Annotated in this window: 79 protein-coding genes and 5 pseudogenes (1 of these 84 only partly in view); 22 read left to right on the top strand and 62 right to left on the bottom strand. The window is 71.5% G+C overall.

The features are described 5' to 3' along the window. Window positions 1-151: 151 nt before the first annotated feature. The 5 genes from VHD82_RS19350 to VHD82_RS19330 all read right to left on the bottom strand — a co-directional run bounded on the left by VHD82_RS19350 (window position 152) and on the right by VHD82_RS19330 (window position 5,245). The gene (locus VHD82_RS19350) at window positions 152-694 is read right to left on the bottom strand and encodes an HIT domain-containing protein (RefSeq protein ID WP_325705401.1); all 543 of its coding nucleotides are present in this window, start codon (window positions 692-694) and stop codon (window positions 152-154) included. Beyond that, a complete protein-coding gene (gene thrS / locus VHD82_RS19345; protein WP_325705398.1) occupies window positions 687-2,726 on the bottom strand; it encodes a threonine--tRNA ligase in 2,040 nt (679 codons plus the stop codon). Before thrS ends, VHD82_RS19350 begins: the two co-directional genes overlap by 8 nt. Before the next feature lie 110 nt (window positions 2,727-2,836). Further along, window positions 2,837-3,454: a malonic semialdehyde reductase gene (locus VHD82_RS19340; protein WP_325705395.1), complete on the bottom strand. Its 618-nt coding sequence runs from the start codon at window positions 3,452-3,454 to the stop codon at window positions 2,837-2,839. 94 nt (window positions 3,455-3,548) lie between these two features. Continuing rightward, the gene (locus tag VHD82_RS19335; RefSeq protein WP_325705392.1) at window positions 3,549-4,352 is read right to left on the bottom strand and encodes a glycoside hydrolase family 16 protein; all 804 of its coding nucleotides are present in this window, start codon (window positions 4,350-4,352) and stop codon (window positions 3,549-3,551) included. Between the two features lie 11 nt (window positions 4,353-4,363). Beyond that, window positions 4,364-5,245 carry a glycosyltransferase family 2 protein gene (locus VHD82_RS19330; RefSeq protein ID WP_325705389.1) on the bottom strand — a complete coding sequence of 294 codons (882 nt, stop codon included), beginning with the start codon at window positions 5,243-5,245 and terminating at the stop codon, window positions 4,364-4,366. 83 nt (window positions 5,246-5,328) lie between these two features. On the opposite strand from VHD82_RS19330, the gene VHD82_RS19325 reads away from it, so the two are divergent. Beyond that, window positions 5,329-6,555 (top strand): hypothetical protein, encoded by a 1,227-nt coding sequence (locus tag VHD82_RS19325; RefSeq protein WP_325705386.1) that lies wholly within the window; start codon window positions 5,329-5,331, stop codon window positions 6,553-6,555. A 97-nt stretch (window positions 6,556-6,652) separates the two neighbouring features. On the opposite strand, the gene VHD82_RS19320 is transcribed toward VHD82_RS19325, so the two are convergent. The 10 genes from VHD82_RS19320 to VHD82_RS19275 form a co-directional block, all read right to left on the bottom strand. Beyond that, window positions 6,653-6,883 (bottom strand): hypothetical protein, encoded by a 231-nt coding sequence (locus VHD82_RS19320; protein WP_325705383.1) that lies wholly within the window; start codon window positions 6,881-6,883, stop codon window positions 6,653-6,655. Continuing rightward, window positions 6,880-8,877: a hypothetical protein gene (locus VHD82_RS19315; protein WP_325705379.1), complete on the bottom strand. Its 1,998-nt coding sequence runs from the start codon at window positions 8,875-8,877 to the stop codon at window positions 6,880-6,882. The genes VHD82_RS19320 and VHD82_RS19315 overlap by 4 nt, the downstream gene beginning before the upstream one ends. Beyond that, the gene (locus VHD82_RS19310) at window positions 8,874-10,139 is read right to left on the bottom strand and encodes a lipopolysaccharide biosynthesis protein (RefSeq protein ID WP_325705376.1); all 1,266 of its coding nucleotides are present in this window, start codon (window positions 10,137-10,139) and stop codon (window positions 8,874-8,876) included. Before VHD82_RS19310 ends, VHD82_RS19315 begins: the two co-directional genes overlap by 4 nt. Next, entirely contained in the window at window positions 10,136-10,501 is a 366-nt protein-coding gene (locus VHD82_RS19305; RefSeq protein WP_325705373.1) for a hypothetical protein, read from the bottom strand. Before VHD82_RS19305 ends, VHD82_RS19310 begins: the two co-directional genes overlap by 4 nt. Window positions 10,502-10,534: 33 nt before the next feature. Continuing rightward, window positions 10,535-12,703, bottom strand: coding sequence for a glycosyltransferase (locus VHD82_RS19300; RefSeq protein ID WP_325705372.1), 2,169 nt, complete (start codon window positions 12,701-12,703; stop codon window positions 10,535-10,537). Window positions 12,704-12,788: 85 nt separating this feature from the next. Next, entirely contained in the window at window positions 12,789-13,673 is an 885-nt protein-coding gene (locus VHD82_RS19295; protein ID WP_325705369.1) for a glycosyltransferase family 2 protein, read from the bottom strand. A 74-nt stretch (window positions 13,674-13,747) separates the two neighbouring features. After that, window positions 13,748-14,767, bottom strand: coding sequence for an SDR family oxidoreductase (locus tag VHD82_RS19290; RefSeq protein WP_325705366.1), 1,020 nt, complete (start codon window positions 14,765-14,767; stop codon window positions 13,748-13,750). Continuing rightward, complete coding sequence (locus VHD82_RS19285; RefSeq protein ID WP_325705363.1) at window positions 14,764-15,558, bottom strand: glucose-1-phosphate cytidylyltransferase; 795 nt, start codon at window positions 15,556-15,558, stop codon at window positions 14,764-14,766. The genes VHD82_RS19290 and VHD82_RS19285 overlap by 4 nt, the downstream gene beginning before the upstream one ends. Beyond that, a complete protein-coding gene (locus tag VHD82_RS19280; protein WP_325705360.1) occupies window positions 15,555-16,820 on the bottom strand; it encodes a class I SAM-dependent methyltransferase in 1,266 nt (421 codons plus the stop codon). Before VHD82_RS19280 ends, VHD82_RS19285 begins: the two co-directional genes overlap by 4 nt. Before the next feature lie 182 nt (window positions 16,821-17,002). Beyond that, window positions 17,003-18,082 (bottom strand): class I SAM-dependent methyltransferase, encoded by a 1,080-nt coding sequence (locus VHD82_RS19275; RefSeq protein WP_325705357.1) that lies wholly within the window; start codon window positions 18,080-18,082, stop codon window positions 17,003-17,005. 45 nt (window positions 18,083-18,127) lie between these two features. Here VHD82_RS19275 and VHD82_RS19270 point away from each other — a divergent pair, with 45 nt between their 5' ends. Continuing rightward, a complete protein-coding gene (locus tag VHD82_RS19270; protein WP_325705354.1) occupies window positions 18,128-18,679 on the top strand; it encodes a dTDP-4-dehydrorhamnose 3,5-epimerase family protein in 552 nt (183 codons plus the stop codon). On the opposite strand, the gene VHD82_RS19265 is transcribed toward VHD82_RS19270, so the two are convergent. From VHD82_RS19265 to VHD82_RS19255, 3 genes are all read right to left on the bottom strand, one after another. Continuing rightward, on the bottom strand, window positions 18,660-19,310 hold the full coding sequence (locus VHD82_RS19265) for a PIG-L deacetylase family protein (protein ID WP_325705351.1): 651 nt from the start codon (window positions 19,308-19,310) through the stop codon (window positions 18,660-18,662). The two genes, VHD82_RS19270 and VHD82_RS19265, sit on opposite strands and share 20 nt — an antisense overlap. 22 nt (window positions 19,311-19,332) lie before the next feature. After that, window positions 19,333-20,850: a sugar transferase gene (locus tag VHD82_RS19260; protein ID WP_325705348.1), complete on the bottom strand. Its 1,518-nt coding sequence runs from the start codon at window positions 20,848-20,850 to the stop codon at window positions 19,333-19,335. A 682-nt stretch (window positions 20,851-21,532) separates the two neighbouring features. Continuing rightward, a complete protein-coding gene (locus VHD82_RS19255; RefSeq protein WP_325705347.1) occupies window positions 21,533-22,351 on the bottom strand; it encodes an IclR family transcriptional regulator in 819 nt (272 codons plus the stop codon). A gap of 101 nt (window positions 22,352-22,452) precedes the next feature. Here VHD82_RS19255 and VHD82_RS19250 point away from each other — a divergent pair, with 101 nt between their 5' ends. Beyond that, on the top strand, window positions 22,453-22,860 hold the full coding sequence (locus VHD82_RS19250) for a VOC family protein (protein ID WP_325705345.1): 408 nt from the start codon (window positions 22,453-22,455) through the stop codon (window positions 22,858-22,860). A gap of 55 nt (window positions 22,861-22,915) precedes the next feature. Here VHD82_RS19250 and VHD82_RS19245 read toward each other — a convergent pair whose 3' ends face one another. Together VHD82_RS19245 and VHD82_RS19240 are read right to left on the bottom strand one after the other, a co-directional pair. Beyond that, window positions 22,916-24,301 (bottom strand): sugar porter family MFS transporter, encoded by a 1,386-nt coding sequence (locus tag VHD82_RS19245; RefSeq protein ID WP_325705343.1) that lies wholly within the window; start codon window positions 24,299-24,301, stop codon window positions 22,916-22,918. A 15-nt stretch (window positions 24,302-24,316) separates the two neighbouring features. Next, window positions 24,317-25,270, bottom strand: coding sequence for a 5-dehydro-4-deoxyglucarate dehydratase (locus VHD82_RS19240; RefSeq protein WP_325705341.1), 954 nt, complete (start codon window positions 25,268-25,270; stop codon window positions 24,317-24,319). Between the two features lie 317 nt (window positions 25,271-25,587). Between VHD82_RS19240 and VHD82_RS19235 the strand changes: the two genes are divergently transcribed. Continuing rightward, window positions 25,588-26,454: a hypothetical protein gene (locus VHD82_RS19235; protein ID WP_325705339.1), complete on the top strand. Its 867-nt coding sequence runs from the start codon at window positions 25,588-25,590 to the stop codon at window positions 26,452-26,454. Here VHD82_RS19235 and VHD82_RS19230 read toward each other — a convergent pair. Continuing rightward, window positions 26,441-27,486 (bottom strand): annotated as a pseudogene (locus VHD82_RS19230) (NAD(P)-dependent alcohol dehydrogenase). The gene VHD82_RS19235 and the pseudogene VHD82_RS19230 overlap by 14 nt on opposite strands. Before the next feature lie 145 nt (window positions 27,487-27,631). Here VHD82_RS19230 and VHD82_RS19225 point away from each other — a divergent pair. The 4 genes and pseudogenes from VHD82_RS19225 to VHD82_RS19210 all read left to right on the top strand — a co-directional run. Next, window positions 27,632-27,810, top strand: a pseudogene (locus tag VHD82_RS19225) (response regulator transcription factor); the annotation flags it as partial. A gap of 56 nt (window positions 27,811-27,866) precedes the next feature. Beyond that, window positions 27,867-28,595, top strand: a complete 729-nt coding sequence (locus VHD82_RS19220) for a histidine phosphatase family protein (protein WP_325705335.1) — start codon at window positions 27,867-27,869, stop codon at window positions 28,593-28,595. Next, on the top strand, window positions 28,573-29,427 hold the full coding sequence (locus VHD82_RS19215; RefSeq protein ID WP_325705332.1) for an NAD(P)H-hydrate dehydratase: 855 nt from the start codon (window positions 28,573-28,575) through the stop codon (window positions 29,425-29,427). Before VHD82_RS19220 ends, VHD82_RS19215 begins: the two co-directional genes overlap by 23 nt. A gap of 130 nt (window positions 29,428-29,557) precedes the next feature. Further along, window positions 29,558-29,884: a putative quinol monooxygenase gene (locus tag VHD82_RS19210; protein WP_325705329.1), complete on the top strand. Its 327-nt coding sequence runs from the start codon at window positions 29,558-29,560 to the stop codon at window positions 29,882-29,884. Between the two features lie 36 nt (window positions 29,885-29,920). On the opposite strand, the gene VHD82_RS19205 is transcribed toward VHD82_RS19210, so the two are convergent. From VHD82_RS19205 to VHD82_RS19185, 5 genes are all read right to left on the bottom strand, one after another. Continuing rightward, on the bottom strand, window positions 29,921-30,334 hold the full coding sequence (locus tag VHD82_RS19205) for a hypothetical protein (protein WP_325705326.1): 414 nt from the start codon (window positions 30,332-30,334) through the stop codon (window positions 29,921-29,923). Window positions 30,335-30,354: 20 nt separating this feature from the next. After that, a complete protein-coding gene (locus VHD82_RS19200; RefSeq protein ID WP_325705323.1) occupies window positions 30,355-33,240 on the bottom strand; it encodes a WXG100 family type VII secretion target in 2,886 nt (961 codons plus the stop codon). Then, on the bottom strand, window positions 33,240-33,551 hold the full coding sequence (locus VHD82_RS19195; RefSeq protein WP_325705321.1) for a hypothetical protein: 312 nt from the start codon (window positions 33,549-33,551) through the stop codon (window positions 33,240-33,242). Before VHD82_RS19195 ends, VHD82_RS19200 begins: the two co-directional genes overlap by 1 nt. A gap of 87 nt (window positions 33,552-33,638) precedes the next feature. After that, window positions 33,639-33,890 (bottom strand): acyl carrier protein, encoded by a 252-nt coding sequence (locus VHD82_RS19190; RefSeq protein WP_325705318.1) that lies wholly within the window; start codon window positions 33,888-33,890, stop codon window positions 33,639-33,641. Next, a complete protein-coding gene (locus VHD82_RS19185; RefSeq protein ID WP_325705314.1) occupies window positions 33,883-35,505 on the bottom strand; it encodes a fatty acyl-AMP ligase in 1,623 nt (540 codons plus the stop codon). Before VHD82_RS19185 ends, VHD82_RS19190 begins: the two co-directional genes overlap by 8 nt. A gap of 74 nt (window positions 35,506-35,579) precedes the next feature. Here VHD82_RS19185 and VHD82_RS19180 point away from each other — a divergent pair, with 74 nt between their 5' ends. Next, window positions 35,580-36,050: a hypothetical protein gene (locus tag VHD82_RS19180; RefSeq protein WP_325705311.1), complete on the top strand. Its 471-nt coding sequence runs from the start codon at window positions 35,580-35,582 to the stop codon at window positions 36,048-36,050. A gap of 189 nt (window positions 36,051-36,239) precedes the next feature. Here the strand turns inward: VHD82_RS19180 and VHD82_RS19175 are convergent, their stop codons facing one another. Beyond that, window positions 36,240-36,425, bottom strand: coding sequence for a hypothetical protein (locus tag VHD82_RS19175; RefSeq protein ID WP_325705308.1), 186 nt, complete (start codon window positions 36,423-36,425; stop codon window positions 36,240-36,242). Between the two features lie 303 nt (window positions 36,426-36,728). Between VHD82_RS19175 and VHD82_RS19170 the strand changes: the two genes are divergently transcribed. Then, window positions 36,729-37,859, top strand: coding sequence for a sigma-70 family RNA polymerase sigma factor (locus VHD82_RS19170; RefSeq protein WP_325705305.1), 1,131 nt, complete (start codon window positions 36,729-36,731; stop codon window positions 37,857-37,859). Here the strand turns inward: VHD82_RS19170 and VHD82_RS19165 are convergent. Next, complete coding sequence (locus VHD82_RS19165; protein ID WP_325705303.1) at window positions 37,856-38,971, bottom strand: NAD(P)-dependent malic enzyme; 1,116 nt, start codon at window positions 38,969-38,971, stop codon at window positions 37,856-37,858. The genes VHD82_RS19170 and VHD82_RS19165 overlap by 4 nt on opposite strands. Window positions 38,972-39,033: 62 nt before the next feature. Further along, window positions 39,034-40,014, bottom strand: a complete 981-nt coding sequence (locus VHD82_RS19160) for a cation diffusion facilitator family transporter (protein ID WP_325705300.1) — start codon at window positions 40,012-40,014, stop codon at window positions 39,034-39,036. A gap of 38 nt (window positions 40,015-40,052) precedes the next feature. Between VHD82_RS19160 and VHD82_RS19155 the strand changes: the two genes are divergently transcribed. Beyond that, the gene (locus VHD82_RS19155; RefSeq protein ID WP_325705297.1) at window positions 40,053-40,382 is read left to right on the top strand and encodes a metalloregulator ArsR/SmtB family transcription factor; all 330 of its coding nucleotides are present in this window, start codon (window positions 40,053-40,055) and stop codon (window positions 40,380-40,382) included. Between the two features lie 3 nt (window positions 40,383-40,385). Here VHD82_RS19155 and VHD82_RS19150 read toward each other — a convergent pair whose 3' ends face one another. The 7 genes from VHD82_RS19150 to VHD82_RS19120 form a co-directional block, all read right to left on the bottom strand. Next, window positions 40,386-40,565, bottom strand: coding sequence for an acyl-CoA carboxylase epsilon subunit (locus tag VHD82_RS19150; protein WP_325705294.1), 180 nt, complete (start codon window positions 40,563-40,565; stop codon window positions 40,386-40,388). Beyond that, window positions 40,562-42,112: an acyl-CoA carboxylase subunit beta gene (locus tag VHD82_RS19145; protein WP_414637545.1), complete on the bottom strand. Its 1,551-nt coding sequence runs from the start codon at window positions 42,110-42,112 to the stop codon at window positions 40,562-40,564. The genes VHD82_RS19150 and VHD82_RS19145 overlap by 4 nt, the downstream gene beginning before the upstream one ends. Next, entirely contained in the window at window positions 42,109-42,969 is an 861-nt protein-coding gene (locus tag VHD82_RS19140; protein ID WP_325705291.1) for a 3-hydroxybutyryl-CoA dehydrogenase, read from the bottom strand. The genes VHD82_RS19145 and VHD82_RS19140 overlap by 4 nt, the downstream gene beginning before the upstream one ends. Continuing rightward, window positions 42,966-43,958 (bottom strand): ketoacyl-ACP synthase III, encoded by a 993-nt coding sequence (locus tag VHD82_RS19135; protein ID WP_325705288.1) that lies wholly within the window; start codon window positions 43,956-43,958, stop codon window positions 42,966-42,968. The genes VHD82_RS19140 and VHD82_RS19135 overlap by 4 nt, the downstream gene beginning before the upstream one ends. Next, the gene (ccrA, locus tag VHD82_RS19130; RefSeq protein WP_325705285.1) at window positions 43,955-45,310 is read right to left on the bottom strand and encodes a crotonyl-CoA carboxylase/reductase; all 1,356 of its coding nucleotides are present in this window, start codon (window positions 45,308-45,310) and stop codon (window positions 43,955-43,957) included. Before ccrA ends, VHD82_RS19135 begins: the two co-directional genes overlap by 4 nt. Before the next feature lie 95 nt (window positions 45,311-45,405). Continuing rightward, the gene (locus VHD82_RS19125; RefSeq protein WP_325705414.1) at window positions 45,406-46,344 is read right to left on the bottom strand and encodes a LysR family transcriptional regulator; all 939 of its coding nucleotides are present in this window, start codon (window positions 46,342-46,344) and stop codon (window positions 45,406-45,408) included. A gap of 139 nt (window positions 46,345-46,483) precedes the next feature. Beyond that, window positions 46,484-47,077, bottom strand: coding sequence for a hypothetical protein (locus VHD82_RS19120; RefSeq protein WP_325705425.1), 594 nt, complete (start codon window positions 47,075-47,077; stop codon window positions 46,484-46,486). Between VHD82_RS19120 and VHD82_RS19115 the strand changes: the two are divergent. Further along, window positions 47,064-47,564, top strand: a pseudogene (locus VHD82_RS19115) (CoA transferase); the annotation flags it as partial. The gene VHD82_RS19120 and the pseudogene VHD82_RS19115 sit on opposite strands and share 14 nt — an antisense overlap. Window positions 47,565-47,749: 185 nt before the next feature. On the opposite strand, the gene VHD82_RS19110 reads toward VHD82_RS19115, so the two are convergent. After that, on the bottom strand, window positions 47,750-47,974 hold the full coding sequence (locus VHD82_RS19110; protein ID WP_325705422.1) for a hypothetical protein: 225 nt from the start codon (window positions 47,972-47,974) through the stop codon (window positions 47,750-47,752). A gap of 100 nt (window positions 47,975-48,074) precedes the next feature. After that, a complete protein-coding gene (locus VHD82_RS19105) occupies window positions 48,075-49,286 on the bottom strand; it encodes a cytochrome P450 (RefSeq protein WP_325705412.1) in 1,212 nt (403 codons plus the stop codon). A gap of 237 nt (window positions 49,287-49,523) precedes the next feature. Between VHD82_RS19105 and VHD82_RS19100 the strand changes: the two genes are divergently transcribed. From VHD82_RS19100 to VHD82_RS19085, 4 genes and pseudogenes are all read left to right on the top strand, one after another. Beyond that, window positions 49,524-57,638 (top strand): type I polyketide synthase, encoded by an 8,115-nt coding sequence (locus VHD82_RS19100; protein ID WP_325705409.1) that lies wholly within the window; start codon window positions 49,524-49,526, stop codon window positions 57,636-57,638. A gap of 7 nt (window positions 57,639-57,645) precedes the next feature. Continuing rightward, the gene (locus tag VHD82_RS19095; protein WP_325705282.1) at window positions 57,646-62,424 is read left to right on the top strand and encodes a type I polyketide synthase; all 4,779 of its coding nucleotides are present in this window, start codon (window positions 57,646-57,648) and stop codon (window positions 62,422-62,424) included. Window positions 62,425-62,478: 54 nt separating this feature from the next. Further along, window positions 62,479-70,764: pseudogene (locus VHD82_RS19090) on the top strand (SDR family NAD(P)-dependent oxidoreductase); the annotation flags it as partial. Window positions 70,765-70,778: 14 nt separating this feature from the next. Further along, window positions 70,779-74,705 (top strand): annotated as a pseudogene (locus VHD82_RS19085) (type I polyketide synthase); the annotation flags it as partial. Between the two features lie 732 nt (window positions 74,706-75,437). Here the strand turns inward: VHD82_RS19085 and VHD82_RS19080 are convergent. Next, window positions 75,438-76,238: a TetR family transcriptional regulator gene (locus VHD82_RS19080; protein ID WP_325705273.1), complete on the bottom strand. Its 801-nt coding sequence runs from the start codon at window positions 76,236-76,238 to the stop codon at window positions 75,438-75,440. Between the two features lie 128 nt (window positions 76,239-76,366). Between VHD82_RS19080 and VHD82_RS19075 the strand changes: the two genes are divergently transcribed. Further along, window positions 76,367-77,803: an MFS transporter gene (locus VHD82_RS19075; RefSeq protein WP_325705271.1), complete on the top strand. Its 1,437-nt coding sequence runs from the start codon at window positions 76,367-76,369 to the stop codon at window positions 77,801-77,803. Between the two features lie 37 nt (window positions 77,804-77,840). Here VHD82_RS19075 and VHD82_RS19070 read toward each other — a convergent pair whose 3' ends face one another. The 9 genes from VHD82_RS19070 to VHD82_RS19030 form a co-directional block, all read right to left on the bottom strand. After that, window positions 77,841-80,648 (bottom strand): helix-turn-helix transcriptional regulator, encoded by a 2,808-nt coding sequence (locus tag VHD82_RS19070; protein WP_325705407.1) that lies wholly within the window; start codon window positions 80,646-80,648, stop codon window positions 77,841-77,843. 303 nt (window positions 80,649-80,951) lie between these two features. Further along, complete coding sequence (locus VHD82_RS19065; RefSeq protein WP_325705268.1) at window positions 80,952-81,353, bottom strand: VOC family protein; 402 nt, start codon at window positions 81,351-81,353, stop codon at window positions 80,952-80,954. Beyond that, entirely contained in the window at window positions 81,350-82,411 is a 1,062-nt protein-coding gene (locus VHD82_RS19060; RefSeq protein WP_325705265.1) for an LLM class flavin-dependent oxidoreductase, read from the bottom strand. Before VHD82_RS19060 ends, VHD82_RS19065 begins: the two co-directional genes overlap by 4 nt. 4 nt (window positions 82,412-82,415) lie before the next feature. Further along, entirely contained in the window at window positions 82,416-84,314 is a 1,899-nt protein-coding gene (locus VHD82_RS19055) for an FAD/NAD(P)-binding protein (RefSeq protein ID WP_325705262.1), read from the bottom strand. Between the two features lie 15 nt (window positions 84,315-84,329). Then, window positions 84,330-86,141, bottom strand: a complete 1,812-nt coding sequence (locus VHD82_RS19050; protein ID WP_325705259.1) for an ABC transporter ATP-binding protein — start codon at window positions 86,139-86,141, stop codon at window positions 84,330-84,332. After that, window positions 86,138-86,983, bottom strand: a complete 846-nt coding sequence (locus VHD82_RS19045) for an ABC transporter permease (RefSeq protein ID WP_325705256.1) — start codon at window positions 86,981-86,983, stop codon at window positions 86,138-86,140. Before VHD82_RS19045 ends, VHD82_RS19050 begins: the two co-directional genes overlap by 4 nt. Beyond that, window positions 86,980-87,957 carry an ABC transporter permease gene (locus tag VHD82_RS19040; protein WP_325705253.1) on the bottom strand — a complete coding sequence of 326 codons (978 nt, stop codon included), beginning with the start codon at window positions 87,955-87,957 and terminating at the stop codon, window positions 86,980-86,982. The genes VHD82_RS19045 and VHD82_RS19040 overlap by 4 nt, the downstream gene beginning before the upstream one ends. After that, window positions 87,957-89,597 carry an ABC transporter substrate-binding protein gene (locus VHD82_RS19035; RefSeq protein ID WP_325705250.1) on the bottom strand — a complete coding sequence of 547 codons (1,641 nt, stop codon included), beginning with the start codon at window positions 89,595-89,597 and terminating at the stop codon, window positions 87,957-87,959. Before VHD82_RS19035 ends, VHD82_RS19040 begins: the two co-directional genes overlap by 1 nt. 122 nt (window positions 89,598-89,719) lie before the next feature. Continuing rightward, window positions 89,720-90,580 carry an SDR family oxidoreductase gene (locus VHD82_RS19030; RefSeq protein ID WP_325705247.1) on the bottom strand — a complete coding sequence of 287 codons (861 nt, stop codon included), beginning with the start codon at window positions 90,578-90,580 and terminating at the stop codon, window positions 89,720-89,722. Between the two features lie 174 nt (window positions 90,581-90,754). On the opposite strand from VHD82_RS19030, the gene VHD82_RS19025 reads away from it, so the two are divergent. Further along, window positions 90,755-92,326, top strand: a complete 1,572-nt coding sequence (locus VHD82_RS19025) for a S8 family peptidase (protein WP_325705245.1) — start codon at window positions 90,755-90,757, stop codon at window positions 92,324-92,326. 17 nt (window positions 92,327-92,343) lie between these two features. Beyond that, window positions 92,344-93,687, top strand: coding sequence for a hypothetical protein (locus VHD82_RS19020; protein WP_325705243.1), 1,344 nt, complete (start codon window positions 92,344-92,346; stop codon window positions 93,685-93,687). Between the two features lie 116 nt (window positions 93,688-93,803). Here the strand turns inward: VHD82_RS19020 and VHD82_RS19015 are convergent, their stop codons facing one another. From VHD82_RS19015 to VHD82_RS18990, 6 genes are all read right to left on the bottom strand, one after another. Beyond that, a complete protein-coding gene (locus VHD82_RS19015; protein WP_325705240.1) occupies window positions 93,804-94,481 on the bottom strand; it encodes a DUF899 domain-containing protein in 678 nt (225 codons plus the stop codon). An 80-nt stretch (window positions 94,482-94,561) separates the two neighbouring features. Beyond that, window positions 94,562-95,719, bottom strand: coding sequence for an LLM class flavin-dependent oxidoreductase (locus VHD82_RS19010; protein ID WP_325705237.1), 1,158 nt, complete (start codon window positions 95,717-95,719; stop codon window positions 94,562-94,564). A 7-nt stretch (window positions 95,720-95,726) separates the two neighbouring features. Next, on the bottom strand, window positions 95,727-96,737 hold the full coding sequence (locus VHD82_RS19005) for an ABC transporter substrate-binding protein (RefSeq protein WP_325705234.1): 1,011 nt from the start codon (window positions 96,735-96,737) through the stop codon (window positions 95,727-95,729). After that, the gene (locus VHD82_RS19000; RefSeq protein ID WP_325705231.1) at window positions 96,724-97,434 is read right to left on the bottom strand and encodes an ABC transporter ATP-binding protein; all 711 of its coding nucleotides are present in this window, start codon (window positions 97,432-97,434) and stop codon (window positions 96,724-96,726) included. Before VHD82_RS19000 ends, VHD82_RS19005 begins: the two co-directional genes overlap by 14 nt. Beyond that, the gene (locus tag VHD82_RS18995; RefSeq protein ID WP_325705228.1) at window positions 97,419-98,243 is read right to left on the bottom strand and encodes an ABC transporter permease; all 825 of its coding nucleotides are present in this window, start codon (window positions 98,241-98,243) and stop codon (window positions 97,419-97,421) included. The genes VHD82_RS19000 and VHD82_RS18995 overlap by 16 nt, the downstream gene beginning before the upstream one ends. A gap of 130 nt (window positions 98,244-98,373) precedes the next feature. Further along, window positions 98,374-98,946 carry a helix-turn-helix domain-containing protein gene (locus tag VHD82_RS18990; protein ID WP_325705225.1) on the bottom strand — a complete coding sequence of 191 codons (573 nt, stop codon included), beginning with the start codon at window positions 98,944-98,946 and terminating at the stop codon, window positions 98,374-98,376. A gap of 98 nt (window positions 98,947-99,044) precedes the next feature. On the opposite strand from VHD82_RS18990, the gene VHD82_RS18985 reads away from it, so the two are divergent. After that, entirely contained in the window at window positions 99,045-99,947 is a 903-nt protein-coding gene (locus VHD82_RS18985; protein ID WP_325705222.1) for an SDR family oxidoreductase, read from the top strand. Window positions 99,948-99,980: 33 nt separating this feature from the next. Then, window positions 99,981-100,679 (top strand): YafY family protein, encoded by a 699-nt coding sequence (locus tag VHD82_RS18980; protein WP_325705218.1) that lies wholly within the window; start codon window positions 99,981-99,983, stop codon window positions 100,677-100,679. On the opposite strand, the gene VHD82_RS18975 is transcribed toward VHD82_RS18980, so the two are convergent. Next, window positions 100,661-101,032, bottom strand: coding sequence for a VOC family protein (locus tag VHD82_RS18975; protein ID WP_325705215.1), 372 nt, complete (start codon window positions 101,030-101,032; stop codon window positions 100,661-100,663). The two genes, VHD82_RS18980 and VHD82_RS18975, sit on opposite strands and share 19 nt — an antisense overlap. Before the next feature lie 187 nt (window positions 101,033-101,219). On the opposite strand from VHD82_RS18975, the gene VHD82_RS18970 reads away from it, so the two are divergent. Next, the gene (locus VHD82_RS18970) at window positions 101,220-102,089 is read left to right on the top strand and encodes a p-hydroxycinnamoyl CoA hydratase/lyase (protein ID WP_325705212.1); all 870 of its coding nucleotides are present in this window, start codon (window positions 101,220-101,222) and stop codon (window positions 102,087-102,089) included. A 22-nt stretch (window positions 102,090-102,111) separates the two neighbouring features. Here VHD82_RS18970 and VHD82_RS18965 read toward each other — a convergent pair whose 3' ends face one another. The 7 genes from VHD82_RS18965 to VHD82_RS18935 form a co-directional block, all read right to left on the bottom strand. After that, on the bottom strand, window positions 102,112-103,254 hold the full coding sequence (locus VHD82_RS18965; RefSeq protein WP_325705209.1) for a M20 family metallopeptidase: 1,143 nt from the start codon (window positions 103,252-103,254) through the stop codon (window positions 102,112-102,114). Next, window positions 103,251-104,261 (bottom strand): 2-dehydropantoate 2-reductase, encoded by a 1,011-nt coding sequence (locus tag VHD82_RS18960; protein WP_325705206.1) that lies wholly within the window; start codon window positions 104,259-104,261, stop codon window positions 103,251-103,253. Before VHD82_RS18960 ends, VHD82_RS18965 begins: the two co-directional genes overlap by 4 nt. Beyond that, window positions 104,258-105,046 carry an SDR family oxidoreductase gene (locus tag VHD82_RS18955; protein WP_325705203.1) on the bottom strand — a complete coding sequence of 263 codons (789 nt, stop codon included), beginning with the start codon at window positions 105,044-105,046 and terminating at the stop codon, window positions 104,258-104,260. The genes VHD82_RS18960 and VHD82_RS18955 overlap by 4 nt, the downstream gene beginning before the upstream one ends. Then, entirely contained in the window at window positions 105,046-106,332 is a 1,287-nt protein-coding gene (locus VHD82_RS18950; RefSeq protein ID WP_325705200.1) for an MFS transporter, read from the bottom strand. Before VHD82_RS18950 ends, VHD82_RS18955 begins: the two co-directional genes overlap by 1 nt. Further along, window positions 106,329-107,219, bottom strand: a complete 891-nt coding sequence (locus tag VHD82_RS18945; RefSeq protein WP_325705197.1) for a polysaccharide deacetylase — start codon at window positions 107,217-107,219, stop codon at window positions 106,329-106,331. Before VHD82_RS18945 ends, VHD82_RS18950 begins: the two co-directional genes overlap by 4 nt. An 85-nt stretch (window positions 107,220-107,304) precedes the next feature. Beyond that, window positions 107,305-108,312 carry an Lrp/AsnC family transcriptional regulator gene (locus VHD82_RS18940; protein ID WP_325705194.1) on the bottom strand — a complete coding sequence of 336 codons (1,008 nt, stop codon included), beginning with the start codon at window positions 108,310-108,312 and terminating at the stop codon, window positions 107,305-107,307. A gap of 49 nt (window positions 108,313-108,361) precedes the next feature. Continuing rightward, window positions 108,362-108,620, bottom strand: partial view of a serine hydrolase domain-containing protein gene (locus VHD82_RS18935; protein ID WP_325705191.1) — the final stretch only. Its footprint extends 854 nt past the window's final position; the window shows 259 of its 1,113 coding nt (coding positions 855-1,113); its start codon lies off the right edge, out of view — the gene reads right to left on this strand; the stop codon is at window positions 108,362-108,364.

The raw sequence follows: 108,620 nt of genomic DNA, 5'->3' as shown, positions 1-108,620 counted from the left end.
CACATCGCCCAGAAACTCAACCGCCGTCCACGCAAAACGCTCGGCTGGAAAACCCCAGCCGAGCGTCTACGTGATCTACTGACAACCATCCAGACCATCAGGTGTTGCCAGGACCCCGAGAACCCGCCACGGAGCGAGGGGCGTTTTCGCGCTATTTCCAGGCGCTCGCCAGCAACGCCCTGGTCTCCCCCAGCAGCTGCGGCAGCACCTTCGTGTGCCCGACGACGGGCATGAAGTTCGCGTCGCCGCCCCAGCGCGGCACCACGTGCTGGTGCAGGTGCGCGGCGATCCCGGCGCCGGCGATGACGCCCTGGTTCATCCCGATGTTGAACCCGTGCGCGGCCGACACCGCACGGATCACCGTCATCGCGTGCTGGGTGAACTCGGCGAGCTCACGCGTCTCGTCCGCGGTCAGCTCCGGGTAGTCGGCGACATGCCGGTAGGGCAGCACCATCAGATGCCCGGGGTTGTACGGGTAGAGGTTCAGCACCGCCCACACGTGCTCGCCGCGCGCGATGATCAGCGCGTCCTCGTCCGGCAGGGCGAGCAGGCGGCAGAACGGGCAGCCCTCGGGTTCGTCACCCTCGGGCTTGTCCTGCCCCTGCACGTACGCGAGCCGGTGCGGGGTCCACAGGCGCTGCAGCGCATCCTCGACGCCGACGCCGTCCTGGGGAACGAGCTCCGGCTCACTCACCCAGGACCGTCCCGAGCGCCTCGGCGGCCGGCGAGGAGTTCTCGCGGCGCGCGATCCACGAGGCGATGGCCTCCACCGCGCCGGCGACCGGCACCGAGTTGATCTGGCTTCCGTTCCTGAACCGGAACGACACCGCGTCCGCCTCCACGTCCTTGCCGCCCGCCAGCAGCAGGAACGGCACCTTCTGCGTGGTGTGGGTGCGGATCTTCTTCTGCATCCGGTCGTCGCTGGTGTCCACCTCGACGCGAATCCCCTTGGCACGCAAGGCTTTCTCCACCGAGCGCAGATGCTCGACGTGCTCGTCGGCGATCGGGATGCCGACCACCTGCACCGGCGCCAGCCACGCCGGGAACGCGCCGGCGTAGTGCTCGGTGAGCACCCCGAAGAACCGCTCGATCGAACCGAACAGCGCGCGGTGGATCATGATCGGGCGCTGCCTGCTGCCGTCGGAGGCGGTGTACTCCAGGCCGAAGCGCTTGTTCTGGTTGAAGTCCAGCTGGATGGTCGACATCTGCCAGCTGCGGCCGATCGCGTCCTTGGCCTGCACCGAGATCTTGGGGCCGTAGAACGCCGCGCCGCCCGGGTCCGGCACCAGTTCGAGGCCGGAGTCCAGCGCCGCCTGGCGCAGGGTCTCGGTGGCCTCTTCCCACTCCCAGTCCTCACCGATGAACTTGTCCGAGTCCCCGCGGGTGGACAGCTCGAGGTAGAAGTCGGACAGGCCGTAGTCGGCGAGCAGCTCGAGCACGAACTTCAGCAGCGAACGCAGCTCGCCCGGCATCTGCTCCTTGGTGCAGTAGATGTGCGAGTCGTCCATGGTCAGCCCGCGCACCCGGGTCAGCCCGTGCACCACGCCGGACTTCTCGTACCGGTACACCGTCCCGAACTCGAACAGCCGCAGCGGCAGGTCCCGGTAGGACCGCCCGCGCGAGCGGTAGATCAGGTTGTGCATCGGGCAGTTCATGGCCTTGAGGTAGTAGTCCTCTTCCTCCACCTTCATGGCCGGGAACATGGTGTCCGCGTAGTAGGGCAGGTGCCCGGAGGTGTGGAACAGCCCGCCCTTGGTGATGTGCGGGGTGTTCACGAACTCGTAGCCTGCCTCCTCGTGGCGGCGGCGCGAGTAGTTCTCCAGCTCGCGGCGGATGATGCCGCCCTTGGGGTGGAACACCGGCAGGCCCGAGCCGATCTCCTCGGGAAAGGAGAACAGGTCCAGCTCCGCGCCCAGCTTGCGGTGGTCGCGCCGCTCGGCCTCGGCGAGGCGCTCCAGGTACTGCTCCTGCGCCTCGGCGGACTCCCAAGCGGTGCCGTAGATCCGTTGCAGCTGCGGGTTCTTCTCGTTGCCGCGCCAGTACGCGGCGGCGACGCGGGTGAGCTTGAACGCCGGGATGAACTTCGTGGTCGGCACGTGCGGGCCGCGGCACAGGTCGCTCCAGACGCGTTCCTTCGTGCGCGGGTCCAGGTTGTCGTAGGCGGTCAGCTCGCCGCCGCCGACCTCCATCACCTCGGAGGTGTCCACTGTGTCCTCTGTGGACTTGAGGTCGACGAGCTCGAGCTTGAACGGCTCGCCCGCCAGCTCCTCCTTGGCCGCCTCGACCGATTCCAGCACCCGGCGGGAGAACTGCTGCGAGCCCTTGACGATCTGCTTCATGCGCTTTTCCAGCGCCTGCAGGTCTTCCGGGGTGAACGGCTTCTCGACCGCGAAGTCGTAGTAGAACCCGTCCTTGACGGGCGGGCCGATGCCGAGCTTGGCGTCCGGGAACTGCTGCTGCACGGCCTGGGCGAGCACGTGCGCGGCGGAGTGCCGGATGACGCTGCGCCCGTCCTCGGTGTTCGCGGCGACCGGCTCGACGGTGGTCTCCACCTGCGGCACCCACGCGAGATCGCGCAGCCTGCCCTCGGCGTCACGCACCACGACGATCGCGTCCGGGCCCTTGGCGGGCAGGCCCGCCTCCCGGACAGCCGCACCGGCCGTGGTCCCGGCCTGCACCACCACGCCGGAAGCGGGTGCGGCTGCGACGGACGACGGCTGGTTCACGATGGGCTCCTCGAAACACGTGTATTGGTGCCTTAACGCGTCCGATGCTATCCGTCCAGCCGGGAGCCACTGGCGGGGCACCCTCCACGCGGGAGGGCGCCCCGGGAAGCTCAGACGCTGGCGACGACCTCGTCGTAGTCCAGCCGCGGCAGCCGGTCGAACCACGGGTTCTCGCCGGGCTTGCCGACGTTGACCACCACCAGGCTCTTCCACTTGGTGTCCGCGAAGAACTCCTTGTCCACGCCGGCGTTGTCGAACCCGGTCATCGGGCCGGCGGCCAGCCCGGCGGCGCGCACGCCGATGATGAAGTAGCCGACCTGCAGCAGCGAGTTCAGCCGCGCGAAGCCTTCGCGGGCGCCCTCGTCGCCGGCGAAGAGGTCCTTGGCGTCGGGCTTGTGCGGGAAGGTCTTGGGCAGCTTCTCGTGGAAGTCGGTGTCGGCGGCGAGCACGACGGTCACCGGGGCGCTCGCGGTCTTGGCGCGGTTGCCCTCGGACATGTGCGGCAGCAGCCGCTCCTTGCCCTCCGGCGTGCGCACCACGAGCGCGCGCAGCGGCTGGGTGTTCATCGACGTTGGCGCCCACTTCACCAGGTCGTAGATCGCCTGGAGCTGCTCGTCGCTGACCGGCTCGTCGCTGAAGCTGTTGGCGGTACGGGCGTCACGGAACAGCAGATCCTGCACGTCGGCGGGTACGTGCAGCGCTTCGGCCAGGCTGGCGGTCGAGGTCATGGGCGTTCTCCCTTGTCCTTGGGGTGCTTTCCCTGACTCCAACAACGGTTGAACGCTTGACTATTTCGGTGGCGGCCTGTGGCAGTGATCACCTTCAGCGGTACACGCGCGCCCAGTCCACCTGCGCGGTGGTCTGCTGCGGGAGGCCGGGGTGCTTGCGGATGTAGGTCAGCTGCAGCACCAGGTGCATCGGGGATCGCGGGATGTACTTCGGGTCGTCGTAGACGCCCCACACCTGACCGTCGAGGTACAGGGTGATCTTGTCCGCCTGCCAGTCCACCCCGAAGTTGTGCCACTGGGTCAGGTCGACCGGGTTGCTCTTGAAGTACGGGCCCTTGAGGTTGCCGGGGCCGTGCAGCCAGCTTTCGGTGAACGCGCGGGCCGGGTTCCAGGTCTCGGAGAAGTCGATCTCCCCCGCGTCCGGGAAGTTCGCGTCGTCCGAGCCCCACAACAGGAACGCGGGGGCGTAGCCGGCGTCGGCGGGCAGCGGCATCCTCGCGCGCACCTCCCAGCGGCCGTAGGTCTGGTCGGACTTCCAGGCCAGCCCGCAGGTGGTGCCGGCGTCCAGCGGCAGCCCGGTCATGGTCAGCACGCCGCCGGAGACCGCGCACTGTTTCCTGCTCCAGCTCTCGTTCACCGAGTTGGTGCCGTCGTAGACGTCCCAGTGCCTCGTGTCGATCTTGCTGCCGGTGAACTCGTCGCCGCCGACCTCCTGCCAGCCGTTGAGCACGGCGGCCTCGGTGGAGCGCGGCTGGGCCGGCAGGTCACTGGTGACGCCGGCGCCCCGCGCCGCGGGCTGGCCGGTGTCGCCGAACCGCTGGGAGGTCAGCTTGACCGCCACCACCGCCCCGATGGCCAGCACGGCACAGAGGGCGATCAGAATCACGCGACGCTTCACGGCCGAACAACCTACATCCCTCGTTCGGGTGGTTCCGTTCGCCCAGTGGTTTCTGTTTCCGCCCGGTGTGCCTGGGCCCGCGCGACCAGGAAAAGCGCCTGCCGGCGCAGCCGCGCGCCCGGCGCTTTCGCGGCCCCGACCAGGCGATCCCGCTTGCGCACGTCCCATTCGGGCGCTGTCGCCAGTTCGTCGCTCAAAGTCCGTTGCTCCGTGTAACCCGGACTGGACAGCACGGCCGACAGCGAACCCCGGGTGACGCGGAACGCGGCGAGCGACTCGCGCATCCCGTAGAAGTCGCCGTGTTCGAGCAGCCGGATCCACAGTGCGAGGTCCATCGGGAAGCTCCACCGGCCGTCGAACCCGCCGACCGCGTCGAACTGCTCGCGGCGGAACAGTGCCCCGGCCGGCTCCCCCAGCGGATTGCCGCCGTGCCGCACGATCTTGCGGACCACGTCGCGGCTCGGCTGCCTGCCGAGCAGCCCGCGCAGCCCGCGGTTGCGGCTCATCGGCCGCGATTCCTCGTTGATCATCGTGCGGCGGCTGCACACCAGCGCCAGCCCGGGATCCTTCGACAGCACCGCGTACTGCCGCTCCAGACAGCGCGGGTGCAGCAGATCGTCGGCGCAGACCAGTTTCACCAGTGGCGCCGAGGAAAGCGCTATCGCGCGGTTCCAGTTCTCGGCCACCGGCAGCACCTGGGAGTTGCGCACCACGCGCAGCCGCGGATGCCGGAACTCGCGCAGGATCTCCGGCGTGCGGTCGGTGCAGGCGTTGTCCAGCACCAGCAGCTCGAAGTCACGGAAACTCTGCGTCAGTACGCTGCGCAGCGTCTGCGCCAGGTATCGTTCGGCCTGGTATGCCGGGACACACACCGAGATTTCAGGCCTGCTCACGCCAAACCCCCTCGATCGGCCGGATTCCGCGCAGGCGCCGCGGCGCCGCACCGCGCAGACTCGGATACGTGAAGAGCCTGGCGATGGTAGCGGTCCTGATCACGGCGCTGGGTTCGTGGCTGCCCGCTTTTCCCGCCCGGCCCGTGAGCGAGGACGGTTTGCTGCTCGGCGTCACGCACACTCAGTACAGCCTCGACTCGTGGCTGCCCGCGCCGGACCGGGAGGCAGGCGAACGGATCCTCGGCGCCACGCCGATGATGCAGAACCAGCACCTGATGGGCTTCGGCGTGCTCAACCCCGAACCCTCGCCCGGCGGCTACGACTGGTCCAGTCTGGACGATCGGATGGCGCTGATCTCCCGCACCGGCGGCATTCCCGTGCTCACCCTGTGCTGCGCCCCGGACTGGATGAAAGGCGGCGAAGCGGGCACCACGGACTGGAGCAAGCTCACCGACGCCCCGCTGCCCGGGCATTACGCCGACTTCGCCGAACTCGCCGCGCGCGCCGCCCAACGCTACCCGCAGGTGCGGTATTTCCAGGTGTGGAACGAGCTCAAGGGTTTCTGGGACGAAACCGGCAACAACTGGGACGCGGCCGGTTTCACCGCGTTCTACAACCAGGTCTACGACGCGGTGAAACGCGTCCGCCCCGACGCGCTCATCGGCGGCCCGTACGCGGTGTTCGACATCTATGCGGATGCCCGGCCCTCCGGCCTCGCCGGGCCGTACGGCACGGTGGACCGGCGCGTGCTGGATCTCTACCGCTACTGGAACGAGCACAAGCACGGCGCGGACTTCGTCAGCGTGGACGCCTCGACCCGGACCAAGGACCAGGGGCTGATCACCTCGCCCGCGGCCGCGAGCGCGATCTACGCCGACGTGACCCGCTGGGTGCACACACTGACCGGATTGCCGGTGTGGTGGGCGGAGTTCTACCCCGACGCGGGCGCGGACAGCGATCAGGCACGCGCGGCGGCCACGCTGGACGCCGTCGCCCGAGCCGCCGAAGCGGGCGCGGCGGCGATGCTGTTGTGGGGGCCGCAGGCCGAGGACGATCTGCCTTACGGCGCGCTGTGGACGAATCCGGCCGCGGGTGCCGTCGAGCCGACAAGCCTTACCGCGGCGTGGAACTGGCTGGTGCCGCGGCTGCGGGCGAAGCAGGTGCGGGTGGTGCGCGACGTGCCCGGTTCGCTGCTGAAGTTCACCGACGCCGGGCAGACCCTCACGGTGAACCTGTCCGGTTCGGCCAGGCTGCTGCGCGAGGGCGCGGCCACGGTCGGCCTGGCGCCCTTCGGGATCACCGTGGGCTGACTCCGGCCGGCTTTTCATAAGCGGCGGAGCCGTTTGCGGTGGCGGGCGACGGGACGGGCCGCTACCCGCACCGCCACGCAAGCACTTTTCACCGTGTTCACACCGCCAGCCCCACCACTATTCGCCAGACCGCGCAGATGACCGTGAGCGCCGTCAGCACGACCGCGACGATGTCGAGCCGGCGGATGCGGCTCGTGCGGGCGCTCGCCGTGTCGGTGGAGCGGCGGCCGACGGCCAGCTCCTTGAACACGGTGCGCACGATGACCACCGCCAGCAGTGCCACCCCGAGGACCGCGGTGACGAGGGTGAGCACGTCGGCCGGGCTCATCCGGCTGTTCCTTCCTGGTCCGGCTGCGGGTTCTTCACCGCGGCGCTGGCCCGCGCGAGCACGAGTGAACCGTCCTGGTCGAATACCGTGCGGTAGAGCTGGGTGCCGGCCAGTCCGGCCAGCAGCTGCTGCTGGTAGCCGTCCGGAGCGTTGTTGAGGATCTTCACGTAGGCCCACTGGGGCCCGGTGAGCACAAGATAGTCGGGGCCCTTCTCGCGCAGGCAGGCGACGGTGGCCGCGACGTCGGTCACGTCGGCGCAGTAGATGTCCACTTCGGACTGATCGACCTCGCCGACCCGTTCGAAGTCCAGCGGCACCGCGTTGACCAGCGAGTCCACCCGCTGGCCTGGCCCGGCCTGGCCGACCGCGAACGACACCGCGTCGATGTCGGTGCGACCGGCGGTGGTGTAGGCGTCGTTGCCGCCGCGTGCGAGGACCGTCGAAAAGGCCAGCAGGGACAACACGAGCCACGGGATCGCGGCGACCGCGACGGTGCGGCGCGGCTGGTTGCGCCAGCGCAGCCGCCGGGCGCTGGTGATCGCCCGTTCCAGCGCGATACCGCCCGGCAGCGCCATCAGCGGCAGCGCGTAGAGGAAGCAGCGCATGAACACCTCGCCGCCGTAGGACTGCACCACGGCGATCCCGAACGGCGCGGCGCACAGCACCGGCAGCAGCCACGAGCGCAGGTTGTCGCGGCGCATGAAGATGATCCCGAGCGCGGCCAGCCCGGCGATGAACCCGCTGATCGCGATCCGCACCAGCAGCACGATCAGGTGCCCTGGACTGCCCGAGAGCCGGCTGAACAGGCCCTGGTCGACCGAGGAGCTGACGTCGCCGAGCGGGCTCAGGATCATCTGCACCAGCTGCCCGCTCCAGAAGTCCTCCGCGCCGAGGGAGAACCACACCACGGCCGCGCCGACGACGATGAACGGCAGCCACGCCGGCCACAGCCTGCCGAACAGCAGCAGCAGCAACAGGAACATGCCCAGCACGAACGGGGTCAGCTGATGCGTCGGGGCGAGCCCGAGGCCGATCAGCACCACCGAACCCTGGGCGACCAGCCGCGCCTTCGGGCTCGACCGGGGCGCCAGCCGCACCCGCAGCCGCGCGCGCACCGGCTCGGTCAGCCGGGGCCGCACGAGATGCCGGAACGTCAGCGTGAGCGCCGCCAGCATCAGCACCATCGCGGTGGCCTGCGGGGAGAAGTAGTCCTGTTCGGTCCAGTTCCCGGCAAGGAAGATCCACGGCGCGATCCAGGACGCGCGCCGGTTTCCCAGCGCGGACACCGCCAGCGCCCGGGTGCCGAGCACCATCAGCCCCGCGAACACCACCGGCGCCCAGTTCAGCAACGACAGCGCGTTCGGGATGCCGGCGGCCTTGGTGATCATGGCGATCAGCGAGAAGAACCCGGCCCAGGAGAACCGCGCGTCGTAGCCGTCCAGCACTTCGCCGTGGCCGGCGATGTACTCGGCGAACCCGGAATGCAGCCACGCCGTCGGCAGCCGCGCGACCTCCTCGACCGCGGGCTGCAGGCCGTACACGAAGATCACGCCGACGAGCGTGTACGCGCTGAGGAACCACGTGCGGGGTGTGTAGCGCAGCAGTTCCAGTACCACCGCGGAAACCAGGATCGGGTACGCCAGCAGCGTCGGCACCGACAGCTCGCCGATCAGCCCGATGCCGCCGATCGCCGAAGGCGGTACCGGACGCAGGCCGACCACCCACAGGATGACGCCGACCGCGGCCAGCCCCGGCCCGAAGAACGGGTCCGCGAGGAACGCCGGCCGCCCGGGGCCACGGGGCATCCGCGGCCGGGACTCGACCGCGCGCCGCCGTTCCGTCGCCTCCTGCTGTGGCGTGAGCAGGCCCGCTGTCGGGATATAACGCGTGGGGCCGCTCGGCGTGGGGTAACGCATCGGCCGGTTCGGCCCGGGATAACGCCGGACCGGCCGGTTCGGGCGGAACGGGCCGAGGAACCTCGTCGGCGCACTCACGGCCGCGCTCCCGGTAGCCGCCCGCGCAGGTCCACCAGCACGACCGCGGCCAGAACGCAGTGCGCCACAAGCAAACCCGCGCCGAAGGAGAACTCACCCGGCATCACCATGGCGAGCACGACCGCGCACGCGGCCGTGGCGGCGTGCAGCCCGGCCACCCCGACGCCCCGGCCCTGGCCGAGGTGCACCGCGATGCCGACGAGGACCACCAGCCGCGGCAGCTGGGCCACCAGCAGGACGCGCAGCAGGCCGGTGCCCGCGGTGTACTCGTGCCCGAAGATCATCAGCAGTACCCCGGCGAGCAGCCCGCCGACGATCAGCAGTGGCACGAACACCATGGCGAGCCTGCCGCCGGCGCGCAGGGTCAGCGAGCGGGCGTGCCCGGGCTCGGCGGACAGCCGCACCACGAGCGGGTTGACGAACATCGTGGCCGCGAGGTCCAGCGCGTTGATCGCGGTCCACACCACGAAGAACACCGCATTGGCGTCCGCGCCGAAGCGGTGCAGCATGATCAGCGGCACGAGGTTGTACAGCACGACGATGCACACCGTGCCGGGGTAGGCCGGTGCGAGCAGCCGCACGATCTCACGGCGGTCCGGCAGCTCCCCCGGCTGCGGTTCCGCCCGCACCCGCCGGAACACCAGCGCCGTCACCACGAGCACCACCAGCACTGTCGGCAGCACCCACGAAACGATCAGCCCGAGCGCGCCCACCAGCGGCGCCAGCACCACCAGCACGATCAGCCGCGCCAGCCCGAACAGCCCGTTCTCCACCGGCACCCAGCGCGCCCGGCCCACGCCGGTCAGCACCGAATCCTGGAACTGGAACACCGTCCACGCCACGGCGGCGAGCAGGAACAGCCACGCCCCGCCCGGCACCTTCGACACCACGTCGGCGCCGGCGGGCACCAGCACGAACACCGTGGCGCCGGCCAGCGCGCCCAGCAGCACCGCGAGGTAGGTGCGGTTCAGCAACGCCGGCAGGCGCTGCCCGGCGCGGGGCAGCCAGCGCAGCACCGCGGGCCCGAGGCCGAGTTCGGCGACCCCCGCGATCAGCAGCATGCCCGAGACGAACGCCGAAGTGTGCCCGACGTCGGCGGCCGGCAGCAGCCGCGCCGCCAGGATCCAGCCGACCATCCCCGCGATCGCACTGATCGCCGCGCTCGCCGACAACGCCAGCCCGTCGGCGAACATGCCACGGCCCGGGCCCGCCGTGTCCAAGGGAGCCTGCGGCCGGTTCCGCGACCGGGGCCATCTGGTCACCGGGCACCGGCTTGGCGCGGGGGTTTGCTGCGCAGCACGTGGTGCACCAGCAGCGCCGCGGTCGCGAACGCCATCCCGACCACCGCGGCCTCCGGATGCCAGGCATGCGTGAGCACCAGCATCTGCGCCAGCACCAGGCTGATCGACACCGACAGCCCGACCGCGCTGATCCAGGTGACCGACACGTGCCGCACGTTGACGTACGAGATCAGCGCCCAGCCCGGCGCGGTGCACACGAACACCAGCACCAGGAGGGTGCGCAGCGGGGTGGTGAGGTTCGTCAGGATCAGCACGACGGTGAGGAAGCACACGGCGAGCAGGCAATAGGCGGTGATCCGCCGGTTCCTCAGTTGCTCGAGCACCCGCCGCCCCTTCTCTCCCGCGCCTGCCTATGGTTACCGATGCCCGGACCGGGCATCGAACCGGTACCGCTTCCACGCGCGCACCAGCGCCACCGGGCCGCCCAGCATCCCGTACCGCTCGTCCCGGCGGAGCTGGCGCAGGCGGGACCGCGCCGCACGGTCGGACAACGGCAGTTCCGGGGTGCGCGACGCGAGCCGGGCCATGCCGCGCGGCAGCCGGCGGAGGATCGAGAACACGCCGGAAGGCCGCCGCAGCACCGAAAGCAGCAGCATCGACGCGAGCCCGACGCCGTAGCCGCGCATCTGCTCGCGCAGCTCCAGCCAGTCCGCGCGGTGCGTGTGCCGGGCCACCGCGTGCGGCGTGTAGACCACGGTGCCGTTCTGCCGCGCCAGCCGGACGAACAGGTCGAGGTCCTCCCCTGAGGCCGCCGGGGTGCCCGCGCCGAGCAGTGGGTCGAACCCGCCGAGCTCGTCGAAGGTGGTGCGGCGCCAGGTGGTGCAGCTGCCCGGCCCGTAGCGCGCCATCGACAACGGGTAGAGCGGATCTTCGCGCACCGTTTCGCGATCCAGCCGCTGGCGGCGCACCGTGTGGCTGTAACCCTTGAGCCGTTCGAACAGCACCTCGGCGTCGGTCTCCAGGCTGGCAGGCAAGACCATCGCGGTCACGCAGCCGACGCCGGGCCCGGTCGCGAACTCCTCGGCCACCGCGTCGAACCAGCCCGGTTCCACGCTGATGTTCTCGTCGATGAAGGCGATCAGCTCGCCGGTGGCTTCCCGTGCCCCGGTGTTGCGGGCGATGCTCACGCCCTTGCGCGGTTCGACGAGATAACGGGCGCCGAGTTTCTCCGTTTCCTCGCGCAGCCAGTCGTCGCCGTGCGCCCCCGTCGGGAAGTTGTCCACGACCAGGATCTCGAGCCGGTCATACCCGGCGGCCAGCGCGGCGCGCACGCTCGCGAGCGCCTGCGGCTTGCGCCGCGCGGTCGGGATCACCACGCTGATCAGCGGCCGGTCGAACACCGCTTTCGGTTGCGCCGCAACGGTTCCGGCGCCGATCAGGTCGAGCCGGACGGACCCGTGGCGCACCGGCAGCAGCACCACGTCCAGGGTGCGCTCGCCGTCGCGGACCAGCACCTGGGCCGCGCGGTAGTGCCCCACCGCGCGCGCCGGGACGGGCAGCCGGGCGGGCAGGTCGCGCACGTCGACGGTGGCGACGTGGATCGGGCCGTGCACGAGTTTCGGTGTGCTGGAACGGATCCGCAGCTTGTCCCCGGCGAGCTTGCCGCGCACGTACCCGGCGGCGGTGCTGAACACGACGAGGAACAGCGCGCACAGCCCGGCCGGGCGGCCGCGCAGCAGGTTGCCGAGCTCCCGGAATCCCGCCGCCACCATGGTTTTGCGCAGATAGTCCCGTTCGGTGGACAGCGCCGCGTCCGCGCCGACCGACCGTGACACCAGCGCCTTCGACAGTCCCTCGCCCCAGCCGCGGCGGCGCAGGTAACCCCACGTCAGCCTGTCCGGCGTGACCCGGTGGCGCACCGCGGCCGAAGGCCGGAACAGCACCAGCGCGCCCGGTGACGCCTGGTGCAGCCGGATGCACAGCTCGGTCTCTTCGCAGCCCAGCGGGGTGCGCCCGACCCGGCCGAGGTCCTCGGTGAACAGCCCGGCGAGCCGGAACGCCTCGCGGCGGAAGGACATGTTGCAGCCCATGAGGTTCCGCACCGGGGTCTCGGTGACCGGCTGCCCGGTGTAGGTGCAGCCGACGACCCAGTCCAGTTCACCGGTGCCTTCGCCGCCCGCGGGCAGCAGCGGCGGCCGGGCACCGTCCGGCCAGCGCGGGCTCGCGGACCCGCCGACGGCGAGCACCCGGGGGTCGCGGTACCCGGCCAGCAGCTGCGCAAGCCAGTCCGGCCCGGCCACCGCGTCGTCGTCGAGGAACGCCAGCACGTCGCCCTTGGCCAGGTCGATGGCGGTGTTGCGGGCGCCGGAAAGCCCGCGCCTGCCGGAGTTCCGGACCACGGTCACGCCGGCGAACTCCGCCGCGGCGCGTTCGGCCAGCGCGTCATCGTGGTCGATCACGACGATGATCTCGCCCGGCGGCACTGTCTGCTCCCGCACCGAGGCGACCGCGGCGACCAGATCGTCCCAGCGCCGGTCGGTGTAGGCACAGATCACCACCGAGGTGGTGAGTTCGGTACTGCTCACGGGGCCTCCTCGTCGGACACGGCGAGCCGCGGCTGTGTCATGACGTCGGCCGGCGTGGCGTCGAATGATTCGCTCGCAAGCTCGCTCATACGGGCTCGCTCACACCCTCGGCGGCCGCGGCCATCCCGGCCGGGGTGAAGCGGCCGAACCGGCGCGTGCGGCGCTGCTTGCCGACCCGCTGCCATTCCGCGACCAGGGTGCGCAGCACGCGGCCGCCGTCGGAGAAGGTGCGCAGGTTCGTCTCGCCGTGGATCCGCGCCCGTTCGACACTGGGCACCTCGGTGATCCACAGGCCCAGGGCGGCGACCCGGCAGTTGATCACGGTCTCGATCTCGAACCCGTCGCCCCACAGCATCTGCGCGCCGGGCGCGGTGAACACCGGGGGCAGCGCCAGCTGCGGCACCAGGTCACGCCAGAACGCGTTGTAGCCGTAGCAAAGATCGGTGAACCCGCCGCTGAACAAGGTGTTGCTGATCTTGTTGAGCCCCGAGTTGCCCGCCGCGCGCAGCGCGGTGATGTCGTGGCTGCCGCCGCCGGGGGCGAACCGGCTGCCCTTGGCGAAGTCCGCCCCGCCGACGAGCGCGTCGACGAACCGCGGGATCTCGGCGGGATCGGCGGAGCCGTCCGCGTCGAACATGACGATCACGTCCCCGGAGGCGGCCAGGAACCCGCAGGCGAGCGCGTTCCCCTTGCCGCGCCTGGTCTGCTGGATCACCCGGACCCCGGGCCGCGCCGCGTGTGCGACGGCCGCGGTGTCGTCGTCGGAATGCCCGTCCACCACCAGCACCTCGTGCACCGGGGGCAGCTCGGGCAGGATCTCACGCAGGTTGGCGGCCTCGTTCTTGGCGGGCACCACGACGGTGACCGCCGGTTCGAGGCGGCGCCGGGGGACGCGCCTGCCTGCGAACGCGATGGCGTCGCCGAGATTTTCGAAGCCGGGGACGGAACGCGGGGAATCGGTGATCGTCACGCGCGGGGTTCCTCACGAGGGCGGGGGGGTTCGGGGAGGGGATAAAAACTGTGACGCCTGACAGCGCCTCAGGTTCACCTGAGGCGGAGATCTTCTCCGAGCCGGTCCCGGCCGCGCTGCTGCTTGAGCCACGCGAGCCGGGTGAACCGTTCGGTGAACTCCGGCATCGTCAGGCCGAAGCGGGTGTAGGCGCCGGCGAGCTCGGCCGCGCCGGCGGGCACGGTCCATTTCGCCTCGAACCCGGGCAGCGCGGCCCGGATCCGGGAGAAGTCGACGCGGTAGGAGCGCGGGTCGGCCCCGGCCTCGCCGGTGATCACCAGCTCGGAACCGGGCACCTCGGCGACGACGGCTTCGGCGATCTGCCGCACGGTGAGGTTGTTGACCTCGGTGCCGACGTTGAAAGCCTTGTCGTGCACGGCTTCCACCGGTGCGGCCAGCGACTCGGCGAACGCCGCGGCGATGTCGGCCGCGTGCACCAGCGGCCGCCACGGCGTGCCGTCGGAGAGCACCAGCACCTTGCCCGAGAGCACCGCGTGGCCGACGAGGTTGTTGAGCACGATGTCGGCCCGCAGCCGCGGCGAGAACCCGAACGCGGTCGCGTTGCGCAGGTACACCGGGCTGAACCCGGAATCCGCCAGCGCGTGCAGATCGTCCTCGACGCGCACCTTCGACTCGGCGTACGGGGTAACCGGGCGCAGCGGCGCGTCCTCGGTGACCAGTTCCTCGCCCGCGGCGCCGTACACCGAGCACGTCGAGGCGTAGAGGAAGCGGCTCACCCCGGCGTCCTTGGCGAGCTTGGCCAGCTGTACCGACGCGGTGTGGTTGATGTCGTAGGTCAGCTCCGGCGCGAGCGAGCCCAGCGGGTCGTTGGACAGCGCGGCCAGGTGCACCACGGCGTCGAAGCCCGCGAGCCGGTCGGCGGTCACGTCGCGCAGGTCCACCGGCGCGCCGGACGGGTCGTCGGGACGGGGCCCGAGCACGCAGCCGGCGAACAGGCCCGAGTCCAGCCCGGACACCTCGTGCCCGGCTTCGCGCAGCACCGGGGCCATCACCGAGCCGAGGTAGCCCTGGTGCCCGGTCAGCAGTACCTTCATGCGCCCGCTCCCACCGCCGCGGGCTTCTCCCACAGCATCCACGGCCGTGCGCCGCTCTCGTAGGCCGCGTCGAGCGCGGCCCGTTCCTTGAAGGTGTCCGCCGGCTGCCAGAACCCGCGGTAGGGATAGGCGATCAGCCTGCCCTTCTCGGCGAGCGTGCCGCAGGCGTCCTCGACGAGGTCTCCGTTCTCCGGGATGTGGTCGAAAACCTCTTGGCGCAGCACGAAAAAGCCCGCGTTCTCCCAGACCGGCAGCTGGTTCGCCGAGCTGATCGAGCGCACGGTGCGGCCGTCGAGCTCCACACAGTGGAAAGTGGACTGTGGCGGCACGACCATCATCGAGGCGCCCGCGTCGCTTCCGGCGAACGCCGTGATCATGTCGTCGAGCGGGGCGTCGGAGAGCACGTCGGCGTAGTTGGCGAGGAACATCTCCTCCCCCGCCACGTGCTCGCGCACCCGGCGCAGCCGCTCGCCGATGCTCGACTCGAGCCCGGTGTGCACGAAGGTGATCGACCAGTCGCTGATGTCGGTGGACAGCAGCCGGACCTCACCGTCGCGCAGCACGAAGTCGTTCGACGCGGTTTCGGTGTAGGTCAGGAAGAAGTCCTTGATGTGCCGGGCCCCGTAACCGAGGCACAGCACGAACTCCGTGTGCCCGAAATGGGCGTAGTACCGCATCACGTGCCACAGCAGCGGCCGTGGCCCGACCATCTGCATCGGCTTGGGCACGTCGTCGGCGGGACCGTTGCGCATCCGCATCCCGTACCCGCCGCAGAACAGCACCACCTTCATGCGCCGATCACCTCTCGCTCGGGGGTCACGATCTCCAGCCGGGGAATGGGGAACACCAGCCGCCCACCCCATCCGGCGATGAACCCGAGCTGTCCCGCCAACTCGGCACGCAGGTTCCAGGGCAGTACGAGCACGTAGTCCGGCCGGTCCGCTTCGATCCGCTCCGGCGCCAGGATGGGGATCCGGGTCCCGGGCGTGTACCGGCCGTGCTTGTACGGGTTTCTGTCCACTGTGTACGGCAGCAGGTCGGGCCGGATGCCGCAGTGGTTGAGCAGGGTGTTGCCCTTGCCGGGCGCGCCGTAGGCCACGACCCGCTCGCCGCGGCGGCGGGCCTGGATCAGGAAGTCCAGCAGCTCCAGCCGGACCTGCTCGACGCGCTGGGCGAACCCGGCGTAGCCGGACATCTCGTGCAGCCCGGCGGCCTTCTCCGCGGAAAGCGTTTCCAGCATCCGCACGCTCGGCTCTCCGGCGACCGCCTCCGGCCGGGCCCACAGCCGGATCGAGCCACCGTGGGTGGGCAGCCGCTCGACGTCGACCACGGTCAGCCCGCTCGTCGCCAGCGCCCGCTGCGCGGTGGCGACCGTGTAGTACTGGAAGTGCTCGTGGTAGATCGTGTCGTACTGGGTCAGCTCGATCAGGCTCAGCAGGTGCTGCACCTCGATGGACACCCAGCCGTCGTCGGCCACCAGCGCGCGCAGGCCCGCGGTGAAACCCAGTACGTCGGGGATGTGCGCGTAGACGTTGTTCGCGACAACCAGGTTCGCGGCCCCGTGTTCCTTCCGCACCGCGGCGCCGGTCTCGGCGTCGAGGAAGGCCGTCAACGTCGGCACTCCCGCCTCACGCGCGGCCTCGCCGACGTTGACCGAGGGCTCGATGCCAAGGCAGCGCAGGCCACGGGCGACGACGTTGCGCAACAGGTAGCCGTCGTTGCTGGCGACCTCCACGACGAAGGAATCCGCGCCGAGCCCGAGCCGTTCCACGGCGGCACCGACAAATGTTTCGGCGTGTTCCAGCCAGGAGTGTGAAAATGACGAGAAATACGCGTATTCGGTGAATGTCTCGACCGGGTCGATGAGCGGCGGGAGTTGCACGAGAAAACATTGTGGACAGACGCGCAGGTGGAGCGGAAAGGTCATTTCCGGCGAGTCCAATTCGGACTCCGCCAGAAACGACTCGCAGGGCGGGCTCGCGCCGAGGTCGACCACGCTCGCCAGGTCTTCGGATCCGCACAGGCGGCAGCTCACCTGGTGTCCGGTCGGCATGGTCTCGGCCACTCCCCAGTCAGGTCGGTCAGGGCGTCCCGACGCCCAGTGTCACCGTGACTATAGGAGGACCCCCCATGCGCGTTACGCGCAACTGGGTGAGTGAGTCACAACTATCGGGTGAGTATCACAGCTGTCCGTGACGGATCCTCCACGTTAGGTGACCTGACCTGGGAAGTTGCTCAGACCGTGATCCACTCGCAGCCCCGGCGATCGAGGGCGGGATGGGCGGCGCGGACCTCGGGCAGCAGATCGGGCACGAACAAGATCAGCACATCCGGCGGGGATTCGGCGAGCAGCCCCGGGCCGGCGACCGGAATTCGGCTCGCGGGCATCCGGCGGCCCTGTTTCGCGGGAGAGGCGTCGACAATCACGGGCAACAGATCGATATCGATTCCCGAACTCCGCAGTAACACCACCGCGCGGGACGCCGCTCCGTACCCGGACACCCGTTTTCCGGCTTTCGCTCGGTCCGCCAGCAATTCACGCAACCGGGCACCGCCCTCGGCCGCGGCCCGGCCCAGCGCGCTCACCTGGGGCACCTCGGTGACCCCGGCCGCCAGCTCCGCGCGCACCCGCTCCCCTGTCTCCGGCGCCTGCGTGACGTCGCGGCCGAGTTCGAGCAGCACCGTGCCTCCGTAGAGCGGGAATGTCCAGCTCCGGCCCGGCCGCAGCCCGGCCGAGGCGGCGAGCGTGATCGCGGCCGGGGTCGAGTAGTACGCGAAATGCCCGTGCCGCAAGGCGTTCCACTGCCCGCCGGCGAGGATCGACGCCAGCGAGTGGTACTGCATCAGGAGCACGCCGCCGGGCGCGAGCAGCTCGGCGCGGGTGGCCATCGCGCCCCGCTGACCGGCCTCGTGCATCAGGCCGAAGCAGTCCAACACCACGTCCGCGGGCTCGCCCGGCGGGGCTTCGCGCATCCCCTCCGCGCGCAGCAGCGGCAGCCACGAGCCGCCGTGCGGGCTGCCGAACTCGGTGACCGTCGCGCCGTGCCGGACGATCCCGGCCGCCCGCAGCACCCGCACCGCGTCCGCCGCCTGCTCGGTCAGCGCGCGCGGCTCGACGCCCGCGGGCTCCTCGCGGGTGCCGGGGTCCTCGATCAGCTGCGCCAGCGAACACTGCTCGCACAACCACATCCGCAGCGGGAACACCGGCTCGGCCGCGGTGTCGCCGGCCGCCGGGAAAAGATCGCAGGGCGGCTGGTCACCGAGGTCGAGGACGAGGTCTCCGGCGGTGGATCCGCAGGCACGGCAGGATGGCACGGGTTCCCCCAAGACGACGATCGACCGGACAGGAGCAACCTAGTAGTGCGCGTAACCGAGACCGAGATCGCGGGCGTCCTCGTGTTCACCCCGCGGCCGCACCATGACGACCGGGGCCTGTTCACCCGGACCTTCGACGCCGCGATCGCCGCCCGGCACGGCGTCGAACCCGGCGCGCTGGCACAGGATTCGCAGTCCCGCTCGCACCGCGGCGTGGTGCGCGGGATGCACGGCCGCTCCGGGCGTGGCGAAGCGAAGCTGGTGCGCTGCGCGCACGGGGCGGTGCTCGACACGATCGTCGACATCCGCGCGGACTCGCCGACGTTCGGCCGCCGCCTGGAATTCCGGCTCGACGACACCGAATTCGCGCACCTGTACATCCCGCCGGGAATGCTGCACGGGTTCCAGGCGCTGACCGAAACCGCCGACGTGTGCTACCGCATCGACCGCCCGCACGACCCGGCCGAGGACATCGCCGTGCACCACGCCGACCCGGAGCTGGCGATCGGGTGGCCGCTGCCGGTGAGCGTGGTCAGCGCCCGCGACGCCGCCGCGCCTTCGTGGCGGGAACTGCTGGTCAGCCTCGGCCGAGCGTGAGCGCCAGCTTCTCGACGTGGAACGCCTCGGCGTAGCGGGTGTGCTGCTGCACCCCGCGCAGCCGGGCCAGCGCCAGGAACGCTTCCTCGGTGTACCAGTCCTTTCCGTGCTGCGACGGGTAGTGCTTGCCGAGCAGTTCCGCCTTGCGCAGCGCGGTTTTTTCGCTCAGCGGCTGATAGACCGCGGGCTGGGCGAGGTCGCCGTCCCATTTGAGGATCTCGTAGCCGAGCACCAGCTGGTCGCGGAACACGGTGGGCGCGATCTCGGCCAGCAGGCGGTGGTCCTGGTGCCGGTCCTCGCGATGCGGCGCCAGCACGAGATCGGCGTCGAGCCTGCCGCGCAGCTGCGTGACGGCGTCCTTCGCGTCGGCCCAGTGCGCCGGCATCCGCCCGTCCGGCAGGCCGAGCACCGTGACCTCGACCTGGGCGGGCGCGCAGAACTCGGCGAGCGCGGCGCGCTCTTCGTCCTCACGGACGGTGCCGCCACCGGAGAGCACGAGGGCGTGCACCCGCAGTCCGGGGCGCTGGGCGCAGAGGGTCAGCAGGCTGCCGCCCGCGCCGATGGCCAGGTCGTCGCAGTGCGCGCCGAGCAGCGCGACGGCACGGATTCCGGGTAGTTCAAGGGAAAGCACCCCGGGAGGTTATCCCGGGGGTTCAGTACGCCCCGCGCCCGCCGACGACCGCCCGCGCGGTCTTCCACAGGATCGCCATGTCCAGCGCCAGCGACCAGTCCTCCACATACCGCAGGTCCAGCCGCACGCTTTCCTCCCAGCTCAGGTCGCTGCGCCCGCTGACCTGCCAGAGCCCGGTGATCCCCGGCTTCACCAGCAGCCGCCGCTGGGTGGTGCCGTCGTAGCCCTCGGTCTCCTCCGGCAGCGGTGGCCGCGGGCCGACGAGCGACATCGTGCCGGTGAGCACGTTGAACAGCTGCGGCAGCTCGTCGAGGGAATACCGGCGCAGCACCATGCCCACCCGCGTGACACGCGGGTCGCGGCGCAGTTTGAACAGCGGCCCCGAGCCCTCGTTCGCGGCCAGCAGCTCGCCGCGGATCTTGTCGGCGTCCACGACCATGGTGCGGAACTTGATCATCATGAACGACCGCCCGTCCCGGCCGATCCGGCGCTGCCGGTAGAACACCGGGCCCCGGTCGCCGAGCTTGATCAGCAGCGCGATCGTCAGCAGCACCGGGGAGATCAACGCTATCCCCGCCGCCGCGACCGTCCGGTCGAAGGCCTCCTTGACCATCCGCCGGCCGCCGGTGAACGCCGGCGCGCTGACGCGCAGCAGCGGCATGCCGAGCACCCCGGAGACGTTCAGCCGCGGGCCCGCGACCTCCATCAGCACCGGCGCCACCACGAGATCCGCGCCGGTGCCCTCCAGATCCCACGCCAATTGCTGCAGCCGCCGGGGCGACCAGTACGGATCCGCTGTCACCGCGACCACGCGGTAACCGCCGCGGTGCACCTGATCCGCGACCTCGTGCAGCCGCCCGGCGACGGGAATCCCGCCGACCTCACCGGCGCCGCTCGCCGTGCACACCGCCTCGACCCGCCAGCCGACGTGCGCGTCCGCGCGGGTGCGGTCGATCAGGTCCCGCACCGTGTCCGGGTCACCGGCCGCCATCACCGGCAGCATGCAGGTGCCGTTGTTGTTGCGGGCGTGATGCAGGATCCGGCGCAGCGCGTACCGCTGCGGCACCGCGATGATCCCGACCAGTGGCACGGCCACGAACACCCACGGCTGCACGTCCAGCGCGTCGAACACCAGCCCGGCCATCGCCACCATCACGGCGGCGACGATCAGCCCGCGGCCCAGCCGCCGGAACTCCTCCGCGCCCTCGCCGAGCACGTGCCTGTTCCACGCGCGGTTCAGCGGGAGCGTCACCAGGATCGCGGCGGCGGTGCCCGAGGCGTGCAGGAAGTACGGCCGCCCGGTGATTTCCAGGATGATCAGCGCTGCGGCGCAGATGACCAGAAGCGTGGCGAAAACGTCACATCCGATCACCCACGCGCGGTACTTGTGCTCCCACGCCGTGGACGACGCGCGTGGTGGCGCCTTGCCGTCCGGGCCGATCGCGTGCAGGGCCCGCCTCGGCCTGCCCGGCATCCGGCGCAGGTCGATCCCCAGTACCGAGTCTCCGCCCGGAAACGGCTTGCGCACCGGCTCTTCCATCCGACCTCCACCCGTCCGGTTGTGCGAACCAGCGCGTCCCAACATGCCGCACTGCTACCCTGAGTGATTATCAGGGCTGTGCGCTCCCGTCCCCGTCCGAGACCGCACCTGCCGTGGAATCGGTCCTTTTTGCGGTGGCGTTACAGCGGGTTCCCCTGGCAAGGCGGCAATAACGCGCTACGAAACGGCAACGGGCCGATCACGGGAGGCGTACTGGACCCCTCGTTACCGAACTCCAAACAACTACGGAATGTAGCCGGTAAATCTATCACCGATCTCCAGCGGTGCCGACAGGTGGAATACGCGTTTCGTTCTCACCTGAATGGAGCATTGTGTGCGGGCCCGGCAGCCGTGACGATAAGGATGTCGGCGCCACGATGCGCCGTCAGGACCGCCGGATGTGTGTGCCTCTTTAGCCATTGACTCCCGCAGCCGGCCGTCGGGAACCCCGGCGCGGATCCGCCCTCCCTGAGCGCCGGGGTTCCATTCCACTCTTTCCGCACCGCGAAACCGCCACCGGGCGACCCGACCCGGGCCACCCCCACCCTCGGGTGCGGTGGCGCGGCCACGCGTCCGCTCCTGTCGCTACGCAACCCCTTGCAGCGCAAGGAAAAACGAGCCCTCGCCGGGCAGGCAGGCTCCAGGACGAGACCCGACTCCCGGGGCAGCCCGCGCCCCACCCTCAAGCCGCGTCGTCGTCGTTCCGGGCACGGGGGCGCGACACGATCTGCGTGGCCACATCCAGCAGCGCCTTCGCCGCCTTGCCGACGTCCTTGGCCGGGAACCGCGCGGCCGGGGCGCTCAGGCTGATCGCCGCCGGGACGCTGGTGCCCAGCAGTGGCACGGCGACGCAACGGCCATCGGCCTCGTTCTCCAGGTTGTCGACCGCATAACCGAGGCTGCGCACGTTGTCCAGCTCGGCGAGGTACTCCTCGATCGAGGTGATGGTGTTCGCGCTGCGGCGCGGCATCCCGGAGCGGTCGAGCACGTCGCGCACCCTGTCCTCGGCGAGATGCGCGGCGATCGCCTTGCCGATCGCGGTGGAGTGCAACGGGTCCCGGTCTCCGCGCGAGGCCGCGAGGCGCACCCCGCGGCGGCTCTCGATGATGTCCACGTAGATGATCCGGTCGCTGTCGAGCACTCCGAGGTTCGCCGTCTCGCCGAACTCGTCGCGCAGTTTCTCCAGCCACGGCCGGGCGCATTCGCGCAGCAGCTCCAGGTGCCGCGACTGCATACCGAGAAAACCCAGCCCCAGCCGGAAGAGCCCGCTCTCGTCGTCACGCTCGACGTAGCGGTGCTGTTCGAGCGTCCACAGGTACCGGTAGGCCGAGGACTTCGGCATCCCGGTGGCGTCGACCACGGTGTTGAGACTGATACCGTCCACCGACTGCTGCAGCAGATCGAGGATGGCGCAGACTCTGTCGACCGCACGCAGTGAGTAGTCGCGATCTTCGGCGAAGCCTCCGGCGTCCTCGGGGTCCTGGCTGCGGTCCGCGGGCACGACTCACCTCGTTTCAGTAGACAGAGTGAGCGTTTCGGATATTACCGCTTCGCGCCGTCGCGCGGCAGGGGAAACCCGTTGCCGCCGGGGAGGAAGACCTGATGGACTGGAAACTCGAGGTCATCGTGCTACCAGTGGCCGACGTGGACCGGGCGAAGGCGTTCTACGTCGAGCGCGCCGGGTTCGGGCTCGACGTGGACTTCAGCGCGGGCGAGTCGTTCCGCGTGGTGCAGCTGACGCCGCCGGGATCGGCCTGCTCGGTCACGTTGATGCGCAACGACGAAGCCGCGGGTTCGGTGCAGGGCCTGCACCTGGTGGTGCCGGACATCGACGCCGCGCGCGCCGAGCTGACCGGCCGGGGCGTGGACGCCGCGGAGATCTTCCACTTCACCGAAGCCGGCCAGCAGCCGGGGTACGACCCACAGCGGCGGGACTACGGCACCTACTTCTCCTTCAGCGATCCCGACGGCAACGGCTGGCTGGTCCAGGAAGTCCTGAGCCGCGGCTGAGCACGAAAGACAGCGGCGGCGACCGGTCCGGTCGCCACCGCTCCTTCCCGCTGTGTCAGGCCTTCGCGCGCAACGGCGTGCGGGCGCGCAAGTCCAGCTCGATCTCTTCCAGGCTGCGGCCCTTGGTCTCGGGCACCAGCCACCTGGTCAGCGCGAACAGCACCACGTTGACCCCGGCGAACACGAGCATCGAACCGCCCAGCCCCAGTGCCTTCGGGTCGGACATGAGCGGGAACACCGCGGTGATGATGCCGGTCGACGCCCACAGCACGACGCTGGCGACGCCCATCCCGGCGGCGCGTTCCCGCAGCGGGAACACCTCGGACATCATCACCCACACCACGGCGCCCCAGCCCAGCTCGTAGCCGACCAGGTACAGCACCATCATCACGAGCATGAGCACGCCGAGGGTGGCGGTGTCGTGCACGTTGTACACCGAGAGCGCGGCGCCGATCAGGGTGAGCACCATGATCGCGTTGCCGATCAGCAGCAGCGGTTTGCGGCCCCAGCGGTCGACGACGAACACCACCCACGCGGTGAACAGGAACTTCGTCACGCCCAGCAGCACGCCGGACAGCAGCGCGGCCTGGGTGGCGAAGCCCAGTCCGATCAGCATCGTCGGGAAGTAGGCGTTGACCGCGTTGACCCCGCTGAACTGCTGACCGGCGGCGAGCAGCACGGCGACGAACAGCATCGGGCGCACCCACGGCGCCCACAGGTCACGGATGCGGCCCTTCTTCTCGGTGTCCAGCCGGATCACCTCACGGATGCTGTTCAGTTCGCCGTCCACATCGGTGCTGCCGTGCGAGCTGACCAGGACCGCGCGGGCCTCTTCCTCGCGGCCGCGGCTGAGCAGCCAGCGCGGGGTCTCCGGCAGCGCGATCAGGCCGAAGAACAGGATCACCGCGGGCACGATCGCGCAGGCGAACATGAGCCGCCAGTTCGACGACGAGCCGAGCCCGTAGCTCACCAGGAACGCGATCAGGATGCCGAGCACGATGAAGATCTGGTTGAGCGCGCCCATCGCGCCGCGCAGTCTCGCCGGAGCCAGCTCGGAGAGGTACGTCGGCACGGTCGACGAGGAGAACCCGATGCCGACCCCGATGACCAGCCGGGAGATCACCAGCATCGTGAACGTGGGCGAGAACGTGGCGGCGAGTGTGCCGAGCACGACGATGACCGCCGCCGACATGATGGTGCGCCGCCTGCCGAGTGCTTCGTTGCCCCGCGGCGAGAAGATCGCGCCGATCACCGCGCCGACCGAGATGCTGGCGGTGATCACGCCCTTGTCCCAGCTGGACAGTGACCAGAGTTTGGTGATGAAGGGCAGCGCGCCGGAGATGACCCCGAGGTCGTAGCCGAACAGGATGCCGCCGAGTGCCCCGAAGAAGTACAACGTGGTCCTGCTGATATTCCGCCGCGAAGGCGCTGTCCGCGTCATTGCCGAGCCGCCTCTCTACTTTCTGCCGTTGGGGACGGGAGTTCCGGTTTCCTTGAGCACGGCGAATCCGTGGTCGACGATCTGTTCCAGCCGGCCGAGCTGCCCGGCCGTCGGCTCCCCCAGCGGTGGCCGCACCGGGCCCACCTTGTCGCCGCGCAGGCGGGCCGCGGCCTTGACGAGCGAGACGGCGAACCCCGGCGTTTCGTCGCGCAGGGCAACGAAAGGGAGGTAGAAACCTTCGAGTAGCGCGGCCATCACGGCCTGGTCGCCGTCGGCCAGCGCGCGATGGAACCGGTGCGCGATCTCCGGCGCGAAACAGTGCACGGCCGAGGAATAACGTGCGACACCGATCGCGGAGTACGCCTGCGCCGAGACCTCCGCGGTCGGCAATCCGTTGAAGAACATGAAATCCCGCGCCCGCTCGCTGTCCGCCGAGCGGATTCCGGTGACGATGCGGGTCATCAGGTCCACGTCGCCGTAGCCGTCCTTGATGCCCGCGACGGACGGAATCTCCAGCAGCGCCCGCGCGGACACGGCGGTGAGCACACCGGGCGTGCGGTGGTAGACGATCACCGGGATCGACGTGTCGCCGATCGCGAACCGCACGTGGTCGACAAGTCCTTGCTGCGGACCGGAAACGAGGTACGGCGGCAGGAGCAGCACGCCGTCCGCGCCGCCGGCCTCGGCCGCGGCGATCCCGGCCCTCGCCGTCGCGGCGCCGCCGCCCGCACCGGCCCAGACCGGCACCCGGCCGGCCACCGTTTCCCGCGCCGTGCGCAGCAGCGCCGCCAGCTCGTCCGGCGCGAGCGAGCTGAACTCGCCGGTGCCGCAGGCGACGAACAGCGCCGCGGCACCGGCGTCGACGTGGCTGTCCACGTGTTCGGCGAAGGCGTCGAGGTTGACCGCCAGGTCGTCGGCGAACGGGGTCAGGGGGAATGCCAGCAGGCCGTCGAGTCCGAGCCGCGCCATCCAGTGTCCGCTCCCTCAAGTCGATGTTCACATATCTGAACGATGCACTCTCTTTTGCATTCGTTCATGAATGCGAACGCCTGAGCGGGATAGTAAGGGTGATAGCGGTCACAAGTCAACGGTTTTGCCCGCGCCATCCTGGTTTCCGGCTGCCGCGGAGGGGGTCACAGGGCGTCCTCGTCGATCTCGATGCCCCGACCCGGCCGCTCCGGCCGGGTTTGTACTCCAGGATCTCGAAGTTCGCGAAGGCGCGGACAGCGCCGACCTCGGTGCCGTACGGTGCGGGCGGACGTTGTTCAACAATCCCGAGGAGACGGATGGACACCCCGTCGCTTCCCGCCGAGGTCGCCGCCCTGCTCACGGCGGAGCGGTTGCCGCCGGAGCTGGCCGCGTTATTCGGCCCGGACGGGGCCTCGGCGGCCGAAGTGGGCGAGCTGGACGCGGTCGATGCGATCGCCGACTGTCTCACGGCCGGGAAGGTACCCGCGGAACTGCGCGGCGCGGTGGCACTGGCCGCCGCGCAGGGGTGCCTCGACGAGATCTGGTACTTCGACGGCGAAGAGATCTACGCACGCATCGAGCGAGCCCATAGGTTTCTGGACGAAGCGGAAAAGCACGGGCTCGACCGTGCGGCGACGGGCGAGCTCCGGGATTTCGCCGACAGGCTGAGCAATGTGGCGGCCGAGTCGATCGAGATGGACGAGTACGTCATCGAGCACGGCTCCACCCCGCGCGGGCTGCTCGACGACAAACTGCAGCGGGCGCACGAGTTGTACGGGTCCGGTGCGCAAGCCGAGGGGCTGGCCCTGTTCCGCGAGGTGGCCGAGACCGAGCGGTGGGGCGAGTTCACCGGGAACGGCGACCGCATCGACATCGGCTGGTGCCGGCTGCTGTTTCACGCCGCCCACCACGAGAGTCCCAGCCGGGTCCGGCAGATCTGGGCCGAGGCCCGCGCGCTGCACAAGACCTTCCCGTACCCCGACTGGGCCTGCCCGCTGATCGAAGGGCTGCTCGGCACCGGGGTGCCGGATGTCCTCGAAGTGCTCGCGCGCGAGCGGCTCGACCTCGCTTTCGGCAGGGGTCCTGACGGACTCACCAGGGAACTGGACGACAGCGAGACGCGCGTGTTGCAACACGCGGTCGCCGAGATCAAGGCCGCCGACGAGACGCTCAGGGAACGATGACCGCCCGACCGGTCAGCTGACCCTTTTCCAGGCGGTGGTAGGCCTCCACGGCGTCGTCGAGGGAGAAGACCGTGGTGGCGGCGCGGATCAGGCCGCGCGCGGCCAGGTCGAGCACCTCCACCAGTTCCGGCCTGCTGCCCCAGTACGTCGTCTGCACGGAATACTCGTACGGCACCGAGAAGAACCCGACCGGCGCGGTGCCACCGCCGATCCCGATGATCGTGAAATCGCCCATCATCCGGCCGGCCGCGAGACCGGTGGAGATGGTCCTGTCGTTGCCGACGCAGTCGAAGATCGCGTCCGCGCCACGCCCGCCGGTCGCCTTGCGGATCTCGGCCGCGGTCTGCTCGCCTGAGAGCAGCGTCAGGTCCGCGCCGTGAGCCGTGGCCACTTCCAGCGCTTCGGGCCTGCTGTCCACGGCGATCACCCGCGCGGCCGTCGTGGCCTTGAGGATCTGCACGGCCATATGCCCCAGCCCGCCGATGCCGATCACCACCGCGGTGTTGCCCGGCGCCAGTTCGGCCAGGACCGGCGCACCGCGTGATACGGCGTCAGGACCGCGTCGGTGAGCGGCGCGGCGACGGCGGGCTCCAGTCCGTCGGGCAGCGGGACGATGTGCCGGGCGGCGGGCACGCGCATGTACTCGGCCATCCCGCCGTCCAGGCCCAGCCCGCCACCGCCGGCGGGCACCGGCGCGTCGTCCGGGTTCTCGCAATAGGTTTCCATGCCCAGCAGGCAACGCCGGCAGGCCCCGCACCCCCACGGCCCATACACCGCGACCGGCTGCCCGGCGTCCAGGCCGACGACGCCTTCACCGAGCGAGTCCACCCAGCCGGCGTTCTCGTGTCCCAGCGTGAACGGCAGCCGCCACGGCATCTGGCCCGGCTCGAACTCGCGCATCACGTGCAGATCGGAATGGCAGGCGCCCGCTCCCCCGACGCGGATCACCACCTGCCCCGGGCCCGGTTCCGGCCGCGGCACCTCGGCGAGCACCGGATCGGACTTCCATTGCTGCAACCGCAAGGCTTTCATCGGCACGACTCCCCTGGCTCAGTACGCTCCCGAACCAGAGTGTGCCCCGGCGCCACCCGGGTTCGCGCGCCGGGAGTCGGCTGCCCGGCATGATCGGGACACGCGGCGACCGGTGGCCGAGGACGAACCGATGCTCGCCGGCACCGCGCCGCCGGTGCTTTGCCGGGCCGGGATCACACTCGATCCCGCCCGGCACGAGGTGTTCGGTGAAGGCCGGTTCGTTCCACCGTCCAAAAAGGAGTTCGCCGCACCGGCGGAGCCACCGTGTCGGCGGAGCTCCTGCTGGAGAAGGCGTGGGACCGGGCACGCCGGCCCGCTATCGGCTACCGCGTCCGGTATCCCCGCTTTTGCGATCACGCGTGCCGGGGTAGTCCCGTGCGGTGAGAGCTTGGATAGGACTGCTGCGCCACGGTCAGAGCACGGGCAACGTCGCGCGAGAGACAGCCGAGAACGAAGCGCGCGAGGTGATCGACATCCCGGAACGCGACGCGGACGTGCCGCTCACCGAGCTCGGCCGGGAGCAGGCCAAAGCGGCCGGTGCCTGGCTTGCGGAGCGCCCGTCGTGCCTGGTGGTGAGCTCGCCGTACCTGCGGGCGGCGGACACGGCACGCATCGCGCTGGCCGAGGCGGCACGGCTCGGCGCGGACGTGCCGCCGGAGCCGGTGCTCGACGAGCGGCTGCGCGACCGGGAGCTGGGGGTGCTGGACCTGTTGACTTCGCACGGGGTGCGTGAGCGCTGGCCCGACGAGCTGCGCCGCAAGCAACGGCACGGCAAGTTCTACTACCGCCCGCCCGGCGGCGAGTCCTGGGCCGACGTGGTGCTGCGCGTCCGGTCGCTGTTGTCCGACCTGCAGCGCGACGACGGCCGGGTGCTGCTCGTCGCGCATGAGATGACCGTTTTCTCGCTGCGCTACCTGCTCGAACGCCTCCCCGAACCGGAACTGCTGGCGGCCGCCGCCCGCACCGTCGTGCCGAACGCGTCGATCACCGGCTGGGAGCACGTCGGGGATTCCCGGTACCGCCTGCACGTCAAGCAGGACACGGCACATCTGCACAGCGCGGGCACCCCACCGACGGAGAACGACGATGCCGCCGTCTCCCTCCCGTAACGCGATCAGCCCGGCCTTCCTGCGCCGGTTTCCGGTCGGCACCGACGACCGCCAGACCGTGCTCGTGCTCGGCGGCGCGCGGACCGTGCCCGGCGCCGTACTGCTGACCGGCACCGCCGCGCTGCGGGCGGGCGCGGGCACGCTGCAACTGGCGACGAGCGAACGGCACGCTTCCTCGCTCGGGCTCGCGGTGCCGGAGGCGTCGGTACTGGGTCTGCCGGAAACCCCCGGCGGCGCCATTTCGCCGGACGCCGCCGACGTGCTGGACGGCAGGCTCGACAAGGTGCGGGCACTGGTGATCGGCCCGGGCCTGACCGACGTGGACGAGACACGGGCCCTGCTCTCACGCCTGCTCCCGCTCGTTCCCGACGACGCCCGGCTGGTCCTGGACGCCTACGCGCTGGGCGCGCTGAGCAAGGAGCCCGGACTGGTCAAACCCTGGGCGGGCCAGGTGGTGCTCACCCCGAACCGCACCGAGGCCGGATTCCTCCTGGACCGGACGATCGACGACGACCAGCGGGCGGCGCTCGACATCGCCGCCCGCTACGGCGCCGTGGTCACGCTGATGGGCGCGATCGCCACCCCGGACGGCGAGTTGTGGCTCGACGGCAGCGGGCACATCGGGCTGGCCACGTCCGGGAGCGGGGATGTGCTGGCCGGGATGATCGGCGGTTTCCTCGCGCGCGGGGCCGAACCCGCGCAAGCGGCGTGCTGGGCCACCTACGTGCACGGGACGGCCGGGCAGCGGCTGATCCCGCGGACGGGCCTGACCGGCCTGCTGGCCCGCGACCTGCTGGACGAGGCGGGCGCGGTGATCGCGGAACTGTCCTGAGCCGCGCGCGCCCGGGCAGCGCGGTTTCTTCGTCCACTGTGGACCTTCGCGGGCTCGGCGCGGCCTGACCATCCACATCGGACAGTCGCCGTATTTCGCCAGGGGCGGCGCCACGGGCTACCGTGGACGGATGATTTTCATCACCGCGAAATTCCGCGTCCGCCCGGAACACGCCGACGACTGGCCCGCCATCGCCCGCGAGTTCACCCTCGCCACCCGCGCCGAGGAGGGCTGCCTGTGGTTCGACTGGTCCCGCAGCGTGGAAGACGCGTCCGAGTACGTCCTGGTCGAAGCGTTCCGTGACGGGGACGCCGGTGGCGCGCACGTGCAGTCCGAGCATTTCAAGCAGGCGCAGCGGACCCTGCCGCCATACCTGGCCGAGACCCCGCGGATCGTCAACTTCGAGGTTCCGCAGGATGACTGGTCGGAGCTGGGCGAGATGGCCGTGGACCGCTGACCCGGCGCGGGCCGTGCGCCATCGCGCGGCCCGCTCTCACTCCTCGCGCCACCGGTTGTTGAGGAAGTCGTCGTCGTCATCCTCGACTTCCCGCGCGGCACGGCGCCGCGGGGTGCGCGTGGGCTGCACGGCGGCCGGCGGCTGCACCGGGGGCGGTGGCGGCGCTGCGGGCGGCGGCTCGTGCTCCGCGAAGTCCTCCTGCTCCGCGAAGTCCTCCGGCTCGGCGAAGGCGTCGAGTTCGGCGTCCTCCGGATCGCCGGCTTCCTGCTTGCCCAGCTCACGCCGCAGCTGCACGTACCGCTCGGCCGCCTGCACCTGTTTGGTCATGTACTCCTGGGCGCGGGCCTTGATCTCCTCGCCCTGGCGTTCGCGCAGCGCCTGCCGGTCGGTCTGTTCCCGGACGAGCCCGTCCATCGTGGCCCGCAGCCGCTGGATCTCCTCGGAGACCATGTCTTCCTCTCCGTCGCGGCCTAGCGCCGTTTCCTGGCAGGCCGATCCTCGTCGTCCAGTGAGCCGATGATGCGCGGGCCCGGCTTCTCGGCGTCGCTGAAGATGTTGCCGTCGATCCGGTACGCCCGCGAGCTGCGCTCCTGGTTCTCCCCGCCACCGGCGCCGCCGCCCATCCCGGACATGGCGCCCATCCCGGAGAACCCGGTGGTGCCGGTCGCGGCGGCGGCCGGGGCGGCAACCGGCACGGCGGCCGGGGCCTGGGCCGCCACGCCACCGGTCTGTGCGCCGTTGGCCATCGAGGTGCCGTCGACGGCCGGACCGGCACCGACACCCGTCAGGCCGGCGCCCCCGCCACCGCCACCGGCCAGGTCACCGGCGCTGAAGCTCGAACCGGTCGGGTCGTCCCCGGCGAAACCGGAGGAATCCCCGGTGCCGCTGCCCGGATCCGGCACCGCGGACGACACGTCACCCAGGTTGCCGGACAGGCTGGCCGAGTCGCCCAGCCCGGCGGGCTCCAGCGAATCCGCGGCGGAGGAGCCGTGCGAGTCGCCCAAGGTGTACGTCGCCGGCGTGCCGCTGCCGTCGTCGACGGTGACCTTGGTGGGGCCGTCCACCCCGTCGGGCCGTTCCGCGGTGATCTTGAGGTCGCCGTCCTGGATGTGGATCTTGCCGTCGGCACCGGGCGTGTACGACCCGTCGGCGCCCGGCTGCCCGTCCGTGCCGGCGCCGTCCTGGCTGCCGGACCAGTCGAGCTTGTAGTCCTTGAGATCCCCGGCGCCGCTGTCGACCTTGATGTCCATCGCGCCGTCGGTGTCCGGCTCGGTCATCTCGAAGGTCTTGCCGCCCTGCTCGACCTTCAGCGTCTCCGGGTCGTCACTGCCGGCCGATTCGCCACTGCCGGTGTCGCCCTTGAGGGAACCGCCGCCGAGCGCGTCGTTCGCCGAGTCGAGGGCGGCCTGCGCCTTCTGCTTCGCCGCGTCCAGGCCGGCCGAGGAGTCGGCACCGGACGAGCCGGTGTCACCGGAGGAACCCGTGTCACCCAGCGAATCCGTGCCGCCCAGCGAATCCGTGCCGCCGAGCGAACTGCCGGAGCCCGAACCACCCGGGCTGGCACCGAGGGCGCCGCTCGCGGAGTTGAGCGCGTCCTGCGCCTTCTGTTTCGCGGCTTCGAGATCCGCCGAAGGGCCGGTGGCGGACGAACCACTGCCCGAGCCACTGCCCGAACCACTGCCACTGCCGGACCCGCTGCCCGAACCGGCGCTGCCGGACCCGCCGAGGTCCGAACCGCCGCTGCCGGAACCACTGCCGCCCGAACCGCTGCCGGAATCCGGGCCGGCGCCCGAGTCGGTCTGGATCGGGTCGCCCGTATAGGAGTTGAGCGCGTTCGCGGCCTGTTCCTTCGCCGCCTCCGCCGCGGACGAGTCCACCCCCGACGACCCGGAACCCGAGCCTGCCCCGGAGCCTGCCCCGGAGCCGGAGTCCCCCGGGGATGCCGTCACGTCCGACTCCGGATCCGTGCCGGAGCCGGCGGTGTCCGTGGTGTCGCCGGAGCCCGTCGTTCCGGAACCGCCCGGCACATGACTGCCGCTGCCCGAACCACTCCCCGAGCCGGAACCGGAGTCCGGACCGGACCCCGAGCCACTGCCCGGACCGGAACCCGCGCCGGACCCGGAACCCTCGCCGGACCCGGACCCCGAACCACTGCCCGAATCCGCGCCGGAGCCCGTGCCCGAACCACTGCCCGAACCGGACCCGCTGCCCGAACCCGAACCACTGCCCGAATCGCCGGTGCCGGTGAACTCGTTCTGTACCTTGCCCATGACCTTGTCCAGCGCGTCATAGGCCTTGTCGACGAGTTCCTTCGCGTCCTTACAGGACTTGTCGAAGCTCGTCCAGATCCGGTCCCACATATCCGGGTTGAACTGGTTCTGGATCCACTGCTTGGCCAGGTTCTGGCCTTCCCGCTGGATGTCGTCGTCATCGCAGCAGCCGTCGTCGTCGAGGGTGCCGACGAGGTTGGTGCCGAAGTTCACGTCCATCCAGCCGGCGATCTGGGCGAGATCGTCCTTGCTGCCGTGCTCACCGGTCGCGACCGCCACGACCTTCTGCGCCATCGTGTAGTCGGCCTTGCCCACCTGGTCGCTGTAGAGCTGCATGACCGCGTCGGCCTTGTTCTTGCACAGCTGGAAAACGGTGGTGGCGGCGGTGGTCGTCGCCTCGCTCACGGTCTCCAGTGTCTGCACCAGTTTGTTGGCCTTGGGCAGGATCTTGTCGTTGTAGTTGTCCGAAGCCGCGTCGGCGCCCGAGCCGGTCCAGCTCACGAACAGCGAACTGAGCGCCGTACCGGTGTCGGAGATGGTCTGGTCCAGTGTGGTGGACCCGGTCTTGAAGTGGTCGGCGTCGGCGAGGAAGTTCTCGAAGCTGATCCCGCGCTGCTCGTCGAACCGGCTGCGCACGTCCTTGTCGAGGTCGAGCGGGCGGGTGTTGCCGCGGCAGTCGTCCGGGATCTTGGCCAGCAGCGAGCCGAAGGTCTCGAACACCTTCAGCGCGGGCGCGGCGGCGTCGAACAGCTCGTCGGAGGTCTTGGTGCCGGTTCCGCCCGCCGCGGGAGGCTGCTTGTCCCCGAGCTGGGTCTTACCGTCGTCGACGGCCTTCGTCTGCTGGTTCTCGTTGTAGCCGGCCTGGTCACCGGCCTTCTTCGCGTCCTGGTACGCGTCGTCGAGCGAGCCGCCCGCGAACGGGTCGGCGTGGTAGGCCTTGACGTACTTGCCGACCTCGTCCTGGTCGGCGCCGCCCTGATCGCCGCCCCCGTATTCCCAGGCACTGATCAGCGCGGTCTTCTTGTCCGCCGGCACCGACGGGTCGTCGAGCAGCTTCTTGACGTCGGCCCAGGTGGTCTCGGCCATTACAGGGTCCCCGCATTCGTGATCGCGCCGGACTGCGTGTCCTCGTTCTGGCCGTACGTGGTGCCGCTGGTGCCGATGTTCGTGCCGTAGGTGCTCAGCGTCTGGCAGTAGCCGGTCACCGAGTCCCACAGCGCCTGGACGCCGGCGGTGTACTTGTCCGCGTGGGCCCCGTGCGCGCGCCCGAACCCGTCCGCCGTGATGGGCGTACTCGACAGATCGGGGTTCTGGTCCGGCAGGTCCTCGGCCAGATGTGTGATCGTCTTCGACGCAGTCGCCATCGCGTCGGTGCTCGCGGTGTACCCGCCGCTCATGGTGCAAGCCCCCTTGTCGGATCCGTCGGACACCGGTGGGACGCCCTGGGGTGGCCTCCGGTGCCGTTGCTAGTGCAACGGAGTTGATCAACCGCCGCCCTGTTTCGCCGCCAGCGCGTCGGCCAGCAGCCCCGCCACCGCGCCGATGTCGGTGAGCTGATCGCGTTTGTCGAGGTCGATGGTGATCTCGTAGTAGATCTCCAGCGCCGCCAGCAGCCGGATCCTGCCCTTGGAGTCGATGCCCAGCTCTTCCAGCGGGGTGTCGTCCTCGACGAGCGCGGGATCGAGCCGGAAGGTGTCGCTCACGATCTGCCGCACCTCGGGAATGTGCTCACCCACGGCCGTCACCATACTGTGCCCGCGCGGCCGAGCGTGCGACCTTGCCACTGGAGGTACGGGGAAGTTCGCCCGGTGCCACGAGCCGCACCGCGCGCAGAGTCACCTCGTGCGCGGCGGTGACGGCGCGGAGCACGGCCCGTGTGACATCCCTGGCCTGGGTTGCCTCGTTCCATTCCGCGACCACGACGGCACCTTCCCCGCGCTCGTCGGAAATACCGAACGCGGCCACGCGGTCCCGGCGGATGGCCGGATGCGCCTCGGCCGCCGTCGCCTCGATGTCCTGGGGATAGTGGTTGCGGCCGTCCAGCACGATGAGGTCCTTGATCCGGCCGGTCAGGTAGAGCTGCCCGCCGTGCAGCACGCCGAGATCACCGGTACGCAGCCAGCCGGTGAGCCCGTCGAGCACGCCGCCGAACGCGTCGTCCGCGCGCCGCCAGTACCCGGCCGCGACGTGCGGGCCGTGCACCCAGATCTCCCCCACCACCCCGTCGGCCTGGGCTTTTCCGTCCCGGACGATGCGGACGAGCTGCCCGACGGGCCTGCCGACCGAAACCATTCGCTGCCCGCCGGCGGCTTCCACCGCTTCGCCCTTGGCCAGCGCTTCGCGGTCGAACGCGGTGATCGTCGGTCCTTCCGGACCGGCGCTGGAGACGTACACCGTCGCTTCGGCGAGCCCGTAGGACGGGCGGTGCGCCTCCGCGCGGAACCCGCTGGGGCCGAAGGCTTCCCGGAAGTTCTCGACGGTTTCCGGCCGGACGGGCTCGCTGCCGTTGAGGGCGATCCGCACCCCGGACAGGTCCAGACCTTCGCCGGGCACGGTCTCGGCCGCGAGATCGAAGGCGAAGTTCGGGGCGGCGGTGAACACCTCCGGATAGTCCGACAGCTGCCGCAGCCACCGTGCGGGCCGGCGCACGAATTCGGCCGGCGCCATGAAAACCGAACGCGCGCCGGCGAAAACGGGCAGGCACAGCAATTGGATCAGACCCATGTCGTGGAAGAACGGGATCCACCCGGCGCACGTGGTGCCCTCCCCCACTTCGTACGCCCGCGACGCCTGCCAGCAGCTCGCGACGATCGCCCGGTGCGGGATCACGGCACCGGCCGGTTCCCGGGTGGAGCCGGAGGTGTACTGCAGGTAGGCCGGGGTTTCCGGTGCCACCGCGACCGGATCCATGCCGGGGCCGGCCAGTTCGTCCACCACGACCAGCTCGCGCGGCGTGCCGAACTCACGGACCCGTCCGGCCGCGCGGCCGGACGTCAGCCAGACGTCGGCGGCGCAGTCGGCGAGAGTGCTTGTCAGGCGGGCCCGGTGCGCGCGGCCGGCCGGGTCCATCAGCGGCACCGCGACCAGCCCGGCCGCGAGCGCCGCGAAAAACGCCACGGGGTAAGCCAGTTCCTGCCCGGCGACGATCGCGGCGCGGTCGCCGGGCGCGGCGGTCTCGCGCAGCCGCGCCGAAACCACCCGCACGCGTTCGACCAGTTCCGCCCAGGTGAGCGTGTGCTCGGTGCCGGCGGGAAAGTCCTGATGCGTGAACACCGGGCGCGGGTCCGACGCCCGGGAGAACAGGTGCTCCACGATCGACGTGCGCAGCACTTGTTCCGGAACGCTCTGCATGCCTGCAATCTACGAGACGTCCCGCTCACCACCGGGGTCGCGGGATCCACAGGCAACTTTCAGACTTTCCACGGGTGCTGTTCAGTGTGGATGCGCACGCTGAGGGGGTGCAGGAGAACGACCCCGGCCGGCGGCCGGACGAGACGGAGCAGCAGGCTTCCCCGGACGCGCAGCCCACCGGCGCGGCGCGAGAAGGCACGGCGCCGGAAGGCACGGCGCCGCAAGGCGAGCAGGCGAGCGCGGCACCGGAACCCGGCGCGACACCCCAGCCCGGCCCGGCACAGCAACCGCCGCCTGCTTTCGGCCCGGCCGGAGGCCCCGGTTACTACCCGCCGCCGCCACCGGATCCCGCTCGGGCGGGCCGGGTGCGGCGGGGCGTCGCGGTGGCGGCGATCGTGTTCGCCGCGTTCGTCGTCGGCGGGGCCGGTGGCTGGGCCATCGGGCACGCGACCGCGGGCGGCGGCCAGCACCAGGTCCACGACCAGCGCCCGGGCTTCAACGGTGACGGCCACGGCTACCATCGCGGCCAGCGGCCCAACGGCTGATCACCGGCAGCACACGCGCCCCGGCGACGGTCGCACCCGACTCGATCGCCGGAGGCGCGGCGGAACTCGCGACCGGCGGTGCCGCGTACCGTCGCGGACCGCGTATTCCGGCTTCCTCCGGCCCCCGAAATCCCGGAGGAAGCCGATTACCGGAGGCTCACCGCCGGCCGATCCACTTCGGACAGTCGGTCAGCCGTGCCGCGCGGCCGGGATTTCGGCGGCCGTCGCGGCCGTGGCGCCGCCACCGGCCTGGCCGTTCCCGCGGTCGTGCCCGCCGCGATGCCGGCCGGCCGGACGCCCGGTGTCCTGCGCGAGCAACTCCGGCCCGCCCCATCTTCCCCTGTTCGACTCGTCATCGATGCGATGCTTCGCCATGGCGGTCTCCCCTCCGCGTTCCCGTTGAAGCTTCTGGCATCGTGACCACCCGGCAGAGCGAAAAACAACCCCAGGAAACCGGATGACTCGTCGCACAGCGTGAATTCGCCCGGAGAACGGCCGGAAACAGCGGCGGGTTTCCCGGATCCGGATCACGACTCGGCAAGGGGGTGGACACCCGGACGGGTTAGCCCCGAAGATTCGGGGGTCACGTGACCCGCTTCACTGCGGCCACCACGTAATGCTGCCGGTTCCGCCCGGTCCCGTTCCCGGCAGCAGAGAGTGCCCGGGAACGGAGAGCGTATGGCCGACGGTGCCGAGCAGCACCCGCTGGACGCCGTCCTGCTGGACTCGATCAGGCGCGGTGACCAGCGCGCGACGGAGCTGATGTTCGAGCGGCACGTCGCGTACGCGCGCGCGGCGGCCGGACGGTGGGCGGTCGATGCCGCCGAACGGGAAGACCTGGTGTCGGAGGCATTCGCCCGCGTACTGGCCGCGATCCAGGGCGGCAACGGCCCCAGCGAAAGCTTCCGCCCGTACCTGCTGGTGACGATCCGCAACCTGGCGCACTCCTGGACCAAGCGCAATCGCCGGGTGGAGCTGCACGGCGAGATGCCCGAACAGGCCGACACCGCCGGGCCCCGCGGGCTCGATGAGCTCGCGGTGCGGCGCTGGGAGTCACGCACGGTGTGGTCGGCGTTCTGGGAGCTGCCGGAACGCTGGCGGCTCGTGCTCTGGTACACCGAGATCGAGGGCATCCCGCCCGCGAAAGTGGCTCCGCTGATGGGAGTCACGCCCCGTGCGGTCGCGGCGCTGGGGTTGCGCGCCCGCGAGGGGCTGCGCCAGGCGTACCTGCAAAGCCAGGTGCCGCCGGGGAAAGCGCCCGGCTGCGCGGCGGCCCGGCGCCATCTGGGCCCGTGGCTGCGGGGCGCGTTGCCGTCCCGCAAGACGCGGCTGCTCGAGCGCCATCTGCGGGATTGCGCGGACTGCCGGAACCTGGCCGCGTCGCTCAGCGGCGACAACGGTTCGCTGCGCAGGATGAGCGCGATCCCCGCGGCCGCCGGCCAGTTCACGGCGCTGGGCGCCTACGCGTCGAAGGCGGCCGCCGTCGCGATCGCCACCGCGCTGACCGTGACCGGACCACCTGCCCTGCCGTTGACCGCTGCCGGACCGCCGGTGCAGGAGTCGCGCACCCTCGCTGATGCGGACATCCCACCGCAACCGGCGCCGCCCGCCCCGGTCACCACACCGGCGGCCCCGGTCACGACCAAGGCCGCCGAGGGGAATCCGGCTGCCAAGCCGGGGAAATCGGACGGCGGTCGGGGACGGGCCGGCGCGCCAGGCCAGGCGGTCGCGAGCAGTAAACGTGCCGCGCCCAAAGGGAATCCGGTCGCGAGCTCACACCGCGCCACCCCATCGAAGGCGCATCGCTAAGCCGCCTTGGCCACGGCGGCGGCGAGGGCGGGTACGAGGTCTTCGTCGAACACGCTGGGCACGATCCGGTCGGCGCTGAGGCCGTCGCCGACAGCCTCGGCGAGCGCGTGCGCGGCCGCGAGCAGGATGTCGCCGGTGACGGTCGTGGCGCCCGCGTCCAGCAGGCCGCGGAACATCCCGGGAAAAACGAGCACATTGTTGATCTGATTGGGATGATCGCCGCGGCCGGTGGCCACGATCTCCGCGTGCCCGGCCGCCACCCGTGGATCCACCTCCGGGTCCGGGTTGGCCAGGGCGAACACGATCGCCCGCCGGGCCATCCCGGCGAGGTCGCCGCCTTCGAGCAGCCCACCGGCGCTGACCCCGATGAACACGTCCGCGCCGTCGAGGACCTCGCTGAGGCGTCCGTCACGGTGACCGGTGTTGGTGTGCTCGGCCAGCCATTTCTTCTCACCGTCGAGGTCGCGCCCCGGGTGCAGCGCTCCCCCGCTGTCGCAGACCACGATCCCCTCGGCGCGGTAACCGGCCACCAGCAACAGGCGGGCGATCGCGCTGCCTGCCGCTCCCGCGCCCGAGATCACCACCGACGTGCCCGCCGGTTCACGCTCGGTCAGCGACAAGGCGTTGTGCAGCGCGGCGAGCACCACGACGGCCGTGCCGTGCTGATCGTCGTGGAAGACCGGCACGTCCAGTTCGTCGCGAAGCCGGCGTTCGACCTCGAAACAGCGTGGCGCGGCGATGTCCTCCAGGTTGATCGTGCCGAAGGAGGTGGCGAGATCGCGGACCGTGCGGACGAGGTCGTCCGGTTCGCGGCTCCGCGGGCAGACCGGCCACGCATCCACGTCGGCGAACCGTTTCAGCAGCGCGGCCTTGCCCTCCATCACGGGCAAGGCCGCCGCGGGACCCTGATCTCCCAGCCCCAGCAAGGCGGATCCGTCGGAGACGATCGCGACCGAGTTCGCCCGCACCGTTTCGCGGCGCAGCGCCTCCGGGTCTTCGGCCACCCGCTTCGCCACTTCCGCGACACCGGGCGTGTAGTGCTCGGACAGGTCGCCCGCGTCCTCGAGCTCCACCCGCAGGGCCGTTTCGATCTTTCCGCGGCTGTGTCCCATGTTCTCGCGGCTACCCGGGACCGCCAGCGGTAAACGGCCGCGCCGTATAGGTCGTTATACACTCAGTGGTGTGCCGGAATGGCGTGCGCGGCTTCGGCGCCGGCCGCCGGTTCGGTGTGCACCACCGCGGCGGTCAGCCTCGGCACGGTGTGCATCAGCCGGTGCTCCACCTCGTGCGCGATGCGATGTGCCTGCGCCACCGTGAGCGTCTGCTCGACGGTGACCGCCAGCTCGGCGCGCAGGGCGTGCCCGATCCAGCGCATCCGGACCTCCCGCGCCGCCAGCACTCCGGGGACGGCGGCCGCGGCCTTTTCCGCGTGCTCCACCGCGTGCGGGTCGACCGCGTCCATCAGCCTGCGGAAAACCTCCCTGGCCGCGTCGCGAAGGACGAACAGGATCGCGACCGTGATGCCGAGTCCGACGATCGGGTCCGCGGCCGGGAATCCCAGCGCGACCCCGCCTGCGCCCACCACCACGGCCAGCGACGTGAACCCGTCGGTGCGGGCGTGCAGCCCGTCGGCCACGAGGGCAGCGGAGCCGATCCGGCGGCCGACGCTGATCCGCCACCGCGCGACCAGTTCGTTGCCCGCGAACCCGGCGGCGCCCGCGATCGCGACGACCCACAGCTGCCCGACCGGCTGCGGATGCAGCAGCCGGAGCACCGCCTCGTACCCGGCCACCACCGCCGAGGCCGCGATGATCAGAACCACGAGCACCCCGGCGAGATCCTCCGCCCGGCCGAGGCCGTAGGTGTAGCGGCGGGTGGCGGCACGGCGGCCGAGCACGAACGCGATCCCGACCGGCAACGCGGTCAGCGCGTCGGCGAAGTTATGGATGGTGTCGCCCAGCAGCGCGACCGAACCGGACAGCAGCACCACCGCGAGCTGGACGAGCGCGGTGCCGAACAGGACCGCGAACGACCAGGCGAGCGTGCGCATCCCGGTCCGGCTGGCCTCCAGCGCGGAGTCGAACCGGTCTGCGCTGTCGTGGCTGTGCGGGGTCAGGGCGTGCCGCAGGGACCGGTGACGCTTCTGCGTGTTCACGGTTGCCAGGGTGCGCCGGTCACCACCAATATGCAAGCATGCGCGCGCATGAAGACGTATCGGCCGAGCAGCTGTCGGTCGCCGCCGGGGTGCTGGCCCACCTCGCGGACCCGACGCGGCTGCACCTGCTGCGGCTGCTGTCCACCGAACAGGACGTGAGCAGCCTGACCGCGCAGGTGCCGGCGTCGCGCTCGTCGGTGTCGCAGCACCTCGGGCGGCTGCGGCTCGCCGGGCTGGTGCAGGCCCGGCGGGACGGCCGCCGGATGATCTACCGCATCACCAGCGACCACCTCGCCGACCTCGTCACCGGAGCGCTCGAATACGCCGACCATGCCGTGCGCGGGATCCCGCACCACCGGGACGGCTGACGCTCAAGCCCGCCAGGAACCGCAGGGCGGCGCGGGCCGCACAGCCCATCCCGCCCTGCCTGGATCCTCTTGTGCGGCAGGGCTTTCCGCTGTCGCCGCGACAGCCGCGAGCGCGACCAGCACGGCCGCCACCTCCTCCTCGTCGGGCAGCCCTCGCAGCACCCTGATCTCGGGAACGTTCACGTCGGCGGGTTCCCGTGCTTGCGGGCGGGCAGGTCCGCGTGCTTGCGGCGCAGCATCGCCAGCGAACGGATGAGCACCGAACGCGTCTCCGCCGGGTCGATCACGTCGTCGACGAGCCCGCGCTCGGCCGCGTAGTACGGATGCATCAGCTCCGCGCGGTACTCCTTGATCCGTTGCGCCCGAACGGTTTCCGGGGCATCGGCGGCCGCGATCTCGCGGCGGAAGATGACGTTCGCCGCGCCCTCCGCGCCCATCACGGCGATCTCGTTGGTCGGCCACGCCAGCGACACGTCCGCCCCGATCGAACGGGAGTCCATCACGATGTACGCGCCGCCGTAGGCCTTGCGCAGGATCACCTGGACCCGCGGCACGGTGGCGTTGCAGTAGGCGTACAACAGTTTCGCCCCGTGCCGGATGATGCCGCCGTGCTCCTGGTCCACCCCCGGCAGGAAGCCGGGCACGTCGACCAGTGTCACCAGTGGGATGTTGAACGCGTCGCACAGGGTCACGAAGCGCGCGGCCTTCTCGCTGGCCTTGATGTCGAGCACCCCGGCGAGCACCGCGGGCTGGCTGGCGACGATGCCCACCACATGCCCGTCGAGCCGCGCGAAGGCGCACACGACGTTCGCCGCCCAGCCCGCCTGCACCTCGAACACGTACCCGTCGTCGACGAGTTCCTCGATCACCGCGCGCATGTCGTACGCGCGGGCCGGGTCGGCGGGCACCAGGTCGAGCAGCCGGCTGCTACGGCGATCCGGCGGGTCGCTCGTCGCCTCCACCGGGGGCATTTCCCGGTTGTTCGACGGCAGCAGCGCGAGCAATGCCCGGACGTCGGCGAGGCAGCTGGGCTCGTCATCGTAGGCGAAGGCGGCCACGCCCGAGGTGAACGCGTGCACGTCCGCCCCGCCCAGGCCGTTCTGGCTGATCTCCTCCCCCGTCACCGCGCGCACGACGTCGGGACCGGTGATGAACATCTGCGCCGTCTGCCGGACCATGAACACGAAATCGGTCAGCGCGGGTGAGTACGCGGCCCCGCCGGCGCACGGGCCGAGCATGACACTGATCTGCGGGATGACCCCGGAGGCGCGGGTGTTGCGCTGGAAGATCCCGCCGTAGCCGGCGAGCGCGGTGACCCCTTCCTGGATCCGGGCTCCCGCGCCGTCGTTGAGGCTGACCAGCGGCGCGCCCGCCGCCTCGGCGAGGTCCATCACCTTGTGGATCTTGGCCGCGTGCGCCTCGCCGAGCGCGCCGCCGAAGATGCGGAAGTCGTGCGCGTACACGAAAACCGTGCGGCCTTCGACCGTGCCCCAGCCCGCCACCACGCCGTCGGTGTAAGGCCGTTTCGCCTCCATCCCGAAACCGGTGGCCCGGTGCCGGCGCAGCGGTTCGAGCTCGGTGAACGAGCCCGGGTCCAGCAGCAGCGCGATCCGTTCGTGCGGGGTGAGCTTGCCCCGCGCGTGCTGGCGTCCGGTGGCGTCGGGATCCGGGCCCTCGTGCGCGGTCTGCTTGATCTCGCGCAGTTCGGCGAGCCGTTCGGCCATCGTCATCTCCGGCCTCCTTCGGCGTAGTCGTAGAAGCCCCGCCCGGATTTCCGCCCGGTGGCACCGGCTTCGGTCAGCCGCCGAAGCCCTGGCGGGACGACGTACTGCGGTTCGCGGAACTCGTCGTGCAGCGCGTCGGCCACCGCGACCACCACGTCCAGGCCGATCAGGTCGGCCAGCCGCAGCGGGCCGAGCGGATGCGAGCAGCCCCGCACCATGCCTTCGTCCACGGTTTCGGCGGACACCGGCCCGCCTTCGACCATCCGCGCGGCGGCCAGCAGGAACGGGATCAGCAGCGCGTTGACCACGAATCCGGCCCGGTCCGGGGCCTCGATGACCCGCCGTCCCAGCGCGCCGGACAGGAATTCCCGTGCTGCCGCAACGGTGTCCTCACCCGTCAAGGCCGAGGACACCAGTTCCACCAACGGCATCGCGGACACCGGGTTGAAGAAGTGGGTGCCGACCACGCGATGCGGGCGCTGGGTGGCCCGCGCCAGCCGCACGATCGGGATGGAGGAGGTGTTGGAGGCCAGGATCGCGGTGTCGTCCTCGACCACCTTGTCGAGCGCCCGGAACACGTCGGCCTTGAGTTCCTCGCGTTCGGGCACCGACTCGAAGACCAGCCGCGATTCGGCGAGATCGAGCAGGTCCGCCGTGAAGGAGATCCGCGCCAGCACCGCGTCCCGGCCGGACTCGGTGACGGTTCCCTTGCGCAGCCCCCGGTCGAGCACCGCGCTGATGCGCCGTCTCCCGGCCTCCGCCGACGCGGCCGAGGACGCCACCACTCGTACGTCCGAACCGGACCGGGCGCACAGTTCCGCGATGCCCGCACCCATCGTCCCGCAGCCGACGACGCCGATCATGCGGCCACTCCCCAGCGCAATAGTGTGGCACCGACGGACATCCCGCCGCCGAACCCCGCGAGCAGCACGAGGTCCCCGTCGGCGAAAGCTCCGGCACGGCGCGCGTCGTCCAGCGCGACCGGTACCGACGCGCTGCCCACGTTTCCGTAGCGTTCCAGCGTGCGATGGGTTCGCGCGGTACCGAGGCCGCAGCGTTCGACCAGAGTACGCAACAGCACCCCGTTTGCTTGGTGTGGCACGAAATGACCGATCTCGCCGAGGGTGTGCCCGGCGCGTTCGGCCAGCCGCGCCAGCACACCGGGCACGTTCTCCATCACGAATTCGCTGACCCCGCGCCCGTCCATCCGGAAGAAATGCCCACCTTCGTCGATCGTCTCGTGCGTGGCCGGAACGCGGCTGCCGCCCGCGTCCACCCGGATCAGCCGGTGCGCGTCGCCGCGGCCGACCAGTTCGGTGGCCAGAACTCCGTACGGCGCCGCCACTTCACCGACCACGGCGGCCCCGGCGCCGTCGCCGAGCAGCACCGCCGTACGCCGGTCGCCGAAGTCGAGAATGCGGGAGTACAGGTCCGCCGCGACGACCAGCACCCGCACACCGGGCCGCAGTGCCAGCAGGCCGCGCGCCAGTTCCAGGCCGTAGACGAACCCGCTGCACACGACGTTGATGTCGAGGCACGCGGCGTTCGTCGCGCCCAGCAGGTTCTGCACCAGGTTCGACGTCGGCGGCTGCGGGTGATCGCCGGTGGAGGTCGACACGATGAGGTAGTCGATCTCGGCGGCCACCAGCCCGGCGTCGTCCAGCGCCGCTTCGGCCGCTTTCGCCGCCAGGTCGGACGTGGCCTCGTCCGCTGCCGCGTAGCGCCGCGCGCGGATCTCGGTCTTGCGCCCGACCCACTCCGCGGTGGCGCCCTCGACGAGGTTTTCGATGTCGGAGTTGGTGATCTCCTGCTTCGGCAGATACGAACCGGTGCCCAGAATTCCCGCGCTCACCGGGCCACCAGCCCCGCCGTCGCCCGGTCCAGCAAGGGGGTGATGCGGTCCTCGCCGATCTTCGCCCGCCGCCCGGGGTCGGTCACCCCGAGCCCCGGTTCGGCGGCCATGCACAGCACGCCGACCTTGCCGACGTGCTGGTTGCGCTGGACGAGCCGCGCCGCCTCACCCACCTCGGTGAGCGGGTACACAGTGGACAGTGCGGGCAGCACCATGCCCAGCTCGGCGAGCCGGTTGCATTCCCACGCCTCGTGCAGGTTCGCGATGTGGCTGCCGATCACGCGCTTGATGTTCATCCACAGGTACCGGTTGTCGTACTGGTGCGCGTAGCCGGTGCTCGACCCGCAGGTGACCACCACGCCACCGCGGCGCACCACGAACACCGACGTGCCGAACGTGGCGCGGCCGATGTAGTCGAACACCACGTGCGGGTCGGCGCCGACCTCGGCCCGGATCGCGCGGCCGAGCCGTTTGCCCAGCGCGATCGCCTCCTCCGGGCTGGGCGCGGAATCCCCGCCCATGCCCAGTTCCGTCCGGTCGAGCACGACGTCACAACCGAGGTCCCGCACCAGTTTCGCCTTGGCGGGCGAGCTGACCACCCCGACCGGGATACCGCCGCCGTTCTTCACCAGTTGCACCGCGTAGGCCCCGAGCCCGCCGCTGGCGCCCCAGATGAGCACGATGTCGCCCTGTTTGATCCGCGCGCCGCGGTCGCTGACCAGCATCCGGTACGCGGTGCCGGCGCACAGCGGTACGCTCGCCGCCTCTTCCCACGTCAGGTGCCCCGGTTTCGGCAGCAGCTGGTTGGCGCGCACCACGGCGTACTCGGCCAGCCCGCCGAAGTTGGTCTCGAACCCCCAGGCGCGCTGTTCGTCGCCGAGCATCCCGTCGCTGTAGGTGGCGGGTTCCTGGTCGTCGACATAGGCGGGGCTGACGACCACGTGGTCACCGGTCCGCCAGCGGCGCACGTTCGAACCGGTGCGCACCACGACACCGGCGGCGTCGGATCCCACCACCTGGTAGGGCAGATCGTGCCGGGCCGCGTACCCGCCGGTGCGCGCGAACCGTTGCAGGAAACCGAAAGTCGGCACCGGCTCGAACATCGCCGACCAGACGGTGTTGTAGTTGATCGAGCTGGCCATCACCGCGACCAGCACCTCGTCGGGCGCGATTTCGGGCATGGGCACCTCGCCGACGCGCAGTGAGCGGCGGACGTCCTTGTCCTCGGCGCGGGCGAACATGCCGACGTCCTCGGCACGCAGATGCGCGGCGGTGTAGTGATCGGGCAGCTCGAGCGCGGCCAGCGCCTCGGGAGTCGCTCCCGCGTGCAGAGCCTCAGTCACCGAGTCCACGGAACTCCTTTCCCCAGGCCGCGAGGGAGTCGCGTCCGTCGCGAGGATGGCGGCCTTTCCGTGACTCATTCCTAGGTCACCGGCGAAGCGCCGGGCTACCCCAGTTTCGCGGTTCTGTGGCCCAGCGGCAGGTAATAGGGGTGCCCCCGACCGAGAGGGCGCAGCCCGCGCAGCGTTCCGGCCAGTCCGGCCAGGATTCCTTCTGGCCGCAACCGATCCCGCCGCCACGCGGCCACCGTCGTGACCCAGGAACCGGGCTCCTCCACCGGAATCACCGTCACCGGCTCGCCCGTGAAGGCCTTTCTGGACGCGCTGGGCCCGCATGCGATGACGGTGAACGCCTGTCCCGTCGCGACAACGTGCGCGAGCGCGGCCGCGTCGAGCCCTTCGGCCCCGGGGCACCGCGACACCCCGATCCGGCTCAGCTCTTCCTCGACCGCCCGGCCGGCTTCGAAACCCATTGGGGCGTAAGGAAGATGAAGCAGCTCTTCGAGCCGGACCGAGGTGCGGTCGTCGAATCCGGTGCCGAGCGCGACGACGGCCCCGACCGGACGGCACTCCAGGCGGACGGTCCCGAGCCCGCGCGTGGGCGCGGGTTCGGTGAGCAGCGCGAGATCCAGCACGCCGGTTTGCAGGGAGCGGGACAATGCCGTGCCGGGCGCCGGATCGAGGCGGACGGCCACGTCGGGATGGGCCTTGGCGAGCGCGCCGAGGACATGGTCGCGCAGCCGCGACGACACCTCCGGCGCGATACCGAGCACGACGGTGCGCGAGCGGGCTGCCGCCCCGTCGCGGACGAGCGCGGGCACCGCGTCGAAGCGCTCGACGATCTCGCGCGCCAGTGGCAGCAACGTTTCACCCGCCTCGGTGAGCTCGACCTTGTGATGGCTGCGCACGAACAGCGCCCGGCCGAGCTCCCGTTCGAGGTCCTTCACACGCTGGCTCAGCGGTGAAGCGGACAGGTGCAGCCGGGCCGCGGCGCGACCGAAGTTGAGTTCCCGGGCCACCGCGACGAAGTAGCGCAGGTGCAGCATTTCCACACACCGAGTGTAGAGCGAGGTCGCACCGAGCGTGACCGAATAAGGAGATGACCGCGGCGGTCATGACCACGTTCGCGATTCGGTCGTGGCGCCACGCCGGTTCGCTGCCCTAGCGTCGGAGTTCGGGAAACCCTTACTGTACAAGGAAAGGACGGGCGATGGCGCCAAGTGCCACCGGGCTGACGGAACGGCCGCGGGCCGCGGTGGACTGCCGGCCGGCCGATACCGGTTTCGCCGTGCACGCCCGGTTCGCGGAGGTGCCGGCCGGGCGCGGCATGGCCCTCTCGGACACCGGCGGGGTCACGTCCTTCGCCGGGGCCGACCCGATCGTGCCCAGCACGCTGCGGCTGGGCGCGGCCGCGGCGATCGGGCTGGCGGTCAAGTCGGCCGCGGTCGCGAAGCTGTGGCGGCTGCGCAGTGGAGCCCGGCAGGAGATCTCCGTGGACCTGCGGACGGCGGTGCGCAGGCTGTGCCCGTTCCACGATGGACGGTGGGAGCTGCTCAACGGGTTTCCGGCCGGCGCACCGGCGAACGCCTCCCCGGCGTTCGGGTTCGAGTTCCACCGGACCGCCGACGACCGGTGGGTGATGCCGCTCAACCCCTGTCCCCGGCTGAAGGTCGGCGACCAGCGGCTGCTCGGCACCCCGGACGACACGAAAGCGGTCGCGCGGTGGCACGGACGCGAACCGGAAGCGGCGGGGGTGGGGCCGCCGATGCTGCGCACCACCGCGGAACTGCTCGCCGAGCCGCACTACCGCGAGCACCCGGCCGCGATGCCGCTGATCGAGATCACCAGGATCGCCGACAGCGAACCGGAACCGCCACCCCCCGGCGCCACGCAGCCACTGGACGGCGTGCGCGCTGGGCATGGGCACGTGATCGCCGGCCCGGGCACCGGCCGGGCGCTCGCCCTGCCCGGCGCCGACGTGCTGAACCTGTGGCGCCCCAACACTTTGGAGCACGACGGCACCTACCTGACCGCGAACCTCGGGGTGCGCTCGGCCCTGGTGGACCCGGCGAGCGCCGAGGGCGCCCGGCTGGTGCGGGAGCTGCTGGCCGGTGCCGACGTGTTCTACGCCCACCGCAGGCCGGGACAGCTGGACAGGCTGGGGCTGTCCGCGGCGGAGGCGGCCCGGCTGCGGCCGGGCCTGGTGCACGCCACGATCTCGCTCAACGGCGAGCACGGGCCGTGGGCCGCCATGGCGGGGTTCGACCAGACGGCGGACAGCCTGACCGGGGTTACCAGTCCGACCGGAAGCAGACGGACACCAACCGCAGCGGACTTGCTCGGAGAAACCCATTTCCGCCGTGGCTGTGGTCGGACTAGGAACGATCGGCACAGTATGCACGCCGAGGGCGGCGACCGGCCCGCGCTGCCGCCGATCGGCGAAGTCAACGACTACCTCGCCGCCTGGCTGGCCACGGCCGGGATCGTCGAGGCGCTGTGCCGCCGCGCATGCACGGCGGCAGCTACCGGGTGCACGTGCCGCTCACCCGCGCGGCGCTGTGGATCCTCGGGCTGGGCCTGTTCGAGCGCGGGTTCGCGCACGAGACCGCGGGCCGGGGCGAGCAGCATTCGCCGCGTGCCCCGGAAACGTTCGGCGCCCTTACCCCGCCCGGGCACTTTCAGGGAGTCACCGACCAGGTGCGGATGCCGGCCACCCCGGGCCGCTACCGGACGGTGCTGGTGCCGCGCGGCTCCGGCCGCCCGGAGTGGCCCGGGGTCAGGCCGGCACCACCCGCGCCGGCATCCCGACGATCCCGCCGAACTGGTACGAGCGCAGCCGGGGGGTCGGCCCGGTGATCTCGATCCGGTCCACCCGGCGCGCCAGCGCGGCGAACATCAGCTCGATCTCCAGGACGGCCAGATGTTTGCCGATGCAGAAATGAGGCCCGCCACCACCGAACCCGACGTGCGGGTTGGGGTTGCGCCCGATGTCGAACACGTCCGGATCCGCGAACACGGTCTCGTCCCGGTTGGCCGAGGTGATGTGCGCCATCACCTTCTCGCCGGCCTTGATCACGCTGCCCCCGAGTTCGACATCGGCGGTGGCGGTCCGGCGGAACACCTTCGTCGGCGAAACCCACCGCACGATCTCCTCCGCCGCGCTGCGGGCGAGGCCGGGTTCGGCCTTGAGCCGCGCCCACTGACCGGGGAACTGCGCGAAAGCCTCCACGCCGCCGGCGATGGAGTAGCGCGTGGTTTCGTTGCCCGCCACCGTCATCAGGATGAAGAAGGCCTGGAACTCCTCCTCGGTGAGCTGGTTGCCCTTGTCGTCGGCGCTGACCATCCGGGTCACGATGTCGTCGACCGGGCAGCGGCGCCTGCTGGTGCCGAGTTCCGTGGCATAGCCGGACATGTCGACCACGGCCTGCCGCGTCAGCTCCGCGCCGCCGTGCTCGTCGTCGGACTCCCCCGCGATCGCCTTGGACCAGGCGAAGATCCTGTGCCGGTCCTCGCGCGGAATCCCCATCACCTCGGCGATCACCACGAGCGGCAGTTCGGCGGCGACGGCCTCGACGAAGTCGAGCTCGCCCTTTTCCAGCGCGGCGTCCACGATGAGATCGCATTCGCGCTCGATGTCCGGGCGCAGCTGCTCCACCACCTTCGGGGTGAAGCCCCGGCTGACGAGGGTGCGCACCCGGCTGTGCTTGGGCGGGTCCTGGTGGATCATCATCCGCCGCTGCACGTCGATCGCGACCTCGTCGAATTCCAGCGGCTGGGAACCCTTGCGCTCAGAGGAGAACAGCTGCGGTTCGCGCGCGACGTGCACCACGTCCCGGTGCCGGGTGACGGCCCAGTGCCCTTCGGGCAGCTGCGGATCGGGGTTGCGGAAGACGGGTGCCTGGCTGCGCAGGACGGCGAAGTCGGCGTACGGCGCACCGTCGAGATAGCGTTCCTGGTCGAAGACGTCGATCTGGTCGAGGGTGGTCAACGGACGGGCTCCTTCACGCTCCGGCATTGTGTCCATTGTGGACTCTGCGGCCGGTCGGCCCGGCCGGTACCACTGCAACACCTCGGCGACGCGCGGGACACCCCTAAGCCCGCGCCACACCCTTATTCGGCCCCGATGGGGTCTCGTAGGGGTTTTCCGGCGCGCGGCGCCCGGAGCACGATCGGGCCAGCGGCGATCCGCCTCCGCCGGGCGGCGCGCGAGCGTGAAGGGAGCGCAATGCTGGTCGATCCACCACGGCAAGCCGAACTCGTGGCCGTCGTCGGGCTCGCCTGCCGCCTGCCCGGCGCGCCGGGGGCCGGCGCGTTCTGGCAATTGCTGACCGAAGGCCGCAGTGCGATCGGCGCCCCGCCCGAAGGCAGGCCCGGTCCGCCGCTCGGCGGGTTTCTCGAGTCGGTGGACGGGTTCGACGCGGAGTTCTTCGGCGTCTCCCCGCGCGAGGCGGCGGCGATGGATCCGCAGCAGCGGCTGTTGCTCGAACTGGCGTGGGAAACGCTGGAGGACGCGGGAATTCCGCCGGACAGCCTGGCCGGCGCGGAGGCCGGAGTGTTCGTCGGGGCGATCGCGCAGGACTACGCGACAGTGGCGCACGGCGAGGCGGTCACCCGGCACACGCTGACCGGTCTCAACCGCGGGATGCTCGCCAACCGCGTGTCCTATTTCCTCGGCCTGCACGGGCCCAGCCTGACCGTCGACACCGCACAGTCCTCGGCGCTGGTCGCGGTGCACCTGGCGGCCGACAGCGTGCGGCGCGGGGACAGCGCGGTCGCGCTCGCGGGCGGGGTGAACCTGAACCTGTCGGCGGAAAGCACTGCGGGAGCGGAGAAATTCGGCGCGCTCTCCCCCGACGGACGGTGCTACACCTTCGACGCCCGCGCCAACGGGTATGTGCGCGGCGAAGGTGGCGGCCTGGTCTTGCTGAAGCCGCTGGCCGCCGCGATCGCCGACGGGGACAGGGTGTACTGCGTGCTCCGCGGCAGTGCGATGAACCACGACGGGCATTCCAGCGGGCTGACCGTGCCGGACGAAACGGCGCAGCGCGCGGTACTCCAGCGCGCCGCCGCGCGCGCCGGTGTCGAGCCGTCCGCCGTGCGCTATGTCGAACTGCACGGGACGGGCACACCGGTCGGCGATCCGATCGAGGCGGCGGCGCTGGGAAAGGCCTTCGGCACCGGCCGGACAGGGCCGCTCGTCGTCGGGTCGGCGAAAACGAACGTCGGGCATCTGGAAGGCGCGGCCGGCATCGTCGGCCTGCTCAAGGCCGCGCTGAGCATCCACCACCGCCGGATTCCGGCGAGTCTCAACTTCGAAACCCCCAACCCGCGGATCCCGCTCACCGAGCTGAACCTGGCCGTGGCAACGGAAGACGGCCCTTGGCCGGAGGGGGAACGGCTCGCCGGAGTGAGTTCCTTCGGCATGGGTGGCACGAACTGCCACGTCCTACTGTCCGAAGTGGACGTTCCGGTGCCGTCAGCCACCGGGTCCGCCCCGGCGACGGTGCCCTGGTTGCTGTCCGCGTCGAGTGATACCGCGTTGCGGGCACAGGCCGAACGGCTTGCCGCGCAGGTGCGCGACAGCCCGGAGGTCGCTCCCGTGGACATCGGCTACTCGCTGGCCACAACGCGTGCCCGGCTGGATCACCGCGCGGTGATCCTCGGCGACAACAACACGGAGCTGCTCGCCGGCCTGGACGCCTTGGCCGCGGGCAGCCCCGCCCCGAACGTGGTGAGCGGCCGGGTGTCCCGGACGCAGGACGGGCAGCCGGGCAGGACGGTGTTCTTGTTCGCCGGGCAGGGCAGCCAGCGTCCCGGCGCGGGCCGGGCGCTGTCCGAAACCAGTCCTGTGTTCGCCGCCGCGCTCGACGAGGTGTGCGCCGCTTTGGACGAGCACCTGGACCGTCCCTTGCGCGACCTCATGTTCGCCGAACCGGGCTCGCCGGACGCCGTGCTGCTGGATCAGACGAGCTACACCCAGCCCGCGCTGTTCGCGCTCGAAGTGGCGCTCTACCGGCTGACCACCCGGCTCGGGCCACGGCCGGACTTCCTTCTGGGCCATTCCATCGGCGAGCTGGCCGCCTGCGCGGTGGCCGGGGTGTTCTCGCTCTCCGATGCCGCGCTGCTGGTGGCCGCCCGCGGGCGGCTGATGCAGGCCGCGCCCTCCGGTGGCGCGATGATCGCGATCCAGGCGACCGAGGACGAGGTCTCGCCGTTCCTGTCGGACGGGCTCTCGGTAGCCGCGGTCAACGAGCCGGGCTCGGTGGTGATAGCGGGTGACACCGAAGCGGCCGCAGCAGTGCGGGCACGGTTCGTGGCACAGGGCCGCAAGGCCGGCCGGCTGCGGGTCAGTCACGCCTTCCACTCCCCGCATATGGCCGGGGTACTCGACGAGTTCCGCTCGATCGCGCAGCGGGTCACCTTCGCACCGCCGGAAATCCCGGTCGTGTCCGCCGTCACCGGGGCACCCGGTGAACTGTTCGGCAGTCCGGAGTACTGGGCCGGGCACATCCGCAATCCGGTGCGCTTCGCCGATTCCGTGCGGTTCCTCGAAAACGCCGGTGTGACAAGCTTTCTGGAGCTGGGGCCCGGTGCCGTGCTCACCGCGATGGTCCGCAACGGGCTGTCCCGGCCCGCGCAGGCGGCGCCGGTACTACGGCCCGGCCAGCCGGAGGAGCGGTCGGTGCTCGCGGCGCTGGCCCGCCTGGAGATCGGTGGCCACGGTCCGGAATGGACGAAGCTGCTCGGTGGCGGCCGCCGGGTCGCACTGCCCGCCTACCCCTTCCAGCGCCGCCGGTACTGGCTCGGCCAGGCCGAACCGCCCGCGGCGGCCGAGCCCGAGCCGGTCGAGGGCCGGGATCTGCTGGCGCTGGTCCGCGCCAGCGCGGCCGTCGTACTCGGGCAGCCCGGGCCGGCCGCGGTGCCCGCGGACCGCACGTTCGCCGAACTGGGCCTGGATTCCCTGGGCGCGGTGGAGTTCCGCGATCAGCTGTCCGCCGCGCTGGGCCGCCCGCTCTCCCCCACCCTGACCTTCGACCACCCGACCCCGCTCGCCGTCGCCGCCGCCCTCGCCGAAGGCGACGGTGCCGCCGTGGGTCCGCAGCGGAAAGCGCGGTCCGGCGAGCCGGTCGCCATCGTGGCGATGACGGGCCGGTGGCCCGGTGCCGACTCGCCGGAAGAGCTGTGGGACGTAGTCGCCGAGGGGCGCGACACCGTGGGTGCCTTCCCGGACAACCGCGGCTGGGAGCTCGACCGGCTCGTCCATCCCGATCCGGACCACCACGGCACGAGCTATGTGTCCCGGGGCGGGTTCCGTTACGACGCCGACCTGTTCGACGCGGACTTCTTCGGCATCAGCCCGCGCGAGGCCACGGCGATGGATCCGCAGCAGCGGCTGCTGCTGGAGCTGACCTGGGAGACGTTCGAACGCGCCGGGCTGCGGCCCGCGGCCCTCCGAGGCAGCGCCACCGGGGTGTTCATCGGTGCCACGCAACAGGAGTACGGCCCACGCCTGCACGAAGCGGACGGGCATCAGCTGACCGGCGCGACCAACAGCGTCGCGTCCGGCCGCATCTCTTACACCTTCGGGTTCGAAGGCCCGGCCATGACGGTGGACACCGCGTGCTCGTCCTCGCTGGTGGCCCTGCACCTGGCCGCGCAAGCGCTGCGCGACGGTGAATGCGAGCTCGCGCTGGCCGGCGGGGTCGCGATCATGGCCACGCCCGGGATGTTCACGGAGTTCTCCCGGCAGCGTGGTCTCGCGCCCGATGGCCGGTGCAAGGCTTTCGCCGCCGCGGCCGATGGCACGGCCTGGGCCGAAGGTGCCGGAATGCTATTACTGGAACGGCTTTCCGACGCCCGGCGGCACGGTCACCGCATCCTCGCGGTGGTACGCGGCAGCGCGGTGAACTCCGACGGCGCGTCCAACGGCCTGACCGCCCCCAACGGTCCCGCGCAGCAACGGGTGATCGCCCGGGCGCTCGGCGCCGCGGGCCTGGGACCGTCCGATGTGGACGTGGTGGAGGCGCACGGCACCGGGACGAAGCTCGGTGACCCGATCGAGGCCGGTGCCCTGCTCGCCACCTATGGCGCCGGGCACACCGCCGAGCGGCCGCTATGGCTCGGTTCGCTGAAGTCGAACATCGGGCACACCCAGGCCGCCGCCGGGGTGGCCGGGGTGATCAAGATGGTGCAGGCGCTGCACCACGCCGAACTGCCCCGCACCCTGCACGTCGACGAACCCAGCCCGCACGTCGACTGGTCAGCAGGCACCGTCCGGCTGCTCACCGGGAAGCAGCCGTGGCCGGAAACCGGACGCCCACGCCGCGCCGCCGTGTCCGCGTTCGGGATCAGCGGCACCAACGCGCACGTCGTGCTCGAACAGCCTCCGGACAGCACGCCCCCGCCGCCGCGTGCGGGTGCTCGGCTGCCCTGGCTCCTGTCCGCGAAAACCCCGGAGGCATTGCGCCGACAGGCCGCGCTCGTGCGGGTGCCCAAGGAGAACCCGAACACGGTCGCGCGGGCGCTCGCGATCGAGCGCACGGCGTTCGACCATCGCGCGGCCATCGTCGCCGAGGACAGTGCCGGGCTCCGGCGGGGCCTGGAAGCGCTGGCGCGGGGCGAAACCGTACCGGAACTGCTCCGTGGTACCGCCACGGCGGGAGCGGTCGCGTTCGTTTTCACGGGGCAAGGCAGCCAGCGCGCCGGGATGGGCCGCGAACTGTACGAGACGTCGGCGGAGTTCGCCGCCGCCCTGGACGAGATCTGCGCGGAGTTCGCGGGGCACCTGGGCCGTCCACTGCGGGAGGTCCTGTTCGCCGAACCGGAGCTGCTGGATCAGACCGGCTATACCCAGCCGGCACTGTTCGCCTTCGAGGTCGCGCTCTACCGCCTGCTGCGCGCGCACGGCCTGAAACCGGACTACCTCGCCGGGCATTCGATCGGCGAGCTGGCCGCCGCCCACGTGGCGGGGGTGCTCACCCTGCCGGACGCGTGCACGCTGGTCGCGGCGCGGGGCAGGCTCATGCAGGAACTGCCGTCCGGTGGCGCGATGATCGCCATCCAGGCCGGCGAGCACGAAGTGCTGCCGACGCTGGCCGGGCACGAGCAGGAAGTCGCCGTGGCGGCGGTGAACAGTCCGGGCGCGACGGTCATCGCAGGTGACGAGGAGCCCGCGCTGGCCATCGCGGCCCGCTGGGCCGCACGCGGCCGCAAGACCACCAGGCTGCGCACCAGCCACGCTTTCCACTCGCCACGGATGGCGGCCATGCTCGGCGAATTCGCCACAGTGGCCGGGAAACTCACCTACCACGAGCCGGAGATCCCGGTGGTGGCCAACGTGACCGGCCGGCTGGCCGAAGGCGACGAGGTGGTCACGGCGGGCTATTGGGTGCGCCACGCGCGCGACGCGGTCCGGTTCCTGGACGGGGTGCGGGCGCTCGACACGGCAGGCGTCCGCACGTACGTCGAGGTCGGCCCGGACGCGGTGCTCACGCCGATGATCAGTGACTGCCTGGCCGAGCGCGCGCAGGACAACGCGGTGATCCCGGTGCTGCGCCGCAGTCGCGCGGAACCTGCCGCGTTCCTCCGCGCACTGGCCCACGCCCACGTCACCGGAGCCGCCGTGGACTGGCCGGTGGTCTTCCCCGGCGAGTGGGCGCATGTCGCGCTGCCGACGTATCCGTTCGAGCGCAAGCGATTCTGGCTCACGGCGCCGTCGCCCGGCGGCACGGGCTCCGGGCATCCCTTCCTCACCGGCGAGACCGAACTGGCCGGCACCGAGGGGCTGGTGTGCGAGGGCACGATCTCGGTGCAGGCCCAGCCCTGGCTCGCCGACCACACCGTCGGCGGCGCGATCCTGCTGCCCGGTACCGCGTTCGCCGAACTGGCGGCCCACGCGGGGGAACGCGCGGGGACGCCGGGCGTGGGCGAGCTCACCCTCGAAGCGCCGCTGGTGCTGCCGGAAACGGGGAGCGTGCGGCTGCAGGTCGCCGTGGGCGCGGCCGAGGAGGACGGCCGCCGTGCCGTCACCATCCACTCGCGTCGCGGTGACGGGCCCTGGGTCCGGCAGGCCGGCGGGTTCACCGCGGCCGCGAAGGCACCGGAAACCGTTGTCCGGCCACCGGATGCGGAGCCCGTCGACATCGGCGACTGGTATTCGCGGCTCGCCGGTGAAGGGTACGACTACGGGCCCGCGTTTCAGGGCGTACGGGCGGTGTGGCGGCACGGCGAAGACACCTACGCGGAGATCCGGCTTCCCGAGGACGCCGACCCGTCCGGTTTCGCCATCCACCCGGCGCTGCTGGACGCCGCGGTGCATCCGCTCGTGCTGGGCCGTGGCGATCAGGGCTCGGGCCGGATGCTACTGCCGTTCAGCTGGTCCGGGCTCACCGTGCACGCCGTCGGCGCCACGGCCGTGCTCGCCAAGGTTTCCCGCACCGCACCGGACACGGCGGCGCTGACCCTGGCCGATCCGGCGGGGCTCCCCGTGCTCTCGGTCGAATCCCTTGCGCTGCGGGAAGTCGAAGGCGCCAAACTCGGCAGCGGCGAGACGCAGGATGCGCTCTTCCAGCTCGACTGGACCGCGGCGGAGCCCGGCGAAAACACGCCCGGGCAGTTCGTGGTGCTCGGCGCGCCGGGCAAGCGCCTGGCCGATGTCGCGTACCCCGACCTCACCGCCTTGCGGAAGGCCTTGCACGAAAGTGAATCCGCTTGGGTGCTCGCTCCCCTGCCCAGCGCCGGCGAGGTCGTGGCCGGCGCGCATTCGTCGGCGACCGCGGCGCTCGCTCTGCTCCAGGGCTGGCTGGCGGAGGAGGGTTTCGCCGCGAGCCGCCTGGTGTTCGTCACCGACGGCTCACTCGCGCACGCACCCGTCTGGGGGCTGCTGCGCTCGGCGCAGACCGAGAACCCCGGCCGGTTCACCATCCTCGAACTCGGCGACGAACCGGCGTCCCGCGAAGCACTGCCGGGCGCGCTGGCGAGCGGCGAGCCCCAGCTTGCGATCCACGATGGACAGATCTCGGTGCCGAGGCTCGCCAGGGTCTCCGCACAAGGCGAAGGGCCGGTCATCGACCCGGACGGCATCGTGCTGATCACGGGTGCTACCGGCGCACTGGGCGGCCTGCTCGCCCGCCATCTGGTCACCGCGCATGGCGCCCGGCGGCTGTTGCTGGTCTCCCGGCGCGGCCCGGCCGCCCCGGGAGCCGGCCGGCTCGCCGCCGAGCTGACCGGACTGGGCGCCATTGTCCAGACGGCAGCGTGCGACGTGACCGACCGGGACGAGCTGTCCCGGCTGCTGGCCGGACACCGGCTGACGGCGGTCGTGCACGCGGCGGGCACGCTCGACGACGGGGTACTCGGCTCACTCACCCCGGAGAGGCTGGCCGCGGTCCTGCGTTCCAAAGTGGACGGTGCCTGGCTGCTGCACGAACTCACCCGGAAGAGCGACCTGTCCGCGTTCGTGCTGTTCTCCTCGGTCGCCGGCATCCTCGGCACCGCCGGGCAGGCCAGCTACGCCGCCGCGAACACCTTCCTCGACGGCCTCGCCCGCCACCGGCACCGGCTCGGTCTGCCCGCGACGGCGCTCGCGTGGGGCCTGTGGGACGAGGGCATGGGCGAGCGGCTCGGCAGCGCGGACCGCGCGCGGATGGCCCGCGCCGGTATAGCGACGATCGCGGCGGAGCAAGGGCTGGCGTTGTTCGACTCCGCGTTGCGCGCCGGCCTGCCCGCGCTGGTCCCGGCCCCGCTCGACTTCGCGACGCTGCGGGCACAGGCCGCGAAAGACACGCTGCCGCCGCTCCTACGCGGCCTCGTCCGCGCTCCCCGTCGCACCGCGAGCGTCGCGACGGCCGCCGGTGCCGAGCACTTCGCGGCACTTCCGCCGGAACAGCGGGCGGACTGGTTGACCGGAGTACTGCGCGAAAAGCTCGCCGCCGTACTCGGGCACTCCCGGCCGGACGCGGTCGACGTGCGGCGCGGTTTCCTCGACATGGGCCTGGATTCGCTCGCGGCGGTCGAACTGCGCAACCAGCTCAACGCGCTGACCGGGCTCCGGCTGCCCGCCACCGCGCTGCTCGACCACCCCACCGTCACCGCACTGGTCGAGCACCTCGTGCGCGAGCAGGCCCCGCCGCCGGGCCAGGCGCTGGCCGGGCTGGACCAGCTGGAAGCCAGCCTGCCGACGCTGCCCGGTGCCGTGCGTGAAGAACTGGCCGCCCGGTTGGCCGGGCTGCTCACCGCGCTCGGCGCCGGTCCGGTGGACGGGCTCGCCGCGGCCACGGACGACGAGATGTTCGAGCTCATCGACCGCGAACTGGGGATCTCCCCGATCGAGAGGGATTGAGGCGCTCTTGACCACCGAGCAGAAGCTGCGCGACTACCTCAAGCGGGTCACCGCCGACCTGCAGCACAGCCGCCGCCGGCTGCGCGAAACCGAGGACCGGCTGCGGGAACCGATCGCGATCGTCGGCATGGCCTGCCGTTACCCCGGCGGCGTGCGCGATCCCGAGGACCTGTGGCGGCTGGTCGGCGAAGGACGGGACGCGGTATCGGAGTTCCCGGTCAACCGTGGCTGGCCTGCCGGCCTCTACGACCCCGATCCCGAGCGTGCCGGCCATTCCTATACGCGCGAAGGCGGATTCCTGCACGACGCCGACCAGTTCGACGCGGACTTCTTCGGGGTGAACCCGCGCGAGGCGGCGGCCACCGATCCCCAGCAGCGGCTGCTGCTCGAGGTCGCGTGGGAGACGTTCGAGCGGGCCGGGATCCGCCCGGAAACCCTGCACGGCAGCCGAACCGGCGTGTTCAGCGGGGTCATGTACGCCGACTACGGCGCCCGCCTGGCCCGGGCACCGCGAGATCTGGAGGGCTACGTCGTCGTCGGCAGCGCGGGCAGTGTCGTGTCCGGGCGGCTGGCTTACACGTTCGGTCTGGAGGGGCCAGCGGTCACGGTGGACACCGCGTGCTCGTCCTCGCTGGTGGCGATCCATCTGGCCGCCCAGGCCCTGCGGGGCGGGGAATGCTCGCTGGCGCTCGCGGGCGGCGTCACCGTGATGGCCACACCGTCGACGTTCGTCGACTTCAGCCGGCAGAAAGCCCTTTCCGCCGACGGTCGCTGCAAGTCCTTCGCCGCGTCGGCGGACGGCACGGGCTGGGCCGAGGGCGCGGGTCTGCTGTTGCTGGAACGGTTGTCCGACGCCGAGCGCAACGGGCACACCGTGCTCGCGCTGGTGCGCGGGACGGCGGTGAACCAGGACGGCCGCAGCAGCCAGCTCACCGCGCCGAGCGGGCCGTCGCAGGAGCGGGTCATCGCCCAGGCGCTGGAGAACGCGGGCCTGACCCCGGCGGACGTGGACGTCGTCGAGGCGCACGGCACCGGCACCACCCTCGGCGACCCGATCGAGGTGCAGGCGCTGGACCGGGTCTACGGCCGCGCGCGGCCCGCCGAAAGCCCGCTGTACCTGGGCTCGCTCAAGTCCAACATCGGGCACTCGCAGGCCGCGGCCGGGGTCGGTGGGGTCATCAAGATGACCCAGGCGCTGCGGCACGAACGGCTGCCACGCACGCTGCACGTCGACGAGCCCACCCCGCATATCGACTGGGACACCACATCGCTCACCCTGCTCACCGAGGAGGTTCCGTGGCCGGTAAGGGAAACTCCCCGCCGTGCGGCGGTTTCCTCGTTCGGGATCGGCGGCACCAACGCCCATCTCGTACTCGAGGAGCCGCCCGCGCGTGCGGAGCCGGAAACTGGTGAACGCCCGACGCTTCCCGCCGTGCCACTGCTGATCTCCGCCCGGTCGCCCGAGGCAGTGCGCGCCCAGGCCGCGCGGCTCGGGTCGTTCGTGCGCGAGAACGGTGACGTCGGCCTGCCCGATCTCGCGCACGCGCTGGCGACCACGAGAACGGCGTTCGACCACCGCGCGGTGATCGTGGCCACCGGCCGGGAGGATCTGCTGTCCGGAGTGGACGCTCTCGCCGGTGGCGAGCCCGCCGGGAACGTCGTGACCGGGACGGCCGCCGGGAAGCTGGCGTTCCTGTGCACCGGTCAGGGCAGCCAGCGACTCGGCATGGGCCGGGAGCTGCACGCGGCTCATCCCGTGTTCGCGGCGGCGTTCGACGGGGTGTGCGCCGCGTTGGACGCGCGGCTGGCCGAGCATGGGGCGCGCCCGGTCCGGGACGTCGTGTTCGCCGAAGAACACACCGGCCTGCTGGACGAGACCCTATACACGCAGAGCGCGCTGTTCGCCCTCGAAGTGGCGTTGTTCCGGCTGCTGGAGTCCTGGGGTGTCCGCCCGGACGTGCTCGCGGGGCACTCGATCGGTGAGCTTGCCGCGGCGCACGTCGCCGGCATCCTTACCTTGCCCGACGCCTGCACACTGGTCGCGGCGCGGGCCCGGTTGATGCAGGGGCTTCCGGCCGGTGGCGCGATGATCGCCGTACAGGCCACCGAAACCGAGGCGCTCGACGCGCTGGCGGGGCACGAGGAGACAGTGAGCCTCGCGGCGGTCAACGGCCCCGGGTCCGTGGTCATCTCCGGCGACGAGGAGCCCGCGACACGGATCGCGGAACGGTTCGCCGCGCAGGGCCGCAAGATCAGGCGGCTGCGGACCAGCCACGCGTTCCACTCCCCGCACATGGACGCCATGCTCGACGAGTTCCGGCGGATCGCCGACGGGCTTTCCCTTGCGGCGCCGTCGATCCCCGTGTTGTCCGGGCTCACCGGCGAGCCGCTGGTAAAGGTCACCGGCGGGTACTGGGCCGATCAGGTCCGCGGCCCGGTCCGGTTCGCCGCGATCGTGCGCCGGCTGGTCGAGGACGGCGTACGCACGGTGCTGGAGCTGGGTCCGGACGGCGTGCTCACGGCGATGGCCGCGGAGGGCTCGCTCACCGGTGGACCGGCCCTGCACCGCGACCGGGCGGAGGCGGTGACGGTGGTGACCGCGGTCGCCCGCGCCGTGGCCTCCGGCGCCGCCCCCGACTGGACGGCGTTGCTCGCGGGCCCGGCATCCGCCCCGGTGGAGCTGCCGACCTATGCGTTCCAGCGCCGCCGCTACTGGCCCGATCCGCCCGCCGACGAAGGCACCGCGGGCGATGAGGGCTTCTGGTCCCTGGTTTCCGAGGAAGACTCCGACGCACTGGCGGGCGCGCTCGGGCTCGACGAGGAGCCGGGCCGGGCCGCGCTGCGTGAGGTGCTGCCCAGCCTCGCGGAGTGGCGCAAGCGCAGCCAGGACGAGACCCTGGCGGACGAGTGGCGCTACCACCCGGTGTGGCGGCGGGTGGACCCGGTTCCCGGTCCCGCCAAGGGAAAGTGGCTGCTGGTCCTGCCCGAGGGGTACGGCGGGCAGGCCGCGGAGCTCGTACCGGGATCAGCCGAACGGATCGTGGTCGACCCGGCCCGGGCGGATCGTGAGTCGCTGCTGGCACTGCTTCCCGCGAGTCCCGTCGACGGCGTGCTCTCCCTGCTGTCCTGTGTGGACGATCCGCTTCCGGGCCATCCCGCGGTGACCGTCGGCCTCGCGGCCACCGTCGCGCTGGTGCAGGCGCTGGAGCAAGCGGCGCAACGGGCGCCGCTGTGGTGTGTCACCACGGAAGCCGTCGCGCCGGACGCGGGTTCCAGGGTCACCCGCCCGGACGGGGCGCTGGTCTGGGGTTTCGGCGCCATCGTCGCGATGGAGAGCCCCCAGCTGTGGGGTGGTCTGCTCGACCTGCCCGCCGAACCGGGCAACGCGACGTTGCGGGCCGCGCGCGCCGCCCTCAGCGGTACCGAGGGCGAACTCTGCGTCCGGCCGTCGGGTGTGTATGCCCGGCGGCTCGTGAAGGCGGGTGCGCGGCCCGCGAAGCGGTCGTGGTCGCCCGGGCCGGGCACGGTGCTGATCACCGGCGGCACCGGCGCGCTGGCCCGGCAGGCCGCGCGGTGGTTCGCCGCACAGGGCGCCGAGCACGTGCTGTTGACCAGCCGCCGGGGTGGGGACGCACCGGGAACCGCCGGACTGGCAACGGAACTGGCCGCGCTCGGTACCGAGACCTCGTTCGCCGCATGCGACGTGTCGGATCGGGACGAGGTGGCCGCGCTGCTGGCTTCGATCCCTGCCGAACGGCCACTGACCGCGGTCGTGCACGCGGCCGCGATCCTCGAAGACACGGTGATCGACGCGCTGGCGCCGGCGCAGATGGACCGGGTGCTGCGGGTGAAGGCCGGTGGCGCGCGCAACCTCGACGAGCTGACCCGCGGACTGGACCTGTCCGCCTTCGTGCTGTTCTCCTCGGCCGCCGGGGTGGCCGGTATCGCGGGGCAGGGCAATTACGCGCCAGGCAACGCTTACCTCGACGCACTGGCCGCGCACCGGCGCGGGCTCGGCCTGCCGGCCACGGCGATCGACTGGGGACTGTGGGCCGGGGACGGGATAGCCGGTGATCGCGGCACTCAGCAGACCGAGCGTTCCGGGTTCCGGCCCATGCGCCCGGAGCGCGCGATCTCCGCGCTGGCCACGGCACTGGGTGCGGGCGAGACCCAGGTGGTGGTGTGTGACGCCGACTGGAACGCCCTGGCCACCGGGCGCCCGTACCCGCTGCTGGCGGAACTGACCACCGGCGGGGTCACCGCGCCCGGGGCGCAGGCACCACTGGCGGAACGGCTCGCGGAGCTGCCGGAGCCCGAACGCCGCCGCACGCTGCAGCGGCTCGTGCGGGCGCAGGTCGCGGCCGCGCTCGGCAGGCCGGGCCCCGAAGCGGTGGACACCGAGCGCGGTTTCCGGGACCAGGGCTTCGATTCGCTCACCGCGGTCGAGCTGCGCAACCGGCTCAGCGCCGAGCTCGGGCGCCCGCTGCCCGCCACCCTGATCTTCGACTACCCCACCCCGGCGGCGCTGGCCGAGCAGCTCTACTCGGAGCTGGCGCCCGCGGCCGCGCCGGCCGGCGCGATCCTCACCGAGATCGACAGGCTTGCGTCGGTGCTCGCCACGGCCGAGTGGGACGAATCCACCAGGGAGGCCGCCGACGGACGGCTGCGCGCACTGCTCACCGCGTGGGAAACGGCGGGCGCCCGGTCCGCGGTCGCGGACGAGCTGTCGGCCGCCTCCGACGACGAGCTCATCGACTTCATCGGCAAAGAACTCGGCATCTCCTGACCGGAAAGGCGAGAAATGGACGACGACCGGATCCGGTACCTGCTCAAGCGGGTCTCGGCCGAGTTGCACGAGACCCGCGGCAAACTGGCCGAAGCCGAGCAGCAGCGGCACGAGCCGATCGCGATCGTGGGCATCGGCTGCCACTTCCCCGGTGGCGTGGACTCGGCCGAGGACCTGTGGCGGCTGGTCGCCGAGGGCCGGGACGCGGTGACGGAGTTCCCCGGCGACCGCGGCTGGCGGCTGGACGAGCTGTTCGACGCCGACCCCGCGCATCCGGGCACCTCCTACGCCCGCCATGGTGCTTTCCTCGCGCGGCCCGGTGATTTCGACGCCGGGTTCTTCGGGATCTCCCCGCGCGAGGCACTCGCCGCCGACCCGCAGCACCGGCTGCTGCTGGAGACCACCTGGGAGACCTTCGAGCACGCGGGCCTCGACCCGGCGGCGCTGCGGGGCAGCCGCACCGGCGTGTTCGTGGGCACCAACGGCAACGACTATCCCTCCGGCGCGCCGGTCACCCCCGGGGAGATCGAGGGTTATCTGGCGATCGGCAACGCGGCGAGCGTCGCGTCCGGCCGGATCTCCTACACCTTCGGTTTCGAAGGCCCGGCGGTCACGGTGGACACGGCCTGCTCGGCGTCGCTGGTGGCGCTGCACCTGGCGGTGCGGGCGCTGCGGTGGGGTGAATGCGATCTCGCGGTTGCCGGTGGCGTCACAGTGATGACCTCGCCGTCGATCTTCGTCGAGTTCTCGCGGCAGCGCGGGCTCGCCCCGGACGGGCGGTGCAAGGCGTTCGCCGCCGCCGCGGACGGCACCGGCTGGGCCGAAGGCGCCGGGATGATCCTGGTCGAACGGCTCTCCGATGCCGAACGGCTCGGGCACCGGGTACTGGCCGTGGTCCGCGGCACCGCGATCAACCAGGACGGCGCGTCCAACGGGCTGACCGCGCCGAACGGCCCGTCGCAGCGGCGAGTCATCCAGCAGGCACTCGCCGACGCACGGCTCGCCCACAGCGATGTCGGCGCGGTCGAGGCGCACGGCACGGGCACGGCGCTGGGTGACCCGATCGAAGCGCAGGCTTTGCTTGCCACGTACGGAAAACGCCCGGCCGGGGAGCCGTTGTGGCTCGGCTCGGTCAAGTCGAACCTCGGGCACACGCAGGCGGCGGCCGGGGTGGCCGGGCTGATCAAGATGGTGCAGGCGCTGCGGCACGGGCGGCTGCCGAAGACCTTGCACGTGGACGAGCCGACCCCGCACGTGGACTGGTCGGCCGGCGCGGTCCGGCTGCTCACCGAGGAGCGTGCCTGGCCGGCCGGAGACGAGCCGCGCCGGGCCGGGGTCTCGGCGTTCGGGGTCAGCGGCACCAACGCGCATGTCATCCTGGAAGAGGCTCCCCCGCAAGGGATTCCGGACAGCCAAGAGGTCGCCGGGCCGGTGCCCTGGGTGGTTTCCGGCCACTCCCCCGAGGCGCTGCGCGCGCAGGCGGCCCGGCTCGCGTCGTTCGCTCGCGAGCACGCGGACGTCGCGCCGGGCGAACTCGCGCGCGCACTGGTCACCACCCGCGCCTCGCTTCGCGAACGCGCGGTCGTCGCCGGCACGGAAAGGACGGACCTGCTGGCCGGGCTGGACGCGCTCGCGGCAGGCCAGTCCGCGGCCGGCGTGGTACGCGGCGCGGCGCAATCCGGGCGCAAGGTCGTCTTCGTGTTTCCCGGGCAGGGTTCGCAATGGCCGGGCATGGCCGCCGGGTTGCTCGACACGGCACCGGTCTTCGCGGCCCGGATCGCCCAGTGCGAGGAAGCGCTGGCCCCGTTCGTCGACTGGTCGCTGACCGGCGTCCTCCGCGGCGATGACGAGAAAGCCTTGGAGCGGGTGGACGTCGTGCAGCCCGCGCTGTGGGCGGTGCTGGTGTCGCTGGCGGAGCTGTGGCGTTCCCACGGAGTCCGGCCGGACGCGGTGCTGGGCCATTCCCAGGGCGAGATCGCGGCGGCCTGCGTCGCCGGGGCACTGTCCCTTCCGGACGCCGCGATGGTGGTCGCGTTGCGCAGTAAGGCGATTCTGGCCTTGTCCGGTGCGGGCGGGATGCTTTCGGTCGCCCTCACTCCCGCCGCTGCCGAGGCGAAGATCGCGGCCTGGGGCGAGGCGCTGTCGATAGCGGCCGTGAACGGCCCGTCGAGCGTGGTGGTCTCCGGCGAGCCCGGCGCGCTGGACGAGCTGACGGCGGCCTGCGCGGCGGAGGACGTGCGCACGCGCCGGATCCCGGTGGACTACGCGTCGCATTCGGCGCAGGTGGAACGGATCCGGGAGCCGTTGCTGGCGGCGCTGGAGTCCGTCCGGCCTGCCGCCGCCGCGGTGCCGCTGCTGTCCACGGTGACCGGCGATTGGCTCGACACCACCACGATGGACGCCGGTTACTGGTACACCAACCTCCGCCGGACGGTCCGGTTCGAGCCGGCGGTGCGCGCGCTGCTCGCCGAGGAGCACACGGTCTTCGTCGAGGTCAGCCCACACCCCGGCCTCACCACCGCGGTGCAGGAAACCGCGGAGGACCAAGGGCTCGACACCGTGGTGGCCACGGGTTCGCTGCGGCGCGACCATGGTGGGCCCGACGAGTTCCTCGCCGCGCTGGCCCGCGCTTACACCCACGGCGTGCCCGTCGACTGGACGGTGCTGCTCGGCGAAACGCCCGGGCCATGGCTCGATCTGCCGTCGTACGCGTTCCAGCGCACCCGGTATTGGCTCCGTGACTCGGCGAGCGCCCCGGGTGACGCGGCCGGGCTCGGGCTGGTGTCCGCGGCGCATCCGATGCTGGGCGCGGCGGTGCGGATCGCGGACGGCGACGGGCTGCTGCTCACCTCGCTCGTGTCGGCCCGCACCCAGCCGTGGCTGACCGACCACCGGGTGCACGATCGGATCCTGGTACCCGGCACGGCTTTCGTGGAGTGGGTGCTGCGGGCGGGCGACGAGGCCGGCAGCCCCGTGCTCGGCGAGCTGGTGATCGAGGCGCCGCTCCTGCTCGACGCGGACGTTCGGGTACAGATCGGGGTGGCGGCGCCGGATTCCGCCGGACGCCGCGCGGTGTCCGTGCATTCCGCGCGCGAGGACGGCGGCTGGACCAGGCACGCCACGGGCTTCCTGAGTTCGCTCGCCACCACGCCGGAAGCGGTGGCGAGCTGGCCTCCGGCGGGTGCCAGGGCCATCGGGATCGACGGGTTGTATCCCGGTCTGGCGGATGCCGGGCTGCAGTACGGCCCGGCGTTCCAGGGCGTCCGCGCCGTGTGGGTGCGAGGCCCCGAGGTGTTCGCGGAAATCGAGCTGCCCGAAGGCCTTCGGTCCGAGGCGGGGTCGTACGGCCTGCACCCGGCGCTGCTCGACGCCGCGTTCCACGCGTGGGCGCTGGCCGAGGGCAACGGCGGCGAAAGCCGGTTGCCGTTCAGCTGGACGGACGTGGCCCTGCACGCCACGGGCGCGGCGAGCCTGCGTGTCCAGCTGACCGGCAGTCCTGGCGAGATCTCCGTGCGGGCGTTCGACTCCACCGGTGCCCCGGTGATCACGATCGGTTCGCTGGTGTCGCGCGCCGTGTCGGCCGGGCAGGTGGCCGCCACCAGCGCCCGGTTGCCGTTCCGGGTGGGCTGGGCGGAGTTGCCGTCGTCCGCCACCGGCGGGGAGCATGTCACCCGGTTCGAAGTCCAGCCGGTGTCCACTGTGGACGACCACCTGCCGGACGCGCTGCGCGAGACCACCCGTCAAGTGCTGGCGCGAGTACAGTCCTGGCTTGCCGCGCCGGACAGCGGGCGGCTCGCCGTGCTGACGACGAATGCTGTCGCGGACGATCCGGAGCTGGTGGCCGGTTCGGTCTGGGGGCTGGTGCGCTCGGCGCAGGCCGAACATCCCGGCCGGCTGCTGCTCGTCGACTCCGATGGGCGGGAAAGCTCCCGCCGTGCACTGGATTCCGCCCTCGCCGCGGCCGGCGACGAGTCCCAGCTGGTGATCCGCGACGGGGTCGTCCGCGTGCCCAGGCTCGTCCGCGCGGAGCCGGACAGGCCGGGGTGGTCGTTCGCGCCCGGCGGGACGGTGCTGATCACCGGCGGTCTCGGGCTGCTCGGCAGGCTGCTGGCGCGCCACCTCGTCACCGGATACGACGTGCGGCACCTGGTGCTGCTGTCCCGGCGCGGCGCGGAAACGCCTGGTGCCAGGGAGTTCCTGGCCGAGCTCGCCGGGCTGGGCGCCGAAGCGCGCGCCGTCGCGTGCGACGCCGCCGACCGGGACGCCCTGGCCGAAGTCCTCTCCGGCATCCCCGGCGACCGGCCGCTCACGGCGGTGATCCATGCCGCGGGCACGCTTGACGACGGGCTCGTCGAAGCGCTGACCGCCGAACGGCTCGACGCCACACTGCGCGCCAAAGCGGACGGCGCCTGGAATCTGCACCGGCTGACCGAGGGTACCGGCCTGTCCGCGTTCATCCTGTTCTCCTCCGCCGCCGGGGTGCTGGGCACAGCGGGCCAGGGCAACTACGCCGCCGCCAACACCTTCCTCGACGCGCTGGCCGCGCACCGCCAAGCGCGTGGCCTGCCCGCCACCTCGCTCGCGTGGGGGCTGTGGGCCGACGCGAGTGGCCTCACCGCGCATCTCGCCGGAACCGACGTGGACCGGATCGCCCGCCAGGGCATCCGCCCGCTGGACACCGCGGCCGGCCTGGCGTTGTTCGACGCCGCCGGCCGGTCCGGCGAACCCCTGCTGGTGCCTACGCTGCTGGCGCACGAGGCGCTCGACGAGGTGCCGCCGATGTTGCGTGCGCTGGCCCGCCCGAAGCGCCGGGCCGCGCAGTCCGGTGCGACCGGCGGGCTACGGCGCCTACCCGCCGCCGAACTCGCGAAGACCGTGCTGGAGCTGGTGCGCACCGAAGCCGCGGCCGTCCTCGGGCACGCCGGAGCCGACACGGTGGTCACCGGACGTCCCTTCAAGGAACTGGGTTTCGACTCCCTCACCGCCGTGGATCTGCGCAACCGGCTCAGCGCCGCGACCGGCCTGCGGCTGCCCGCCACGCTGGTGTTCGAGCATCCGACGCCGGACGAGCTCGCCCGCTTCCTGCGGGCGGAGCTGACCGGCGAAGACACCGGCACCGCCGCGCCGGCCGTGGTGGCGGCCGCCGATGAACCGATCGCGATCGTGGGCATGGCCTGCCGCTTCCCGGGCAACGTCGGGACGCCCGAACAGTTGTGGGAACTGCTCGCCGCCGGGGGTGACGCCATCACCGAATGGCCCACCGACCGTGGCTGGCCCACCGGCGAGCTGTACGACCCGGATCCGGACCATGCCGGCACCACGTACACCACACACGGCGGCTTCCTGCACGACGCCGCCGGGTTCGACCCGGGATTCTTCGGGATCAGCCCGCGCGAGGCCCTGGCCACCGACCCGCAACAGCGGCTGCTGCTGGAAACGACGTGGGAGGCGCTGGAGCACGCGGGCATCCGGCCGGACTCCTTGCGCGGCAGCCGGACGGGCGTGTTCACCGGCGTGATGTACAACGACTACGCGACCAGGCTGCGGGAGATTCCCGTAGAGCTGGAAGGGTTCCTGACCAACGGCAGCGCGGCCAGCGTCGCCTCCGGCCGGATCTCCTACACCTTCGGCTTCGCCGGGCCGACGCTCACGGTGGACACCGCGTGCTCGTCGTCGCTGGTCGCGATCCATCTCGCGGGCCAGGCCCTGCGCAACGGTGACTGCGAGCTCGCGTTCGCGGGCGGGGCCACCATCATGGCTTCGCCGAACGGGATGGTGGCCGCGTGCCGCCAGAAGGCGCTGTCGGTGGACGGGCGGTGCAAGGCGTTCGCCTCGGCCGCCGACGGCACCGGCTGGGGCGAAGGTGTCGGAATGCTGTTGCTGGAACGGCTTTCCGACGCACGACGAAACGGGCACCGGGTCCTCGCCGTCGTCCGCGGCACCGCGGTGAACTCCGATGGCACGTCCAACGGCCTGACCGCCCCCAACGGCACGGCACAGCAGCAGGTGATCCGCCAGGCGCTGGCCACCGCCGGGCTCACACCGTCCGATGTGGACGCCGTGGAGGCGCACGGCACCGGGACGAAGCTCGGTGACCCGATCGAGGCCGGTGCCCTGCTCGCCACCTACGGCGCCGGGCACACCGCCGAGCGGCCACTATGGCTCGGTTCGATCAAGTCCAACATCGGGCACACCCAGGCCGCCGCCGGGGTCGCCGGGGTGATCAAGATGGTACAGGCACTGCACCACGCCGAACTGCCCCGCACCCTGCACATCGACGAACCCTCTCCACACGTCGACTGGTCAGCAGGCACCGTCCGGCTGCTCACCGGGGCCAGGCCGTGGCCGCGCGGGGAAAATCCGCGCCGGGCGGCGGTTTCCGCGTTCGGGATCAGCGGCACCAACGCCCACCTGGTGCTCGAAGAGGCGCCGGCCGAGAGCCCTGTCTCCGGGGCCGCCGTGGCCGGGCCGCTGCCGTGGCTGCTGTCCGCGAAATCGGCCGAAGCCCTGCGGCAGCAGGCCGTCCGGCTCAAGGAACTGCTCGACCGGGAACCGGAGGCGGACCTGGCCGCCACCGCGCGGGCGCTGGCCAGGACGAGGACGGCGTTCGACAAGCGGGCCGCGATCGTGGCCGGGGACCGCGCCGGACTGCTGACGGCGCTGGAACAACTGGGTACCGGCGAGCCCGGCGACGGGGTGGTGCAAGGGATCGCCGATGTCACCCCGAAAACGGTCTTCGTCTTCCCCGGGCACGGTTCGCTGTGGGCGGGGATGGCGGCCGGATTGCTGGAGTCGTCGCCGGTGTTCGCCGCGAAGATCGGCGAATGCGCGGCGGCGCTCGATCCGTATCTGGACTGGTCGTTGCCCGACGTGCTGCGCCAGGCCGAGGGCGCGCCCTCGGTCGACGACATCACCGTGGGCCAGCCCGCGCTGTGGGCCGTCCTGGTCGCGCTGGCCGAACTCTGGCAGTCCTTCGGGGTGCGGCCGGACGCGGTCATCGGGCACAGCCAGGGTGAGGTCGCGGCCGCCTGCGTGTCGGGCGCGCTGTCACTCGCCGACGCGGCGCGGATCGTCTGCCTGCGCAGCAGGGCGTTGGCCTCGCTGACCGGCCAGGGCGGGATGATGTCGGTGGCGCTGCCGGAATCGGAGACGGCGGCACGGCTCGCGGCATGGCCGGGCCGGTTGTCGGTGGCCACCGTGAACGGGCCCGCGGCCGTGGTGGTCGCGGGGGAAACGACGGCGCTGGACGAACTGCGGGCGAGCTGCGAGGCCGACGGCGTGCGGGTGCGACGGCTGCGGACAGCGCCGCTGGCCGGGCATTCGCCGGTGGTGGAGGCGATCCGGGAACGCCTGCTCGGCGAGTTGTCCGGAGTTCGCCCGCGCGCGGGCGAAGTCCCGATGCTGTCCTCGGTCACCGCGGACTGGATCGATCACGCGTCGCTGGATGCCGGGTACTGGTACCGGAATCTCCGTGAAACGGTGCGGTTCGAACCCGCGCTGCGCGCACTGGCCGAGCAGGGGCACACGGTGTTCATCGAGGTGAGCCCGCATCCGGTGCTCACGTCGAGCATGCTCGACATCCTCGACGGAACGAGCCGCACTGTCGTGACCGAGACACTGCGGCGGGAGCACGGCGGGCTGGACAGGTTCCTCACCTCGGCCGCCGCGCTCGCCGTCCGTGCCGTGCCGGTCGAGTGGGAGGCCGTGTTCGGCGGTTCCGAGGTGCGCCCGGTGGATCTGCCCACGTATCCGTTCCAGCGCCGGCGGTACTGGCTCGACGCCGAACTTCCCGCCACCACAGTGGTTTCCGGGCTCACCGGCCCGGAAGCGGAGCCCGGCGACGAGCCCTCGCTCACCGCGAAGCTGGCGGGTGTCCCGGAAGCCGAACGCGCGGGCGCCCTGCTCGATCTGGTGCGCAGGCAGGCCGCCGCGGTCCTGGGGCAGCCCGAACTCGACGAGGTCGGCGCCGAACGGACGTTCAAGGAGCTGGGTTTCGAATCCCTGTCGGCTGTGGACCTGCGCAACCGGCTCGGCGCGGTCACCGGCCTGCCGCTGCCGGCCACCCTGGTGTTCGACCATCCCACCCCGGCCGCGCTTTCCGCCTTCCTGCTGTCCTCTTTGGACGATTCGGGGCCCGGATCCGCGCTGGACACCCTGGACCGGCTGGAAGAACTGCTCGCCGGGGCGGGCGAGCCGGGCCGGGCCGAGATCGGTGACCGGCTGCGCGCCCTCGCCCAGCGGTGGGGCGGGCTGGGCACGGAGGCCGAGCTGGACCTGGAAACCGCGACCGACGAGCAGTTGTTCGAGTTGATGGACAGCGGCCGGGAAACCGCCGAGTAAGGGATCGCTGAGGCATGGCAGGCGAAGACAAGCTCCGGGAATACCTCAAACGGGCGCTCGCGGACGCGCGGCAGGCCCAGAAACGGCTACGGGAGATGGAATCCGCCGGGCGGGAGCCGATCGCGATCGTCGGCATGGCCTGCCGGTACCCCGGCGGCGTGCGCGGGCCGGACGAGCTGTGGCGGCTCGTGGCCGACGGCACGGACGCGATCACCGAGTGGCCGGAGAACCGCGGCTGGCGGACGGCGGAGCTGTTCGACCCGGACCCGGACCATCCCGGCACCAGCTACACGACCCGGGGCGGGTTCCTGCACGACGCCGACGAGTTCGACGCCGCGTTCTTCGGGATCAGCCCCCGGGAGGCGCTGGCGACGGACCCGCAGCAAAGGTTACTGCTGGAGCTTTCCTGGGAGGCGCTGGAGCGGGCCGGTATCCCGCCGCACACGCTGCGCGGCAGCCGCACCGGGGTGTTCACCGGCCTGGCCGGGGCGGACTACCAGCCCGCGCCCGCCGAGACGCCGGGCGAGCTGGAGGGCTATCTCGGGGTCGGGAACCTCGCCAGCGTCGCGTCGGGCCGGATCAGCTACACGCTCGGGTTCGCCGGTCCCGCGGTCACCGTGGACACCGCGTGTTCCTCTTCGCTGGTCGCGATCCACCTCGCCGGGCAGGCGCTGCGCACCGGCGACTGCGCACTGGCGCTCGCGGGCGGGGCCACCGTGATGTCGTCGCCGGGCGGGTTCATCGAGTTCTCGCGCCAGCGTGGCCTGGCCCCGGACGGGCGCTGCAAGGCGTTCGCCGCCGCGGCCGACGGCACCGGGTGGGCCGAGGGCGCCGGGCTGCTGGTGCTGGAACGGCTTTCCGACGCCGAACGCCTCGGGCACCGGGTCCTCGCTGTCGTCCGCGGCACCGCCGTGAACTCCGACGGCACCTCCAACGGGCTCACCGCACCGAACGGCACCGCGCAGCAGCAGGTCATCTCGCGGGCGCTGGCCGGGGCCGGGCTGTCACCGTCCGATGTGGACGCCGTGGAGGCACACGGCACGGGTACCCGGCTCGGTGATCCCATCGAGGCGAACGCGATCCTCGCCACCTACGGGCGCAACCGCGGCACCGCGGGGCCGGTGTGGCTAGGCTCGCTCAAGTCCAACATCGGGCACACCGCCGCCGCGGCCGGCGTCGGCGGGGTGATCAAGATGGTGCAGGCGCTGCGGCATGCGGAACTGCCGCGCACCCTGCACGTGGACGAGCCCACGCCGCACGTCGACTGGTCCGGCGGCTCGGTGCGGCTGCTCACCGAAAGCCGTCCGTGGCCCGAGAACGGGCGCCCTCGCCGCGCCGCGGTGTCGGCGTTCGGGGTCAGCGGCACCAACGCGCACCTCATCCTCGAACAGGCGCCGGAGCAGCCCGAACCGGAAGCCCGTCCCGACGACGGCGCGGCGCTGCCCTTCCTGTTGTCCGCCGGCAGCCCGGCGGGGCTGCGCGGCCAAGCCGCCGCGCTGGCGGATTTCCTCGACGGCACAACCGAAACCAATGCGGACATTGCGCACGCGCTGGCTACCGGGCGGAGCCGGCTGGAGCACCGGGCTGTCGTGGTCACCGGGTCACGAGAGGGGCTCGGTGCCGGGCTCGCGGCGCTGGCCGGGGACAGGCCGGCGGGCGGCACGGCGCGGGGCACGGTCAAGGACGGCGGGAAGCTCGCGTTCCTGTTCACCGGGCAGGGCAGTCAACGGCCCGGGATGGGGCTGGAGCTGTATGGCCGTTTTCCCGCCTACGCCAAGGCTTTCGACGCCGTGTGCGCCGAGCTCGACCAGCGGCTCAGGCGCCCGCTCGCCGAGGTGGTCCTCGGCGAACACGGGGACCTGCTCACCCGGACGGAGTTCACCCAGCCCGCGCTGTTCGCGGTCGAGGTCGCGCTGTTCCGGTTGCTGGAGTCCTGGGGCGTCCGGCCGGACCTGGTGGCCGGGCACTCCGTCGGCGAACTCGCCGCCGCCCATGTCGCGGGCGTGCTGTCCCTGCCCGACGCCGCGACCCTGGTCGCCGCGCGCGGGGCGCTGATCCAGGCCCTGCCGCCGGGCGGGGCGATGATGGCGGTGGAAGCCGGTGAGGAGGAAGTCCGTGCCGCGCTGGGCGATGAGCCTGGAGCCGGAATCGCCGCGGTGAACTCGCCTTCGTCAGTGGTGTTGTCCGGAGACGAGGAACCGGTACGCCGTGTCGCGGCCGCTCTCGGCCGCCGCAGGTCCGAGCTGCGGGTGAGCCATGCGTTCCACTCGCACCGGATGGACGGGATGCTCCTCGCCTTCCGTGACGTGGTCGGCAAGCTCGCGTTCGCGGCACCGGTGCTGCCACTCGTCTCGGGCCTCACCGGGAAGGTCGCCACCGCCGAGGAGGTCACCGCCCCGGAGTACTGGGCGGAGCACGTCCGCGCGCCCGTCCGCTTCGCCGACGCGGTGGCCACGTTGCGGGATGCGGGGGTGAACCGGTTTCTCGAAGCCGGGCCGGACGGCGTGCTCACGGCGATGGCACGCGAGACGCTCGGCGCGGAATCCCTTGTGCTGACGCCATTGTTGCGCCGGGACAGGCCCGAGGCGGCGACGCTGCTGTTCGCACTGGGCCAGGCACACGGCAGTGGTGTCGAGGTCGACTGGGGTGCGGTGCTCGGCGATGGAGAGCCACGGCGGCAGGTCGCGCTCCCCACATATGCGTTCCAACGGCGCCGTTACTGGCTCGAACGCACCGGCGTCGCCGGGGAAGCCGCGCGGCCGAGCGCCCGGCCGCCCGGGCCCGGTGCCGGACAGTCCCGTGCCGAACAGTCCTGGGCCGAGCGCTTCGCCGAGCTTCCCGGGGACGAACAGCTCCCGGCCGTGCTGGAGCTGGTGCGCGCCGAGGTCGCCGCGGTGCTCGGGCACGAGACGGCGGACGAGATCCAGCCGGACACTCCCCTGCCGGGTTTGGGCCTGGATTCGCTCAGTTCGCTGGAGCTGCGAGCCCGGCTGACGTCCGCGACCGGTCTGACGTTGCCCGGCACCCTGACCATCGAGCACCCGACTCCGGACGCCATCGCCGAGCACGTGGTCGCCCTCTTACGGGGCAAGGGTTCCGGTGCACCGCCGGTTGATCCGCTCGCCGCGGTCTATCTGAAGCTGTGTGAGGCGGAGCGGACCAGCGAAGCGGCTCAGGTGCTGATGGCCACCGCTGCGCTGCGCACCCGTTTCACCCTCGCCGAGCGCGGAGAGCACGCGGAGACGCCGGTTCGTCTGTCCACAGGGGACGGTGGCCCGGTCGTGGTGTGTTTCCCCGCGCTCACGGCGTTGTCGGGCCCGCACGAGTACACCCGGTTCGGCCGTGCCTTCGACGGTTCACGGGATGTGTTCGCCGTGCCCGCACCCGGGTACCGGCCGGGCAGCGCCGTCCCGGACGGGGAAGGGACCTTCGTCGAACTACAGGCCGATGTGGTGACGAACTTGGTGGGCGGTCGCCCTTTCGCCCTGGTCGGCCGCTCGCTCGGCGGTTGCGTCGCCCATGCCGTCGCCGCCAGCCTGGTGCGCCGGGGGCAGGCGCCGGCGGGCCTCGCGATGATCGACACCTACCCGATGGATGCCGCGGTCACGCCAGGCCTGGAATGGTGGCAACCGGCGCTGATCCACGGGATGCTCGACACGATGGGCAAACTGGACCTCACCCTCGGCGAGACCGGCCTGACGACCATGGGGGCCTACCTGAGCGTCTTCGGCGCCTGGCGTCCGGGGCCGATCCCGGTCCCCACGGTGCTGCTGCGCGCCGACCGGCGGTTGCCCGGGATGCCGAAGCAGGACTGGCGGGCCTTCTGGCCGCTCCCGCACGAGACGGTGGACATCGCCGGGGATCATTTCTCGGTGCTGGAGGAGCACTCGGCCACCACCGCCGCAGCGGTAGCGCGGTGGCTGGAATCCCAGCCCGGGTGACAACTCAGGTTGTCGAGGCGGCGGGCGCGAGCCAACTCGGGAGCGGGCCCGCGCCAGCACGCCGCCCACGAAGCAGGCCGCGCCCGCAAGCCGCCCACGAAGCAGGCCACGCCAGCACGCCGCCCACGGAGCGGGCCACGCCAACGGACCGCCCACGGCAAGCCCGCGCCCGCAAGCCGCCCACGGAACGGGCCACGCCCGCGGACCGCTCCCGAGTTGGCTTTCATCCCGTCGCCTGCGACCCGGAAATCACTTTGCCCTGGGCCCGGACCCTGCCTCGGATCCGCCACCCGACAACGCAAGCGTGCGGGCCCAGGGGACAGTGATACTCCTGGAAGTCGGCGACGGGATGAAACCCAACTCCCACCCAGCCACCTCGAAAACCGGCGGCCGAGCTACGAACCCCCCGTCATCCTGGAGCCAGCCCCTCCGGCGAGGAGATCCTGGGGCTTTTCCCTTGCGTCGTAATGGCTCAAGACGCAATAGCAACGGACGCGCGCGGAGCGCGCTGTGTGCACCCCTCCCTCGCCCCGATCTTTGAGTGTTCGCGGCCCCGGAAGGGCAAGTGCGGCTGGGGATCGGGCAAGGGAGGGGCGTGGGGTGCTCGCGGCCGCATCGCCGGTCGGCGGTCAGCGGTCGGCGCGCGATCTATCCCCGGATCGACAACTGAAGTTGTCGCTCAGCCCGACGCGGCGGACCGCAACCCGGCAACCTGGGCGACAACCTTGGTTGTCACTCCGTATCCAGGGCGTTCGGCCAGCGTTTGCGGGCCGCCTGCCTCGTGATGCCCAGCAAACGACCCACATCGCCGTACGAGGCACCGGCCGCGAGTGCGGCCCGGGCAGCGTCGTCGACGCTCTCCGCGGCAGCGCGCCGGGCGGCTTCGGCTTCGGCCAGGCGGGCCAGCTCCACCGGGGCCTCTTCGTGCTCGACCGGCAGGCCGGTCATCACCAGCGGCCGCAGGCACGGGCCGAGCAACTCGACCAGACGATCCGCCGGCGCGTCCGCGATCCCGGGGATCCGCAACAGGTACCGCGCGGTCAGCAAACCGAGCACGAGCGAGCCGACCAGCGCCGACCGGAGATCCGAGTCCGGACCGGTCAGCACCCTGGTCCACGGGCTGCCATGCGGGTTCACCACCGCACACCGCACGGCATGCGCGGCCTCGGGATGGGTGAGCATCGAGCGCAGCACGGGCATGCTCCGGTCGGCCTTGCCGTCCACATCGGCCAGCGCGTGCCGCAGGATCCGCTCGCCGAGCAGCTCGGGCGGGCCCTCCATCGCACCGTCCAGGGTGACGGCGATGTCGGCGACCTCGTCGAACAGCGCGCTCTTCGTCCCGAAGTGCTGCATAACCAGCGCGGGATCGACCCCGGCCCGCTGCGCGATGCCGCGGATGGTGGTCTCGAGGTACCCGTGCTCGGCGAAAAGCTCGCGCGCGGCCTCGGAAATCTGGCGCCTGGTCTGGGTGCGCCGCTCGGCCCGGCTCGGCGGAACCGGCGCCGCCGGCACGGCGGTCAGCTCACGTGTCACGACAGCCTCGCTCTACGGATGTTGACCGAATCCTCGGCCTTCCCTATGCTCATCCCAGTATACAAGCGTCGAGCGGACAACGACGGTCCCGGCGCGAACCACCCGCCAGATCTCCGGACAGGGATGAGATGCCGAGCCAGGAACAACCCCCAGCAGCGGTCACCGACGAGGCGCCGGTGCCGGACAAACACGCCGACCGGCGGCTGAGCATCGCGCTGACGGTGATCGTCACCTGCCAGCTGATGGTGTCGGTGGACAGCAACGTCGTGAACATCGCGCTGCCGAAAATCCAGGCGGGCCTGAGCTTTTCGCCGACCGCGCTGGCGTGGGTGTTCAGCGCCTACTCGCTCGCCTACGGCGGGCTGCTGCTCCTCGGCGGCCGCGCGAGCGACATCCTCGGCCGGAAGCGGATGTTCACCTGGGGCCTCGGGCTGGTCGTCGCCGCCTCCGTCCTCGGCGGCTGCGCGCCCACCGAGGGCCTGCTCATCGCGGCCCGCGCGCTGCAGGGCGTCGGGTTCGCGTTCTCCGGGCCCGCCGCGCTTTCCCTGCTCGCGGCCACGTTCCCCGAGGGGCCGAAGCGGACACGCGCGCTCGGCGCGTTCTCGATGGTCACGGGGCTGGGCATCACGCTCGGCCTCGTCCTCGGCGGGGTGCTCACGATGGCGAGCTGGCGGCTCGTGTTCTTCATCAACGTGCCGATCGGCGTGGCCACCATCCTGCTCGCCCGCCCGTACCTGACCGAGACCGAACGCCACCCCGGCCGGTTCGACCTCGCCGGCGCGCTCACCTCCACGCTCGGCATGGCCAGCATCGTGTACGGCTTCACCCATGCCTCCACGGCAGGCTGGACCGACACCACCACGCTGCTCTCGTTCGTCGTCGGCGTGGTGCTGCTCGGCGTGTTCGTGCTCGTGGAAAAGCGCGCGGCGTCGCCGATCATGCCGCTGCACCTGCTCGCGCAGCGGACCCGCGCGGGCGCCTACTCCTCGTTCGTCTTCCTGATGGCCGCGATGGCGGGGGTCTACATCCTGCTGTCGCTGTTCGTGCAGGACGCGCTCGGGTTCAGTCCCTTGGTGGCGGGGCTGGCCTTCCTGCCGATGGCGGTCGTGCAGTTCTTCGCCGCCCGCTCCGCGCCGAAGCTCATCCCCCGCTTCGGCATGAAACCCGTGCTGATCGCGGGCGTCACGCTGATGCTCGCGGAAGCCTTGTGGCTCACCACGACCGGCACCGGCAGCACCTACTTCACCGGTCTGCTCGGCCCGTTCATCCTCCTCGGCGCCGGGCTCAGCCTCGCTTTCGTGCCACTGAACATGACGGTGCTGGGCGGGCTCGCCCGCCAGGACACCGGCGCGGCGTCCGGGCTCCTGCAGGCCGCACAGCAGGTCGGGCTTTCGCTCGGCGTGGCCATCCTGAGCACGATCTACCAGACGCAGCTCGGTGACGGGCATTCCCACGGCGAAGCGCTGGGCAAGGCCGTGATCGCCGCGGCCGGGTTCAGCGCCTGCGCGCTGCTGATCGCGATTTTCGTGATCAGGACAACGAAAACGGCCCGCTCGAAGGCGTGAACGCGGGGGATGCCCGGCGGGCCGGGCACACCCTGTTTCAAGCGCCACGGTTCATCGCGCGCACCAGGCCGCTGCCGGCGCCGGCGAACCGGGCCGCGAGGTCGCTCCTTCCGCTGACGTTCAGCTTGCGGTAGGCGCGCGTCAGATGCTGCTCGACGGTGCTCACGGTGATGTACAGCTCGCGCGCGATCTCCCGGTTCGTGCGGCCGCTGACCGCCAGCATCACCACCCGGCGCTCGGCCGCGCTGAGCACATCCCCGTCCCAGGCAACGGTTTCCGGCTCCCTGGCCTGCGGCACCATCGCGGCCGCGCCGGTCATCCCGGTCCGGGCCAGCCGGTGCAGCACCGGCTCCAGCTGGCGCTCCTCGGCCAGCCGCGCCGCCCGTTGCGCCGACAGGCCGGCCCGCCGGGTGGCGCCGAGGCTCTCCTGCGCGTCGCTCAGATCGACGAGCGTGTAGGCGAGCTGCACCCGGTCCGCGCAGTTCTCGAGCGCGTCGACCGCGCGCAGCAGCGTGCGCTCCCGTTCCGCCGGGTCGTCCTCGGTGGCCGCGAGCGTGCGCAGGGAAATCCCTTGCGTGCGCGGCTGGAGCACGGCGGGGCGGGCCAGTTGCTCCGCCGCCAGGTTCCGCGCCTGCCGCCGGTGCCCGAGCCGGAGCAGTGCCTCCACCGCGTCGGACCGCCACGGCACGAACGTCGGCAGATCGATCCCGCAGTCCTGCATGGAACGCCCGCAGGCGAGCAGATCGTCCAGCCCCGCGTGCAGCCGCCCGGCGGCGACCTGCCTGCGGCCCCGCGCGTAGAGGTAGTAGACACCGGACCGGGTCTCGAAAAACCCGTCCGGTACCTCGGTCAGCGTCAGGTCGGCCGTTTCCGGGGCGCCGACCGCGGTGTTCGAAATGAGCAGGTTCGCCATCACCGAACCGATCGCCACGCCCCAGGCCGAACGTGGCATCAGGCTGAGCGCGGCGCGGCCGTAACGGCGCGCGGAACGCATTTCCCCTTGGCGGATCGCGATTTCGGCGCGGGCGGAGGTGAGCAGGGCCTGCCAGGCCGGGGCCTGGCGCTCCGCCGTCTCCCGCAGCCAGTGATCACACCACTGCTCGGCCAGATCCGCCCGGTCCGCGTAGATCAGCGCCAGCACCGCGGACTGGATGGCGCACAGGGTGCCCTCGTCCAGCACGGTGGTCTTCAGCAGCCATTCCGCCGTCGGCACCGTGCTTTCGTCGGGCCCCGACCGCAGCACGCCCCCGAGCACCGCGGCGGCCTGCGTCAGCGGATCGGCCACCGCCATCGACCGCACACCACCGGGGACACCCGCGTCCGGCGCCGCCGTGATCAGCCGCGGATGCGCCGAGCCAAGCCATTCCCGGATCACATACAGCTCTGTCGCCGATCTTTCGTCCAGCTCGCCGGCGGCCCGCGTGAGCCGGTCCAGGATGAGCGCCGCCTCGTCCTGCCTGCCACGCCACAACAGCGGCCGCAGCAGCGCGACCATCTGATCCAGCCGCACCTTGTCCTCGCGCAGCGCGGTGAGCCGCGTTTCCAGGTGGCGCCAGGCGATGGCCGGGTTGAGCCGGAACTCGGCGCGCACCTTCAGCAGCACCACCGCCATCCGCTGCTCGTCGTCCTCGCACGCGGCTTCGGCCAGCCGCAGGCATCTGCCCGTCAGCTCCAGGTCGTCGCGGCGCAGCGCGTCCTCGGCAGTGGCGAGCAGGACATCGAGCGCCCACGGCTCCGCGCTGTGCCGCGCCGCCACGAGGTGCACGCCGATCCGGGGCGGATCGGCCGCCCTGTCGTGCAGCAGCCGGGCCGCCCGCCGGTGCAGCCCGGCCCTGTCCTCCGGCGGCAGTTCGGCGAGCACCGCGTCCCGCACGACCGGATGCCGGAAGCCGCCGGAGTCCAGCAGGCCCGCGTCCTCCATCGCGCCGACGAGCCGGCTCGTGGTGTCCTCGTCCTCCTCGATCGTCCACGGCAGCAGGTCCGCCGACTCGGACTCGGCCAGTATCGCGAGGCTCCGCGCGATCCGGAGGAACCGGCGGCCACCGCGGTGCAGGCACGCGAGCGTGGCCGTCGCGAACTCCTTGCCGGGCAAGGGATCCTCGACCCGCTCCGCCGCCACGGCCTGATCCTCCAGCAGCGCCTTCAGCAGGAACGGGCTGCCGCCGGTGAGCCGGTGCCACGATTGCACGGCGCGGCCGTCCGCCTCCGCGCCGTGACGGCCGGCCAGGATGGCGCGGATCCCGTTGCGGGACAACGGGTCCGCGCGCAGCGCGGTGAACCGGGGGTGGCGCAGCAGCTCGGTGACCAGTACGGCGCGGGGCTGTCCGGCCGAGAGCGGACAGTCCAGCTGGGCCGCCACGATGGACACCCGCGCCGAGCGCAGCCTGCTGCCGAAGTACAGCAACGACTGCAGCGACGCGAGATCGACGAAATGCAGGTCGTCGATCACCAGCACCACCGGCGCCCGCCCGGCCAGTTCGGCGAGGCTCGCCCACAGCTCCTCGTTCGCCTCGTTGCGCAGGTACTCGCTCGGCCCGGCGGCCGAGGAGCCCGGCAGCCGGCACGCCCCGTCACCCAGCAGTTCCCGCGCGCGGCGGCGGCCCGCGGGCACCGGCAGCGTGCTGAACAACTGGTGCAGCACACCGAACGGCAGCTCGCTCTCCCGCGCCGTGCCGCACGCTTCCAGAACCAGCGCGCCTTGCGCCGCCGCCTTTTCCGCGAATGTCTTCAGCAATTCCGTTCTGCCGCCCGCGACGGGGCCACTGACGAGCGCCACGCCGCCGCGGCCCTCCCGGCAATCCCGGACGAGTCTGTCAAGAGCGGACAACTGTGATCTGCGTTCCACGAGCACCACGGACCCCCGCACTTTGCTGTTGAGGCTGGGAAAAACGGCCTGCGGTCAGGGAACGCCGTTGTCCGGCAAGGCCTCCCCCAGTGTCCGGCCTCGCCCGACTCCCCCGGAAAGGAGGAGTTGACCAACCTGGGACGTTACCGGAATGCCAGTAGGACGGCAACGAGTTTCCCGGAACCGAAGGAAACACGCGAGCCTAGATCAACAATTACGCGAATTCCGCGCCGAATTCCGGCGAATGAATTTCCGGTTTCCCGGCCACTGGGAGGTGACCCGAACGGGACTTGTCTCTGCTATTCACCGGTTCCGCTGAGGGGAATTCCCGGCGCCGCCGAAGATCGCGCGGTCGAGGTCGGGCCGCAGCTGGATGTACTCGTACTCGACGCCGTCGGGGTGGCGCGCCAGGAAACCGAGCCCCGCCGGACCGTCGAACGGCGGCAGCGTGATCTCCGCCCCCCAGCCCTCGACCAGCGCCCGCGTCGCCCCGGCGTCGTCCACGATGACCGGGCCGACGGTGCCGCGATAGCGGTCGAGGGCCTCCGGCGTCCCGGAAAGCACGCAGAACGGCCCCAGCAGGCAGATGTCGAACCGGCCGAACGTGACGCGCAGGACCGGTTCCTCGCCGGAAAGCTCGGCGAGGGTCTTGACGGTGGCTTCCAGATCCGGGGTGAGCACCCGGGAATACGTCTTGCGGATCATGTCGTACCTTCCTCGTGGACTCGCGCGGCAGGACGTGGCCCGCCGCGCAGGCTTTCGGTGAACGGCCCGCCGGAGCGCAGCCCGCGGCGCCACAGTCCGGGCATCAGCCCGCGGGTGATGGCCCGCAGATCATGGGGCAGCGCGCCGGGGCGCAACCGGAAACCGGACAGCCCGGCGGCGTGCCATCCGGTCAGCAGGTCGGCGAGCTGCCCGGGGGTTCCGGTGAAGATCAGCGCGTCGGAGATGTACGGCGCGCCCGCGACCGAGTCCAGGCGTGCCTTTCGCCGTATGGCGATTTCGGCGCTCTCGTCGAGAAAAACCACGAGCTCACCGAAAATCCGCACGTTGCCGGCCGCCCGGCCCGCTCGCTCCTGCTCGGCCCGGATCTCGCCGCGGACCGCCGCGATGTCCGTTTCGTCGCGCGGCGTCACGGACACGATGTCGGCGGCCCGGGCACCAAGCCGGTACGGCACGCTCATGTGCGCCAGGCAGAACACCGGCGGCAGCCCGCGCGCGGGGCTCCCCCACCGCGAGCGCAGCACCTCCACGTAACCGGCCGCCTCGTCGAAGCGTTCGGCCATCGCGCGCAGCTGTTCGGGCCGGGTGAAGTCCGGGACCCCGACGGCCGGGATGTGCCGCCGCCCGAAAAGCGCGGCCTCGTGCGCCTTTCCCGAGACCTGGATACGGATCCCGGCGCGGCCGCCGCTGAGCTGGTCCAGCGTGGCGATCGCCGCCGCGACCCGCACGGGATCGGTGTGCGTGACGACGACCGTCGGCAGCAGGCCGATCGTCGTGGTCAGCGGTGCGACGCGCGCGGCGACCAGCACCGCGTCCAGCCGCCCGCGCACCTGGTCCACCCGGTCGTCGGGCCGGTCGTAGTACGTGGACTGCAGGGCGAAGGAATCCTCGATCGTCACGAAGTCGATCCCACCGGCCTCGGCTTCGCGCACCAGCCCGGCCCAGTACACGGCCGTGCACAGTCCGGCCGGGTCCGCGGCGGCCTCCCGCCACGCTGCCGGATGCCATCCGGCAGCATCGAGTGCGACGCCGACATGCACCGGCTCAGCCCGCCACCAGCTGCAGGATTTCCCTTGCCACGAGGTCGTTTTCGCGGAACCCGAGCGCGTTGGCGCGTGGCCTGGAGAACGCGCCCGCGATCCGCAGCGTCGTATGCGGGCCGAGCGCGAAGCGGCGCGGATGCCGTTCGCCACGCGCGTCGATCAGCCAGCCGGAGATGCCGGTGGTGTGGATGCGGCCGGTGCACACCGTGACCCCGCTCTGCGTCAGCGCTTCTTCGCCGAGCCGGCCGCGGCCGTAGAGCGCCTGGACGAGCGGGTTGGTGGAACGCGACACGTCGGCACCGGGCAGGCGCGCGTCGACGAGCGTGGTGGCCTTGACCGTACGCGGGGATTTCGGGCTGCCACCAACGAAAAGCCCACTTCCCTCGTCCGCCTCCACCCACATGTCCGGGCCGGTGAACGACACGATCCCGGCGCGTTCCAGCGCGAGCAGCTCCCGCAGCCGCGGCGCGGGCGGGCCACTGCCCAGATAGCTGAAGAACCCGAACCACCAGCCATCCAGATCGACCGCCTGCGCCCGCGGGTCCAGCCTGCCTGTCGCGACGGCCGCGGGCAGCTGCCGGAACACCGACAGCATCGCCGTCACCGCACCGAGATCGGCGCTGTAGCGCGGATCCGCGCAGCGGGACAGCACGCTTTCGACGTGTTCGCGCACCCGCCCGGCCGGCTCTCCCGCGTCGCCGGGCGGCATCCCGGCCAGCGGGCGGTCGAGCGCGGTCAGGTCGAGCCTGTCGTCGCGCGCGGGCACGGCTTCGGCGACCAGCCGCGCCATCCCGTCGCTGCCCCAGTCCAGTTCCGCGTACCGGCGGGCGAACTCGGCGAACGTGAGGCGCACCCGCTCCGGATGCGCGGTGCACAGCTCGGTGTAGTAGCCCCAGCCGATTTCCTTGGCCATCAACGGCCACAGGTCGGCCCAGAACGAGATCGGGCCCGGGCGGGCGGCGAGCCGTCCGATCTCCGGCGGGCCGAAGAACCGGGGCAGCCGCGCGGGCGCCCCAACGAGTTTGTACCCGGGCTTGGGCCGGTACGGGACTCCCCGGCGGGAACCTACGTGCAGCACCGGCTCGGCGCCGGACGGCTGATACGTGACGGCGCCGTCGGCGGCGGTGTGGAACCGGCCGCCGCGGCCTTCGGTCAGCAGCGCCATCAGGTCCATGAACGCGAGCCCGAAACCCCGCACCAGCACCGGTTCCCCGGGTTCGATCGAGGACAGGTCGAGGTCGGCGGTGTAGGCGGGCGGGATGTAGCGGCGCCCGTGCCGCTCGGCGAACTCCGTCAGCTCACGGCCTGTCGCGCCGGGCTCGGCGTCCAGGTGCCCCAGGCTGAGCACGACCGCGTCGGCCCGCAGGGGCTCGGCTTCGCCGCGCAGCCACACCAGCTGTTCGCCGCCGTCTGCCTCGGTGAGGTCGACGGCCTCCACCGGGTGCAGCCGCACGTCGACGGTGTCCGGCCGGTTGTCCAGCACCCAGCGGTAGAACCAGCGCAGGTACGCGCTCTGCATACGACGTGTGTGGAAGGTGGCCGGGGTGGCCCCGGCCAGTTCGGTGGCGAGGTCCGGCGGGACGTCGGCGGTGAGCCGCCCGTCGCGGACCTGCTCGGCCCATTCGGCCAGCGTCGGGCCGGGACGCGCCGGGCCCTCGCACTGGACCGTCTCGTCGGTGAACACCGTGACGTCCGCGGCCTTGGAGTTCATCAGCAGCAAGGGAGACTGCTCGTAGCGCCACACCCGTCCCGCGCCCGGCGGGTACGGGTCGACGAGGTGCACGACGACCCGGCGGCGGCCGAGCAGGGTGGGCGCGCTGGCACAAAGCCGTTCCAGCACGCCGATTCCCTTCGGGCCGGCGCCGACGATCACGATCTGCACGGGAGTGGTCGGGGACATCGGGCCTCCGCGGGTTCAGCCGGGCAGCGAGAGCACCCGGCCGCCGGGCGGCGACGGATCCGCTCCCGGGCGGAGGGTGGTCACGGCGAGCAGTTCACGGGTGTACGGGTCACGGGGCTCGGCGAACACCCTGGCGGCGTCGCCTTCCTCCACCACGCGGCCGTCCTTCATCACCAGGATCCGGTCGCTGAGGTGGTGGATGACGCCCAGGTCGTGCGAGATGAACAGCAGCGCCAGCCCGAGCTCGTGCCGCAGGGTGGCGAGCAGGTCGAGGATCTGCGCCTGGATCGACACGTCCAGCGCGGACACCGGTTCGTCGCACACGATCAGCTCGGGCGACGGGGCGAGCGCCCTGGCGATGCCGACCCGCTGGCCCTGCCCGCCGGACAGCTCCCGGGGCCGCCTGCCCAGCAGCGTGCGGGACAGCCCGACGTGGTCGAGCAGTTCCGCGATGCGGGCCCGTCGCGCGCCACGCGGTACACCGGCGCGCGCGACCGCTTCGCCGAGGATGCCTTCCACGGTCAGTCGCGGGTCGAAGGAGCCGAGCGCGTTCTGCTGGATCGGCTGGAGGCGGGAGCGGTGCCGGCGGCGGGCCCGTTCCGGCAGTTCGCTCCAGGCCAGCCCGTCGAACGACACCCGGCCCTCGTCCGGGGTGGTCAGGCCCAGCACCATGCGGGCGGTGGTGGACTTGCCGGACCCGGATTCGCCGACGACCCCGAGCACCTCGCCGGTGTGGATCCGGAACGAGACGTCCCGCACCGCGTCGTGCCAGACGCGGCCGGCGCGGAACCGTTTGACGAGATTCTCGGCCTCGACGAGTACCCGGCCGGCGGGCGCCGCCGACGGGGCGGCCTGCCGTTCGCGCGTGACCGGGCCCGAAGGCGGGTGCCAGCACCGGAAGCCGTGCCCCTGGCCGGCGGCCACCGGTGCGGGCAGCTCCTCGCGGCAGCGGTCGTCCGACAGCGAACACCTTGCCGCGTAAGGACATCCGTGCTCCCCGGCCGGCGGGCGCGACGTGACCGAAGGCGCGAGCAGGCTGTTGCGGCTCTCCCCCGCCGGGACCGCCGCGAGCAGCGCCCGCGTGTACGGATGCCGCGGCTCGGCGAGGATCTCCCCGGCCGGGCCGGTTTCCACGATGCGGCCGCCGTACATCACGGCGACCCGGTCCGCGAGCCTGGCCACGACCGTCAGGTCGTGACTGATCAGCAGCAGCGACATGCCTTCGCCGCGCAGCTCGCCCAGCAGGTCGAGCACCTGCGCCTGCACCGTCGCGTCGAGCGCCGTCGTCGGCTCGTCGGCAAGCAGGAGCCGGGGCCCGGCGGCGATGGCTGCCGCGATGAGCGCCCGCTGGCGCAACCCGCCGGACAGCTCGTGCGGGTACTGGCGCGCGCGGCGTTCGGGCTCGGGCACGCCGACCTTGCCGAGCAGCGACAGCACTTCGGCCCGGGTTTCCGCGCGCCCGAGCTTCGCGTGCGTACGCGCCGCCTCGGCGATCTCGGATCCGCTGCGGCGCAACGGGTCCAGTGCGACCATGGCGTCCTGCAGGACCAGGGAGATCGCCCGGCCACGCAGCGCTCGCCACTGCGTTTCGCTGAGCGCGCGCAGGTCCGTGCCTTCGGAGCTGAGCTCGCGGGCCGAGACCGTGGCGCCGGAACCGGTGAGCCCCAGCAGGGTCCGCGCGGTGACGCTCTTTCCCGAGCCCGATTCGCCGATCAGCGCGAGGCATTCGCCGGGTCCGACGCGGAACGAGACGTCCCGCACCGCGTGCACCGGCCTGTCCCTGGTGCCGAAGGTGACGTCGAGCCCGTCGACGACCAGGCCGGTCATGAGTCCGTCCTTCCGGCCAGCCGGGTGCGCGCGTAGCGGCCCACCACGTTCACCGCGATCACGGTGATCGTGACGGCGGCACCCGGGAAAACGCCCACCCACCAGGCCGACGCGAGGATGTCCTTGCCGTCGGAGAGCATCGCGCCCCATTCCGGTGCCGGCGGCTGCAACCCCAGCCCGAAGAAGCTCAGCGCCGAGGAGTACAGCAGGGACGTGCCGAACCCGACCGTCGCCATCACCAGCAGCGGGCCGAGCGTGTTGGGCACGATGTGCTTGCACACCACGAAAATCCGCGGTGAGCCGAGGCTGGTGGACGCTTCCACGTAACCCGAGCGGCGGACCACCAGCGCCTCCGCCCGCACCAGCCGCGCGTAGAGCGGGACGAACGCCACCGCGACCGCCACGGCCACGTTCACCGTGCCGGAGCCCAGCACCGCGATCACCAGCAACGCCAAGAGCAACGCGGGCAGCGCGAGCAACACGTCCGCCACGCGCATCAGGATCTGGTCGAGCACCTTGCCGCCGAGCGCGGCGGCCAGGCCGAGCACGATGCCCCCGGCGACGGCCAGCACGGTGGCGATCGCGCCGAGCGCGAGCGCCGGGCGGGCGCCGTAGAGCACGCGGGTGAACACGTCGCGGCCGAGCTGGTCGGTGCCGAACCAGTGCGCCGGGCCGGGTGGCACCAGCGGCTGCAGGATGTCGGTGTCGGTGGGCGAGGCGTGGGTGAACAGCCCCGGCGCGATCGCGACCAGCACGATCAGGGCGAGCAGCACCCCGGCGGCCGTCACCGCCGGGCGCCGCAGGGCCCGGCGCGCGGGCAGGGTGAGTTCCGCGGTCGTCACGTGGCGGCCTCCTGGGTGCGGATGCGGGGATCGAGGGCGAGGTGGACGAGATCGACCACAGTGGACAGTGCGACGAACACCACGGCGGACAGCACGATCACGCCCATCACCACGGGCATGTCGCGGCTCGTCACCGCCTGTAGCACGAGCGAGCCGATACCCGGCCTGCCGAACACGGTCTCCACCGGCACGACCCCGCCGAGCAGGGTGCCGGTGACCCAGCCGGTGAGGGTCAACAACGGAGCGGCGGCGTGGCGGAACGCGTGCCGCAGGCGCACCGCCGTCCCGCTGAGCCCGCGGGCTCGTGCGGTCACGATGAACGGCTGGGCCAGCGCCGCCTCCAGCCCTTCCCGCAGCACCTGGGAAAGCACTCCGGCGATGGACAGCGCGAGGGTGATCGCGGGCAGCACGAGTGCGGCGAAGCTCTGCGCCCCGGCGACGGGGAACACGCGCAGCTGGAACGAGAACACCGTCAGCAGCAGGATGCCCACCCAGAACTGGGGCGCGGACGTGACCACCAGCTCGGCCGTCGACACGGTGCCCCGCGCCACCGGCCGCGCGCCCGCGGTGGTCACCGCCGCGACCGCGGCCAGCAGCAGGGCGAGCACCAGCGCGGCCACCGCCAGCTGCACCGTGGACCACAGCTGGTCGCCGATCAGCTTGGCCACCGGTTGCTGCAGCTGGTAGGACTCGCCCAGCCGCCCGTGCAGGAGGTCGTTCAGGTACCCGAGGTACTGCACGATGACCGGCCGGTCGAAGCCGTAGTCCTGGCGGACCTGGTCGCGCAGCGCGGGGGTGGCCATCGTGTTCGGGCCCAGCAGCCAGTCCACCGGGTCACCGGGAAGCAGTTGCAGCGCGATGAATCCCAGCGTCGCGGCGCCGAGCACCACGGCGACGGCGGCCAGCAGCCGCTTGCCGACGGCACGGGAAACGGTGCCCAGCACGGGGCCGGGCGCGATCGTCAACGCGGTCATCATGCCTTCCAGGCGTCGTAGAACAGCAGCCACGCGTTGGGGTCGAACGCCACCCCGTGCACGTTCTTCGCGAAGCCGTCGATGATCGCCGTGACGTACAACGGGACCATCGCGCCGAGTTCGAGCACCCGGCGCTGCACCTGGGAGTAGACCCCGTCCCGGCTCGCCTGGTCCGTTGTGGACGCTCCGGCGGCGGTCCACTGGTCCACCTGCGCGTCGGCGAGGTGCGCGACGTTGTCGCCCGCCGGCGGTTTGCTCCCGCTGGCGAAGAACAGCCGGAGCAGATCGGGCTCGGCCCTGGCCCAGCTCACCGTGAACAGGGCGAACCCGCCGGAGGCGACCCGCTGGTTGTACTCGGCGGCCGTCACGTTCGGGTGCGGGGCGTCGATGCCGATCCGGGCCAGATCCGCCTGCACCGCCTGGTCGAGCAGGGCACGCTGTTCACGGATGCTCGCGGCGGGCAGCGCCGGCCAGAACAGGCTCAGCCGCTGCCCGTCCTTGGTGCGGAACCCTTGTGCGTCGCGCGCCGTCCAGCCCGCCTCGTCGAGCAGCCGGCTGGCCTTGGCCGGGTCGTAATGCCGGGAGTTCTCCACGCCCGGGTCGTACGACGGGGTGGTCGGCGAGAGCGGCCCCCAGGACTGTTTGTACTGTCCGAAGTAGACCGCCTGCACGTCCTGCGTCACGTTGATCCCGGCCTGCACGGCCTGCCGCACGCGCTGGTCGTCCAGCGGCGCCGCGCTCGTGTTGAGGTAGAGACCGTAGGGCTCGCCGGGCTGGTCCATCCGCAGCAGCGCCACGCCCGAATCGGCCTCCACGGTTTTCACCTGCAGCGGCGGCACCGATTTCGCGCCGTCGATCTGGCCGCTGGTGAGGGCGCCGACGCGGGTGGAATCCTCCGGCAGCACCCGGAACACGAGCGAATCCAGGTACGCGGGCCCGGTGTGCGCCGCGTTCGCCGGGCCCCAGCGATACCCGGGGTTGCGGGTCAGCACGATGCTCTGTCCCTTGGTGTAGCTGGAAAACAGGAAAGGTCCGCTGCCGACGTCGGCCGGGCCGCCGGCGCAGAGCTTGTCCGCGTTCGCCGCCAGCGCCTTCGGCGAGTAGAAACCGAGATACGCCGTGCTGGCCGCCTGCAGGAACGGGGCGAAGGGCTGGGTGAAGTCGATCCGCACGGTGTACGGGTCGAGCACCTCCGTGCCGCGGTACGGGCCGAGCAGGTTCTTGGCGTACTGGGATTTGGTGGCGGGCGCGACGATGTGGTCGAAGTTCGCCTTCACGGCGTCGGCGTCGAACGGGGTGCCGTCGCTGAAGGTCACGTCGTGGCGGAGCCGGAACGTGTAGCTCTTCAGGTCGCCGGCCACCGTCCAGGATTCGGCCAGCCACGGGTGGAAGGTGTGCCCGGTGTCCTCGGAGACCAGCGAGTCGAACACGTTGCGCTGAATTTCGGCGACCATGTCCGCGGAGCTGGCGTGGATGTCGAAGCACGCGGGCGCGGTGTCGATGCCGTAGGTCACCGTTCCTCCCGCCTTCGGCGAGGACGCGCCGGCGTCCGCCCCGGTCCCGCCCGTGCAGCCGGACAGGGCCACGCAGACGATCAGGAACAGGGCGCTGAACAGGGGAAAAGCGGGGAGACGTCGCACGCCCTGGACCGTAACAACTGATCTCCACGGCGAGTTACCCCAGAAAACCTGGTGGGAACGCGCCCCGGAACAGGGGTGCCGATCCGGGAAAAATAGGGGTGTACAGGGGTAGCCGCGCCGCGCTAAGGAGTCTCCGCGGGAGCAAGCCATTGCCGGGTGACCGACTGGATCGCGGTGCCGTCGACGTCGGCGAGCTTCGCGGCGACGAACTCCCGGGAGAACTCGGAGGTCTGCAGCCGCAACGGCGGGCTGGGGTCGGTGAGCGCGAACAGCACGGTTTCCGCCACCTCGGCCGGGGTCTGCACCTCGTCGGCGATCATTTTGGGGATGTGCACGAGGTAGTTCTCGAAGGCCGGTTTGTAGGGGCCCGCGCCGGCGAGCATGGCCTGCCGGTCCACCGGGATGTTCTCGACGAACGACGACGAGATGGGGCCGGGCTCGATCACCGCGACGGTGACCCCGACCTCGGCGAGCACCGGAGCCAGGCTTTCCATGTATCCCTCCACCGCCGCCTTGGCCGCGCAGTAGGGCTCGTTGAACGGCTGGCCGACCACCCCGTAGGCGCTGCCGACGGTGATCAGCCTGCCGCCGGTGGCGCGCAGGTGCGGCAGCGCCGCCCGGCTGACCTCGAGCACGCCGAAGAAGTTCACCTCCACCGCGGCCCGGATCTGTTCCACCGCAAGGAGTTCGAGCGTGCCGACGCTGCCGACCCCGGCGTTGTTGACCACGGCGTCGAGGCGGCCGTAAGTGCGGAGCACCCCGTCCACGGCCTCGGCGACGGACTCGCTGTCGGTGACGTCGAGCCGCCGGATGTCCAGGTCCACCCCGGCTTCGGCGGCCGCCTCCTTGAGCGGGCCGGCGCCGTCGAGGTTCCGCAGGGTCGCCACGGTGGTGTAGCCGGCCTTCGCCGCGGCGATCGCGGCGGCGAGGCCGACCCCGGAGGAGGTGCCCGTGATGAGCACGGTTTTCGCGTTGTCGGTCATGGTCTGGACGCTAACGAAGGACTCCGGCGGCGGGTCACCCCAGAAACCGCCCCGGCGCCGGTAGGGGGCACCCCTGCTGAGTGCCTTTGGCCCTAGCTTTCCGCTCCCCTGCCGGGAAATGCTGAGGTACCAGGCGATGCGCGGGCGGTGCTGCCCGCGGGTGGGGAGTTGATGGTGAGTTACGAACCGGAGGGACGCCACCGCTCCCCCATCGTCGGTGACCTCAACCTGCCGCCGGACGGGGAAACCCCTGGCTCCGGCGAGCAGGTGCCGATGCTCGTCGAGCTCAACGTCAACTACCCGGGCGGCCTCGCCGCCGTCCGCCGGGAGTTCTACGCGCTGTGGCGGGAATTCGCCGACGTGGCGGGCGGCTGGTGGCCCGAGGACGAGGATCCCGCGAACCTCGTGGAGCCACGGGTGCCGTCCGGCCTGGCGCTGATCGCCCCGAAGCTGTACCAATGCGTGCTGACCCGGGCCGATCTGCGGCGCATGGTGCAGCGGGACCACGAGCGCGCCGAAGGCCGCCCGCCCACGATCTTCCGGGTGTGGCCGGACTACCCGCTGCACCCGCAGATCGACCGGTCCGCGCCGACGGTGAAGGCCAACGCGGCCTGGCAGTCCTACGGCGCCCGCGGCCGCGGCATCGTGTGGGCGGTCATCGACAGCGGGATCGACGCCGGCCACCCGCATTTCGGCGGGCTGGAGCTGGCGCACGACGACGCGGCCTCGCTGCGCGGTCAGACCAGCAGGCTGCACCGCGATTTCAGTTACTACGTCGACCCCGGCGGCAACGGCCCGGTCTCCGGAGCGGGCGACGACCCCAAGCGGGCCCTGGTGGACGAAGCCGGGCACGGCACACACGTCGCCGGGATCATCGCCGGGTGCACCCCCGAAGGCGCACACCCGTATGTCGCGGAATCCGACGACCCGGGCAACGCGGGTTACGTGCAGCGCGCCCACGTCGGCACGTTGTCGGGGATGGCGCCCGAATGCGAGCTGCTGAGCATCAAAGTCATGCGCCGCAAGCCGACGGGCGTGTGGGTCACGTCGTCGAGCGCGGTGATCCGGGCGCTGACGTACCTGCGCACCGAGGTCAACATCGATCCGGGCGTGCCGCGGGTGCACGGGGTGAACCTGAGCCTCGGCGTCGAGTGGAAACCCGACCAGTACGCGGCGGGCCAGTCGCCGTTGTGCCAGGCCGTGAACCAGCTCGTGGCCGCGGGCGTGGTCGTGGTCGTCTCCGCCGGGAACTACGGCGCCCGCACCGCGGCCGGGGAGACGTCGAACACCTCGGCGGTGCTGGGCTCGATCACCGAACCGGCGCACGCCGAGGACTGCATCGCCGTGGGCTCGACCCATCGCGACGCGCCGCACGCGTTCGGCGTGACGTGGACGTCCGGCAAGGGGCCTACCCTCGACGGGCGCCGGAAACCGGACGTGGTCGCGCCCGGCGAGTGGATCTCCTCGGCCGCCACCGGGGAAGTCCGGGACCGCGCCGGGCTGACTCCCCCGCCCGGCGCCCCGCCGGAGGAGTTCCTCACCTACGCCGAGCAGTCCGGCACCTCGATGGCGGCGCCGCACGTTTCCGGCGTCGTCGCGGCGTTCCTGTCCGCCCGGCCGGAGTTCATCGGCAGGCCGCGCCAGGTCAAGGCGCTGCTCACCGACAGTGCGATCGACCTCGGCCGCGAGCGGTACGCCCAGGGCGCCGGGCTGGTCGATCTGATGCGCATGCTCGCCAACGTGTGACAGGAAGGACGGCAGCCATGAAACGGTTGAGTACCGGCGAAGCCGAATGGGATCTGGTCTTCGACGAGAAGGGCGGTATCCCCGATCAGGACAGAGCGAACTTCCTCGACGAGGTGGCGGCCGAGGCGCCCAGCGATCTTTTCCTGTTCAGCCACGGGTGGGGCACCGCGCAGAACGACGCCCGGTCCTTGTACGACAGCATGTTCCCGATGATCCGCGACGCCGGGACCTCCCTGGGGAAACTGGGGTTCGCCGGGATCTACTGGCCTTCGCTGTGGTTCCCGCCCACGCCTGCGATCGCACCCCCGCAGGCCGGTTCGACGCAGGCCGACGCGGGCGCCGTGGTCGATCTCAACGCGGGTACGGCGGCGGTTTCCGGCGCGGAGATCGCGAAGTCACTCGCACCGGGTTTTCCCGACGAGGCCCAGCGCAAGGCGCTCACCGAACTGGGCGGGCTCATCGACGACGCGGAAAAGCCTTCCGTCGCACCACAAAGCGAGCAGTCGAAGGAACAGACCCTGGCGCACATCCACGAGCTGCTGCAGTCGCTCGTCCCGCCGCCGCGCGACGAGCCGGAGGATTCGGGGGAACTGTCCCTGTTGCTCACCGACGATCCGAAGACCGCCTACGGCGCCGTCGCGGAGGCGTTCGGCAGCGCACCACCGGGTTCCTCGGCACAGGGCATCGGCGACTGGTTCGGCCGCGCCGTCGCCGGGGCGAAGGACGCCGTGCGAGTGCTCTCCTACAACATCATGAAGACACGCGCCGGTGACATCGGCCGAAGTGGACTCGGCCCGTTGCTGCGGCAGCTGCACACGCGGGCTCCGGACGTGCGGGTGCACCTGCTGGGGCACAGTTTCGGCGCACGCCTGGTCTCGTTCGCGCTCGCCGGAATCGATTCGCCGGGAAACAGCCCGGTGCATTCGCTGCTGCTGCTGCAGGGCGCCTTCTCGCATTGGGCTTTCTCGCCCGCGCAAGGAAATCCGTTCGGCCGCCCCGGCGCGCTGAACGGCATGGGCGACCGGGTGCACGGTCCGCTGCTGGCCACCTACAGCGAATTCGACTGGGCGGTCGGCGTCTGGTATCCGCGGGCTTCGTTCCTGACCGGCGAGGGGTTGCAAGCCAAGGAAGCGGACCGCTGGGGCGGGATGGGCTCGGACGGCTATCAGGACGTGGATCCCAGCGCGGAAGCGAGGATCCCGGCCGGGCTGCCACCACGGTTCGAGCCCGGCACGTTCTACCGCGTCCACGCCGGGGACGTGATCAACAACGTGCGGGGGAGTTCGTTCTCCGGCGCCCATTCCGACATCCGCAAACCGGAGATCGCGGAACTGGCCGTGCTCGCCGCGCGCACCGCGTGAGAGCCGCGTTGTCCCTTGTGGACCGTTGCCGCGGCGGTGGGCACGTTGCGGCAGCGACGTCGCGTCGCTCGGCGGAGGCCGCGGAGCGGGGCGCGGCCTCCGGACTCACCCGCCCGTCAGGACCCGTACTGGGCGTAGCGGTCGGAGGACCACCAGCGGGTGTACGTCGGCGACTGGGGCCAGCCGTCGGGGACGTCCTGCCATTCTTCCTGCCGGCCGTAGGGCAGCAGGTCCAGCAACGGGAACGTGTGGCTCAGCTGCTCGCAACCGCGGCCGTCGGTGTGCCAGGTGCGGTACACAGTGTCCCCGTCGCGGAGGAAGACGTTGATCGCGAACCCGCCGCCCGCGGGCGCGCCCACGTCGGCGCCGAACGGGCTGCCGGCCGTGGAGTACCAGTCCATCGCGTTGCCGACGCGCTTCTTGTACGCCAGCGCCTCGTCGATCTCACCTTGCGTGACGATGACGAACCGGGCGTCGTAGCCGTCCAGGAAGTCCAGTTTCCAGAACTGCGACGTGAACCCGGTACAGCCAGGGCACTGCCACTCCTCCCCCGGCGACCACATGTGATGGTAGGTGATCAGCTGGGACTTCCCGCGGAACAGATCCACGAGCCGGACCGGGCCGCCGGCGTCCCGCAGGGTGTAGCCGGGCAGCCGCACCATCGGCAGGCGCCTGCGCTGGGCGGCGATGGCGTCGAGCTCCCTGGTCGCCGCCTTCTCCCGCGCGCGCAGCTCGTCCAGCTGCTTGCGCCAGGTGGCTTCGTCGGCGACCGGGGGTAGTGGTTTGGTGCTCACGTGGACCTCGCTCCTCGCTCCGCTCTCGGATGTCTCTCAAGGTTGGACCACATCCGGGAGCGAAAGTCATCGGTCCGGGCTCATTGAGCGGCGATATACCTCTCTTCGGGGAGGCCGGCCCGCTCGTCCCGGGAGCCCTTGAGCAACCCGCGGTGGGCCAGTTCGGGCAGCACGCCCTCGCCGAACCAGTAGGCCTCCTCCAGATGCGGGTACCCGCTGAGCACGAACTCCTCGATGCCCAGGGCGTGGTACTCCTCGATGAGGTCCGCGACCTCGCCGTGGCTGCCGACCAGCGCCGTCCCGGCACCACCCCGGACGAGGCCGATACCCGCCCACAACCCCGGGTGGATCTCGAGCCCGCGCACGCCGCGGTCGAGCCCGCCGCCGTGCAGGGCGACCATCCTGCGCTGCCCGTCCGACTCGCTCGCGGCGAGCTGCGCCTGCGCCTTGGCCACCTGCTCCGGGTTCAGCGCGTCGAGCAGCTTCGCGGCCTCCGCCCACGCCTCGGCCGAGGTGTCGCGGCTGATGGTGTGCAGCCGGATGCCGAACCGGACCCGCCGTCCTTCCTGCTCCGCGAGCCGGCGCACCCGGCCGATCTTGTCCGCGACCTGGTCCGGCGGCTCACCCCAGGTCAGGTAGACGTCCGCGTGCCGGGCCGCCACCGGCAGCGCGGCCGGGGACGAGCCGCCGAAGTACAGCGGCGGCACGGGGTCCGGGGGCGCGAGCACGGTGGCACCGGAGACCGACAGGTGCTCGCCGGTGAAGTCGAACGGCTTGCCGCTCCACACCCCGCGGACGATGGACAGGAACTCGTCCGTGCGCGCGTAACGCTGGTCGTGGTCGTGGAAATCGCCGAAACGTCGCTGCTCCACCGAATCCCCGCCGGTGACGATGTTGAGCAACAGCCGCCCGTCCGAGATCCGCTGGTACGTGGCGGCCATCTGCGCGGCCAGCGTCGGGGAGATGACGCCGGGGCGGAAAGCGACCAGATATTTGAGCCGCCGGGTTTCGCGGATCAGCGCGGCGGTGGTCAGCCACGCGTCCTCGCACCAGGTGCCGGTGGGTGTCAGCACGCCTTCGAAACCGAGGCGCTCGGCCGCGTGCGCGATCTCGGCCAGGTACCCGATGTCCGGCTCGCGCTTCGCCGCCGGGCCGGGCGAACGGTTGGCGTGGAAGCGTTCGACGATCATGCGCCCGTCGCCGGACGTGGGCAGGAACCAATGTGGTGTGACGGTCATGGTGACCTCATCCCCTCGCGGCGGCCAGGTCGGCGGCGTAACGGCCGTCGACGAACTGGGCGAAATCGACTTTGCCCGGTAACACCTTGTCGTCGCTGAACGCGTCGGCGAGTTCCTGTTCCGAGGCGATCACCTTGTCGTCCAGTGCCACCGGCAGATCCGGCCCGTTGGCCACCGAGGCCTTGGTCACCTCCGGGGACAACCCGGTTTCGGCGGACCATACCCGCGCCCACTGGTCCCGGTGAGTGTCCGACCAGCGCTGGGCTTTGGCGAGGCGCACCACGTAATCCCGTAGCGCGGCGTTCTTGCCCGCGTCGGACAGCGCGGCGTTTCCGGCCACCTCGAAGGTGTAGCCGTTCGCCGTGCCGACGCCGTTGGCGAGCACCCCGGCCGACGCTTCGAGTTTCGCCTGCGCGGTGTAGGGGTCCCACACCGCCCACGCGTCGATCTGGTGCTGGGTGAAGGCGCCATAGGCGTCCGCGGGCTGCAGGAACGAGATCTTGACGTCCTTTGTGGACAGACCGGCCTTGCGCAGGGTCAGCAGGATCTGGCCGTGCGCCGAACTTCCCTTGGCCACGCCGATGGTCTTGCCCTTGAGATCGGCGACCGAGCGCAGCGTGGAATCCGGCGGCACCAGCAGGGCATCACCGGTCACATCGCCCTGGGCGGCGCTGACGATGGAGATCTTGGCCTTCGCCGCGGCGGAGAAGATCGGTGGCGTGTTACCGACACCGCCGATGTCGATCGCGCCCGCGGAGGCCGCTTCCAGCAGCGGCGGGCCCGAAGTGAAGGTGGACCATTCGATCTTGTAGGGCAGATCGTCGAGCAGGCCGGCCGCCTTGAGCAGCGCCTGCGAGCCGCCCTTCTGGTCGCCCACCTTCAAGGTCACCTTGGCCAGGTCGGCCGCGCTGACCGGCGGCGGCACCGGGGCGCCGGTGGCGCCCGTCGTCGGGCCGCCGCACGCGGTGAGGCTCAGCGCCAGCGCGGTGACGGCCACGAAAACGTTACGCAGTCGCATATTCGGTCACTCCCAGGTCGGCCAGCACGCTGGTGCGGACGTCGATGTGATCGGACAAGGTGCGCGGGCGGGCGTGGCCGAGGACGTGTTCGGCGACGATCCGCCCCTCCCCCAGCACCAGCACGCGGTCGGCGAGCAGCAGCGCTTCGTCCACGTCGTGGGTCACCAGCAGCACGCCCGGCCGGTGCTCGGTCCACAGGTCCTCGACGAGCCGGTGCATGGCGAGCCGGGTCAGCGCGTCCAGCGCGCCGAACGGTTCGTCGAGCAGCAGCAGATCCGGCTCGCGGACCAGCGCGCGGGCGAGCGAAACCCGCTGTGCCTCACCGCCGGAGAGCGTGCGCGGCCAGGCGTCGGCGTGCGCGGCCAGCTGGACCTCGCCCAGCGCCCGCTCGGCCAGTGCGCGATCGCGGCCCCGCTCACGCAGCCCGAGTACCACGTTGCGCCACACGCGCCGCCACGGCAGCAGGCGCGGCTGCTGGAACGCCACGGATACCTTGCCCTCGACGCGGACTTCGCCTTCGACAGCGGAGTCCAGGCCGGCGAGAATCCGCAGCAGCGTGGACTTTCCCGAGCCGCTGCGGCCGAGCAGCGCCACGAACTCACCGCGCGCGATCTCGATGTCCAAACAGGACAGTACGGCCCGGTCGCCGAACCGTTTGGTCAGGCCGTGCACCTTCGCGATCAGTTCCCGCGCCACCGCAGCGCCCTCCGTTCGATCAAGCGGACCACGGCGTCGGTGACGAGCCCGAGCGCCGCGTACACGATCAGGCCGACCACGATCACGTCGGTGCGCAGGAACTCTCGCGCGTTGTTGATGAGGTAACCGAGACCGGCGCCGGCGTTCACCGTCTCGCCGACGATCAGCGCGAGCCAGGCCACCCCGAGCGACTGGCGCAGCCCGGTCAGCGTCTGCGGGACCGCGGCCGGGAGCACCACGTGGATCAGGCGTTCCCAGCGGGTGAACCCGAGCGCGGACGCGGCCTCGACGAGATCGGCGTCGACGTTGCGGATCCCGGAGTAGATGTTGAGGTACAAGGGAAACACGACGCCGAGGGCGACGAGCAGGATCTTGGGTTCCTCGCCGATGCCGAACCACAGGATGAACAGCGGGATCAGCCCGAGGAACGGCAGGGTGCGCAGCATCTGCACCGGCGGGTCGATGAGCACCCCGCCCCAGCGCGACAGTCCCGCGGCGACGCCGAGGACCAGCGCGACCCCCGCGCCGAGGGCGAACCCGACGCCGACCCGCACGATGGATACGGCGAACGCGTCACCCAGCTCGCCCGAACGCGCGGTTTCCACGCCCGCCTGCAGCACCGTCCAGGGTGAGCTGAGCTTGTCGGGCGGGAGCAGGCCGGTGGAACTGGCCAGCTGCCAGAGAATCAGCAGCGCTACCGGGCTGAGCCAGCGGCGCAGGTCGGGCAGCCGTCGTTTGCGCGGCGCGCTCGGCGGGGCACCGGCGGCCTCCTCCGGGCGCACGAGGACACCCGGCGCGGAAAGCGACACTGTTTTCTCCCGTCGATCGGTTTCGCCGCAGATGCAACAGTGCGCGGGCGCCCCCGGTCAACGCCTCCCGGATGCCGGACACCCCTTGACACCCCGGCCGCGGCCACCCGGATCCACAGTGGACAGTGCGTTACTTCAGCGCCGCGGCCGCCGCCCGGAGTTCTTCCAGGGTTTCCCGTGCGATGTCGGCGAACTTCTCGTCCCCGCTCGAATCGGCCCAGCGCAGGTAGCTCATCCCGAAGGCCAGCGCGCCGAGTTCGGCGGCCACGCTCGCGGACGGGTCCGGGACCCCGCGTGCCCGCAACGCCTGCGCCATGACCTCGGTGAGCGCGGCGCGCTTGAACAACTCCCGCTCCCGCAGGCTCGCGTTCGCCGCGACCACGTCCCGCCGCTGCCGTGCCAGTTCGAACCGTTCAGGCGGGAACGCGACACCGCTCGCCTCCAGCGCCGCGGTGATCGCCTGCAGCGGTGTCGCGGACTCCGGCGCGCCCGCGATCGAGTCGGCGAACAGGCGGGACAGGATGTCCTGTCCCGAGAACAACACCTCGCGCTTGTCGGTGAAGTGCCGGAAGAAGGTGCGCTTCGTCAGGCCGGCGCGCTCGGCGATCTCGGCCACGGCTGTGTCGTCGTAGCCGCGCTCGGCGAACAGCTCGAGCGCGGCCCGCTCGAGCCGTTCGCGCGTGTTCGGCTCCCAGCGACTCATCCAGCCAGCTTATGCGATGACACTCGGTGTCGTCACATGCTACGGTGATGTCACCGGGTGCCATCAGGTAGCCGGCCCTCTCCACAGAAGGAACTGTCATGCGTGTCTTCGTCACCGGCGCCTCCGGCCACGTGGCCTCGGCTGTCGTCCCCGAACTGATCTCCGCAGGTCACGAGGTTGCCGGCCTGGCAAGGTCCGATTCTTCGGCGGCCACCGTCGCCGGGTACGGCGCGACCGTGGTCCGAGGCGACCTGAACGACCTCGACGGGCTCCGCGAAGCGGCCGCCACCGCGGACGGCGTCATCCACCTGGCCTTCAACCACGAAGCGATGCAAAGCGGGGATTACGACGGCGCGGCCGCCATGGACCTTGCGGCCATCCATGCCCTCGCCGACGGGCTCGACAGGGGTAACGCCTTCGTGGGCACCTCGGGCACGCTGATGCTCCTCGGCGCCGGCCTCGACCGCGCCGGCACCGAGGACGACGTCTCCCCCGGCGGCCCACGGGTCGACGCGGAGAACTTCGTCGCGGGGCTGGCCGAACGCGGGATCAGGTCCTCGGTCGTGCGCCTGCCGCCGGTCGTGCACAGTGAGCTGGACCACCACGGTTTCATCACGTCGGTCATCGCCACCGCCCGTGAGAAGGGCGTGTCCGCGTACGTCGGCGAAGGCACCAACCGCTGGCCGGCCGGGCACACGCTGGACGCGGGCAGGCTCTACCAGCTGGCGCTGGACAAGGCCCCGGCCGGTTCGCGGCTGCACGCCGTCGGCGACGAGGGCATCCCGTTCCTCCGGATCGCCGAGACCGTCGGGCAGCGCCTCGACGTCCCGGTCAAAAGCATCACGGCCGAGGAGGCGCCGGCGCACTTCGGTTTCCTCGGCGGGCTCGTCCAGCTCGACAACCCGGTTTCGAACGCCCGCACCCGCGAGATCCTCGGCTGGGAGCCGTCGCACCCCGGGCTTCTCGAAGACCTCGCGCTGGAGCACTACTTCAAGATCTGAAAACTGTCGCACCCCCGCTCTAGCGTGGAGCGCGTGAACCGCACCGATCGTCTGTACGCCATCGTCGAGGAACTGCGCGCCGTTGCGCCGCGCCCGCGTAGCGCGGGCTGGCTCGCGGGCCGGTTCGAGGTCAGCGCGCGCACGGTGGAGCGGGACATCAGCGCGCTGCAGCAGTCCGGGGTCCCGGTGTATGCGGAGCCCGGCCGCACGGGCGGCTACTGCCTGGACAAGGCGCGCACGCTCCCGCCGCCGAACCTGACCCCGGGCGAAGCGGTGGCCATGGCGGTCGCGCTGCGGCGTGTGGCGGGCACCCCGTTCCAGGCGGCCGCGGGCACGGCGTTGCGGAAGCTGCTGGCGGTGATGCAGCCGGGTGACGCCGAGGCGGCCTGCGAACTGGCCGGCCGGGTGCACCTGTTCGAAGACGCGGCGCCCACCGCGCCGGTGCCACGCATGGTGGCCGGCGCGGTGGCGGCCCGCCGCGTGCTGCGCCTCGGTTACACCGACCGCACGGGCGCGGTCAGCACCCGCGAGGTCGAGCCATTGGGTTACCTGGGCAAGGAAAACCACTGGTATCTCGTGGCGTGGTGCCGGCTGCGCGACGGTGTGCGGGCCTTCCGCACCGACCGGATCACCACGGTCTCGGTCACCACGGAAGTCCCCGCGCCGCGCGCGTTGCGCAGCGAGGATCTCGACATCCCGTACGGGCGCGTCCGTCAGCTCGCGCTGGGCTGACGGAACACCGAGAAGTGGTTGCCGGCCGGGTCGAGCAGATGCGCGAAGGTCACCCCGGCGGGGTTCACCTGCGGGCCGCGCTGCACGCGGCCGCCCGCTTTCTCGACCAGGCGGCAGGTCTCCTCGACATCTTCGACCAGTACCGAGAAAATGGCGTAGCCGGGCATTTCTCCCTTGGTGGCGAACAATCCGCCGGGCAGCCCGCCGGTGCCGAAGACCTGGTACGCCGGGTCCGGGCTCTTCGTGTCGTCGTGCGAGACCCGCCAGCCGAACACGTCGCCGTAGAACCGTTCGGCCGTGGCCGGGTCCTCGGCGCCGATCTCGAACCAGGCGATGCTGTTGAACGCGGGCATGTCGTCCCCTCTCGTGTCGCGCCGGGCTCCTCCCGGCCCGCGTCCACTTTCGACGACGCGGGCGACAACCCCCTGTCGGTGTTTTTCACCGTCCGCGACACCGTCCCCAGGCGCCCGGCCCGCCCTTGACGCGCTCCCCCGGCCACTGTTACATCTATATCAGGTTTCCTGATAGACAAGGTGGACGATGAGTACTGCTGTGCACGACGAGGACCAGGCCGGCGCCAAGGAGCCCTGGGGCGGCACGGTGCAGGTCGGCTTCGACGAGGGCATCGCCTGGGTCACGCTGAACCGGCCGCACAAGCGCAACGCGATGAACCCCGCGCTCAACGACGAGATGGTCCGGGTGCTCGACCACCTCGAGGGCGACGACCGCTGCCGGGTGCTCGTGCTGACCGGTGCGGGCGAGGCGTTTTCGGCGGGCATGGACCTCAAGGAGTACTTCCGCGAGGTCGACGCGGTGGGCAGCACCGCGCTGCAGATCAAGGTGCGCCGCGCGAGCGCGGAATGGCAGTGGAAAAGGCTGGCGAACTGGAGCAAGCCGACCATCGCGATGGTCAACGGCTGGTGCTTCGGCGGCGCCTTCACCCCGCTCGTCGCGTGCGATCTGGCGTTCGCGGACGAAGCGGCGCAGTTCGGCCTGTCCGAGGTGAACTGGGGAATCCCGCCGGGCGGCGTCGTCAGCCGGGCACTCGCCGCGACCGTCCCGCAGCGCGACGCGCTCTTCCACATCATGACCGGCGAACCGTTCGACGGCCGGGCCGCCGCGAAGATGCGGCTGGTCAACGAAGCCGTTCCGGCGGCACAGCTGCGTGGGCGCACCCGTGAGGTCGCGCTGAAGCTGGCGTCGATGAACCAGGTCGTGCTGCACGCGGCGAAGGCCGGGTACAAGATCGCCCGGGAAATGCCGTGGGAGCAGGCCGAGGACTATCTCTACGCGAAGCTCGACCAGTCGCAGTTCGCCGACCAGGCCGGCGCGCGGGCGAAGGGGCTCACGCAGTTCCTCGACGACAAGTCCTACCGGCCGGGGCTGAGCGCGTTCGACCCGGAGAAGTAGCGTGCGCGACCGGATCCCGGCCTCAGCCGAATGACGCGAACACCGCCGCCGCGAGCGCGGTGCGTTCGAGCATCCCGGCGACGCTGATGTGCTCGTGCCGGGCATGGGCACCGTCGCCGACGGCGCCCAAACCGTCGAGCACCGGCAAACCCAGTGCTGCCACGAAGTTCCCGTCGCTGGCCCCGCCGACGGAGCACTCCCGCAACGTCACGCCCAGGCCCTCGGCCAGCTCACGCGCGCGCTGGTACAACCCCGCGATCGCGGGCGTCCGCTCCATCACCGGCCGGTTCCAGCCGCCTTCGACGGTGACCGTCGCGCGGGGATCGCGAGCGCTGATGCCCGCGATGGCCGCGTCGACGCGCGCCGCCTCTTCCGCCGTGCGCACGCGGACATCGACCTCGCCCCAGGCCGAGCCCGCGACCACGTTCTGGCGCGTGCCACCGGCCACCACGCCGACGTTGACCGTCGTGCCCGCGCCGAGATCGGTCAGCCCGTGCAGCGCGAGGACGGTACGCGCCAGCTCGTCGACGGCGCTCGCGCCCTTCGCCGGGTCCAGTCCGGCGTGCGACTCGACGCCGGTGGCCTCGATGCGGAACAACCCGACGCCCTTGCGCGCCGTCTTCACCGCCCCGTCCGCACTCGCCTCGAACACCAGCGCCGCACTGGTTCCCGCCGCCGCTTCCTCGATCACCGGCCGCGACGCGAGGCTGCCGATCTCCTCGTCGCCGTTGAGCACGAGCCTCAGCGCGGGCCGGGGCACGCCCGCGGCATCGAGCGCGCGCACCGCCCACACCGCCTGGACGAGCCCGGACTTCATGTCGAACACACCCGGGCCGGTCACCTTGTCACCGTCCACTTGGAACGGCCACTCCGCGAGCGTGCCCAGCGGCCACACGGTGTCGTAATGGCACAGCACCAGCACCGGGTCGCCCGCGCCCGCGTAGTCGTAGATCCGGATGTCGCCGTGCGCTCCGCCGTCGACGTGCCGCACCGAGGAAGGCGCGCCGAGCCGTTCGGTCAGCCAACCGTCCAGCCAGGACAGTCCCCTGCCGAGACTCTCCTTGTCGTCACTGGGAGTTTCGATCCGCACGTAGGTTTCGAGGTCGGCCAGCATCGCGTCGCGCTGGGTGCCGATCCAGTCCCGCAGTGCCCGGATGTCGCTCACAGGTTCGCCTCCAGTTCGACGAGGTGGTTCTCCGACATGGCCGCCGCGCCGGTTTCGACCGCCCGCAGCCGGTCCAGCATCGCGGACAGCAGCGGCGCGGGAAGGTTCCGCGACGCGGCCTCCGCCAGCACGGGCCGGTAGTGGTGGTGCACCTCGACCGGCCGGTGGCGCACGGCGATGTCCCGCCAGATTCCGCTGCGGTCCTTGGGCATCGTACGCAGCCACGCCGTCAGCCGGTTGGTGGCCTGCTCGCGGCCGGGCGCGCCGGGCAGGTAGGCGTTCGGGTCGAACTGGTCGAACGGCTCCAGCACGCGGCCGCCTGCCGTCGCGATCCCGAGCACCTCCGCGGTGATGGCGTACATCAGCGGACGGTGCCGGTCGATCAGCTCGGCCATGGGCGCGTCGGCGAGTGCCGTGGTGGTCAGCATCGCGCCGAAACCCAGCTTCGACCACAGGAAACCGCTGACGTTGTCAGTCGCCTTCGCCGGGCCCCACGCCTGCAGGTCCGCCACGACCTCCTCGACGCGCGGGGTGATCCGGCCGCCGGGCTCGCCGACGACCAGCGCGCCCTGCCCGCCGTCGCGGACCACGCCCGGCTCGACGACGTCGGCGAAGAGGTTCACGAACGCGCCCACGGTCCGTTCGGCACCGACAGCTTCGGCGATGAGCCCTTCGTTGAGCCCGTTCTGCAGTGAGACAACGAATCCATCCGGCGCGAGCCGCGGCGCCAACCAGGGCAGCAGCGCCTCGGTCGCCTGCGCCTTCACCGCCAGCAGTACGCGAGCGAACGTCCGGGGTGCCTCGTCCGGAGTGCTCGCTTCGAGGGACACACTCGCGTCACCATCCGGCCCGCGCAGCACCAGGCCACGCTCGCGAATGGCTGCGACGTGCGCCTCGTCCGCGTCGACGATGTGCACCGGATGCCCGGCCCGCGCGAGGTGGAACGCGAGCGTGCCACCGATCGCGCCGCCGCCGACGACGGTGTACGAACGGAGTTGGCCGGTCATGAAGCCGCCCTTTCGGTCGAGGTGCCGCCTTGCACGTCCGTCTGCCCGGACCAGTGCAGCGGCAGGGAAGGCGCCCCGGCGGTCGAACCGCCGTCGACGCGCAGGATGGCGCCGGTGATCCAGTTCGCCTGGTCCCCGGCCAGCCAGAACGCGGCCTCCGCGATGTCCGCGGGCACGCCGCGGCGGCCCAGCGGGTTCACCGAAACCGCCGCCGCGTAGGACTCGGTCACCGGGTTGGCCGCGCTGTCCACGGTCACGAACCCCGGGCTGACGGCGTTGACGCGCACGCCCCGCTCCCCCAGCTCGACCGCGCAGGCCTTGGTCAGCATTTCCAGCGCCGCCTTGGAAGTCGCGTAGTGCGACGCGCCGGGCCGGGCCCGGGTGGCCGCGCCCGAGGAGATGTTCACGACCGCGCCCGGGCGCCCCTGCCGTCCAAAAGCGACAGTGGTGAGCATCGCGGCCCGGACGTTGACGTCCTGCACCCTGTCCCACGCCTGCGCGGTCATGTCGAGCAACGGTGTCGCCGGGTAGATGCCCGCCGCGTTGACCACCACGTCGAGCGGGCCCGCCTGCCCGACGAGCCCCTCCGCGAAGGCCGTGTCGGCGAGGTCGCCCGGTATTTCGGCGATTTCGACGCCGTGCTCCGCGCGCAACGCCGCGGCCGTGTCCGCCAGTTCCCCGGCGCGGTAGTCCGACAGCGTCAGCCGGTCGCCGGCCACGGCGAACCGCGCCGCGATACCCGCACCGATCCCGCCGGCCGCGCCGGTCACCAGAACGTGCCGCACTAGAGCTCCTTCCCCTTCGTTTCGGGCATCGTGAGGTAGACCCCGACCCCGATCAGCGCCGCCACCGCGACGTAGAGCCAGACGAGATGCCCGAGGTGCTGCGCGTTCATCCACGTGGTCACGTACGGCGCGGTGCCGCCGAACAACGCGACCGCCAGCGCGTAGGGCAGGCCGATGCCGGTGGTGCGCACCTCCGGCGGGAACTGCTCGGCCATGATCACCGCGCAGTTCGCCGAGTACCCGACGATCAGCACCAGCCCGATGATCTCGATGACCAGCAGGGTCCAGAAACTGTTGCCCAGGAAGTGGAAGGCGGGCCAGGCGAAGACGAGGAACCCGGCCGCGAACGCCGTCATCGTGGGCTTGCGGCCGATCTTGTCCGACAGCAGCCCGCCGAAGGGCAGCAGCACCAGGAACACGACCATCGCGACGGTGTTGGCCAGCAGGGCCGTGCTGAGCGGGATGCCGGTCGCGAGGTGCGCGTAGGTCGGCATGTAGGTGACCCACACGTAGTAGATCAAGGTGCCCGCGATGGTCACGCCGGCCACGCGCAGCGCCGCGCCGGGGTGATCACGGAACATGGCGACCAGCGGGTTGCGCCGCGGACCGCGCTCGATCGACTGGAACGCCTCGGTTTCGTGCACCGACCGGCGCAGCCACAGCCCGACCAGGCCGAGCAGCCCGGCGATCCCGAAGGCGAGCCGCCAGCCCCAGCCGTGCAGGGCCGCATCGTCCAAAGTGGAGTTCAGGACGGTGCCGAGCACGGACGCGATCAGTGCGCCCGCGCCGACCGAAACCTGTTGCCAGGAACCGGCGAACGCCCGGCGGCCGCGCGCGGCGGACTCGATCAGGAACGCCGAGGACGAACCGAACTCGCCACCGGCCGAGAAGCCCTGCACGAGCCGGGCGAGCAGCAGCACGATCGGCGCGAGCACGCCGATCCGGCTGTACGTCGGGCACACCGCGATGACCAGTGAGGCGGCGGCCATCAGCGAGATCGTGAGCGTGAGGCCCTTCTTGCGGCCGTGCCGGTCGCTGTAGGCGCCGAGCACCGCGCCGCCGATGGGCCGCATGACGAACCCGACCGCGAAGACGGCCAAAGTGGACAGCAGTGCCGCGGTGTCGTTGCCCTTGGCGAAGAACTGGCCCGCGAACACCGGCGCGAACGTGGCGTAGACGGCCCAGTCGACCCATTCCACGGTGTTGCCGATCGCACCGGCGACAATCGCCTTACGCTGGTCCGGGCGCAGCCGGTGGGTGGCGACCGCGGTCGTTTCGGTGGTCAAGGTGTCTCCTGCAGGACGTGGCCGACGATCTGGGCGTGGGTCGCGAACCACACGCCTTCGTGCCCGGCGATGTGTTCGAGCAGCTCGGCCAGCACCGCGACGCGGGAGCGGTGGCCGATGATGTGCGGATGCATGGTGAGCTGGAAGATGCCGCCTTCGGCGTACGCGGCGTCGAACTCGTCGCGCCAGATGCCGAGCACGCCGCGCGGCGGGGTGTAGGGCCGCAGCGAGGCGAACCGGTCCATCATGAAATACGGCGCGTCGTCACGGATCCATTCGACCGGCAGCTCGACGATCCCGGTCGGCTCACCGTCGGCGAGGAGTTCGTAGCAGTCGTCGTCGGCCATCAGCGACGAGTCGTAGCGCAACCCCAGCTCGCGGGAGATTTCCAAGGTGTGCGCGGAGAAATCCCAGGATGGCGTGCGGATCCCGACCGGGCGCGCGCCGGCCAGCCGCTCCAGCGTGTCCGCCGCGCGCAACGCCAGCTCACGCTCGTCGGCGGGCGCGAGCTGCGTGTTGCGCTCGTGGATCCAGCCGTGCAGGGCCACCTCGTGCCCGGCGTCCACATAGGACTTCACTTCGCCGTCGTGCAGCAGCGCGGAAACGGCGGGCATGAAGAACGACGCCGGCGCGCCGAAGCGGTCCAGCAGCCGCAGGATGCGCGGCACGCCGACGCGCGCGCCGTACTCGCCCTGGGCGAGCTTGCCGGGCAGCACCTCGCCGTCGCGCAGCGCGGGGGTCTCGTGGTCGGAGTCGAAGGACAGCGCCACGGCCACCTTCGCGCCGCCAGGCCAGGACGAGGGCCGCAGCGGACGGCCCGCGCGAACCCGGTCCACGTGCCCGCGCCAGGTCGGCTCGTCCCACTGCCATGGCTGTTGCTCGCTCATGCGTCCTCCTTCGCGGACGCGGCAAGCCGCGACAATGTTGCAGCGTCAGCCGGCATGGCGCTGGATGATTCACTCACAAGCTCGCTCATGCGTCCTCCAGTTCCGTGCGGGCCGCCGGGGTCGGGACCCAGGCGCGTTTGAGGGTGTCCACCTGCAGCGTCACGTCGGCCTCGCGCAGCCCGGGCAGGGTGCCGACGACGTCGGTGGTGTGCCGGTACAGCTCGCCGTAGTGCCGCAGCACGATCTGGCCGACGAGATTGAACCGGCCGGTGGTGGCGGACAGGTACTTCGTGCCGGGATGACGCGCCAGCTGCTGGCCCGCACTGTCCAATTCGGACGGCAGGACCGACAGCCACAGCATGAACTCCAGCGAGTAGCCGAACAACGCGGGCTCGGCGAGGGTGCGGAACCGCAGGCAGCCCCGGCGCACGAGCGAATCCACCCGGCGCGCCACGGTGGACTCGCTGCTGCCCACCTGCCGGGAGACCTCCTTGAACGACATGCGCCCGTCCTCGCCGAGCGCCGCGCTGATCGCCAGATCCAGCTCGTCGAGCTTCTCCGGCGGGCTCTCCCAGTGCTGTTCCTCGAAGGGACGCGCGTCGGCGCCACGCAGATCCGCCGCCGCCGACGTGTCCAGCTCGCCGGAATCCCAGTCGTGGTTGGAGATGAACGTGCGCATCACCGCGAAGGTCTCCGACTCCGTCAGCCCCTTCGCGCCCGGCAGCTCGTCGAGGCGCGCCGCGTCCTGATAGGACGGCAGCACGAACTCGGCCACGCAGTCCGCGCTGCCGGCCAGCACGCTGGCATACCGGGTGTCGGGCCGCGCCGCGATGGCGCGGGCCACCTCGCCCGAAGTACCCGGCGCGCATTTGAACCGCATGACGACCGGCACACCGAGCCCGCAGCGCAGCACGTCCAGCACGCCGATGACCCGCACCTGCCCCGAGTCGGTCAGCTGCCCGACCCGGCGGAGCACGGTGGACTCACTGGTCCCGACATGCCGCGCTATCGCACCCCACGAGGCGCGCCCGTCGAGCTGCAACGCGGCGGCGATCCGCCGGTCCAGATCGGCACCTCTGACGTCATCCTGCATGTCCCGATTGTTGATGCAGGATTCCTGCGCGTCAAGGGTCGATGGTGAATTAATCCATCATCAACGCGGTTGAGCCGTCCAGGCAGGAGTAGACGGCCTCGGTATAGGCCTTCGCGTTGGGAGCGCCGACGAGGCCCGGTTCCATCCGGTTCATCAGGTACGCGAACGTCAGGCGCCGGCCGAGGTCGTTGACCACGATCGAGCCGCCCAGCCCGGTCCACCAGCAGATCCGGCTCGCCGGGGTGGCGGACAACGCGTAGCCGAGACCGAAGCGGACCCGCGTGCCGAGCACCCGGTCCACCCCGTCC

The sequence above is a fragment of the Amycolatopsis sp. genome (assembly GCF_035546795.1).
GTDB lineage: Bacteria > Actinomycetota > Actinomycetes > Mycobacteriales > Pseudonocardiaceae > Amycolatopsis_E.
The sequence above is the reverse complement of the archived record's forward strand: the minus strand, read 5'-3'. Positions and strand labels throughout refer to the sequence as shown.

Bases quoted from the DNA above. Each gene is read 5' to 3' on its own strand.
- VHD82_RS19325 (WP_325705386.1), top strand. From the start codon at position 5,329: ATGGTAGCGGTCCTGATCACGGCGCTGGGTTCGTGGCTGCCCGCTTTT.
- VHD82_RS18960 (WP_325705206.1), bottom strand. From the start codon at position 104,261: ATGACCGGCCAACTCCGTTCGTACACCGTCGTCGGCGGCGGCGCGATC.
- VHD82_RS19200 (WP_325705323.1), bottom strand. From the start codon at position 33,240: ATGGCCGAGACCACCTGGGCCGACGTCAAGAAGCTGCTCGACGACCCG.
- VHD82_RS19280 (WP_325705360.1), bottom strand. From the start codon at position 16,820: ATGCCGACCGGACACCAGGTGAGCTGCCGCCTGTGCGGATCCGAAGAC.
- VHD82_RS19215 (WP_325705332.1), top strand. From the start codon at position 28,573: ATGCCGCCGTCTCCCTCCCGTAACGCGATCAGCCCGGCCTTCCTGCGC.
- VHD82_RS18940 (WP_325705194.1), bottom strand. From the start codon at position 108,312: ATGCAGGATGACGTCAGAGGTGCCGATCTGGACCGGCGGATCGCCGCC.
- VHD82_RS19340 (WP_325705395.1), bottom strand. From the start codon at position 3,454: ATGACCTCGACCGCCAGCCTGGCCGAAGCGCTGCACGTACCCGCCGAC.
- VHD82_RS19030 (WP_325705247.1), bottom strand. From the start codon at position 90,580: ATGACCGACAACGCGAAAACCGTGCTCATCACGGGCACCTCCTCCGGG.
- VHD82_RS19010 (WP_325705237.1), bottom strand. From the start codon at position 95,719: ATGACCGTCACACCACATTGGTTCCTGCCCACGTCCGGCGACGGGCGC.
- VHD82_RS19235 (WP_325705339.1), top strand. From the start codon at position 25,588: ATGGACACCCCGTCGCTTCCCGCCGAGGTCGCCGCCCTGCTCACGGCG.
- VHD82_RS19100 (WP_325705409.1), top strand. From the start codon at position 49,524: ATGCTGGTCGATCCACCACGGCAAGCCGAACTCGTGGCCGTCGTCGGG.
- VHD82_RS19290 (WP_325705366.1), bottom strand. From the start codon at position 14,767: ATGAAGGTACTGCTGACCGGGCACCAGGGCTACCTCGGCTCGGTGATG.
- VHD82_RS19195 (WP_325705321.1), bottom strand. From the start codon at position 33,551: ATGAGCGGCGGGTACACCGCGAGCACCGACGCGATGGCGACTGCGTCG.
- VHD82_RS19205 (WP_325705326.1), bottom strand. From the start codon at position 30,334: ATGGTCTCCGAGGAGATCCAGCGGCTGCGGGCCACGATGGACGGGCTC.
- VHD82_RS19165 (WP_325705303.1), bottom strand. From the start codon at position 38,971: ATGGGACACAGCCGCGGAAAGATCGAAACGGCCCTGCGGGTGGAGCTC.
- VHD82_RS18990 (WP_325705225.1), bottom strand. From the start codon at position 98,946: ATGAGTCGCTGGGAGCCGAACACGCGCGAACGGCTCGAGCGGGCCGCG.
- VHD82_RS19175 (WP_325705308.1), bottom strand. From the start codon at position 36,425: ATGGCGAAGCATCGCATCGATGACGAGTCGAACAGGGGAAGATGGGGC.
- VHD82_RS19005 (WP_325705234.1), bottom strand. From the start codon at position 96,737: ATGCGACTGCGTAACGTTTTCGTGGCCGTCACCGCGCTGGCGCTGAGC.
- VHD82_RS19240 (WP_325705341.1), bottom strand. From the start codon at position 25,270: ATGGCGCGGCTCGGACTCGACGGCCTGCTGGCATTCCCCCTGACCCCG.
- VHD82_RS19185 (WP_325705314.1), bottom strand. From the start codon at position 35,505: ATGCAGAGCGTTCCGGAACAAGTGCTGCGCACGTCGATCGTGGAGCAC.
- VHD82_RS19140 (WP_325705291.1), bottom strand. From the start codon at position 42,969: ATGATCGGCGTCGTCGGCTGCGGGACGATGGGTGCGGGCATCGCGGAA.
- VHD82_RS19245 (WP_325705343.1), bottom strand. From the start codon at position 24,301: ATGACGCGGACAGCGCCTTCGCGGCGGAATATCAGCAGGACCACGTTG.
- VHD82_RS19055 (WP_325705262.1), bottom strand. From the start codon at position 84,314: ATGTCCCCGACCACTCCCGTGCAGATCGTGATCGTCGGCGCCGGCCCG.
- VHD82_RS19155 (WP_325705297.1), top strand. From the start codon at position 40,053: ATGCGCGCGCATGAAGACGTATCGGCCGAGCAGCTGTCGGTCGCCGCC.
- VHD82_RS19210 (WP_325705329.1), top strand. From the start codon at position 29,558: ATGATTTTCATCACCGCGAAATTCCGCGTCCGCCCGGAACACGCCGAC.
- VHD82_RS18945 (WP_325705197.1), bottom strand. From the start codon at position 107,219: ATGAGCGAGCAACAGCCATGGCAGTGGGACGAGCCGACCTGGCGCGGG.
- VHD82_RS19250 (WP_325705345.1), top strand. From the start codon at position 22,453: ATGGACTGGAAACTCGAGGTCATCGTGCTACCAGTGGCCGACGTGGAC.
- VHD82_RS19145 (WP_414637545.1), bottom strand. From the start codon at position 42,112: ATGACGATGGCCGAACGGCTCGCCGAACTGCGCGAGATCAAGCAGACC.
- VHD82_RS19040 (WP_325705253.1), bottom strand. From the start codon at position 87,957: ATGACCGCGTTGACGATCGCGCCCGGCCCCGTGCTGGGCACCGTTTCC.
- VHD82_RS19020 (WP_325705243.1), top strand. From the start codon at position 92,344: ATGAAACGGTTGAGTACCGGCGAAGCCGAATGGGATCTGGTCTTCGAC.
- VHD82_RS19170 (WP_325705305.1), top strand. From the start codon at position 36,729: ATGGCCGACGGTGCCGAGCAGCACCCGCTGGACGCCGTCCTGCTGGAC.
- VHD82_RS19050 (WP_325705259.1), bottom strand. From the start codon at position 86,141: ATGACCGGCCTGGTCGTCGACGGGCTCGACGTCACCTTCGGCACCAGG.
- VHD82_RS18975 (WP_325705215.1), bottom strand. From the start codon at position 101,032: ATGCCCGCGTTCAACAGCATCGCCTGGTTCGAGATCGGCGCCGAGGAC.
- VHD82_RS19065 (WP_325705268.1), bottom strand. From the start codon at position 81,353: ATGATCCGCAAGACGTATTCCCGGGTGCTCACCCCGGATCTGGAAGCC.
- VHD82_RS19320 (WP_325705383.1), bottom strand. From the start codon at position 6,883: ATGAGCCCGGCCGACGTGCTCACCCTCGTCACCGCGGTCCTCGGGGTG.
- VHD82_RS18985 (WP_325705222.1), top strand. From the start codon at position 99,045: ATGCGTGTCTTCGTCACCGGCGCCTCCGGCCACGTGGCCTCGGCTGTC.
- VHD82_RS19075 (WP_325705271.1), top strand. From the start codon at position 76,367: ATGCCGAGCCAGGAACAACCCCCAGCAGCGGTCACCGACGAGGCGCCG.
- VHD82_RS18970 (WP_325705212.1), top strand. From the start codon at position 101,220: ATGAGTACTGCTGTGCACGACGAGGACCAGGCCGGCGCCAAGGAGCCC.
- VHD82_RS19285 (WP_325705363.1), bottom strand. From the start codon at position 15,558: ATGAAGGTGGTGCTGTTCTGCGGCGGGTACGGGATGCGGATGCGCAAC.
- VHD82_RS19125 (WP_325705414.1), bottom strand. From the start codon at position 46,344: ATGCTGCACCTGCGCTACTTCGTCGCGGTGGCCCGGGAACTCAACTTC.
- VHD82_RS19260 (WP_325705348.1), bottom strand. From the start codon at position 20,850: ATGGAAGAGCCGGTGCGCAAGCCGTTTCCGGGCGGAGACTCGGTACTG.